108 protein-coding genes and 4 pseudogenes (1 of these 112 cut by a window edge) are annotated in these 110,042 nt (G+C 62.1%); 64 read left to right on the top strand and 48 right to left on the bottom strand.

Annotation, left to right across the window (positions count from 1 at the left end):
* Window positions 1-48 precede the first annotated feature (48 nt).
* From LQ249_RS29900 to LQ249_RS29885, 4 genes are all read right to left on the bottom strand, one after another.
* Window positions 49-495 carry an NfeD family protein gene (locus tag LQ249_RS29900; protein WP_017845100.1) on the bottom strand — a complete coding sequence of 149 codons (447 nt, stop codon included), beginning with the start codon at window positions 493-495 and terminating at the stop codon, window positions 49-51.
* Between the two features lie 10 nt (window positions 496-505).
* The gene (locus LQ249_RS29895) at window positions 506-1,426 is read right to left on the bottom strand and encodes an SPFH domain-containing protein (protein WP_046381704.1); all 921 of its coding nucleotides are present in this window, start codon (window positions 1,424-1,426) and stop codon (window positions 506-508) included.
* Between the two features lie 77 nt (window positions 1,427-1,503).
* A complete protein-coding gene (locus tag LQ249_RS29890) occupies window positions 1,504-3,186 on the bottom strand; it encodes a GspE/PulE family protein (protein WP_232566084.1) in 1,683 nt (560 codons plus the stop codon).
* Between the two features lie 80 nt (window positions 3,187-3,266).
* Window positions 3,267-3,605 carry a hypothetical protein gene (locus tag LQ249_RS29885; RefSeq protein ID WP_017845097.1) on the bottom strand — a complete coding sequence of 113 codons (339 nt, stop codon included), beginning with the start codon at window positions 3,603-3,605 and terminating at the stop codon, window positions 3,267-3,269.
* Between the two features lie 127 nt (window positions 3,606-3,732).
* On the opposite strand from LQ249_RS29885, the gene LQ249_RS29880 reads away from it, so the two are divergent.
* Window positions 3,733-4,203: an Lrp/AsnC family transcriptional regulator gene (locus LQ249_RS29880; protein WP_046381706.1), complete on the top strand. Its 471-nt coding sequence runs from the start codon at window positions 3,733-3,735 to the stop codon at window positions 4,201-4,203.
* Window positions 4,204-4,275: 72 nt separating this feature from the next.
* On the opposite strand, the gene LQ249_RS29875 is transcribed toward LQ249_RS29880, so the two are convergent.
* Window positions 4,276-5,643: a CYTH domain-containing protein gene (locus LQ249_RS29875; RefSeq protein ID WP_017845095.1), complete on the bottom strand. Its 1,368-nt coding sequence runs from the start codon at window positions 5,641-5,643 to the stop codon at window positions 4,276-4,278.
* Window positions 5,644-5,801: 158 nt separating this feature from the next.
* Between LQ249_RS29875 and argE the strand changes: the two genes are divergently transcribed.
* From argE to LQ249_RS29825, 10 genes are all read left to right on the top strand, one after another.
* Window positions 5,802-6,950: an acetylornithine deacetylase gene (argE, locus tag LQ249_RS29870; RefSeq protein WP_046488840.1), complete on the top strand. Its 1,149-nt coding sequence runs from the start codon at window positions 5,802-5,804 to the stop codon at window positions 6,948-6,950.
* 133 nt (window positions 6,951-7,083) lie between these two features.
* Window positions 7,084-8,382, top strand: coding sequence for an amino-acid N-acetyltransferase (gene argA / locus LQ249_RS29865; RefSeq protein ID WP_017845093.1), 1,299 nt, complete (start codon window positions 7,084-7,086; stop codon window positions 8,380-8,382).
* 734 nt (window positions 8,383-9,116) lie between these two features.
* Window positions 9,117-10,466: an OprD family porin gene (locus tag LQ249_RS29860; protein WP_057003984.1), complete on the top strand. Its 1,350-nt coding sequence runs from the start codon at window positions 9,117-9,119 to the stop codon at window positions 10,464-10,466.
* A 273-nt stretch (window positions 10,467-10,739) separates the two neighbouring features.
* Window positions 10,740-11,378 (top strand): peroxiredoxin, encoded by a 639-nt coding sequence (locus tag LQ249_RS29855; protein WP_046381710.1) that lies wholly within the window; start codon window positions 10,740-10,742, stop codon window positions 11,376-11,378.
* Window positions 11,379-11,697: 319 nt separating this feature from the next.
* A complete protein-coding gene (gene ssuE, locus LQ249_RS29850) occupies window positions 11,698-12,291 on the top strand; it encodes an NADPH-dependent FMN reductase (RefSeq protein ID WP_017845090.1) in 594 nt (197 codons plus the stop codon).
* Between the two features lie 93 nt (window positions 12,292-12,384).
* Window positions 12,385-13,353 carry a sulfonate ABC transporter substrate-binding protein gene (locus LQ249_RS29845; protein WP_046381711.1) on the top strand — a complete coding sequence of 323 codons (969 nt, stop codon included), beginning with the start codon at window positions 12,385-12,387 and terminating at the stop codon, window positions 13,351-13,353.
* Between the two features lie 25 nt (window positions 13,354-13,378).
* Window positions 13,379-14,527, top strand: a complete 1,149-nt coding sequence (gene ssuD / locus LQ249_RS29840) for an FMNH2-dependent alkanesulfonate monooxygenase (protein ID WP_057003983.1) — start codon at window positions 13,379-13,381, stop codon at window positions 14,525-14,527.
* 9 nt (window positions 14,528-14,536) lie between these two features.
* On the top strand, window positions 14,537-15,325 hold the full coding sequence (ssuC, locus tag LQ249_RS29835) for an aliphatic sulfonate ABC transporter permease SsuC (protein ID WP_046381713.1): 789 nt from the start codon (window positions 14,537-14,539) through the stop codon (window positions 15,323-15,325).
* Window positions 15,322-16,128, top strand: coding sequence for an aliphatic sulfonates ABC transporter ATP-binding protein (gene ssuB, locus LQ249_RS29830; protein ID WP_046381714.1), 807 nt, complete (start codon window positions 15,322-15,324; stop codon window positions 16,126-16,128). The genes ssuC and ssuB overlap by 4 nt, the downstream gene beginning before the upstream one ends.
* A 28-nt stretch (window positions 16,129-16,156) precedes the next feature.
* Entirely contained in the window at window positions 16,157-16,372 is a 216-nt protein-coding gene (locus LQ249_RS29825; protein ID WP_017845085.1) for a TOBE domain-containing protein, read from the top strand.
* A 238-nt stretch (window positions 16,373-16,610) separates the two neighbouring features.
* On the opposite strand, the gene LQ249_RS29820 is transcribed toward LQ249_RS29825, so the two are convergent.
* Together LQ249_RS29820 and LQ249_RS29815 are read right to left on the bottom strand one after the other, a co-directional pair.
* On the bottom strand, window positions 16,611-17,252 hold the full coding sequence (locus LQ249_RS29820; protein ID WP_079444895.1) for a TetR/AcrR family transcriptional regulator: 642 nt from the start codon (window positions 17,250-17,252) through the stop codon (window positions 16,611-16,613).
* A 232-nt stretch (window positions 17,253-17,484) separates the two neighbouring features.
* On the bottom strand, window positions 17,485-18,861 hold the full coding sequence (locus tag LQ249_RS29815) for a glutamine synthetase family protein (protein WP_026139798.1): 1,377 nt from the start codon (window positions 18,859-18,861) through the stop codon (window positions 17,485-17,487).
* Between the two features lie 278 nt (window positions 18,862-19,139).
* Between LQ249_RS29815 and LQ249_RS29810 the strand changes: the two genes are divergently transcribed.
* The 11 genes and pseudogenes from LQ249_RS29810 to LQ249_RS29760 form a co-directional block, all read left to right on the top strand.
* Window positions 19,140-19,412, top strand: coding sequence for a glutamine amidotransferase (locus LQ249_RS29810; protein WP_128192375.1), 273 nt, complete (start codon window positions 19,140-19,142; stop codon window positions 19,410-19,412).
* A gap of 118 nt (window positions 19,413-19,530) precedes the next feature.
* Window positions 19,531-20,889, top strand: a complete 1,359-nt coding sequence (locus tag LQ249_RS29805) for a glutamine synthetase family protein (protein ID WP_017845082.1) — start codon at window positions 19,531-19,533, stop codon at window positions 20,887-20,889.
* Window positions 20,890-20,947: 58 nt separating this feature from the next.
* Window positions 20,948-22,312 (top strand): aspartate aminotransferase family protein, encoded by a 1,365-nt coding sequence (locus tag LQ249_RS29800; RefSeq protein WP_017845081.1) that lies wholly within the window; start codon window positions 20,948-20,950, stop codon window positions 22,310-22,312.
* Window positions 22,313-22,519: 207 nt separating this feature from the next.
* Window positions 22,520-23,614, top strand: a complete 1,095-nt coding sequence (locus LQ249_RS29795; RefSeq protein WP_046385153.1) for a polyamine ABC transporter substrate-binding protein — start codon at window positions 22,520-22,522, stop codon at window positions 23,612-23,614.
* Between the two features lie 239 nt (window positions 23,615-23,853).
* Window positions 23,854-24,948, top strand: coding sequence for a polyamine ABC transporter substrate-binding protein (locus LQ249_RS29790; protein WP_017845079.1), 1,095 nt, complete (start codon window positions 23,854-23,856; stop codon window positions 24,946-24,948).
* Between the two features lie 66 nt (window positions 24,949-25,014).
* A complete protein-coding gene (locus LQ249_RS29785; protein WP_017845078.1) occupies window positions 25,015-26,157 on the top strand; it encodes an ABC transporter ATP-binding protein in 1,143 nt (380 codons plus the stop codon).
* The gene (locus tag LQ249_RS29780; RefSeq protein ID WP_046381716.1) at window positions 26,154-27,074 is read left to right on the top strand and encodes an ABC transporter permease subunit; all 921 of its coding nucleotides are present in this window, start codon (window positions 26,154-26,156) and stop codon (window positions 27,072-27,074) included. Before LQ249_RS29785 ends, LQ249_RS29780 begins: the two co-directional genes overlap by 4 nt.
* Entirely contained in the window at window positions 27,071-27,955 is an 885-nt protein-coding gene (locus LQ249_RS29775; RefSeq protein WP_015886412.1) for an ABC transporter permease subunit, read from the top strand. The genes LQ249_RS29780 and LQ249_RS29775 overlap by 4 nt, the downstream gene beginning before the upstream one ends.
* Window positions 27,956-28,091: 136 nt before the next feature.
* Window positions 28,092-28,220, top strand: a pseudogene (locus tag LQ249_RS29770) (putrescine ABC transporter permease PotI); the annotation flags it as partial.
* Between the two features lie 160 nt (window positions 28,221-28,380).
* Window positions 28,381-28,482: pseudogene (locus LQ249_RS29765) on the top strand (putrescine ABC transporter permease PotI); the annotation flags it as partial.
* Between the two features lie 188 nt (window positions 28,483-28,670).
* Window positions 28,671-28,799: pseudogene (locus tag LQ249_RS29760) on the top strand (putrescine ABC transporter permease PotI); the annotation flags it as partial.
* A gap of 154 nt (window positions 28,800-28,953) precedes the next feature.
* On the opposite strand, the gene LQ249_RS29755 reads toward LQ249_RS29760, so the two are convergent.
* On the bottom strand, window positions 28,954-29,595 hold the full coding sequence (locus LQ249_RS29755; RefSeq protein WP_169881785.1) for an HD domain-containing protein: 642 nt from the start codon (window positions 29,593-29,595) through the stop codon (window positions 28,954-28,956).
* A gap of 250 nt (window positions 29,596-29,845) precedes the next feature.
* Between LQ249_RS29755 and LQ249_RS29750 the strand changes: the two genes are divergently transcribed.
* On the top strand, window positions 29,846-30,811 hold the full coding sequence (locus tag LQ249_RS29750) for a GlxA family transcriptional regulator (protein WP_057003979.1): 966 nt from the start codon (window positions 29,846-29,848) through the stop codon (window positions 30,809-30,811).
* A 54-nt stretch (window positions 30,812-30,865) separates the two neighbouring features.
* Here the strand turns inward: LQ249_RS29750 and LQ249_RS29745 are convergent, their stop codons facing one another.
* The gene (locus tag LQ249_RS29745) at window positions 30,866-33,220 is read right to left on the bottom strand and encodes a penicillin acylase family protein (protein WP_232566083.1); all 2,355 of its coding nucleotides are present in this window, start codon (window positions 33,218-33,220) and stop codon (window positions 30,866-30,868) included.
* Window positions 33,221-33,251: 31 nt separating this feature from the next.
* Window positions 33,252-33,827, bottom strand: a complete 576-nt coding sequence (locus LQ249_RS29740; protein WP_046381720.1) for a DUF6436 domain-containing protein — start codon at window positions 33,825-33,827, stop codon at window positions 33,252-33,254.
* A gap of 111 nt (window positions 33,828-33,938) precedes the next feature.
* Here LQ249_RS29740 and LQ249_RS29735 point away from each other — a divergent pair, with 111 nt between their 5' ends.
* On the top strand, window positions 33,939-34,880 hold the full coding sequence (locus LQ249_RS29735; RefSeq protein WP_046381721.1) for an alpha/beta hydrolase: 942 nt from the start codon (window positions 33,939-33,941) through the stop codon (window positions 34,878-34,880).
* A 104-nt stretch (window positions 34,881-34,984) separates the two neighbouring features.
* Here the strand turns inward: LQ249_RS29735 and LQ249_RS29730 are convergent, their stop codons facing one another.
* Window positions 34,985-35,737 (bottom strand): DUF2059 domain-containing protein, encoded by a 753-nt coding sequence (locus LQ249_RS29730; RefSeq protein WP_017845071.1) that lies wholly within the window; start codon window positions 35,735-35,737, stop codon window positions 34,985-34,987.
* A gap of 131 nt (window positions 35,738-35,868) precedes the next feature.
* Here LQ249_RS29730 and LQ249_RS29725 point away from each other — a divergent pair, with 131 nt between their 5' ends.
* Together LQ249_RS29725 and LQ249_RS29720 are read left to right on the top strand one after the other, a co-directional pair.
* Window positions 35,869-36,501, top strand: a complete 633-nt coding sequence (locus LQ249_RS29725) for a 2OG-Fe(II) oxygenase (protein ID WP_057003976.1) — start codon at window positions 35,869-35,871, stop codon at window positions 36,499-36,501.
* Between the two features lie 2 nt (window positions 36,502-36,503).
* Complete coding sequence (locus tag LQ249_RS29720) at window positions 36,504-37,004, top strand: DUF523 domain-containing protein (RefSeq protein ID WP_079444887.1); 501 nt, start codon at window positions 36,504-36,506, stop codon at window positions 37,002-37,004.
* Between the two features lies 1 nt (window position 37,005).
* Here the strand turns inward: LQ249_RS29720 and LQ249_RS29715 are convergent, their stop codons facing one another.
* A complete protein-coding gene (locus LQ249_RS29715; RefSeq protein ID WP_046381723.1) occupies window positions 37,006-37,500 on the bottom strand; it encodes a transporter substrate-binding domain-containing protein in 495 nt (164 codons plus the stop codon).
* A gap of 133 nt (window positions 37,501-37,633) precedes the next feature.
* Between LQ249_RS29715 and LQ249_RS29710 the strand changes: the two genes are divergently transcribed.
* Window positions 37,634-38,074, top strand: a complete 441-nt coding sequence (locus LQ249_RS29710) for a DUF4399 domain-containing protein (RefSeq protein ID WP_046381724.1) — start codon at window positions 37,634-37,636, stop codon at window positions 38,072-38,074.
* 67 nt (window positions 38,075-38,141) lie between these two features.
* Here the strand turns inward: LQ249_RS29710 and serA are convergent, their stop codons facing one another.
* On the bottom strand, window positions 38,142-39,371 hold the full coding sequence (gene serA, locus LQ249_RS29705; protein ID WP_017845066.1) for a phosphoglycerate dehydrogenase: 1,230 nt from the start codon (window positions 39,369-39,371) through the stop codon (window positions 38,142-38,144).
* Window positions 39,372-39,738: 367 nt separating this feature from the next.
* Here serA and LQ249_RS29700 point away from each other — a divergent pair, with 367 nt between their 5' ends.
* The 4 genes from LQ249_RS29700 (at window position 39,739) to LQ249_RS29685 (ending at window position 43,952) form a co-directional block, all read left to right on the top strand.
* Window positions 39,739-41,133 (top strand): FAD-binding oxidoreductase, encoded by a 1,395-nt coding sequence (locus LQ249_RS29700; protein ID WP_046381725.1) that lies wholly within the window; start codon window positions 39,739-39,741, stop codon window positions 41,131-41,133.
* 22 nt (window positions 41,134-41,155) lie between these two features.
* On the top strand, window positions 41,156-41,821 hold the full coding sequence (locus tag LQ249_RS29695) for a fumarylacetoacetate hydrolase family protein (protein WP_128192468.1): 666 nt from the start codon (window positions 41,156-41,158) through the stop codon (window positions 41,819-41,821).
* Between the two features lie 171 nt (window positions 41,822-41,992).
* Complete coding sequence (locus tag LQ249_RS29690) at window positions 41,993-42,919, top strand: SdiA-regulated domain-containing protein (protein WP_169881783.1); 927 nt, start codon at window positions 41,993-41,995, stop codon at window positions 42,917-42,919.
* Window positions 42,920-43,037: 118 nt separating this feature from the next.
* Window positions 43,038-43,952 carry an SdiA-regulated domain-containing protein gene (locus LQ249_RS29685; RefSeq protein WP_108524858.1) on the top strand — a complete coding sequence of 305 codons (915 nt, stop codon included), beginning with the start codon at window positions 43,038-43,040 and terminating at the stop codon, window positions 43,950-43,952.
* Window positions 43,953-43,983: 31 nt separating this feature from the next.
* On the opposite strand, the gene rpiA is transcribed toward LQ249_RS29685, so the two are convergent.
* On the bottom strand, window positions 43,984-44,655 hold the full coding sequence (gene rpiA, locus LQ249_RS29680; protein WP_079444884.1) for a ribose-5-phosphate isomerase RpiA: 672 nt from the start codon (window positions 44,653-44,655) through the stop codon (window positions 43,984-43,986).
* Between the two features lie 135 nt (window positions 44,656-44,790).
* Here rpiA and ilvA point away from each other — a divergent pair, with 135 nt between their 5' ends.
* Window positions 44,791-46,305: a threonine ammonia-lyase, biosynthetic gene (gene ilvA / locus LQ249_RS29675; protein WP_017845060.1), complete on the top strand. Its 1,515-nt coding sequence runs from the start codon at window positions 44,791-44,793 to the stop codon at window positions 46,303-46,305.
* A gap of 41 nt (window positions 46,306-46,346) precedes the next feature.
* Window positions 46,347-46,760, top strand: coding sequence for a DUF2269 family protein (locus LQ249_RS29670; RefSeq protein WP_017845059.1), 414 nt, complete (start codon window positions 46,347-46,349; stop codon window positions 46,758-46,760).
* Window positions 46,761-46,871: 111 nt separating this feature from the next.
* Here the strand turns inward: LQ249_RS29670 and LQ249_RS29665 are convergent, their stop codons facing one another.
* Entirely contained in the window at window positions 46,872-47,528 is a 657-nt protein-coding gene (locus tag LQ249_RS29665) for an HAD family hydrolase (RefSeq protein ID WP_046381729.1), read from the bottom strand.
* Between the two features lie 143 nt (window positions 47,529-47,671).
* On the opposite strand from LQ249_RS29665, the gene LQ249_RS29660 reads away from it, so the two are divergent.
* Both LQ249_RS29660 and ptsP read left to right on the top strand, forming a co-directional pair.
* Window positions 47,672-48,151 carry an RNA pyrophosphohydrolase gene (locus LQ249_RS29660; RefSeq protein WP_026139795.1) on the top strand — a complete coding sequence of 160 codons (480 nt, stop codon included), beginning with the start codon at window positions 47,672-47,674 and terminating at the stop codon, window positions 48,149-48,151.
* 22 nt (window positions 48,152-48,173) lie between these two features.
* Window positions 48,174-50,453, top strand: a complete 2,280-nt coding sequence (ptsP, locus tag LQ249_RS29655) for a phosphoenolpyruvate--protein phosphotransferase (protein WP_017845056.1) — start codon at window positions 48,174-48,176, stop codon at window positions 50,451-50,453.
* Between the two features lie 167 nt (window positions 50,454-50,620).
* On the opposite strand, the gene LQ249_RS29650 is transcribed toward ptsP, so the two are convergent.
* The gene (locus tag LQ249_RS29650; protein ID WP_169881781.1) at window positions 50,621-51,367 is read right to left on the bottom strand and encodes an NRDE family protein; all 747 of its coding nucleotides are present in this window, start codon (window positions 51,365-51,367) and stop codon (window positions 50,621-50,623) included.
* A gap of 121 nt (window positions 51,368-51,488) precedes the next feature.
* Here LQ249_RS29650 and LQ249_RS29645 point away from each other — a divergent pair, with 121 nt between their 5' ends.
* The 3 genes from LQ249_RS29645 to LQ249_RS29635 all read left to right on the top strand — a co-directional run bounded on the left by LQ249_RS29645 (window position 51,489) and on the right by LQ249_RS29635 (window position 54,036).
* Complete coding sequence (locus LQ249_RS29645; RefSeq protein ID WP_017845054.1) at window positions 51,489-52,271, top strand: sulfite exporter TauE/SafE family protein; 783 nt, start codon at window positions 51,489-51,491, stop codon at window positions 52,269-52,271.
* Between the two features lie 66 nt (window positions 52,272-52,337).
* Window positions 52,338-53,150, top strand: coding sequence for a prolipoprotein diacylglyceryl transferase (gene lgt, locus LQ249_RS29640; protein ID WP_057003970.1), 813 nt, complete (start codon window positions 52,338-52,340; stop codon window positions 53,148-53,150).
* A gap of 52 nt (window positions 53,151-53,202) precedes the next feature.
* A complete protein-coding gene (locus LQ249_RS29635) occupies window positions 53,203-54,036 on the top strand; it encodes a thymidylate synthase (protein ID WP_057003969.1) in 834 nt (277 codons plus the stop codon).
* An 82-nt stretch (window positions 54,037-54,118) separates the two neighbouring features.
* Here LQ249_RS29635 and cadR read toward each other — a convergent pair whose 3' ends face one another.
* Entirely contained in the window at window positions 54,119-54,568 is a 450-nt protein-coding gene (gene cadR / locus LQ249_RS29630) for a Cd(II)/Pb(II)-responsive transcriptional regulator (RefSeq protein WP_017845051.1), read from the bottom strand.
* 84 nt (window positions 54,569-54,652) lie between these two features.
* Between cadR and LQ249_RS29625 the strand changes: the two genes are divergently transcribed.
* The 8 genes and pseudogenes from LQ249_RS29625 to LQ249_RS29590 all read left to right on the top strand — a co-directional run bounded on the left by LQ249_RS29625 (window position 54,653) and on the right by LQ249_RS29590 (window position 64,281).
* A complete protein-coding gene (locus LQ249_RS29625) occupies window positions 54,653-56,911 on the top strand; it encodes a heavy metal translocating P-type ATPase (protein WP_198864257.1) in 2,259 nt (752 codons plus the stop codon).
* A gap of 16 nt (window positions 56,912-56,927) precedes the next feature.
* On the top strand, window positions 56,928-57,791 hold the full coding sequence (locus tag LQ249_RS29620) for a LysR family transcriptional regulator (RefSeq protein ID WP_057003967.1): 864 nt from the start codon (window positions 56,928-56,930) through the stop codon (window positions 57,789-57,791).
* A gap of 236 nt (window positions 57,792-58,027) precedes the next feature.
* Complete coding sequence (locus LQ249_RS29615) at window positions 58,028-59,092, top strand: putative 2-aminoethylphosphonate ABC transporter ATP-binding protein (RefSeq protein ID WP_193039773.1); 1,065 nt, start codon at window positions 58,028-58,030, stop codon at window positions 59,090-59,092.
* A gap of 1 nt (window position 59,093) precedes the next feature.
* Window positions 59,094-60,806 carry a putative 2-aminoethylphosphonate ABC transporter permease subunit gene (locus LQ249_RS29610; protein ID WP_046381734.1) on the top strand — a complete coding sequence of 571 codons (1,713 nt, stop codon included), beginning with the start codon at window positions 59,094-59,096 and terminating at the stop codon, window positions 60,804-60,806.
* An 18-nt stretch (window positions 60,807-60,824) separates the two neighbouring features.
* Window positions 60,825-61,838 (top strand): putative 2-aminoethylphosphonate ABC transporter substrate-binding protein, encoded by a 1,014-nt coding sequence (locus LQ249_RS29605; protein WP_046381735.1) that lies wholly within the window; start codon window positions 60,825-60,827, stop codon window positions 61,836-61,838.
* Between the two features lie 125 nt (window positions 61,839-61,963).
* Window positions 61,964-63,094, top strand: a pseudogene (locus LQ249_RS29600) (TIGR03364 family FAD-dependent oxidoreductase); the annotation flags it as partial.
* A complete protein-coding gene (locus LQ249_RS29595) occupies window positions 63,094-63,648 on the top strand; it encodes a phosphonate degradation HD-domain oxygenase (protein ID WP_026139794.1) in 555 nt (184 codons plus the stop codon). The pseudogene LQ249_RS29600 and the gene LQ249_RS29595, both read left to right, overlap by 1 nt.
* 93 nt (window positions 63,649-63,741) lie before the next feature.
* A complete protein-coding gene (locus LQ249_RS29590) occupies window positions 63,742-64,281 on the top strand; it encodes a hypothetical protein (RefSeq protein ID WP_057003965.1) in 540 nt (179 codons plus the stop codon).
* A gap of 9 nt (window positions 64,282-64,290) precedes the next feature.
* Here the strand turns inward: LQ249_RS29590 and LQ249_RS29585 are convergent, their stop codons facing one another.
* Both LQ249_RS29585 and LQ249_RS29580 read right to left on the bottom strand, forming a co-directional pair.
* Window positions 64,291-65,658, bottom strand: coding sequence for a DUF3482 domain-containing protein (locus LQ249_RS29585; RefSeq protein WP_017845042.1), 1,368 nt, complete (start codon window positions 65,656-65,658; stop codon window positions 64,291-64,293).
* Window positions 65,651-67,030 (bottom strand): DUF2868 domain-containing protein, encoded by a 1,380-nt coding sequence (locus tag LQ249_RS29580; protein ID WP_057003964.1) that lies wholly within the window; start codon window positions 67,028-67,030, stop codon window positions 65,651-65,653. Before LQ249_RS29580 ends, LQ249_RS29585 begins: the two co-directional genes overlap by 8 nt.
* A gap of 90 nt (window positions 67,031-67,120) precedes the next feature.
* Here LQ249_RS29580 and LQ249_RS29575 point away from each other — a divergent pair, with 90 nt between their 5' ends.
* On the top strand, window positions 67,121-67,633 hold the full coding sequence (locus LQ249_RS29575; RefSeq protein ID WP_046381740.1) for a dihydrofolate reductase: 513 nt from the start codon (window positions 67,121-67,123) through the stop codon (window positions 67,631-67,633).
* 85 nt (window positions 67,634-67,718) lie between these two features.
* Here the strand turns inward: LQ249_RS29575 and LQ249_RS29570 are convergent, their stop codons facing one another.
* Window positions 67,719-69,110 carry an L-cystine transporter gene (locus tag LQ249_RS29570; protein ID WP_169881778.1) on the bottom strand — a complete coding sequence of 464 codons (1,392 nt, stop codon included), beginning with the start codon at window positions 69,108-69,110 and terminating at the stop codon, window positions 67,719-67,721.
* A gap of 241 nt (window positions 69,111-69,351) precedes the next feature.
* Here LQ249_RS29570 and LQ249_RS29565 point away from each other — a divergent pair, with 241 nt between their 5' ends.
* Both LQ249_RS29565 and LQ249_RS29560 read left to right on the top strand, forming a co-directional pair.
* On the top strand, window positions 69,352-70,413 hold the full coding sequence (locus tag LQ249_RS29565) for a haloacid dehalogenase-like hydrolase (RefSeq protein WP_232566082.1): 1,062 nt from the start codon (window positions 69,352-69,354) through the stop codon (window positions 70,411-70,413).
* 222 nt (window positions 70,414-70,635) lie between these two features.
* On the top strand, window positions 70,636-71,814 hold the full coding sequence (locus LQ249_RS29560) for a GDSL-type esterase/lipase family protein (RefSeq protein WP_232566081.1): 1,179 nt from the start codon (window positions 70,636-70,638) through the stop codon (window positions 71,812-71,814).
* 56 nt (window positions 71,815-71,870) lie between these two features.
* Here LQ249_RS29560 and ilvD read toward each other — a convergent pair whose 3' ends face one another.
* The gene (ilvD, locus tag LQ249_RS29555; protein WP_057003962.1) at window positions 71,871-73,712 is read right to left on the bottom strand and encodes a dihydroxy-acid dehydratase; all 1,842 of its coding nucleotides are present in this window, start codon (window positions 73,710-73,712) and stop codon (window positions 71,871-71,873) included.
* 450 nt (window positions 73,713-74,162) lie between these two features.
* Between ilvD and LQ249_RS29550 the strand changes: the two genes are divergently transcribed.
* Window positions 74,163-74,621, top strand: a complete 459-nt coding sequence (locus LQ249_RS29550; RefSeq protein WP_046381744.1) for an REP-associated tyrosine transposase — start codon at window positions 74,163-74,165, stop codon at window positions 74,619-74,621.
* Between the two features lie 131 nt (window positions 74,622-74,752).
* On the opposite strand, the gene LQ249_RS29545 is transcribed toward LQ249_RS29550, so the two are convergent.
* Complete coding sequence (locus tag LQ249_RS29545) at window positions 74,753-75,949, bottom strand: class I SAM-dependent rRNA methyltransferase (protein ID WP_046381745.1); 1,197 nt, start codon at window positions 75,947-75,949, stop codon at window positions 74,753-74,755.
* A gap of 240 nt (window positions 75,950-76,189) precedes the next feature.
* Here LQ249_RS29545 and LQ249_RS29540 point away from each other — a divergent pair, with 240 nt between their 5' ends.
* Together LQ249_RS29540 and mutM are read left to right on the top strand one after the other, a co-directional pair.
* Entirely contained in the window at window positions 76,190-77,002 is an 813-nt protein-coding gene (locus tag LQ249_RS29540; RefSeq protein WP_169850532.1) for an HDOD domain-containing protein, read from the top strand.
* A gap of 21 nt (window positions 77,003-77,023) precedes the next feature.
* Window positions 77,024-77,836, top strand: a complete 813-nt coding sequence (gene mutM / locus LQ249_RS29535) for a bifunctional DNA-formamidopyrimidine glycosylase/DNA-(apurinic or apyrimidinic site) lyase (protein ID WP_017845033.1) — start codon at window positions 77,024-77,026, stop codon at window positions 77,834-77,836.
* Window positions 77,837-77,940: 104 nt separating this feature from the next.
* Here mutM and LQ249_RS29530 read toward each other — a convergent pair whose 3' ends face one another.
* From LQ249_RS29530 to LQ249_RS29510, 5 genes are all read right to left on the bottom strand, one after another.
* Entirely contained in the window at window positions 77,941-78,192 is a 252-nt protein-coding gene (locus LQ249_RS29530) for a YfhL family 4Fe-4S dicluster ferredoxin (protein ID WP_010564414.1), read from the bottom strand.
* 103 nt (window positions 78,193-78,295) lie between these two features.
* A complete protein-coding gene (gene coaD, locus LQ249_RS29525; RefSeq protein WP_003176711.1) occupies window positions 78,296-78,775 on the bottom strand; it encodes a pantetheine-phosphate adenylyltransferase in 480 nt (159 codons plus the stop codon).
* Window positions 78,776-78,878: 103 nt separating this feature from the next.
* Window positions 78,879-80,474, bottom strand: a complete 1,596-nt coding sequence (locus LQ249_RS29520; RefSeq protein ID WP_046381747.1) for a GMC family oxidoreductase — start codon at window positions 80,472-80,474, stop codon at window positions 78,879-78,881.
* A 36-nt stretch (window positions 80,475-80,510) separates the two neighbouring features.
* On the bottom strand, window positions 80,511-81,056 hold the full coding sequence (locus LQ249_RS29515; protein WP_017845031.1) for a hypothetical protein: 546 nt from the start codon (window positions 81,054-81,056) through the stop codon (window positions 80,511-80,513).
* A gap of 28 nt (window positions 81,057-81,084) precedes the next feature.
* Window positions 81,085-82,512: a coniferyl aldehyde dehydrogenase gene (locus tag LQ249_RS29510; protein WP_232566080.1), complete on the bottom strand. Its 1,428-nt coding sequence runs from the start codon at window positions 82,510-82,512 to the stop codon at window positions 81,085-81,087.
* Between the two features lie 146 nt (window positions 82,513-82,658).
* Here LQ249_RS29510 and LQ249_RS29505 point away from each other — a divergent pair, with 146 nt between their 5' ends.
* Both LQ249_RS29505 and LQ249_RS29500 read left to right on the top strand, forming a co-directional pair.
* On the top strand, window positions 82,659-83,330 hold the full coding sequence (locus LQ249_RS29505) for a TetR/AcrR family transcriptional regulator (protein ID WP_017845029.1): 672 nt from the start codon (window positions 82,659-82,661) through the stop codon (window positions 83,328-83,330).
* A gap of 33 nt (window positions 83,331-83,363) precedes the next feature.
* Entirely contained in the window at window positions 83,364-84,218 is an 855-nt protein-coding gene (locus LQ249_RS29500; RefSeq protein WP_017845028.1) for a sulfurtransferase, read from the top strand.
* 27 nt (window positions 84,219-84,245) lie between these two features.
* Here the strand turns inward: LQ249_RS29500 and LQ249_RS29495 are convergent, their stop codons facing one another.
* The 4 genes from LQ249_RS29495 to LQ249_RS29480 all read right to left on the bottom strand — a co-directional run bounded on the left by LQ249_RS29495 (window position 84,246) and on the right by LQ249_RS29480 (window position 88,759).
* A complete protein-coding gene (locus LQ249_RS29495; protein ID WP_046381750.1) occupies window positions 84,246-85,241 on the bottom strand; it encodes a hydrolase in 996 nt (331 codons plus the stop codon).
* Between the two features lie 62 nt (window positions 85,242-85,303).
* The gene (gene rsmD / locus LQ249_RS29490) at window positions 85,304-85,921 is read right to left on the bottom strand and encodes a 16S rRNA (guanine(966)-N(2))-methyltransferase RsmD (RefSeq protein ID WP_017845026.1); all 618 of its coding nucleotides are present in this window, start codon (window positions 85,919-85,921) and stop codon (window positions 85,304-85,306) included.
* Window positions 85,921-87,411 carry a M16 family metallopeptidase gene (locus tag LQ249_RS29485; RefSeq protein ID WP_046381751.1) on the bottom strand — a complete coding sequence of 497 codons (1,491 nt, stop codon included), beginning with the start codon at window positions 87,409-87,411 and terminating at the stop codon, window positions 85,921-85,923. Before LQ249_RS29485 ends, rsmD begins: the two co-directional genes overlap by 1 nt.
* The gene (locus LQ249_RS29480) at window positions 87,404-88,759 is read right to left on the bottom strand and encodes a M16 family metallopeptidase (RefSeq protein ID WP_169863664.1); all 1,356 of its coding nucleotides are present in this window, start codon (window positions 88,757-88,759) and stop codon (window positions 87,404-87,406) included. The genes LQ249_RS29485 and LQ249_RS29480 overlap by 8 nt, the downstream gene beginning before the upstream one ends.
* A 341-nt stretch (window positions 88,760-89,100) precedes the next feature.
* Between LQ249_RS29480 and ftsY the strand changes: the two genes are divergently transcribed.
* From ftsY to rpoH, 4 genes are all read left to right on the top strand, one after another.
* Window positions 89,101-90,405, top strand: coding sequence for a signal recognition particle-docking protein FtsY (gene ftsY, locus LQ249_RS29475; RefSeq protein ID WP_017845022.1), 1,305 nt, complete (start codon window positions 89,101-89,103; stop codon window positions 90,403-90,405).
* A complete protein-coding gene (gene ftsE / locus LQ249_RS29470) occupies window positions 90,402-91,073 on the top strand; it encodes a cell division ATP-binding protein FtsE (protein WP_017476533.1) in 672 nt (223 codons plus the stop codon). Before ftsY ends, ftsE begins: the two co-directional genes overlap by 4 nt.
* A complete protein-coding gene (ftsX, locus tag LQ249_RS29465; RefSeq protein ID WP_017845021.1) occupies window positions 91,070-92,092 on the top strand; it encodes a permease-like cell division protein FtsX in 1,023 nt (340 codons plus the stop codon). The genes ftsE and ftsX overlap by 4 nt, the downstream gene beginning before the upstream one ends.
* 129 nt (window positions 92,093-92,221) lie before the next feature.
* Complete coding sequence (gene rpoH, locus LQ249_RS29460) at window positions 92,222-93,076, top strand: RNA polymerase sigma factor RpoH (RefSeq protein WP_017845020.1); 855 nt, start codon at window positions 92,222-92,224, stop codon at window positions 93,074-93,076.
* Between the two features lie 124 nt (window positions 93,077-93,200).
* On the opposite strand, the gene mtgA is transcribed toward rpoH, so the two are convergent.
* The gene (mtgA, locus tag LQ249_RS29455; RefSeq protein ID WP_232566079.1) at window positions 93,201-93,923 is read right to left on the bottom strand and encodes a monofunctional biosynthetic peptidoglycan transglycosylase; all 723 of its coding nucleotides are present in this window, start codon (window positions 93,921-93,923) and stop codon (window positions 93,201-93,203) included.
* 74 nt (window positions 93,924-93,997) lie between these two features.
* Here mtgA and LQ249_RS29450 point away from each other — a divergent pair, with 74 nt between their 5' ends.
* From LQ249_RS29450 to trmB, 4 genes are all read left to right on the top strand, one after another.
* The gene (locus LQ249_RS29450; protein WP_017845018.1) at window positions 93,998-94,378 is read left to right on the top strand and encodes a DUF423 domain-containing protein; all 381 of its coding nucleotides are present in this window, start codon (window positions 93,998-94,000) and stop codon (window positions 94,376-94,378) included.
* An 85-nt stretch (window positions 94,379-94,463) separates the two neighbouring features.
* The gene (gene thiS / locus LQ249_RS29445; protein ID WP_046381754.1) at window positions 94,464-94,664 is read left to right on the top strand and encodes a sulfur carrier protein ThiS; all 201 of its coding nucleotides are present in this window, start codon (window positions 94,464-94,466) and stop codon (window positions 94,662-94,664) included.
* A 65-nt stretch (window positions 94,665-94,729) separates the two neighbouring features.
* Window positions 94,730-95,524 carry a thiazole synthase gene (locus LQ249_RS29440; RefSeq protein ID WP_017845016.1) on the top strand — a complete coding sequence of 265 codons (795 nt, stop codon included), beginning with the start codon at window positions 94,730-94,732 and terminating at the stop codon, window positions 95,522-95,524.
* Between the two features lie 9 nt (window positions 95,525-95,533).
* Complete coding sequence (trmB, locus tag LQ249_RS29435) at window positions 95,534-96,259, top strand: tRNA (guanosine(46)-N7)-methyltransferase TrmB (protein ID WP_017845015.1); 726 nt, start codon at window positions 95,534-95,536, stop codon at window positions 96,257-96,259.
* A 143-nt stretch (window positions 96,260-96,402) separates the two neighbouring features.
* On the opposite strand, the gene LQ249_RS29430 is transcribed toward trmB, so the two are convergent.
* From LQ249_RS29430 to LQ249_RS29390, 9 genes are all read right to left on the bottom strand, one after another.
* Window positions 96,403-96,726 (bottom strand): DUF3392 domain-containing protein, encoded by a 324-nt coding sequence (locus LQ249_RS29430; RefSeq protein ID WP_003176691.1) that lies wholly within the window; start codon window positions 96,724-96,726, stop codon window positions 96,403-96,405.
* A gap of 19 nt (window positions 96,727-96,745) precedes the next feature.
* The gene (gene hemW / locus LQ249_RS29425; RefSeq protein ID WP_046381755.1) at window positions 96,746-97,948 is read right to left on the bottom strand and encodes a radical SAM family heme chaperone HemW; all 1,203 of its coding nucleotides are present in this window, start codon (window positions 97,946-97,948) and stop codon (window positions 96,746-96,748) included.
* On the bottom strand, window positions 97,945-98,541 hold the full coding sequence (gene rdgB / locus LQ249_RS29420) for an RdgB/HAM1 family non-canonical purine NTP pyrophosphatase (protein ID WP_026139793.1): 597 nt from the start codon (window positions 98,539-98,541) through the stop codon (window positions 97,945-97,947). Before rdgB ends, hemW begins: the two co-directional genes overlap by 4 nt.
* Window positions 98,538-98,972, bottom strand: a complete 435-nt coding sequence (locus LQ249_RS29415; protein WP_046381756.1) for a DUF4426 domain-containing protein — start codon at window positions 98,970-98,972, stop codon at window positions 98,538-98,540. The genes rdgB and LQ249_RS29415 overlap by 4 nt, the downstream gene beginning before the upstream one ends.
* Window positions 98,973-98,993: 21 nt before the next feature.
* Window positions 98,994-99,614, bottom strand: a complete 621-nt coding sequence (gene metW / locus LQ249_RS29410; RefSeq protein WP_017845011.1) for a methionine biosynthesis protein MetW — start codon at window positions 99,612-99,614, stop codon at window positions 98,994-98,996.
* Window positions 99,615-99,621: 7 nt separating this feature from the next.
* Window positions 99,622-100,761 (bottom strand): homoserine O-succinyltransferase MetX, encoded by a 1,140-nt coding sequence (gene metX / locus LQ249_RS29405; RefSeq protein ID WP_057003956.1) that lies wholly within the window; start codon window positions 100,759-100,761, stop codon window positions 99,622-99,624.
* A gap of 104 nt (window positions 100,762-100,865) precedes the next feature.
* Window positions 100,866-101,453 carry a YggT family protein gene (locus tag LQ249_RS29400; RefSeq protein WP_017845009.1) on the bottom strand — a complete coding sequence of 196 codons (588 nt, stop codon included), beginning with the start codon at window positions 101,451-101,453 and terminating at the stop codon, window positions 100,866-100,868.
* Between the two features lie 39 nt (window positions 101,454-101,492).
* Window positions 101,493-102,311, bottom strand: coding sequence for a pyrroline-5-carboxylate reductase (proC, locus tag LQ249_RS29395; RefSeq protein WP_017845008.1), 819 nt, complete (start codon window positions 102,309-102,311; stop codon window positions 101,493-101,495).
* Between the two features lie 33 nt (window positions 102,312-102,344).
* Entirely contained in the window at window positions 102,345-103,031 is a 687-nt protein-coding gene (locus LQ249_RS29390) for a YggS family pyridoxal phosphate-dependent enzyme (RefSeq protein WP_017845007.1), read from the bottom strand.
* A 57-nt stretch (window positions 103,032-103,088) separates the two neighbouring features.
* Between LQ249_RS29390 and LQ249_RS29385 the strand changes: the two genes are divergently transcribed.
* Window positions 103,089-104,123, top strand: coding sequence for a type IV pilus twitching motility protein PilT (locus LQ249_RS29385; protein WP_046381759.1), 1,035 nt, complete (start codon window positions 103,089-103,091; stop codon window positions 104,121-104,123).
* A 74-nt stretch (window positions 104,124-104,197) separates the two neighbouring features.
* On the opposite strand, the gene LQ249_RS29380 is transcribed toward LQ249_RS29385, so the two are convergent.
* A complete protein-coding gene (locus tag LQ249_RS29380) occupies window positions 104,198-104,833 on the bottom strand; it encodes a C40 family peptidase (protein WP_046381760.1) in 636 nt (211 codons plus the stop codon).
* Window positions 104,834-105,083: 250 nt separating this feature from the next.
* Here LQ249_RS29380 and LQ249_RS29375 point away from each other — a divergent pair, with 250 nt between their 5' ends.
* Window positions 105,084-105,512, top strand: coding sequence for a TM2 domain-containing protein (locus tag LQ249_RS29375; protein WP_017845004.1), 429 nt, complete (start codon window positions 105,084-105,086; stop codon window positions 105,510-105,512).
* A 133-nt stretch (window positions 105,513-105,645) separates the two neighbouring features.
* Here LQ249_RS29375 and LQ249_RS29370 read toward each other — a convergent pair whose 3' ends face one another.
* The 6 genes from LQ249_RS29370 to LQ249_RS29345 all read right to left on the bottom strand — a co-directional run.
* Window positions 105,646-106,917 carry a dihydroorotase gene (locus LQ249_RS29370; RefSeq protein WP_232566078.1) on the bottom strand — a complete coding sequence of 424 codons (1,272 nt, stop codon included), beginning with the start codon at window positions 106,915-106,917 and terminating at the stop codon, window positions 105,646-105,648.
* Window positions 106,914-107,918 (bottom strand): aspartate carbamoyltransferase catalytic subunit, encoded by a 1,005-nt coding sequence (locus LQ249_RS29365; protein ID WP_017845002.1) that lies wholly within the window; start codon window positions 107,916-107,918, stop codon window positions 106,914-106,916. Before LQ249_RS29365 ends, LQ249_RS29370 begins: the two co-directional genes overlap by 4 nt.
* A 24-nt stretch (window positions 107,919-107,942) precedes the next feature.
* Entirely contained in the window at window positions 107,943-108,449 is a 507-nt protein-coding gene (gene pyrR, locus LQ249_RS29360) for a bifunctional pyr operon transcriptional regulator/uracil phosphoribosyltransferase PyrR (protein WP_017845001.1), read from the bottom strand.
* A gap of 84 nt (window positions 108,450-108,533) precedes the next feature.
* Window positions 108,534-108,971: a Holliday junction resolvase RuvX gene (gene ruvX / locus LQ249_RS29355; protein WP_005792259.1), complete on the bottom strand. Its 438-nt coding sequence runs from the start codon at window positions 108,969-108,971 to the stop codon at window positions 108,534-108,536.
* On the bottom strand, window positions 108,971-109,540 hold the full coding sequence (locus tag LQ249_RS29350) for a YqgE/AlgH family protein (RefSeq protein ID WP_017845000.1): 570 nt from the start codon (window positions 109,538-109,540) through the stop codon (window positions 108,971-108,973). Before LQ249_RS29350 ends, ruvX begins: the two co-directional genes overlap by 1 nt.
* Before the next feature lie 197 nt (window positions 109,541-109,737).
* Window positions 109,738-110,042: the 3' end of an energy transducer TonB gene (locus LQ249_RS29345; protein ID WP_017844999.1), read on the bottom strand. The gene runs 601 nt beyond the window's last position; only the last 305 of its 906 coding nucleotides appear in the window; its start codon lies off the right edge, out of view; the stop codon is at window positions 109,738-109,740.

Here is a 110,042-nt window from a genome sequence, read left to right as displayed (position 1 = left end):
TATCTGTACTCTATGATTGTAGTTAGCCCAATCGAGTTCCATCACTGACTAAACAGTTTCAACCTGCAAAACCGTCCCCTCCTGTGCAACCACGCATACATGAGCGCCTACTGGGGTGTCCGGGCCGGTCACGATCCACACGCCATCACCGACTTTTATCTTGCCGCGACCATCCACAATTGCCTGATGCACGACAAACGTATGGCCGATCAATTCTGAACCGCGCTCGTTGAGCCCCGGTTGGTCGCTGGCCTTGGCGCTGCTGCGCTGGCGTTTCCACCAGTACACCGCCGTCAATATCGACAACACGGCGAACAGCAGCAGTTGCCATTCCAGCCCGAGCGGCGGTACCAGGAACTTGATCACGCCCACGGCGGCCGCGGCGATCCCCATCCACAACAGGTAGCCGCCGGCGCCGAACACTTCAAGAATCAGCAGCACTGTGCCCAGTGCCAGCCAATCCCAAAACGAAAGATGCTGCAGGAAATCCCACATGGCGATGGCCTCAGCCTTTCTTGTTGTCGAAAGTCGCTTTGACGATTTCGCCGATACCACCGACAGCGCCGATCACCTGGCTGGCTTCCAGCGGCATGAGGATCACCTTGCTGTTGTTGGCCGAAGCCAGTTTGCCCAGCGCGTCGATGTATTTCTGGGCGACGAAGTAGTTGATGGCCTGCACGTTACCGGTGGCGATCGCTTCGGACACTACCTGGGTGGCGCGGGCCTCTGCCTCGGCTTGACGTTCGCGGGCTTCGGACTCCAGGAACGCGGCTTGGCGTCCGCCTTCGGCTTCGAGGATCTGCGCCTGCTTCTTGCCTTCGGCGGTCAGGATCGCCGATGCCCGCAGGCCCTCGGCTTCGAGGATCTGTGCGCGCTTGATCCGCTCGGCTTTCATCTGGCCCGACATGGCGGCCATCAGGTCGGCGGGTGGGCTGATGTCCTTGATCTCGATCCGGGTGATCTTGATGCCCCACGGCGCCGTGGCCTCGTCGACGGTGCGCAGCAGTTTTTCGTTGATGCCGTCACGTTGGCTGAGCATCGCATCCAGTTCCATGGAACCGAGTACGGTACGGATATTGGTCTGCAACAGGTTGCGGATGGCGTGTTCGAGGTTGTTCACCTCATAGGCGGCCTGGGCGGTGTTGACCACCTGGAAGAAGCACACGGCGTCGATCTGCACGGTGGCGTTGTCGGCGGTGATCACTTCCTGGGGCGGGATATCCAGCACGCTTTCCATCACGTTGATCTTGCGACCGATGCGGTCCATGACTGGGATGATGATGTTGAGGCCGGGCTTGAGCGTATTGGTGTAGCGGCCGAAGCGCTCGACCGTCCACTGATAGCCCTGGGGCACCACTTTGAAGCCCATGAACAGGATGGCGATGGCCAATCCCACGAAAAGAAGCAGTACGGTTCCGATCTGCATAGCGATTCCCTATCTGAAGATGTCAGTGAAACGACGTTCGGCCGATTGTAACGGGGTTGTCTGCGATAAGAAGGGTTTCACCGCCCGACAGCCAACGGATTTGTTTCTGAATCCCCAGGCGTGGTGCGCAGGATTTCCGCCAGGCTGGTCAACCCGGCTTCGACCTTGTGCATGCCGGCCATTCGCAGGCTGCACATCCCTTGCTGGAGCGCCGCCCGGCGCAAGGCCTGCACGTCGGTGCCGGGGGTGATCAGCGACTTGAGCGCGTCGTCCAGCACCATGATTTCGTAGACCCCGGCGCGCCCGCGATAACCGCTGTCACGGCACTCCGCGCACCCGATGGCTTCAGTGTTGTTGCTGCTGGTTGTGCGTTTGCAGCGTGGGCACAAGAGCCGCACCAAGCGTTGCGCCATCACTCCCAGTAGTGTGGCCTTGATCAAATAATAAGCAATGCCCAGTTCCTGCAATCGGCTGATCGCACTCGGCGCATCGTTGGTGTGCAGGGTCGACAGCACCAGATGCCCGGTCAGCGCGGCCTGGATCGCCATTTCGGCGGTTTCCTGGTCGCGGATCTCGCCGATCATGATGATGTCCGGGTCCTGGCGCAGCAGTGCGCGGATGCCGCTGGCGAAGCTCAGGTCGATATTGTGCTGCACCTGCATCTGGTTGAATGCCGGCTCGACCATCTCGATCGGGTCTTCCACCGTACACAGGTTGACCTCGCGGCTCGCCAGGCGCTTGAGGGTGGTGTAGAGGGTGCTGGTCTTGCCGGAGCCGGTAGGGCCGGTGACCAGGATGATGCCGTGGCTCTGGCGGGTCAGGCTGTGCCAGCGTTGCTGGTCCTGGGCCGACAGGCCAAGCTGGTCGAAGTCCTTGAGCAGGACCTGGGGGTCGAAAATCCGCATCACCAGTTTCTCGCCGAACGCCGTGGGCAAGGTTGAAAGGCGCAATTCCACTTCCGCGCCCGCCGGGCTTTTAGTCTTGACCCGCCCGTCCTGCGGTTTGCGTTTTTCTGCCACGTTCATCCGGCCCAGGCTTTTCAGGCGACTGACCACCGCCATCGTGACCTGGGGCGGAAACTGGTAGACGTCATGCAGCAGCCCGTCGATGCGAAAACGCACGCGGCCCTGCTCGCGACACGGCTCGATATGGATATCGCTGGCCCGCTGGCCGAACGCGTACTGCAACAGCCAGTCGACGATATTGACGATATGCGCGTCGTTGGCGTCCGGCGCCTGGTCGCCGGCGCCGAGGTTGAGCAACTCGAAATGTGCCGGCGCGGGCGTTGTTTGATCGGCGCCGCTGACGGACTTCGCCAGGCGATAAAACTCGCCGATGCAGCGCTGGATGGCCTGTGGGTTGGCGACCACGCGTTTGATCGAACGCTTGAGCACCTGCGCCAGCCCGGCTTCCCAGGCAGTGACGTAAGGCTCGGCACTGGCGACCGTGACGCTCTGCGCATCCACGGCCACCGCAAGAATGCCGTGGCGCTGGGCGAAGGCGTGGGACATCAGCGGCACCACCGTCGCCACATCGATCTTCAGCGGGTCGATACGCAGGTAAGGCTGCCCGCTGTGCCGCGCCAGCCATTGCGTCAGGGTTTCCAGGCAAGGCCCCTGGGCCGCGATGCATTCCAGGGGATGCTGAGTGTGGCTGGCCGGCAGCGTCGACAAGCGCCGGGCCACATCGAGGGTGATCACGCCCTGCTCGACCAGGGCCGGTAACAACGGGGGCAATTCCAATCGCTGATCAACAGGCATTGAGGTTTTCCTGGGGCGCCGGGTGTATTCCCAGGCTAGTCAGCCCCTGACCCGCTGCCTTGCGCGTGTATTGCAGGCTTTTACTGGGCGCCGGCCGCCAGCGCCTGAGGCCGCACAGAATCAGCCGACCACATCTCCAGCGAGCACACGCTGATCAGGTTTCGAATCTTTTCACCGATCACCTGGGCTCGGTGCCAGCTCACGCCATCCATCACAATATCCACGGTCAGCACATCGTCCTGGCGATTCACACTGACCTGGCGCGGCGTCAGGAACTGCAGCGCGAAATAGTTGAGCACCCGGCACAGCACATCGGGTTCGGCCTCGGCGACGATCTGGTAATGGGCCTGGCAATGGGCACTGTCGACGGCCCACGCATCGACGCGGGTGACAGGGCAGGTGGTTTCGACGGCGTGCATGCGGACTCTCCAGATTCGATTGGAGAAATTCTTACATTCGCGAAAGGAGATTTCTTATCTAAGATGAGCCTGATTCGTCGATAAATGCACAAATCAATTCAAAATAACCCGTATTAAAGGTATTTCTATGCGCAGCGAGCTGGACGTCTACGACCGCCGTATCCTGGCCCTGCTGCAGGAGGACGCCTCGCTCTCCAGCGCGCAGATTGCCGAGCAGGTCGGCCTGTCTCAATCGCCATGCTGGCGGCGTATCCAACGGCTGAAGGACGAGGGCGTGATCCGCAGCCAGGTCACGCTGCTGGACCGCAAGAAGATCGGCCTCAATACGCAGATTTTTGCCGAGGTCAAACTCAATGCCCACGGGCGTTCCAACTTCACCGAGTTCACCGAGGCGATCCGCGGTTTTCCGGAAGTGTTGGAGTGTTATGTGTTGATGGGGGCGGTGGATTTTCTGCTGCGCATTGTCACGTCGGACATCGAGGCTTACGAGCGGTTTTTCTTCGAGAAGTTGTCGATGGTGCCGGGGATTCAGGAGGTCAATTCGATCGTGGCGTTGTCGGAGATCAAGTCCACCACTAGCCTGCCAGTATTGGGCTGACAGGGCTGGCCTCATCGGGGGCAAGCCCCCTCCCACATTGGAGTGGGAAGTGGCTTACTCCCGATGGCGATATTACAGACGCAGCAGGGTCTTCCAGGCACGGTTCTGATACACCGCGATCGCCTGATGCATGCGCGCATCCAGCGATTCATCGGTGATCGGCTGGTTGGCCAGTTGCGCCAGCTTGTTCAGCTCACCGTACAGGCGGTCGAGTTCCGCAATGTCCACCACCTGGCGTGCGTGGTGCAGCCAGGCCTGGATGCGCTCGATGCGCGGCAGTTGCTCGGCGAGGTCTTCCGGTTGCTGCTGATAGCGCGGCAGTTGCAGGGCGACGGCGTCTTCGGCCAGCAGGCGTGGCAACCAGTTGGTGATTTGCGCAGCGCCCTGACGGTTACCGCGCACGTTGCGGTCGGCGGTCCAGGTGCGGTTCAGCAGCCAGCGGGAGGTGTTCAGCGAGAACAGGCCCCAGCGCACGTCGGTCAATTCTTCGGCGAATTGCTCCGGCGCGGCTTTGCGAATGTCTTCATCGTCGTCACCGGCCTGGACCAGCGGGCGCCAGTCTTCCAGCAGGGCATCGAGTGCGCTGCGCAGTTCGCTGGTGGATTGACGCGGCGCGGCCTGGCCGAGGCTGCCGAGCAGGGCGCGCAGTTCGCCGAGGTTGTCGACCCAGTCCTGCAACAGGCGCCAGTGGCCATTGAAACGGTATTGCTCGGCCAGGCGCTGGCTGCTGCCCAGCAGGTGCCACATGATCGCGGCGAAGGCGTCGTCCAGTGGCATTTCGGCGTGCAGTTGCGGCGCCGGCAGGCTCAGGGAGTAGCTGCTGGCGTCATACAGGCGATAGCCGCGTTCGGCCTTGCTGATGTCGCATGGCATCAGTGCCAGGGTGGCGGCCAGTTCGGCGGCCAGTTCCAGCAGGGCGGCCGGTTCGCCTTCGCGCAGTTCCAGTTCCAGCTCGCAGATTTCTTCTTTCTGCTTGCCGGCCACTACATGGCCCAGGTCCAGTGCGGCTTCGATCACCACTTTGGCTTTGCCCCGGCCCCAGGCGATTTCGGCGCGTTCGCGCACGAAGTCGGTGGTGAAGATCGGCTTGAGGGTCTTTTTGTCCAGCTCGGCGAGTTCCTCGGGCCAGCATTCGCCGTCGAGTTTCTTCACGTCGAGCTTGGCTTTGGGCAATTCCCAGTTGTATTCGTTACGTTCCGACAAGCCGGCGACGCTTTGGCCGCGGGTCTTGAGGGTCTGGATAATGTCGTCACCGTCCTTGCGCAAACGCAGGGCGACTTTGGCCTTGGCCAGGTCGCGCTCGGGGGTGTCGAAGTACTGGTTCATCAACTCACGGCGTTCCCAGCCACTTTTGTTGCGTTTTTTCAGTAGCGGGTGCTCACGCAGCGCGGCGAGTGTTTCGCGGCTGACGCGGAGCTTGATTTCGGTTTCTTTCTGCATGGCCGGAAAATCCAGGATCGGGAGCGCAGCCGGGAAAAAGAGTGGCTGCCAAGGTCGTGCAGTGTACAGGACTGAGCCCGGCAACGCGCCGCAACGGTTTATTGTGTCGTGCAGATGCCTCTATAGTGAGGTTCATCCGGGAAGTAGGGAGACCGCGCATGCCGTTACCGTCCATGAAAGAGCAATTCGCCGCCTTGATTGCCACACCGTCGGTCAGTTGCACCCAAGCGTCTCTCGACCAGAGCAACCGCCCGGTGATCGACCTGCTCGCCGGCTGGCTGGGCGATCTGGGCTTCGCCATCGACATCCAGCCCGTCAGCCCCGGCAAGTTCAACCTGCTCGCCAGTTTCGGCACGGGCCCCGGCGGCCTGGTGTTGGCCGGCCATAGCGATACCGTGCCGTATGACGCCGCGCTGTGGAAGACCGACCCTCTCAAGTTGACGGAAGTCGACGGTCGCTGGGTAGGATTGGGCAGCTGCGACATGAAGGGTTTTTTCGCGCTGGCCATCGAAGCGGTGTTGCCGCTGCTCGACCAACCGTTCAAGCAGCCGTTGCTGATCCTTGCCACCTGCGATGAAGAAAGCTCGATGTCCGGCGCCCGTGCATTGGCGGCGGCCGGGCGTCCGCTGGGGCGTGCGGCGGTGATCGGCGAGCCGACCGGCCTCAAGCCGATCCGCCTGCACAAAGGTGTGATGATGGAGCGCATCGACATCCTCGGCCGCAGCGGTCATTCGTCGGACCCGCGCCTGGGCCACAGCGCGCTGGAAGCCATGCACGATGCCATCGGCGAACTGCGCGGCCTGCGCCTGGCCTGGCAGCGCGAGTACCGCAACCCGCAGTTCAGCGTGCCGCAACCGACCCTGAATTTCGGTTGCATCCACGGCGGCGATAACCCCAACCGCATCTGCGGCCAGTGTTCCCTGGAGTTCGACCTGCGGCCCTTGCCCGGCATGGACCCGCAGGTGCTGCGCGCGGCGATCCGGCAGAAACTCGAACCAGTGGCCGAGCGCCATAAGGTGAAGATCGACTATGCGCCGCTGTTCGCCGAAGTGCCGCCGTTCGAGCAGGCCGAAGACGCAGAGCTGGTGCGGGTCGCCGAACGATTGACCGGTCATCGCGCCGAAGCAGTAGCGTTCGGCACCGAAGCGCCTTATCTTCAGCGCCTTGGTTGTGAAACCCTGGTGCTTGGCCCTGGCGATATTGCCTGCGCCCACCAGCCGGGCGAGTACCTCGAAATGTCACGCTTGACGCCTACAGTGCGTCTATTGCGGGAACTGATCGAACATTACTGCCTGACACCTGCATAAATTAATCCCTGCCCATGCGTACATAAGGAGAGCGAGCGTGTTGCCAAGCCTGTTCCGACGATAACCATCAGCCTGCTGTGCGTTTTCACGACTCATCCTTTTTCGGCTGCTTTTTATTACAGGCCCAGGTTCCATGCCCGACTACGTCAATTGGCTTCGTCACGCTTCGCCCTACATCAACGCCCACCGCGACTGCACCTTTGTGGTCATGCTGCCCGGCGACGGTGTGGATCATCCGAACTTCGGCAATATCGTCCACGACCTGGTGCTGCTCCACAGCCTGGGAGTGCGACTGGTGCTGGTCCACGGTTCGCGCCCACAGATTGAAGCGCGCCTTGAAGCGCGCGGGCTCAACCCGGTTTACCACAACGGCCTGCGCATCACCGATGCCGCCACGCTGGAGTGTGTGATCGATGCGGTCGGCCATCTGCGCATCGCCATTGAAGCGCGCCTGTCGATGGACATGGCCTCGTCGCCGATGCAGGGCTCGCGCTTGCGCGTGGCCAGCGGCAACCTGGTGACGGCGCGCCCGATCGGCGTGCTCGAAGGCGTGGACTTCCACCACACCGGCGAAGTGCGTCGGGTCGACCGCAAAGGCATCAATCGCCTGCTGGACGAGCGCTCCATCGTGCTGCTGTCGCCCCTGGGGTATTCGCCCACCGGCGAGATCTTCAACCTGGCCTGCGAAGACGTCGCCACCCGCGCCGCCATCGACCTGGCCGCCGATAAGTTGCTGCTGTTCGGTGCCGATCCTGGCCTGATCGATGAAAATGGCCGCCTGGTGCGTGAACTGCGCCCGCAACAAGTGCCGGCGCATCTGCAACGCCTGGGCAGCAACTACCAGGCTGAATTGCTCGATGCGGCTGCCGAAGCTTGCCGGGGCGGGGTAGGCCGCAGCCATATCGTCAGCTATGTCGAAGACGGTGCGCTGCTCACCGAACTGTTCACCCGTGATGGCGGCGGTACGCTGGTGGCCCAGGAACAATTCGAGCTGGTGCGCGAGGCGGCGATCGAAGACGTCGGCGGCTTGCTCGACCTGATCAGCCCGCTGGAAGAGCAGGGCATCCTGGTACGCCGTTCGCGGGAAGTGCTGGAGCGCGAGATCGAGCAGTTCAGCGTGGTCGAACGCGAAGGCATGATCATCGCCTGCGCGGCGCTGTATCAGATCGCCGATTCGGACGCGGGGGAGCTTGCGTGCCTGGCAGTCAACCCGGAGTACCGCCACGGCAGGCGCGGCGATGAACTGCTCGAGCGCATCGAGGCTCGCGCCCGGGCGCAGGGGTTGAAGACCCTGTTCGTGCTCACCACGCGCACGGCGCACTGGTTCCGCGAGCGCGGCTTTGTGCCCAGCAGCGTGGATCGCCTGCCTTCGGCGCGGGCATCGCTGTACAACTATCAGCGTAACTCGAAGATTTTCGAGAAGGCCCTGTAATACCCCGCCCTCCCAGCCTCTGAGCTGGTTTGCCTGCGATGCAGGCCTCGGTCGTTGCGTTAACCCGAGGTGATGCGTTCGCCGCCAAACCAGCTCGTCACTTCGAAGATCGGTACGTCCCACGGGCGAAGGGCGTAGCGATGACGTGGTCGATCAAACCCCGGGGTGCGTCATCGTGCCACCCGTGCCCCCTACTAAAGTTTAAGGATTCTTGATTTTGAGCCGATACGATCAAGGCGCAGAGGGATAAATTGCGCGAAGCTTTCGCTGCCAGACGGCTCGATCAGCGGCTCTCAGGCCGGCATGAAATATTAGCGATACAAAAACTGTAACAAATTGACGGGAAGATGGGCGTTTGGCCATGATGGCGTCGCCTTTTTGATCCTGGGTGACGTATGTGACGGTGCGTTCAGCTAAAAAGATCTAAAAAGCGATCAAGAAATGCCTTTTAGGAATTAGCTTGTGCAAAGGTTCGTCTATGCTGACGCGTCTTGCTTTATGCAGAGACTTATTCCAAAAGCATATGAAAAAGAATGAAATAATTCTTTTTGGGTGTATGAAAAATTCATTACCCTGCAAGGACCAAACAAACTGCGATTAGACGAAGGTAGTAGACACACAAGGTTACGATTGACTTGGCGGTCACTATCTGGCGCTAATCGCGCATCTGTGGATCTCCGGCGTTAGACCTGAGACCAAAGAAATACAAAAATTAGAAATGAGAGGAGCGGTACATGAAGAAGTCCACCTTGGCATTGGCTGTAGCACTCGGGGCAATCGCCCAGCATGCAGGCGCCGCCGGTTTTATCGAAGACAGTAAGGCCACACTGGGCCTGCGTAACTTCTACATCAACACTGACAACCGTGATGGCCAGCCATCGTCTACCTCGAACACCCGTAGCAAGAACGCCGAATGGGGCCAAGGCTTCGATCTGCGTTTCATCTCGGGTTTCACCCAAGGTACCGTTCAGTTCGGCGTTGACGCCATTGGCCTGTACGGCCTGCGTCTGGACTCCAGCCGCGCAGACCACGGCAACTACACCGGCACTGCGTCCGGCGGCACCGTCTTCCCAAGCGACGGCAACAAGGCTGTCGACGACTACGCTAGCCTGGGTCTGACCGGTAAGATCAAGATTTCCCAGACCGTGGCAAAATTGGGCACCCTGCAGCCAAACAACCCGGTGATCAAGACCAACGACGGTCGCCTGTTGCCTCAGACCTTCCAGGGCGGCGAGATCGTTTCTAACGAAATCAAAGACTTGACTCTGACCGCTGGTCAAATCGAGTCGGCCAAGGGCCGTAACTCCAGCAACAACGAAAACCTGTCGATTGCTGGCGCGAACAAAAGCTCCAACTATGACACCGGCAAATTCAGCAACAAGTTCTACTACGCCGGTGCCGACTACAAGATCACCAAGGATCTGACCGCTTCGTACTACTTCGGCGAGCTGAAAGATTTCTACTCCCAGAACTTCCTGGGCCTGGTACACAACTGGGCAATCGGCCCGGGCGTGCTGAAAAGTGACCTGCGCTACTACCGCAGCCGCGACAACGGTGAGAACGCTAACAACTCTGCGTACTACACCAGCGGTTACTACAACGATGGCGCCAAGCCGGTTACCAGCGGTAAGGTCGACAACGACCTGTACAGCTACCTGGCACTGTACTCGGTCAGCGGCCACACCTTCGGTGGCGGTTATCAGTACACCAAGGGTGACAGTGACTTCCCTTGGCTGAACCAAGGTGACGGTTCGTCGGCCAGCATCACTACCGACATGCAAATCCAGAAGTTCGCCCGTGCCGGCGAGCGTACCTGGCAAGCGCGTTACGCTTATGACTTCGCCCAAGTGGGTGTGCCTGGCCTGACCGCGGGTGTGGTTTACCTGAAAGGCACCAACATTCAGACCACCACTGGTGACAAGTCTGAATGGGAACGTGACATCAGCCTGGCTTACGTTATTCCACAAGGCCCACTGAAAAACCTCGGTGTTGCCTGGAAAAACGCTATGTGGCGCACCGACGTTGCGACTCGCGACCAGGACGAAAACCGCCTGATCGTCAGCTACTCGATCCCACTGTTGTAAGCCTGTAAAACCTTGCCCGGCGCAATGCCGGGCAAGGTGTCTTGTTTTTCAAGTCGGGCTCAACCCCCGCAAGCCCTTCCTGAACCCCTCTTTTTACAGCGTCTCAAGGCCTTCTCGAACCTTGGACGGAATGTTGACTCTCGCCTGTTTCAAGGTCCAGTGAACACATTTTTAATATTCCTATATCGTCTAAATAAATCGATATTTATTCTTTTTAAATAATCCGTAATCCATGCACAGTGGGCTCCATAAGCACTCATCAGGAGCCACACCATGAGCCTAAGACTGGGCGACATCGCCCCCGACTTCGAACAGGATTCCAGCGCCGGCAAGATTCGTTTCCACGAGTGGCTGGGCGACAGCTGGGGTGTGCTGTTTTCCCACCCGGCGGACTTCACGCCGGTATGCACCACCGAGCTGGGCTTCACCGCCAAGCTCAAGGACGAATTCGCCAAGCGTGGCGTCAAGGCCATCGCCCTGTCGGTAGACCCGGTGGACTCGCACCTCAAGTGGATCGAAGACATCAACGAAACCCAGAACACGGTCGTCAACTTCCCGATCCTGGCCGACGCCGACCGCAAGGTCTCGGACCTCTACGACCTGATCCACCCGAACGCCAGTGACACCCTCACCGTGCGTTCCTTGTTCGTGATCGACCCGCACAAGAAGATCCGCCTGACGATCACCTACCCAGCCAGCACCGGGCGCAACTTCCACGAAATCCTGCGGGTCATCGACTCGTTGCAACTGACCGACAACTACAAAGTCGCCACGCCCGCCAACTGGCAGGACGGCGATGAAGTGGTGATCGTGCCGTCGCTCAAGGACGAGGAAGAAATCAAGAAACGCTTTCCCAAAGGGTATCGGGCGGTGAAGCCGTATCTGCGGCTGACACCGCAACCCAATCGCTGAATTACCTGTAGGAGCGAGCTTGCTCGCGAAGCATGCGCGGTTACTGCGGACATCCAGAAAGCCTGCGTCATCGTTGACGGTTTTCGCGAGCAGGCTCGCTCCTACAGATAGACGCTGTGTACTCACATGGCAGGGGTTTTGAGGCCGTTTCGACGGCCTTTTTTTTCGCCTGGCGATTGATGGATGGTTTATTCTTTTAAGGAATAAACAAATGAAAAAATAAGATTTATGGATATATAAATCTGCTGATATGGTCTGTTCCATCTTGGCGCCATCGCCACACAGCGAACCGCCGACACTTGCTAAAGGAATTTCCTACATGCTGGTCGTAACACTTGGAGGCAGTCCCAGTCAGCGTTCCCGCTCCGGGGTCTTGCTGGATAAAACCCGTCAGTGGCTGCAACAGCAGGGCGTGGAAGTGGTGAGTTATCAGATACGGGACTTCCCGGCCGAAGACTTGCTGCATGCGCGCTTCGACAGCCCCAAAGTCATCGACTTGTTGCAACAAGTGGCCAATGCCGACGGCCTGGTGATCGCCACGCCGGTGTACAAGGCCTCGTTCTCGGGCGCGCTGAAAACCGTGCTCGACCTGCTGCCCGAACGCGCCCTGGCCCACAAGGTGGTATTGCCCATCGCCACCGGCGGCAGCATCGCCCACATGCTGGCGGTGGACTACGCATTGAAGCCGGTGCTGTCGGCGCTCAAAGCCCAGGAATTGCTCCACGGGATCTTTGCCGAAGACAGCCAGATCGCTTACGGCGAAGGCAGTGCCCAGGCGCAACTGGTGCCGGTCCTCGAACAACGCTTGAGCGAGGCTCTGGAAACTTTCTACGCCGCCATGGCCCGTCGCCCGAAACCGCTGGACCCGCATGTGTTGAATGAACGTTTGTTGAGTGCTCGCTGGAGCATTTAAGCCTTACCGATTCACGAAGTACTCACCTTACTCAGCCGCCAACGGCCAAGCAGGTGCAGCCAACCCCCCAATCGCATTTTTGGAGAGAGCGCCATGCTCACTGTCATCTTGCGTCGTGGTCTGGTCGCACTGTTTGCTGCGGCTGTGTCCTTCGGCGCCATTGTTCAAGCCCACGCTGCCGAAACCCTGCGGATCGGCTATCAGAAATACGGCACCCTGGTGCTGCTCAAGGCCAAGGGCACCCTGGAAAAGCGCCTGGCCGCCGACGGTGTGCAGGTGCAGTGGACCGAGTTCCCGGGCGGCCCGCAATTGCTCGAAGGCCTGAATGTCGGCTCGATCGACTTCGGTGTCACTGGCGAAACCCCGCCGGTATTCGCCCAGGCCGCCGGTGCCGATCTGCTCTACGTGGCCTACGAACCGCCGGCGCCGACCAGTGAAGCGATCCTGGTGCCGAAAGACTCGCCGATCAAATCGGTGGCCGAGCTCAAGGGCAAGAAAGTCGTGCTCAACAAGGGCTCCAACGTTCACTACCTGCTGGTGCGGGCCCTGGAAGATGCCGGCCTGAAATACACCGATGTGCAGACCGTGTTCCTGCCGCCCGCCGATGCGCGTGCCGCGTTCGAGCGTGGCAGCGTAGACGCCTGGGTCATCTGGGACCCGTACCAGGCCGCCGCCGAGAAACAACTGCAAGCCCGCACCTTGCGTGACGGCAGCGGGATTGCCGACAACCACCAGTTCTACCTGGCCACCAGGCCCTACGCCGAAAAACACCCCGAAGTGATCAAGGCGCTGGTGGAAGAAGTGCGCGCGGTGGGCGAGTGGTCCAAGGCCAACCCGCAGCAAGTCACCGAACAGGTCGCGCCGCTGCTCGGCCTGCCGGCTGACATCACCCTGACCTCGGTGAAACGCCAGGGCTATGGCGCGCTGTTCCTGACCCCGGCGGTGGTCGCCGCGCAGCAGAAGATTGCCGACAGCTTCTACCAACTCAAATTGATCCCCAAACCCTTGAGCATCAAGGACGTGATCTGGACGCCACCTGCCGCCGTGGCCAACGCGCCGTAATCCGACTTCTTCAGGAGACAACTCCATGAGCCTCACTATTTTCTGGTTCCTGCCTACCCACGGCGACGGTCATTACCTTGGCACCGCCGAAGGCGCTCGCGCCGTCGACCACGGTTATCTGCAGCAAGTGGCCCAGGCGGCCGACCGCCTTGGCTTCGGCGGGGTGCTGATCCCCACCGGGCGTTCCTGCGAAGACTCGTGGCTGGTGGCCGCTTCGCTGATCCCGGTGACCCAGCGTCTGAAGTTCCTGGTCGCGCTGCGCCCCGGGATCATTTCGCCGACGGTGGCCGCACGTCAGGCCGCGACCCTCGATCGCCTGTCCGGCGGCCGTGCGCTGTTCAACCTGGTGACCGGCGGTGACCCGGAAGAATTGGCCGGCGACGGTCTGTTCCTCAGTCACGAAGAACGCTACCAGGCCTCGGTGGAGTTCACCCGCATCTGGCGTCGCGTGCTGGAAGGCGAAACCGTGGATTACGACGGCGAACACATCAGCGTCAAAGGCGCCAAACTGCTTTACCCGCCGATCCAGCAACCGCGTCCGCCGCTGTACTTCGGCGGCTCTTCCGAAGCCGCGCAGGACCTGGCGGCCGAACAGGTGGACATGGTGCTGACCTGGGGCGAGCCACCGGCCGCGGTTGCGGAAAAAATCGAACAGGTGCGGGCCAAGGCCGCGAAACTCGGGCGCACGGTGCGCTTCGGTATTCGTCTGCATGTGATCGTGCGCGAAACCAACGATGAAGCCTGGAAAGCCGCCGACAAACTGATCTCGCACCTGGACGACGACACCATCGCCCGCGCCCAGGCCTCGCTGGCGCGCTTTGATTCGGTCGGCCAGCAGCGCATGGCGGCCTTGCATGGCGGCAGCCGCGACAACCTCGAAGTCAGCCCCAACCTGTGGGCCGGCGTCGGCCTGGTGCGCGGCGGGGCCGGCACCGCGCTGGTGGGCGATGGCCCGACGGTTGCGGCGCGGGTCAAGGAATACGCGGCGCTGGGCATCGACACCTTTATCTTCTCCGGTTATCCACACCTGGAAGAATCGTATCGCGTCGCCGAGTTGCTGTTCCCGCACCTGGATATCGAACGCCCCGAGTTGCCGAAAAGTGCCGGCTACGTGAGCCCGTTCGGCGAGATGGTCGCCAACGACATCCTTCCCAAAGCGGCGTCGCAGAGCTGAGGTGGCGCCATGAATGTGGAAAAACTGAGCCATCGCGTGGCGCCTTGGGTGCTGCCGGTGTTGCTGTTGGCGGTGTGGCAGTTGTCGGTGTCGGCGGGTTGGTTGTCGACGCGGATTCTGCCGGCGCCGAGCGCGGTGATCGAGGCCGGGGTCAACCTGGTACGCAGCGGTGAAATCTGGACGCACCTGGCCATCAGCGGCTGGCGCGCGGGCCTGGGTTTTGTGATCGGTGGCAGCATCGGTCTGGCCCTGGGCTTTATCACCGGCCTGTCGACGTGGGGCGAGCGCCTGCTGGACAGCTCGGTGCAGATGATCCGCAACGTGCCGCACCTGGCGTTGATCCCGCTGGTGATCCTGTGGTTCGGCATTGACGAGACTGCGAAGATTTTCCTGGTCGCCCTCGGCACGCTGTTCCCGATCTACCTCAACACCTACCACGGCATCCGCAACGTCGACCCGGCACTGGTGGAAATGGCCCGCAGCTACGGCTTGTCTGGCTTCAGCCTGTTCCGCCAGGTGATCCTGCCGGGCGCGCTGCCGTCGATCCTGGTGGGCGTGCGTTTTGCCCTGGGCTTCATGTGGCTGACGCTGATCGTGGCGGAAACCATTTCGGCCAGTTCCGGTATCGGTTACCTGGCGATGAACGCCCGTGAATTCCTGCAAACCGACGTGGTGGTGCTGGCCATCGTCATGTACGCGATTCTCGGCAAGCTGGCCGACCTCGCAGCGCGCGGCCTGGAGCGTGTGTGGCTGCGCTGGCATCCGGCTTATCAAGTGAATAAAGGAGGTGCGGCATGACCGCTCAACAACCTCCGCGCCTGCTGAAGGGGATTCCCCTGGCGGTGCGCAAATTGCGCAAGGCCTTTGGCGCGCGGGAAGTGCTCAAGGGCATCGACCTGCATATTCCGGCGGGCCAGTTCGTTGCCGTGGTCGGCCGCAGTGGCTGCGGTAAAAGTACCTTGCTGCGCCTGCTCGCCGGCCTCGACAAGGCCAGCAGCGGTGAGCTGCTGGCCGGCTCCGCGCCGCTTGGCGCGGCGATCGAAGACACGCGGTTGATGTTCCAGGAAGCGCGTCTGCTGCCGTGGAAAAAGATCATCGACAACGTCGGCCTCGGCCTCAAGGGCAACTGGCGTCCCAAGGCGCTGGAAGCGCTCGAAGCGGTCGGCCTGGCCGAGCGTGCGAATGAGTGGCCGGCGGCCTTGTCCGGTGGCCAGAAGCAGCGTGTGGCCCTGGCGCGTGCGTTGATTCATCAGCCGCGTCTGTTGTTGCTCGATGAGCCGTTGGGCGCGCTGGATGCGTTGACCCGCATCGAGATGCAGCAACTGATCGAAAGCCTCTGGCAGAAGCATGGTTTCACCGTGTTGCTGGTAACCCACGACGTCAGCGAAGCCGTGGCCATTGCCGACCGGGTGATCCTGATCGAAGACGGCGAAATCGGCCTCGACCTGATTGTCGACCTGCCGCGTCCACGCGCCCGAGGCTCGCATCGCCTGGCTGCGCTCGAAGCGCAGGTGCTCAACCGTGTGCTGTCGCTGCCCGGCACCCCGCCGGAACCCGAACCCGTTTCACCGTTGCCCACGCAATTGCGGTGGGCGCAATAACTCACTTGTCCCATGAAGGAAAAACGACATGACTATCAAAGCCATCAACGTGCGTAACCAGTTCAAAGGCACCGTCAAGGAAATCGTCGAAGGCGACGTGCTCTCGGAAATCGACGTGCAGACCGCGTCCGGGATCGTGACGTCGGTGATCACCACCCGTTCGGTCAAGGAGTTGGAGCTGGTGATCGGCAGCGAGGTGATTGCCTTCGTCAAATCCACCGAGGTGTCGATCGCCAAGTTGTGATCACTTGAGGGCGCTATCGGGAGCAAGCTCCCTCCCACATTCGAACCGGTTTCTTCAGGAAAACTCGGTCACATGTGGAAGCAAGCTCCCTCCCACATTCGAACCGGTTTCTTCAGGAAAACTCGATCACATGTGGGAGCAAGCTCCCTCCCACATTCGAACCGGTTTCTTCAGGAAAACTCGGTCACATGTGGGAGGGAGCTTGCTCCCGATGAGGCCCTGCCAGACAACACATCCATCAGACAGTGACGCCCCGCTTGGGCAAATACGCCGGCAGATAAAGCCCCACATATGCATCGAACACGCGCATGCCTTCCTCAGCCATGCGCGGCGTGATCAGCCCATGCTGATGCACCGAACGCGCATACACGCGATCACTCAATTCCAGCGCCAGCGCGAACACGTCCACATCGGTGGGCAGGGTCGGCACTTCGAAATGCCGGTTGAACACGGCCAGCATCAAGTCACCCAACTCCAGATCGTGCTGGCGGTCGGCCTGATTCACTTCGGTCAGCCCGTGCTGGGTCAGGATCAGCTGGCGGGCGGCGGCGTCGTTGCTGTAGATGGTGAGCATGCGCTGTTCGACGATGTAAGACAGGTCGCGCCAATACTTGAGTGAATCATGCGCGATGGGCGCCTGGATTGCGGCGCGGAATGCCGCATGGACGTCAGCGGTCAACGCTTCCAGCAGCGCCGGCACGCTGGCGAAAAAGTGGTACACCGACGACGGCGGAATCTGTGCGCGCTCGGCCACGCTGTAGATCGACAAACCGGCCACGCCTTCGGACGCCAGCAACGTGCGGGCGGCGTCGAGGATCGCGTCGATCCGGGCCTGGCTGCGGGCGCGGGGTTTGCGAGGGGCGGCGGGGCGGGTGGTCATGGAAGTCTCCTACAAGGCAGCGGGCATTGTATGAGCAGGAGCCGGTGTTGTCTGCCAGGCCGCCATCGGGAGCAAGCTCCCTCTCACACTCGAACCGGTTTCTTCAGGAAAACTCGTTCAAATGTGGGAGGGAGCTTGCTCCCGATGGCGGCCAACTCGGTCTACCAAAAGCAACCCATAAAAAAACGCCACAGACCAAAGGCCTGCGACGTTTTTTCAGTGCAACCAGCGCTTACACGGTATGCAGGTACCAGTTGTACTCAAGGTCGGAGATGGAGTGTTCGAACTCTTCCAGCTCACTTTCCTTACAGGCGACGAAGATATCGATGTATTTAGGATCGATGTACTTGGCCATCACCTCGCTGTCGTCCAACTCGCGCAGGGCATCGCGCAGGTTGTTCGGCAGGCTTTGTTCGTTCTGCTCGTAGCTGTTGCCTTCCACTGGCGCGCCCGGTTCGATCTTGTTGGTCAGGCCGTGGTGTACGCCCGCCAGGACCGAAGCCATCAGCAGGTAGGGGTTGGCATCGGCACCGGCCACGCGGTGTTCGATACGCACGGAGTCGGCCGCGCCGGTCGGCACGCGGATCGCCACGGTGCGGTTGTCCAGGCCCCAGCACGGCGAGTTCGGCACGTAGAACTGTGCGCCGAAACGACGGTAGGAGTTGACGTTGGGGCACAGGAACGCCATTTGGGCGGGTAGGGTCTCCAGCACACCGCCGATCGCGTGACGCAATGCGGCGTTCTGCTCGGGATCCTCGCTGGCAAAGATGTTCTTGCCGTCCTTGTCCAGGATCGAAATGTGTACGTGCAAACCGTTGCCTGCCTGGCCTGGGTAAGGCTTGGCCATGAAGGTGGTGTCCATCTCATGGTCGTAGGCGATGTTCTTGATCAGGCGCTTGAGCAGTACCGCGTAGTCGCAGGCCTTGATCGGGTCGGCCACGTGGTGCAGGTTCACTTCGAACTGCGCCGGGGCACTTTCCTTGACGATGGCATCAGCCGGGATGCCTTGCTCTTTGGCACCTTCCAGGATGTCCTGGAGGCAGTCGACATATTCGTCGAGGTCGTCGATCAGGTAGACCTGTGTCGAGTGCGGGCGTTTGCCGGAGATCGGCGAGCGGGGCGGTTGTGGGCGGCCGTTCACGTTCTCCTGGTCGATCAGGTAGAACTCAAGCTCGAAGGCAGCGCAGATAGTCAGACCGAGGTCGTCGAATTTGCTTACAACCTGACGCAGTACTTCGCGCGGATCGGCGAAGAAAGGTTCACCTTCAATTTCGTGCATGGTCATCAGCAGTTGCGCGGTCGGGCGCTTTTGCCAAGGTTCATTGCACAGGGTGTCGGGGATTGGATAACAGATTCGGTCAGCATCACCGATGTCCAGGCCCAGGCCGGTGCTTTCCACCGTTGAGCCGTTGATATCCAGGGCAAATAAAGAGGCAGGCAAGTTAATGCCTTTCTCGTAAACCTTGTGGAGGCTGGTGCGTTCGATGCGCTTACCGCGCACCACACCATTCATATCCGCAATTAGAAGGTCTACGTACAGAACCTCAGGATGATCCTTAAGGAACGCGTTCGCTTCGTTAAGCTGAACGGCACGCGGGGGTACCGACATGATGCAACACCTTTGTTGTTAAAAATATCAATCATTGATCTTTTCAGGTTTCAGTCAACCCGAACGGCATGCCGAAGTCAAGCGAGGCCTTTTTTGCCCCAAAAAAGCGCCATGAGGGCTTTTTTGGGGCTTTTTGGGGCGGTTTTGCTCGGTTGCCCGGCTTGGGACTAGCAGGCTTGAGCGGGCCGTGTTGTATTTTTTACGGGGGTGTTGTGTAAAAAAATGAACAAGGCTAAGCTCGATTCAAACCCATAACAGCAATAATACCGGGGTGCTTCATGTCTGGCCTGCCGTTAATCGGCATCACCACCTGCGCGAAACAGGTCGGTCTGCATGCTTTTCAGATCCGTGTCGAATGTTGCGAACGCGCATTCCCATTGATGATTCCATCCCCGATAAGCCCCTTCGATCCGGCCATTATTCTTGACGGCCAGGACGCTGTTCGCGTGCCCCGTTCATTTTCTTGTACTCGCCCTTTTCATGACGCCGGTCCTGCCTTTTTTGCGGTTGCCGCTCATTATCCTGCACGGGAGGCAAGCCTTTTGCTTTAGGAGTGCAACGGCACCCCAAATGGCGGTTAAGCTCCCACTCTGATGAACCAGCGACGCCGATGCGTCAACCGACGCCTGACCTTTAATGAACGTCAGGAAACCCAGCCCAGAGGCATTTATGAGTAACAACCTCGACCAGCTCACCGATTGGTTGAAAGACCACAAGATCACAGAAGTCGAATGCATGATTGGCGACCTCACCGGTATCACCCGGGGCAAGATCTCGCCGACCAACAAGTTCATCGCCGAGAAAGGCATGCGCCTGCCCGAGAGCGTTCTGTTGCAGACCGTGACCGGCGACTATGTCGAAGACGACATCTATTACGAATTGCTCGACCCGGCCGACATCGACATGATCTGCCGCCCCGACCAGAACGCGGTGTTCCTGGTGCCGTGGGCCATCGAGCCTACCGCCCAGGTGATCCACGACACCTACGACAAGCAAGGCAACCCGATCGAGCTGTCGCCGCGCAACGTGCTCAAGAAAGTCCTCAAGCTCTACGCCGACAAAGGCTGGCAGCCGATCGTGGCGCCGGAGATGGAGTTCTACCTGACCAAGCGCTGCGAAGACCCGGACTTCCCGCTGCAACCGCCGATCGGCCGTTCCGGGCGCCCGGAAACCGGTCGGCAGTCGTTCTCTATAGAAGCGGCCAACGAATTCGACCCGCTGTTCGAGGACGTCTACGACTGGTGCGAACTGCAGGAGCTGGACCTCGACACCCTGATCCACGAGGACGGCACGGCGCAGATGGAAATCAACTTCCGTCACGGCGACGCGCTGTCCCTGGCCGACCAGATCCTGGTGTTCAAGCGCACCATGCGTGAAGCCGCGCTCAAGCACGACGTGGCCGCCACCTTCATGGCCAAGCCGATGACCGGCGAGCCCGGCAGCGCGATGCACCTGCACCAGAGCATCATCGACATCGCCACCGGCAAGAACGTCTTCTCCAATGAAGACGGGACCATGAGCCAACTGTTCCTCAACCACATTGGCGGCCTGCAGAAATTCATCCCCGAATTGCTGCCGCTGTTTGCCCCCAACGTGAACTCGTTCCGCCGCTTCCTGCCGGACACTTCGGCGCCGGTGAACGTGGAGTGGGGCGAAGAGAACCGCACCGTCGGCCTGCGCGTACCGGATGCCGGCCCGCAGAACCGTCGCGTGGAAAACCGCCTGCCGGGCGCAGACGCCAACCCGTACCTGGCGATCGCCGCCAGCCTGTTGTGCGGCTACATCGGCATGGTCGAAGGGCACAACCCAAGCGCGCCGGTCGTCGGCCGTGGTTACGAGCGGCGCAACCTGCGCCTGCCGTTGACCATCGAAGACGCCCTGGAACGTATGGAAAACAGCAAGACCATCGAGAAATACCTGGGTCACAAATTCATCACTGGCTACGTCGCGGTCAAGCGGGCCGAGCATGAAAACTTCAAGCGCGTGATCAGTTCGTGGGAGCGGGAGTTCCTGCTCTTCGCCGTCTGATGCGCCGGGCGCGCCCGTTGAACGGCGCGCCCTCCACTGAAAAGTCTAGGAGATTGGTATGTCCAGCAACAACCCGCAAACCCGTGAATGGCAAGCCTTGAGCAGTGATCACCACCTGGCGCCGTTCAGCGACTTCAAGCAGTTGAAAGAGAAAGGCCCACGGATCATTACTAAAGCCCACGGCGTTTACTTGTGGGACAGCGAAGGCAACAAGATCCTCGACGGCATGGCCGGCCTGTGGTGCGTGGCGATCGGTTACGGTCGCGATGAACTGGCTGACGCCGCCGCCAAGCAGATGAAAGAACTGCCGTACTACAACCTGTTCTTCCAGACCGCCCACCCGCCGGTACTGGAACTGGCCAAGGCGATCTCCGACGTTGCACCGGCCGGCATGAACCACGTGTTCTTCACCGGTTCCGGCTCCGAAGGCAACGACACCATGTTGCGCATGGTCCGCCACTATTGGGCGATCAAGGGCCAGCCGAACAAGAAAATCATCATCAGCCGCAAGAATGGCTACCACGGCTCCACCGTGGCCGGCGCCAGCCTCGGCGGCATGACTTATATGCATGAGCAGGGCGATCTGCCGATCCCGGGCATCGTCCACATCGCCCAGCCGTACTGGTTTGGCGAAGGCGGCGACATGAGCCCCGAAGAGTTCGGTGTGTGGGCCGCCAACCAGCTGGAGGCGAAGATTCTGGAACTGGGCGTGGACAACGTCGGCGCCTTCATTGCCGAGCCGATCCAGGGCGCCGGTGGCGTGATCGTGCCGCCGGACAGCTACTGGCCGCGCATCAAGGAAATCCTCGCCAAGTACGACATCCTGTTCGTCGCCGACGAGGTGATCTGCGGTTTCGGCCGTACCGGCGAGTGGTTCGGCAGCGATTTCTACGACCTCAAGCCGGACATGATGACCATCGCCAAGGGCCTGACCTCGGGCTACATCCCGATGGGTGGCCTGATCGTGCGCGACGAGGTGGTGGCGGTGCTGAATGAAGGCGGCGATTTCAACCACGGCTTCACCTACTCCGGTCACCCGGTGGCCGCGGCGGTCGCTCTGGAAAACATCCGCATCATGCGCGATGAACAAATTATTAAGCGTGTGCATGATGAAACGGCACCGTATTTGCAGAAACGTCTGAGGGAGCTGGCTGATCATCCGTTGGTGGGTGAAGTGCGTGGTGTCGGCATGCTCGGTGCGATTGAACTGGTTCAGGACAAAGCGACGCGCAAGCGTTACGAAGGCCGCGGTGTTGGCATGATCTGCCGAACCTTCTGCTTCGAGAATGGCCTGATCATGCGCGCCGTGGGTGACACCATGATCATTTCGCCGCCGCTGGTGATCAGCAAGACCGAAATCGACGAGCTGGTGACCAAGGCTCGTCATTGCCTGGACCTGACTTTGGCGGCATTGCAGGGCTAAGTGCTAGGCTCAGAACGCAGTGACTCTCGGGTGCTGCGTTCGGGCAGTTATAAAAGTGGGGGGTTAGTTGAAAGCCGGCCCCCTAAGTTGCCAGACTGTTGTCCTGTTTTGCTGCCCTTCGACGGGCTGCCGAACAGCTGTGTATCGATGAAGCATGCTGCGGCCCAAAAAAGAAAATTGGAGCATCACCAAATGAAGGCATTAGGTTTGAAGAACGCTGGCAAGACCCTCCTCGCGTTGTCCCTGATGGGCGCAATGGCGGGCGCGGCCCAGGCAGACGATAAAGTGCTGCACGTCTATAACTGGTCCGACTACATTGCTCCGGACACCATCGCCAACTTTGAAAAAGAGTCGGGCATCAAAGTGGTGTACGACGTATTCGACAGCAACGAGACCCTTGAAGCCAAGTTGCTGGCAGGCAAGTCCGGTTACGACATCGTCGTACCGTCGAACAACTTCCTCGCCAAGCAGATCAAGGCCGGCGTCTACCAGGAGCTGGACAAGTCCAAGCTGTCCAACTACGAAAACCTGAACACGTCGCTGCTCAAGGCCGTGTCGGTCAGCGACCCGGACAACAAGCACGCTTTCCCGTACATGTGGGGTTCGATCGGCATCGGTTACAACCCGGAGAAGGTCAAGGCCGCGCTGGGCGTCGACAAGATCGATTCGTGGGACATCCTGCTCAAGCCGGAAAACATCGCCAAGCTCAAGAGCTGCGGTGTGAGCTTCCTCGATTCGCCAACCGAAATGCTGCCGATCGCGCTGCATTACCTGGGCCTGCCGACCGACAGCCAGAAGAAAGCCGACCTCAAGCAAGCTGAAGACCTGTTCCTGAAGATCCGTCCTTCGATCGGCTACTTCCACTCGTCCAAGTACATCTCCGACCTGGCCAACGGCAACATCTGCGTAGCCGTGGGTTACTCGGGTGACATCCAGCAGGCCAAATCCCGCGCGGCTGAAGCCGGTGGCAAGGTCAAAGTGGCGTATGACATTCCGAAGGAAGGCGCCGGCAGTTTCTATGACATGGTCGCCATCCCTAAAGATGCCGAAAACGTCGAAGCGGCCTACAAGTTCATGAACTACCTGCTCGAGCCGAAAGTCATGGCTGCGATCACCAACAGCGTGCGTTTCCCGAACGGTAACGAGAAAGCCACCGCATTGGTCGACAAAGACATCACCAGCGACCCAGGCATCTACCCGCCAGCGGACGTGCAAGCCAAGCTGTATGCCATTGCCGACTTGCCGGCGGCGACTCAGCGTGAAATGACCCGTAGCTGGACCAAAATCAAATCGGGCAAATAAGCGAGGAAACCTGTAGGAGCGAGCTTGCTCGCGAAAATCCTCAACGATAACGCAGCGCCTCTGGTCGCCCGCGTTGCCTGTGAGTTCTTCGCGAGCAAGCTCGCTCCTACAAAGAGCGGCAGCCGTACAGTAATTAAATGACAGAAAGTTTTGCCGGATCGGTTTATCGAGGGTAAGTTGCGCGCCGGTTTTGTTGCCGGGCAACAACTTTGGGCCCAACTATTTAAGAGGACCTCCACTTGCCATTTTCTTTATTTCGCCAAGCCTTGCTGGTAGGTGCAGGTATCACGCTGGCTGTCAGCGTGCAGGCCGCATCGACTGTGCATGTTTATAACTGGTCGGACTACATCGGCCCCGACACCCTGGCCAACTTTGAAAAGGCCTCCGGTATCAAGCCTGTGTATGACGTGTTTGATTCCAACGAAACCCTGGAAGGCAAGTTGCTGGCCGGACGTACCGGTTACGACGTGGTGGTGCCGTCCAATCACTTCCTCGGCAAACAGATCAAGGCCGGGGCGTTCCAGAAGCTCGACAAGTCGTTGCTGACTCACTACGCCAACCTCGACCCGGCGCTGCTCAAGCGCCTGGAAAAGAACGACCCGGGCAACCAATACGCCGTGCCGTACCTGTGGGGCACCAACGGCATCGGTTACAACGTCGATAAAGTCAAAGAAGTGCTGGGCGTCGACAAGATCGACTCCTGGGCCGTGCTGTTCGAGCCGGAAAACATGAAAAAGCTCGCGACGTGCGGCGTGTCCTTCATGGACTCGGCAGATGAAATGCTGCCGGCGGTGCTCAACTACATGGGCCTGAACCCCAACAGCGAGAACCCCGAAGACTACAAGAAGGCCGAAGCGAAACTGCTGAAAGTGCGGCCTTATGTGACCTACTTCCATTCTTCCAAATACATCTCCGACCTGGCCAACGGCAACATCTGCGTGGCGGCCGGGTTCTCCGGCGATGTGTTCCAGGCCAAGGCCCGCGCAGCCGAGGCGGGCAAGGGCGTGAACATCGCCTACGCGATTCCGAAAGAAGGCGGCAACCTGTGGTTTGACGTGCTGGCGATCCCCAAGGACGCGACCAACGTTAAAGAAGCCCACGCCTTCATCAACTATTTACTGCAACCTGAGGTTATCGCTCAGGTCAGTGATTACGTCGGTTATGCCAACCCTAACCCAGGGGCGGACGCACTGATGGAGCAATCGATACGCACCGACGAAGCGGTTTACCCACCGCAGGCGGTTCTCGACCGGACATTTGTCAACTTCGAGCTACCCCCGAAAGTGCAGCGTTTAATGACCCGTAGCTGGACCAAGGTCAAGACGGGCAAGTAAGGCTCAAACTATCCTGGGTTCGCCCGCGTCGGGCGAACTGCACTCTTTTTTTTGGGAGTTTCGTAAATGGCAGTTGCCTCCGGCGCCTATAAGAAAGCCCTCGAGGGCGACCAGACACCGAAAAAGGTGCTGGTCAAAATCGACCGGGTCACGAAGAAGTTCGACGAGACGATTGCCGTGGACGATGTGTCCCTGGAAATCAAGAAAGGCGAGATCTTCGCCTTGCTCGGCGGTTCGGGTTCGGGCAAATCCACCTTGTTGCGCATGCTCGCAGGTTTCGAGCGCCCAACCGAGGGTCGCATCTACCTCGACGGTGTGGACATCACCGACATGCCGCCCTACGAGCGGCCGATCAACATGATGTTCCAGTCCTACGCGCTGTTCCCGCACATGACCGTGGCGCAGAACATCGCGTTTGGCCTGCAACAGGACAAGATCCCCAAGGCCGAAGTCGACGCCCGCGTGGCCGAGATGCTCAAGCTGGTGCAGATGAGCCAGTACGCCAAGCGCAAGCCGCACCAGTTGTCCGGTGGCCAGCGCCAGCGTGTGGCCCTGGCCCGTTCCCTGGCCAAGCGCCCGAAACTGCTGCTGCTCGATGAGCCGATGGGGGCGCTGGACAAGAAACTGCGTTCGCAGATGCAGCTGGAACTGGTGGAAATCATCGAGCGCGTCGGCGTGACCTGCGTGATGGTGACCCACGACCAGGAAGAGGCCATGACCATGGCCGAGCGCATCGCGATCATGCACCTGGGCTGGATCGCGCAGATCGGCAGCCCGGTCGACATCTACGAGACGCCGACCAGCCGCCTAGTGTGCGAGTTCATCGGCAACGTCAACATCTTCGACACCCAGGTGGTCGACGACGCTGAAGGCCACGCAGTGCTCAAGTGCCCGGACCTGGACCGCGACATCTACGTTGGCTACGGCATCGCCACTTCGGTGGAAGACAAGTCGGTGACCTACGCCATCCGCCCGGAAAAACTGCTGGTCACCACTCAAATGCCGACCTGCGAGCACAACTGGTCCAGCGGCAAGGTCCACGACATCGCCTACCTCGGCGGCCACTCGGTGTTCTACGTCGAGTTGCCGAGCGGCAAGCTCGTGCAATCCTTCGTCGCCAACGCCGAACGCCGTGGCCAGCGCCCAACCTGGGGTGATCAGGTGTACGTGTGGTGGGAAGACGACAGCGGCGTGGTACTTCGCTCATGAACATGAAAAAATTCAAGCGCCAGCTGCAACGAATAACCCCCGGTGGCCGGCATGTGGTCATCGGGATCCCTTTCCTCTGGCTGTTCCTGTTCTTCATGCTGCCGTTCTTCATCGTCCTGAAGATCAGCTTTGCCGAAGCCGACGTGGCGATCCCGCCTTACACCGAGATCTACACCTTCGTTGAGCAGAAGCTGCAACTGGTGCTGAACCTGGCCAACTACGCGATGCTCGGCGACGATGAGTTGTACATCGCCGCGTACCTGGGCTCGCTGAAGATGGCGTTCTTCAGCACCCTGCTGTGCCTGGTGATCGGCTACCCGATGGCCTATGCGATTGCCAGTGCGCGCAAAGAGATGCAGACCGTCCTCGTGCTGCTGATCATGATGCCGACCTGGACCGCGATCCTGATCCGCGTGTACGCGTGGATGGGCATCCTCAGCAACAACGGCTTGCTCAACAGCTTCCTGATGTCCATCGGGCTGATCAACGAGCCGCTGCAGATCCTCAACACCAACATCGCGGTGTATATCGGCGTGGTCTATTCGTACCTGCCGTTCATGATCCTGCCGCTGTACGCCAACCTGGTGAAACATGACCAGAGCCTGCTGGAAGCTGCCTCGGACCTGGGTTCGAGCACCTTCAACAGCTTCTGGAAGATCACCGTGCCGCTGTCCAAGAACGGCATCATCGCCGGTTGCATGCTGGTCTTCATCCCGGTGGTGGGCGAGTTCGTGATCCCGGAACTGCTCGGCGGCCCGGAAACCCTGATGATCGGTAAAGTGTTGTGGCAAGAATTCTTCAACAACCGTGACTGGCCGGTGGCTTCTGCCCTGGCGGTGGTGATGCTGGCGATCCTGATCGTGCCGATCATCCTGTTCAACCGCAGCCAAGCCAAAGAGATGGAGGGCAAGATATGAAGCGCGTCAGTTTCTCAAGCTTCATGCTGGTGGCGGGGTTGTTGTTCATCTACCTGCCGATGCTGATCCTGGTGATCTACTCGTTCAACGAATCCAAGCTGGTGACGGTGTGGGGCGGTTGGTCGATCAAGTGGTACGTGGGCCTGCTGGACAACACCCAGTTGATGGGCTCGGTGGCGCGTTCCCTGGAAATCGCCTGCTACACGGCCGTCGCGGCCGTGGCGCTGGGTACATTGGCGGCGTTCGTGCTGACGCGCATCAGCCAGTTCAAGGGCCGCACGCTGTTCGGCGGCCTGGTGACCGCGCCGTTGGTCATGCCCGAGGTGATCACCGGTCTGTCGCTGTTGCTGCTGTTCGTGGCGATGGCGCAGATGATCGGCTGGCCCCAGGAACGTGGCATCGTCACCATCTGGATCGCCCACACCACGTTCTGCGCGGCGTATGTGGCGGTGGTGGTGTCGGCGCGCTTGCGTGAGCTGGACCTGTCGATCGAAGAAGCGGCGATGGACCTGGGCGCGCGGCCGTGGAAGGTGTTCTTCCTGATCACCATCCCGATGATCGCGCCGTCGTTGGCGGCGGGTGGGATGATGTCCTTCGCGCTGTCCCTCGATGACCTGGTACTCGCCAGCTTCGTGTCGGGCCCGGGTTCGACCACCTTGCCGATGGAAGTCTTCTCGGCGGTGCGCCTGGGGGTCAAACCGGAGATCAACGCGGTGGCCAGCCTGATTCTGCTGGCGGTGTCGTTGGTGACTTTCCTGGTGTGGTTCTTCAGCCGACGTGCCGAAGAGATGCGCAAGAAGGCGATCCAACAAGCGATCGAAGAAGCGGCCGCCGATGGCTGGCAGCAGCCGGACAAGCGTCGGGCGCCTGCGCCGGTCTAACGGCCGACACGGTGCAAATGTGGGAGGGGGCTTGCCCCCGATAGCAGAGTGTCAGTCACTGAAGCTGTGACTGATCCACCGCCATCGGGGGCAAGCCCCCTCCCACATTTTGACCGCGTTCCAGGTTGATCAGGCCGTCCACATTTGGATCACCCACACCACGTTCTGCGCGGCGTATGTGGCGGTGGTGGTGTCGGCGCGCTTGCGCGAGCTGGACCTGTCGATCGAAGAAGCGGCCGCCGATGGCTGGCAGCAGCCGGACAAGCGTCGGGCGCCTGCGCCGGTCTAATGGCCGACACGGTGCAAATGTGGGAGGGGGCTTGCCCCCGATAGCAGAGTGTCAGTCACTGAAGCTGTGACTGATCCACCGCCATCGGGGGCAAGCCCCCTCCTACATTTTGACCGCGTTCCAGGTTGATCAGGCCGTCCACATCTGGATCACCCACACCACGTTCTGCGCGGCGTATGTGGCGGTGGTGGTGTCGGCGCGCTTGCGCGAGCTGGACCTGTCGATCGAAGAAGCGGCCAGCCGATGGCTGGCAGCAGCCGGACAAGCGTCGGGCGCCTGCGCCGGTCTAACGGCCGACACGGTGCAAATGTGGGAGGGGGCTTGCCCCCGATAGCAGAGTGTCAGTCACTGAAGCTGTGACTGATCCACCGCCATCGGGGGCAAGCCCCCTCCCACATTTTGACCGCATTCCAGGTTGATCAGGCCGTCCACATCTGGATCACCCACACCACGTTCTGCGCGGCGTATGTGGCGGTGGTGGTGTCGGCGCGCTTGCGCGAGCTGGACCTGTCGATCGAAGAAGCGGCCGCCGATGGCTGGCAGCAGCCGGACAAGCGTCGGGCGCCTGCGCCGGTCTAATGGCCGACACGGTGCAAATGTGGGAAGGGGGCTTGCCCCCGATAGCAGAGTGTCAGTCACTGAAGCTGTGACTGATCCACCGCCATCGGGGGCAAGCCCCCTCCCACATTTTGACCGCGTTCCAGGTTGATCAGGCCGTCCACGGCGACTGGCGAATCACCTCGACAAAGTTCATCGGCTTGAACCCCGGCTCCTGATCCACCAGCACATCGGTCTTCACGTTGCCGAACGTGGTCTGCGGGCGATGGCGCAAGCCGTCGGCGAACGCGCAGATGATGCATTCCTTGAACCCTTCACCGCGTGGATGTGCATGCACCACGGCTTCGCGCTGCACGGGGGTAAATGCGGCGTAGTCCATGCCCAGCACGTCCATCTCGACGCCGGCGGTGACCAGCGCCACGGTCGGCCGCAGATGCTGTGGCACGCCCGGCGTGGTGTGCAGTGCGATGGACAGCCACACCTGTTCGATGTCGTCATCGCTCAGCCCATGCGGCTTGAGGAAGTCCGCCGCCGCGTTGGCACCGTCGACTTCGAAACGCTGGTCGTCGCTGCGATGGCCTTCGACCAGGCCGAGGTCATGGAACATCGCGCCGACGTAGAGCAGCTCCGGGTTATAGGTCAGTTGCTTGCGCTCACCGCTCAACGCACCGAACAGAAACACCCGGCGCGAGTGGTGGTAGAGCAGGTCGGATTCGATATCGCGGATGTAGTCGGTGGTGGCCCTGGCCAGGGCGCTGTCCGGGATCTTGATGCCGGCGATGCTGGTGCTCATGGTCGTTCTCCGCAAGAAAGCGCCGGGGTGGCGCCGAGGCAGCCAGTCTGGTCGCGCGCCGGGGAAGGGGCTATCGCAGCGAGGGTGCGATGTCGGCCAATGTGCTGCTACATCGTGCCAAGTGAAAGTCGGCTAGGGTGTAGCTGGCGATATCGCCCTTGAAGCCTGCGAAAATCCAAAGGTGGAAGGGCGTTTGCCCCCTCCCACAAGGGTTCTGTGTTTATCCGGTTAGGTAAAGGTGTGCCTGTTCATGAGCAAGACCGTCGGCATTCTGATTTTCCCCGGCGTCCAGTCACTGGACGTGACCGGCCCGCTGGATGTGTTCTGCGAAGCGAACCGTTTCCTGTCGCCCGACGATCAGTACCAGTTGGACGTGATCGGCCTGGACCACGGCAATATGGCCTGTTCCAACGGCCTGTCGTTGCAGGCCCATCGGCATTACCGCGAAGCGTTGCAAGCCTATGACCTGCTTCTGGTCGCCGGCGGGCCGCAGTTGCCTTTCGAGGATTTCGGCGCGCACTTCGATGATTGGCTGCGCGGGGCCGCGGCGCGGGCGCAGCGCTTCGGTTCGATTTGCAACGGCGCTTTCATACTGGCCCGCGCCGGCCTGCTCGACGGGAAAACCGTCACCACCCATTGGGGCGATGCCGCCGACCTGGCGCGGTTGTGCCCCAGCGCCCGGGTCGAGGCCGACCGTCTCTATATGCAGGACGGCAACCTCTACACCTCGGCCGGGGTCACGGCGGGGATCGACCTGTCGCTGTACCTGCTGGCCCAGGACCACGGGCCGGAAGTGGCGTTGAGCGTGGCCAAGCGCTTGGTGGTGTTCACCCAGCGTGCGGGCGGGCAGTCGCAGTTCAGCCCGTTCCTCACGCCCCACGCCGAAACCACCTCGGCGGTGGCGCTGGTGCAGGTGTATGTGCTGGCGAACCTGACCGGCGACCTGACCATCGCGGACCTGGCCAACGCGGCCAATATGAGTGCGCGCAACTTCTCCCGGGTGTTCGCCCGTGAAGCGCGGATCACCCCGGCGGAGTTCGTCGAGCGGGCGCGGGTGGATGCGGCGCGGGTGATGCTCGAAAGCAGCCGCGCACCGCTCAAGACCGTGGCCTATCAATGCGGGTTTCGCGATGCCCAGCACATGCGCAGCGTGTTCAACCGCCGACTGGGGGTGACGCCGCAACAGTTCCGGCTCAACTTCGCCGCGCCGGTGTAGGGGCAACACCGCAGATACAAGCCCCCTCCCACATTTTGACCGCGTTCCAGGCGGTCAGCGGGCTGGCAGCAGCTTCAGCGTACCGCGCGTATTGGCCGTGATTTCCTCGTCGCTGAAATGCGCCTGCTCATAGCCGCCCTCGATATACGTTTCCGCCTGGTCCCCATAGTGCTTGTCGAACGGCACACCGCTTTGCCCCACCGGGTTGATGGTCAGCGCGTGGGGCACGTCGGCGAAGTCGATCAGGCGCCGGGTCGACGGGCCGTAGGTCACCGGCCATGGTGCCGGGCCGATATTGGCTGACTGGTTGTTCGGCACTTCGTGGCTGCCCGGGGCGGGGAAGGGGCCGACGTTGACGAGCCGGTCCAGCGGTTTCTGCGAGCCCAGCGGGTGGCCGTGGGTCAGCGTATGGGCCTTGCCCCACTGCCATTGGCCCGGGTCATCGCCGAAGGTCGCCTTGAGGTGCGCGAGGCTGTTGTCCCAGGCGAGCTTGACGGTGTCGGCACGCTTGCCGTTCCACCAGGGCGAATCCGGGCTCGCGGCCAGGCGGGGCAACGCCGCATCGATCACCCGCGTGCTGAGCAGGGTCTTGAACATGGCGTCGCCGAGTTTCGGGTGGAAGGCCGCGTCAGCCAGGTTGAACAGGAACTGGTTGAACAGCGTGGCGCTGGTGGAGTCCAGCGGATAATCGCCTTTCCAGGCCGCCAGTTGCTCCACCAGTTGCAACTGCGCCGGGTCCTTGATCACCTCGCGCAGCACCGGCAACAGCGGTGCCAGCAAGCGCGGGCCGAAGGCGGTGGTGGTGCCCAGTTGCAGGGCCTGGCTGTTGTTCACGTCCCACTTCACGCGCTTGTCGCTCAACTGCGCGTTCAACTGCTGGCCACGGTCGGCCAGGTTGTAATAGCCGGGGATCTCCATGCCGCTGGGCGACACCGGCTGCGCATTGGCCGACACCACATAGCCACGCGCCGGGTTTTCTTCCTGGGGGTTGGCGCTGAACGGGTAGAAGCCCAGCTTGTCGGCCTGGGCCGTGCTGCCGTCGAGGATAAACCCGGGGTTGACGCCGGCCGGGCGGATCGGCAACTGCGCCGCCGCCCACCAGCCGATATCGCCCTGGGCATTCGCCCACACAATGTTCAGCCCCGGCGCCGACACCTTGGCCGCCGCGGCACGGGCCTTGGCCAGGGTGTCGGCGCGGTTGAGCTGGTAGAACCCTTCGAGGATCGGGTTCTGGGTGTCGAGGAACGCCCACCACATCGCGATCGGCGTCTTGCCGGCGTTCTCGCCGAGCACGTCATTGATGATCGGGCCGTGGGGCGATTGGCGCAGGGTCAAGGTGACCGGTGCCTGGCCCTTGACCGCGATCTGTTGCTCGCTGCGGGTCATGTCGACCCATTGGCCGTGGTACCAGACCTGGTTGGCGTTGTCCGGATTGACCTGCTCGGCGATCAGGTCGAGGTCGTCGTTCTGGAACATGGTCAGGCTCCAGCCGAAATCCAGGTTGTGCCCCAGGAACGCCACCGGCACCAGCGCGTTGTGATAGCCGTACAACTCAAAGCCCGGCGCCGACAGCTGCGCCTCGTACCACACCGACGGCACCGAGAAGCGGATATGCGGGTCACCCGCCAGCAACGGCTTGCCGCTCTGGGTGCGGCTGCCGCTGATCGCCCAGGCGTTGCTGCCTTCGAACTGCGGCAAGCCGTTGTCGGCCAGGGCCTGTTCACTCAGGGCCGCGATGGCGCCGAGGTTTTGCCAGTCGCTGGCGGCCAGGTTGAGCGCGCCCTTGGGTTGCCAGGCGAGGTCGAACACGTTCAGGTAATCGCTGCCCAACTGGTCGCGTACATAGGTCAGCAATGGTTCGGTACGAAACGCCGCAGCAAAGCTGTAGGCCATATACCCGGCGACGCTGATGGTGTCCTCGGCGGTAAACGGCCGCTTGGGGATGCCCAGCACATCGAACTCCATCGGGCTGGCGTGGTTGTCCTGATACTGGTTGATCCCGTCCAGATAGGCTTGCAGGGCCTTCCAGTGCGCCGACTCGTGGTCCAACTGCGCCACATAAGTGGCGGAGCGCTCGCGAATGCGCAGGCTGCGGAACAGTTTGTCGGTGTCCAGCAGCTTGGAGCCGAGCACTTCGGCCAATTCGCCGCGCGCCAGGCGTCGCATGATTTCCATCTGGAACAGCCGGTCCTGGGCATGCACGTAGCCCAGGGCGCGGTACAGGTCGGTCTCGTTCTCGGCGCGGATATGCGGCACGCCACGCTCGTCGTAGCGCACCGTGACCGAGCCTTGCAGGTTCGCCAGCGTCACGGCGCCCTGGCGGGTGGGTTGCTTGCTGTAGACGTACCAGCCGGCACCGACGGCGATCAGCGCCAGCAGCACCGCGAGAACCTGCAAGAGGCGCTTCATGAACATTCCTTACCAAGAGTGGGGCGACGGGCTACGAACCGGTTGGCCACGAACAATAGCAGCCCACCGCCAGGGTGTGAGTGGCATTCACTGCGCGGCCTGCTGCAAGGGCCTTGAGGATCGGCTCGATGAAACTGTTGCTGGCGTTGCACGTCAGCCCTTCGCTGTAGGGCCCGAAATACGCGAGCTTGCCGCTGCGGTCCCAGATCGCCACGGCCGGGGTCGCGGGTATCTGATCGGCGCCGGGCAGGCTGCTGAGGATTTTCATCTGGCGCAGGTTGTCGGGCAACTGGCCGTGGCTGCCGGGTTTCTGCAGGGCGTAGAACTCGACGCCCTGGGGCGCGTAGTGCTCGATCAATTCGCCGAGGTGCTGCTGGTTGCCGACGTTGCACGGGCAGGCCGGGTCCCAGAAATGCACAAGGCGGATCGGGCCGGGGCCGGCGAGGTCGTCGGGCAGGCGCAGCGCGTCGCCGGAAAACACCGCCGTGTGTTCGCTGAAGGCACGCAGGTAGCGGCCTTGGAACCAGTCATACGCCGCCCATAACACGCCGGCGCAGAGGATCAGCAGCAGGCTGGCGAACAGGGTGGTGCGGTAGGGCTGTCGCATTCAGATCAATCCTCGAAGGACGCGTAGCTTGCCATGCTTGCCCCGACAGATGAATATCGCAGCTCGATATTCCTCTGCGCAGCGCGTGAAGCCCCAAGTCTGGAACCTCTTATGCCCGTCACCTTTGACCCCGATCACCTGCGCGACAGCTTGCGGCCCCTGGTGGATGCGCAGCCGCTCAGCGCCGAGGCGCGGGTCTATCAGCGCTTCTATGGGCTGGACCTGCGCGCGCGCCAGGTGCCGGCGGTGAGCCGCCTTGGCCGGTTCGAGGTCGATGGGTTCGCGGTGGTCGCCCAGGTGTGGTGGCCGCCGGTGCCGGTGGCGACGATGTTCATGTTCCACGGGTTCTACGACCATATGGGGCTGTACCGCCACGTCGTCGACTGGGCGCTGGACCAGGGTTTCGTGGTGATCGCCTGCGACCTGCCGGGCCATGGCTTGTCCAGCGGCGCGCGGGCCAGTATCGATGATTTTGCGGTGTACCAGGACGTGGTGCAGGCGCTGTTCGCCCAGGCCGAAGCGCTGCACCTGCCACGGCCCTGGCATCTGTTCGGGCAAAGCACCGGCGGCGCGGTGGTGGTGGATCACTTGCTCAACCATGGCGCCGACAGCCCGGCCCAGGGTAAGACTTTTCTGCTTTCACCCTTGGTGCGTCCGCGTGGGTGGGGCTGGTCGCAGGTCAGCTATTACCTGCTGCGGCCGTTCGTCAAAGGCATCGCCCGACGGTTCAGCGAAAACACCAATGACCCGGCCTTCAAGCCGTTCCTCGAAGCCGACCCCTTGCAGCCGCGCCAATTGCCGACCGCCTGGGTCGGGGCACTGGCGCGCTGGATCAGGCAAATCGAAGCCGCACCGCGCAGCCCGCGGCGGCCGCTGATTGTGCAGGGCGAAGAGGATATGACGGTGGATTGGCAGCACAACCTGCAGGTGCTGCGGGGCAAGTTCGATCAGCCGGAGGTGTTGATGCTCAAGCGTGGCCGGCATCATCTGGCCAATGAGATCCCGGAGATTCGCCAGGAATACTTCAAGTACCTCACCGACCACCTGAAATAACACGGACCAAATGTGGGAGGGGGCTTGCCCCCGATAGCAGGGTGTCAGTCAGCACATCTGATACTGACCCACCGCTATCGGGGGCAAGCCCCCTCCCACATTTCCTACTGCGCCAGGCTTGAGGTGCTTTGACCGACCGCCAAGCCTGCGCGGACCGCTGCCAACGCCGCCTGGTAATACGCCTTCCCCTGCGGCGACTCGGCAAACGTAGCGAATTCTTCCAGTTCCGGGTCGGACAAATCCCGATAGACGTACAGCAACGTGTTGTTCAGGTCATTGCCGATCTGTTGCATCAGCCGTTCGCGTTGTCCATCCAGCATGCCCTGGGCCTGGCCGCCGCCCAACAGGCCGGGGATCATCTGGCTCAAGCTGTCGGCCGCCACGCCGGCGATCGCCAGGCTGACTTCGGCGCCGGCTTCGCGGGCGGGCAGGGCCTGGGCCAGGTGGCCGATGATCAGGCTGCGGGTGGCGTCGGCTTCGATGTGCGGCAGGCCTTGGGCATTTTTTGCCAGCTGGTCGCGGCGGGTGGCCAGCAGTTCGGCAGCGACAATCTTGCGCCCCAGCGGCGACTGGAAAAACGCCAGGGCCGGTGCCGGGTCCGCCAGGTGCTTGCGCAGTTGGGCTTCGGCGCGCCGGTCCACGGCCTGGGCGGCGAAGCGCTTGTTGCTGTTGTCGACCAGCGCCTGGTACACCGCTGGCGGCAGGCTGTTGCGGTAGCGTTGCTGGGCGGCACTGAGGGCGTCATTGAAATGCGCGCGTTGTTCGGCCCAGCCGGCGACCTTGTACAACTGGTCATGGCCGTCTGCCCAAGCGGGCAAAACGCAGAACATCAGCAAGGAAAAAAACAAACGACGCATATGGACTCCTGTCAGTCGGCCACTATTGTCCGTGTCGGGCGTAGGATTTGTCGAGAAGTCCTATCAGTCACCTGACTAAAGTGCGTTCAGACGCTCAGCGGCTCTGTCGGATTCACAGGCGTATGGATACTATGCGCGCCATGCAAATATCCCACGATCACCCATTGCTGCAACGCATTGTCGACGACCTGGCCGAAAAGGGCTGGTCGCAGCAAAACGGCTTCCTGCCCCAGGCTCTGACCCTGGAACTGGCGGCTGAGTGCCGTAAACGTGCGGCTGAAGGTGAGCTGGCCCCGGCGGCGGTCGGGCGCGGGCCGGCCCAGGAGATTCGCGAGGGTATTCGTGGCGACCATATCCAGTGGCTGGAGGAGGGCGACGCCGTCGTCTGCGACCGCTATATGACGGTGATGGACAGCCTGCGCCTGGCGATAAACCGCAGCTTGTTCCTCGGCCTGGAAGATTTCGAAAGCCATTTCGCGATGTACCCGCCGGGGGCGTTTTACCTCAGGCACCTGGACCGGTTTCGCGACGACGACCGGCGCACGGTCTCGGCGGTGATCTACTTGAACGACGAGTGGCTGCCGGAACACGGCGGCCAGTTGCGCATGTACCTCAAGGACGGCGTCGAACTCGACGTGGTGCCCAGCGGAGGTTGCCTGGTGGTGTTCCTGTCCGGCGAAGTGCCCCACGAAGTGCTGCCTGCTACCCGCGAGCGCCTGTCGCTGACCGGCTGGTTTCGTCGGCGCGGTAACGAGCCGTTTTAAGCATGGAAAAAATTCTCGTCAGCCGCTGCCTGCTCGGGCACAAAGTGCGCTATGACGGCGGCGCCAGCGGGCCGTTCGATCAACTGGCGGCATGGCAGGCCGAAGGCCGCGTGGTTGCGATCTGCCCGGAAGTGGCGGGCGGTTTGCCCACGCCCAGGCCTTCCGCTGAGATTCCGGGCGGGCAGGGTATCGACGTGTGGGAGGGCCGCGCCCAGGTGCTGACCGCCGCGGGCGAGGACTTCAGCGCCGCCTTCCTCGACGGCGCCCGCCAGGCGTTGGCGCTGGTGCAGCGCCACAATATCCGTATCGCCGTGCTCAAGGCCAATAGCCCGTCCTGTGGCAATGTGCTGACCTATGACGGCACTTTCAGCGGTGTGAAGGTGAGCGGCGAGGGTGTCACGGCGGCGCTGCTCAAGCGCCATGGGGTGCTGGTGTTCAGTGAGTTGGAGTTGCTTGAGGCGGCGCAAGCCCTGGCCCGTCTCCCAAGCCCTCCCACATTTTGATTTACTGTGCTTTGACTTCCGCCGTGTCGCTTTCGAGCCACTTCTGCCCCAGCGCCTTCAACCGGCCATCGGCTTTCACCCGTTGCAGCGCATTGTCCAGGCTCGCCTTGAACGCCGGGTTGCCCTTCTGGAACGGAATGGCCAGCGCCGGCTTGTCGCGATAAGGCTCACTGAAATCGAACTGATCCTGCAACTCGGCAGTCATAGCGATATGGTTGATGGCCACGTCGTACTTGCCGCTTGCCACGCCGGGCAGCATGTCACTGTCGTCGGTGGTGATGAACGAGGGGCGCACATCCATCTCTTTGGCCAGTTGTTCACCGAGTTCCACTTCAAAACCGGTGAGTTTCTCGCCGTCCTTGAAGTTGAAGGGCGGGGTATTGGCCTCGAGGGCGATGCGCAGTTCACCGCGGTCAAACACATCATCGATCAATTCGGCGTGAGCCAAGGGGCTCATCAGAGGAAGCAGCAGTAACAGGCCAGGCGAAAAGCGCATGGTCACTCCTAAATAATTCGAATGTGCGAGGCGCGGTTCAGCATCGCTTTGTTATGGTGTTGAGTGCCTTGGACAGCAATTAGTCGCTAAGTTGTCATAACCCTACAAATTTCATAGAAAAGTGGAGAAGCGAATGAAAGCCCTTTTGTCTCGTGTAACGATTGCCGGCGTACTATTGGGTGCTTCGATGTTGGTGACCGCCGCAGACGGCATCCCTCGCAGCGCGCCACCTGAAAATGCCAAAGTGTTTATCGTTTCGCCGAAAGACGGCGCCACCGTCGATAAAACCTTCACCGTCAAGTTCGGCATGGAAGGTCTGAAACTGGCCCCGGCCACCGACCAGACCCCAGGCACCGGCCACCATCACCTGCTGGTCGACCAGAAGGCGCTGCCCGACGCCAGCGTGCCGATCCCGGCCACCGACAGCGTAATCCACTTCGGCAAGGCCCAGACCGAAACCGAGCTGACCCTGACCCCTGGCAAGCACACCTTGCAACTGGTCGCCGGCGATAAACTGCACATGCAGTTCAACCCGACTGTAGCGTCGAAAGTGATCACGGTTAACGTCAAGTAAGATTTGTTCAGACAAAAAAATGGGAGACCCCTGCGGGCCTCCCATTTTTCGTAGGGCGTTTGAAGCGTTAGAACAACACGCGGCAACGAATCGTGCCGTTGATGTGTTGCAGCTTCTGTTGCGCCAGGTCCGAGTACTCGGCGTCGACGTCGATCACCACGTAGCCGACCTTCTCGTTGGTCTGCAGGAACTGACCGGAAATGTTGATGCCGTTTTCCGCGAAGACCTTGTTGATCTCCATCATCACACCCGGGATGTTCTGGTGGATGTGCAGCAGACGGTGCTTGCCAGGGTGAGCCGGCAGGGCCACTTCCGGGAAGTTGACCGAGGACACCGACGTACCGTTGTCGCTGTACTTGACCAGCTTTTCCGAGACTTCCAGGCCAATGTTGGCCTGGGCTTCAGCGGTGGAGCCGCCGATGTGCGGGGTCAGGATCACGTTGTCCAGGCCACGCAGCGGGCTTTCGAAGATGTCGTCGTTGGAGCGTGGCTCCACCGGGAACACGTCGATGGCGGCGCCGATCAGGTGCTTGTCCTTGATCGCGTCGGCCAGGGCGTCCAACTCGACCACGGTGCCGCGGGCGGCGTTGATCAGGATGCCGCCTTTCTTGATCGCGCGGATTTCCTTCTCGCCGATCATCCACTGGGTCTCAGCGGTTTCCGGCACGTGCAGGGTGACGATGTCGGACATGCCCAGCAGCTCGGTCAGGCTCGACACTTGCGTGGCGTTACCCAGTGGCAGCTTGGTCAGGGTGTCGTAGAAGAACACCTGCATGCCCAGGCTTTCGGCCAGGACCGACAGTTGAGTGCCGATCGAACCGTAACCGATGATCCCCAGCTTCTTGCCGCGGATTTCGAAGGAGTTGGCTGCGCTCTTGATCCAGCCGCCACGGTGGCAGGAGGCATTCTTCTCCGGAATGCCGCGCAGCAGCAGGATGGCCTCGGCCAGCACCAGCTCCGCGACGGAACGGGTGTTGGAGTACGGTGCGTTGAACACCGCGATGCCGCGCTCGCGCGCTGCGTTAAGGTCGACCTGGTTGGTGCCGATGCAGAAGCAGCCGACCGCCACGAGTTTCTTGGCGTGATCGAAGACCTCTTCGGTCAGCTGAGTGCGGGAGCGAATGCCGATGAAGTGCGCGTCGGCGATCTTTTCCTTGAGCTGGGCTTCCGGCAGAGAACTGGTGATGTACTCAATGCTGGTATACCCGGCGGCTTTCAGAACTTCGACAGCCGATGGGTGGACGCCTTCCAGAAGAAGGAACTTGATCTTGCTCTTATCGAGAGAAGTCTTGCTCATCTGCGTAAACCTGTATCCCGGAGAAAAATGGCAGGGAATCGGATCGCCGGATGTGTCCTGATTCACCAATACTGTTCCCGTTTGACGGCGTCTGTTGCCGTCATGCTGCGTTGCCGCTCCTCCCCATAGCCAGAGCTATGAGTCGTCGCGGCGCCTTGCCTGACGACAACAGCCACTCGTCAAACAGAAACGTATTGGTAAATCAGGGCACAGAGCTGACCCGGACGGCAGGAAAGCCGTCACCGCAGAACGCCCTTGGGCTCTGTCCTACGGGGGCGGTATGCTAGCATACGCGCCCCGCTAAACACCTATTCCTGCGACGTGAAGCGTTCTCAGGATGACCATGAATTGTTCGAGAGTTCTGTCGATGACCCATCCTGCCCTGATTGATGAGCTAAAGACCCTGGTTGAGCCCGGCAAAGTGCTGACCGACGCCGACTCCCTGGAGGCTTACGGCAAGGATTGGACCAAGCACTTCGCCCCGGCCCCGACTGCCATCGTATTCCCCAAGACGGTTGAACAGGTGCAGGCCATCGTGCGCTGGGCCAATGAGCACAAGGTCGCGCTGGTGCCGTCCGGTGGGCGTACCGGCCTGTCGGCTGCCGCCGTTGCGGCCAATGGTGAAGTGGTCGTCTCGTTCGACTATATGAACCAGATCCTCGAGGTGAACCTCACCGACCGCACCGCCAAGTGCCAGCCGGGCGTGGTCACCAAGCAATTGCAGAACGTCGCCGAAGAGCACGGCCTGTACTACCCGGTGGACTTCGCTTCGTCCGGTTCGAGCCAGATTGGCGGCAATATCGGCACCAATGCCGGCGGAATCAAGGTCATTCGCTACGGCATGACCCGCAACTGGGTCGCCGGCATGAAGGTCGTCACCGGCAAAGGCGACGTGCTGGAACTGAACCGCGACCTGATCAAGAACGCCACCGGCTACGACATGCGCCAGCTGTTCATCGGCGCCGAAGGCACCCTGGGTTTTGTGGTGGAAGCCACCATGCGCCTGGATCGTGCGCCGAAAAACCTCACCGCGATGGTGCTCGGCACCACCGACTTCGACGCGATCATGCCGGTGTTGCACGCATTCCAAAGCAAGCTGGACCTGACCGCTTTCGAGTTTTTCTCTGACAAGGCCCTGGCCAAAGTCCTCGGCCGTGGTGACGTGCCGGCGCCGTTCGAGACCGAGTGCCCGTTCTACGCACTGCTGGAATTCGAAGCCACCACCGAAGAAGTCGCCAACCACGCCCTGGAAACCTTCGAGCACTGCGTCGAGCAGGGCTGGGTGCTGGACGGCGTGATGAGCCAGAGCGAAACCCAGCTGCACAACCTGTGGAAACTGCGCGAGTACATCTCCGAGACCATTTCCCACTGGACGCCGTACAAGAACGACATTTCGGTGACGGTATCGAAAGTGCCGGCATTCTTGAAGGAAATTGACGCGATCGTCGGCGAACACTACCCCGACTTCGAGATTGTCTGGTTCGGCCATATCGGCGACGGCAACCTGCACCTGAACATCCTCAAGCCGGAAAACCTGAGCAAGGACGAGTTCTTTGCCAAGTGCGCCACCGTGAACAAGTGGGTGTTCGAAACCGTGGCGAAGTACAACGGCTCGATCTCCGCCGAACACGGCGTGGGCATGACCAAGCGCGACTACCTGACCTACAGCCGCTCGCCGGTTGAAATCGAATACATGAAGGCCGTGAAAGCGGTGTTTGACCCGAACGGGATCATGAACCCCGGCAAGATCTTCGCTGTTTAACCGCCCCTGAAGGAGTCGATCCATGAGCTACCAGCACAAGTATGTCGACGGCACCAACATCCACTTCCCGGTGGGTAAAGTGGTGTGTATTGGGCGTAACTACGCCGAACATGCCAAGGAACTGGATAACCCGGTACCGACCGAACCGTTGCTGTTCATCAAGCCGGGCAGCTGCGTTGTGGCACTGGAAGGCGGTTTCAGCATTCCCACCGAACGTGGTTCGGTGCATTACGAAGCGGAAATTGCGGTGCTGATCGGCAAACCCCTGTCGACCAAGCCCAGCCGCGAAGAAGTGCTCGATGCCATCTCCGGTTTCGCCCCGGCCCTGGACCTGACCCTGCGCGACAAGCAGGCCGAATTGAAAGCCAAGGGCTTGCCGTGGGAAATCGCCAAGTCCTTCGACGGCGCGGCGGTGATCGCGCCGTTCGTGGTCGGCAGCACCTTCCCGGACCTGACCGATATCGGCATTCGCCTGAGCATCAACGGCGAAGTGCGCCAGAATGGCAACAGCGCGGCCATGCTCAACCCGATCATCCCGATGATCCAGTACATGGCCGGCTGCTTCTCGCTGCAGGCCGGCGACGTGATCCTCACCGGCACCCCCGCTGGCGTTGGGCCGTTGAATGTCGATGACAAGCTGGTGCTGGAACTGTCCGGTGTGACCCGCTTCGAAAGCAGCGTTCGCTAACTTCGGCACAACCCTGTGGCGAGCGAACAAGCTCGCTCGCCACAGCTCCCGCACCCGTTTCGGTTGTTTGCATATTTTTCACACCCCATCCGGATAATCTTCAGCCTCTAGCGCGCGGGCCGGTTATTCCTGTGCTATCACCTAACGCTGACTTTCCGGAAAAAGCGCCCAATGGCCGTGTCCCTGCCTACCTTCACCCCCAAGCCACGCTCTCGTTTTGCTCTGCGCTGGTATTCCTGGCTGCTTCTGGTCGGGGCGATCGTGTATGGCGTTGCCTGGGCCATGCATTGGGACGATCGCGGTGTGTTGTGGGTCGTGGAGCGTTTTGAAAGCCCGGCCAAACGCCAAGCGAGCGTGTGGCTCCCGGATTACCGCGCCGTCATCGACGCCAAGCTGCTGCCCGGTATGGAGAAGGACGAGGCCTCGGACCTGTCCTACAACCCGCAGACGAAAACCCTGTTTTCCGTCATGGGCAAAAATCCATTCCTCGTCGAGTTGACCCTGCAAGGCGATGTGCTGCGCAAGATGCCCCTTAACGGTTGGAACAACCCGGAAGGTGTGACGGTGATGGAAAACGGCCTGATTGCCGTGGTCGATGAACGCCAGCACAGCCTGACCATCGTCAAGGTCGACGCCAGCACCACGGCGTTGAACAAGGCCGACTTCCCGAGTTACGACCTGGGCCCGTCCAAAGACCAGAACAAAGCCTTTGAAGGCGTCACCTGGGACAAGCGCAACCAGCAGTTCGTGCTCGGCGAAGAACGCCCGCCGGCGCTGTTCACCTGGAAAAGCGACGGCAGCCAGACCCTGGTCGGTGACAAGCAAAAGCTCGCCAATACAAAGCTCGACATGCGCAACCTCTCGGCGCTGGCCATCGATCCGCGCACCGGGCACCTGCTGGCGCTGTCGGCCGAGTCCCACCTGCTGCTGGAACTGGATGAAAAGGGCGAGCCAGTCAGCTTCATGACCTTGCTCGGCGGCTTCAACGGCCTCAAGAACACGATCCCGCGTGCCGAAGGCGTGACCCTGGACGAGAACGGCAACCTCTACATGGTCAGTGAGCCGAACCTGTTCTATCGTTTCGAAAAGCAGAAATAACAACCGATTACGTCGGATATTTCTCTATCCGCGGCATACGCCACACACCGGGCGCGTTTAAGTTTAAATTCAGGCGGGCGTGATATTCATTCGCCATTTTTGACTTTGAGCCCGCCCGATGCGTCGACTTGCCCGCCCCAAACCGGCTTTTTTCATACTGGTGCTGATCGCCTTGATGGGCGCGGGCGTTGTCGCACAACAGTTTCGTCTGTTCGAACGGGCCTGGTTCAATTGGCAGGTGTGGGGCCAGCCTGTTGGCGACCGCGCCATTGGCCTGGCGGATTACCGGGTCAGCGTCGAGGGCCAGGTGATCGAAGGCCTGGATGACGACGTCTCCGCGCTGACCTACGACCCGGTGCGTAAAAGCCTGTTTACCGTCACCAACAAAAACGCCGAGCTGGTCGAACTGTCCCTCGCTGGCAAGATCCTGCGAAGGATTCCCCTGGTTGGCTTCGGAGATGCCGAGGCCGTGGAATTTATCAGCGACAACATCTATGTCATCAGCGATGAGCGCCAACAGCGCCTGATCAAGGTGCATGTGGATGACGATACGCAGTTCCTCGACGCCGCCGACGCGGAGCAGATGACCCTGGGTGTGCATGTGGGGGGCAACAAGGGGTTTGAAGGGCTTGCCTACGACTCGGTGGGCAAGCGCCTGTTCGTGGCGAAGGAACGCGACCCGATGGTGATCTATGAGGTTCATGGGTTTCCCCATTTCAAACCGGAAAAAACCTACTCGGTCCACGTCATCAACAACCCCAAGCGCGATGCCGGGCTGTTCGTGCGCGACCTGTCGAGCCTGCAATACGACGAACGCAGCGGCCATTTACTGGCGCTGTCGGATGAATCGTTCCTGGTGTTGGAGCTGGATATCGACGGTCGCCCGTTAAGCAGTTTGTCGCTGCTTAACGGGCGCCATGGCCTGAATACGCGGGTGCCGCAGGCCGAAGGGATCGCCATGGATGACGCGGGTACGTTGTACCTGGTCAGCGAGCCGAACCTGTTCTACGTGTTCAAGAAACCAGAAGCCTGAACACACCGCCGACCCCACATTCGGTTGTGCATCAGGCCTTGAGGGTTTTCACGCCTTCCGGGGTGCCCAGCAGCAGCACGTCAGCCGGGCGTGCGGCGAACAGGCCGTTGGTGACCACGCCGACGATGGCGTTGATCTGCGTCTCAAGCTCCACCGGGTTGGTGATCTGCATGTTGTACACGTCGAGGATGATGTTGCCGTTGTCGGTCAACACGCCTTCGCGGTACACCGGGTCGCCGCCCAGCTTCACCAGCTCGCGGGCCACGTGGCTGCGGGCCATCGGGATCACTTCCACCGGCAGCGGGAAGGCGCCGAGTACCGGCACCAGTTTGCTGGCGTCGGCGATGCAGATAAAGGTCTTGGCCACGGCCGCGACGATCTTCTCGCGGGTCAGGGCCGCGCCACCGCCCTTGATCAGGTTCAGGTGCGCGTCGCTTTCATCGGCGCCGTCGACGTAGAACTCCAGGTCGCTGACGGTATTGAGCTCGTACACCGGAATGCCATGGCCCTTGAGGCGCGCGGCGGTGGCTTCGGAGCTGGCCACGGCGCCATCGAACGCGCCCTTGTGCTTGGCCAGCGCATCGATGAAGCAGTTGGCAGTGGAGCCGGTGCCGACGCCGACGATGCTCTTGTCATCGAGTTTAGGAAGGATTAAATCGACGGCGGCCTGGGCCACTGCCTGTTTGAGTTGATCCTGGGTCATGCGGGCTCCGGAACGGGCGGGGAGTAGAGAGGGCGCGAGTATAACCCATCAAAACCTTTGGATTCGTGTGGTCGCCCGGCCAAACGCTGAGTTAGACTCGTCGACCCTGCCCACTCCGCCCAGTGATGCCTGCCGATGCTTGAACAGTACGTCAAAAAGATCCTCACCTCGCGCGTTTACGACGTTGCCATAGAAACCCCGTTGCAGGCCGCCCGCCAGCTCTCCGAGCGGCTGGGCAACAAGGTCTTGCTCAAGCGGGAAGACTTGCAGCCGGTGTTCTCGTTCAAGATTCGCGGCGCGTACAACAAGCTGACCCAGTTGACGGCCGATGAGCGCGCGCGCGGCGTGGTCACCGCTTCGGCGGGCAACCATGCCCAGGGCCTGGCCCTGGCGGCCAAGGTGCTGGGGGTCAAGGCCACTATCGTGATGCCCAAGACCACCCCGGAAATCAAGGTCGAAGGCGTGCGTTCCCGTGGCGGCAAAGTGGTGCTGCACGGTGATTCGTTCCCGGAAGCCCTGGCCTACTCGCTGAAACTGGTCGACGAAAAAGGCTACGTCTACATTCACCCCTACGACGACCCGCACACCATTGCCGGGCAGGGGACCGTGGCGATGGAGATCCTGCGCCAGCACCCTGGGCCGCTGGACGCGATCTTCGTGCCGGTCGGCGGCGGCGGGTTGATCGCCGGTATCGCAGCGTATGTGAAATACCTGCGTCCGGAGATCAAGATCATCGGCGTCGAGCCGGACGACTCCAACTGCCTGCAGGCCGCCATGGCCGCCGGCGAGCGCGTGGTGCTGCCGACCGTGGGGATTTTTGCCGATGGCGTGGCGGTGGCGCAGATCGGCCAGTACACCTTCGACATTTGCAAAGACTATGTGGACGAAGTGATCACCGTCAGCACCGATGAAATCTGTGCGGCGATCAAGGACATCTATGACGACACCCGCTCTATCACCGAGCCAGCGGGCGCCTTGGGTGTGGCGGGCATCAAGAAATACGTCGAGAGCCGTGGCGTCACCGGGCAAACCCTGGTGGCCATCGACTCCGGCGCCAACGTCAACTTCGACCGCCTGCGCCATGTGGCCGAGCGCGCCGAGCTGGGTGAAGGCCGCGAAGCCATCATCGCCGTGACCATCCCCGAGAAGCCGGGCAGCTTCAAGGCGTTCTGCGAGGCCGTGGGCAAGCGCCAGATCACCGAATTCAACTATCGCTACCACTCCGGCCGCGAGGCGCACATTTTCGTCGGCGTGCAGACCCATCCGGAAAACGATCCGCGCAGCGCATTGATCGCCAGCCTGACCAGCCAGGGTTTCCCGGTGCTCGACCTGACCGAGAACGAACTGGCCAAGTTGCACATCCGCCATATGGTCGGCGGGCACGCGGCGAAGGTCAGCGATGAAGTGGTGTTTCGCTTCGAATTCCCGGAGCGGCCGGGCGCCTTGTTCAACTTTCTTAACAAATTAGGCGGGCGCTGGAACATCTCGATGTTCCACTATCGCAACCACGGCGCAGCCGACGGCCGCGTGGTCGCCGGCCTGCAAGTCCCGGCGGACGAGCGCCATCTGGTATCGGCAGCCCTTGAAGCCATCGGCTACCCATACTGGGATGAAAGCGATAACCCGGCTTACAAACTGTTCCTCGGTTGAGCGACTACGCTGATTGGGGCGGCCTTTAAGGAAGACGACACATGGAAACCCTGACCACCCTCAAAGTTATCCACATGGCGGCGACTGTGTTGCTGCTGCTCAGCGGCCTCGGCCTGGCGCTGCTGGCCTGGCGCAAACGCAGTGCCGGCCCGGCGATCACCGTGCAGCGCCCGTGGGCGTTCGTATGGTTGTTGATGGGGATCTGCCTGATCAGCATGCCGTTTACCGGCTGGTGGCTGGTGCATCTGGTCGGCTGGCCGCTGGGGCAGACCTGGATCCTGGGTTCCAGCCTGCTCTACACCGTCGCGGCGCTGTGCTGGTTCTGGCTGGTGGCGCGGCTCAATCGCTTGCGCAAGGGCGAGGGCGGTAGCCTGAATTTCACCTTGGCATTGGCGGTGGTCAGCCTGGTGGGGTTTGTGGCGATTGCGGGGTTGATGGGGGCCAAGCCGGTTTAAGGCTTTACACCGAGTTGTCTGCATCGGGAGCAAGCTCCCTCCCACATTTAACCGCGTACATCCGTTGAAATGCAGTTAAATGTGGGAGGGGGCTTGCCCCCGATAGGGCCATCAGCTCCGCAGCGTAATCACCGGCCAGCCCCGCTTCTCGGCCTCAGCCCGCAGATTCGGGTCCGGGTCTACCGCGATCGGATACGTCACCTGCTCCAGCAGCGGCAAGTCATTCATCGAATCGCTGTAGAAGTAGCTGTCTTCCAGGCTGTGCCCGGTTTCTTCCAGCCAACGGTTCAGGCGCGTCACCTTGCCTTCGCGAAAGCACGGCACATCGGTGCTGCGCCCGGTGTAGCGGCCGTCTTCCATCTCGCATTCGGTGGCGATCAGGGCGTCTACGCCCAGGCGTGCGGCAATTGGCGCGGTGACGAAGCGGTTGGTCGCGGTGATGATCACCAGCTTGTCGCCAGCGGCGCGGTGCTTGGCCAGCAGTTCAAATGCCTGCGGCAGCATGATCGGCTCGATGCAGTCGCGCATGTAGTCGTTGTGCCATGCCTCCAATTGGGCCATTTCGGTGCGGCCGAGGATTTCCAGGCAAAAATTCAGGTAGGCCGCGTTATCCAGCTGGCCGGCCAGGTAGTCCTGATAGAATTCGTCGTTGCGTGCCTTGTAGGTCACCGGGTCGAGAAATCCGCGTTCACAGAGGTAATCGCCCCAGGCGTGATCGCTGTCACCCCCCAGAAGCGTGTTGTCCAAGTCGAATAAAGCCAGGCGCATTACAGTTACCCGCTGAAAAGTCTGTAAAAAGGCGTCCAGAATACGGTCTTTTCACAAGACTGCACATAAGCTAAGAAGCCTCGTTGCCGCTGGAACAACCTTTGTGGAACAATGCGACGACATGCGTTTGCGAGGTTGTTGCCGTGATCGACCCCGATGGTTTCCGTCCTAATGTCGGGATTATTCTTACGAATGATTCCGGACAGGTCCTATGGGCTCGCCGAATCAACCAAGATGCCTGGCAGTTTCCTCAAGGTGGGATCAACCCTGACGAAACCCCTGAAGACGCCTTGTACCGCGAGTTGAACGAAGAAGTCGGCCTTGAGCGCGAAGATGTGCAAATTTTGGCCTGTACCCGTGGCTGGTTGCGTTATCGTTTGCCGCAACGCCTGGTGCGTACCCACAGCCAACCGCTGTGTATCGGCCAGAAGCAGAAATGGTTTCTCCTGCGCCTGATCTCCAACGAGCAGCGGGTGCGGATGGATTTGACCGGTAAACCGGAGTTCGATGGCTGGCGTTGGGTCAGTTATTGGTATCCGTTGGGCCAGGTGGTGACATTCAAGCGCGAGGTTTATCGTCGCGCTCTCAAAGAGCTTGCCCCGCGCCTTTTAACGCGCGACTGACGACGGAGTTCGACCCCGAGCCATGCTCAATACGCTGCGCAAGATCGTCCAGGAAGTTAACTCCGCCAAGGATCTCAAGGCGGCGTTGGGGATTATTGTGTTGCGCGTCAAGGAAGCCATGGGCAGCCAGGTCTGCTCGGTTTACCTGCTGGACCCCGAGACCAACCGTTTTGTGCTGATGGCGACCGAGGGCTTGAACAAGCGCTCCATCGGCAAGGTCAGCATGGCGCCCAATGAAGGTCTGGTGGGCTTGGTAGGGACGCGTGAAGAACCCCTGAACCTTGAAAACGCGGCTGATCACCCGCGTTATCGCTACTTTGCCGAAACCGGCGAAGAGCGCTACGCCTCGTTCCTCGGCGCGCCGATCATTCACCACCGCCGCGTTGTCGGCGTGTTGGTCATCCAGCAGAAAGAACGCCGCCAGTTCGACGAAGGCGAAGAAGCCTTCCTCGTGACCATGAGCGCGCAATTGGCCGGGGTGATCGCCCATGCCGAAGCCACCGGCTCGATTCGCGGCCTGGGGCGCCAGGGCAAGGGCATCCAGGAAGCCAAGTTCGTCGGCGTACCGGGCTCGCCAGGTGCGGCCGTCGGTACGGCCGTGGTCATGTTGCCGCCGGCCGACCTCGATGTGGTGCCGGACAAGACCGTCAGCGACATCGACGCCGAAATCAAACTGTTCAAGACCGCCCTGGAAGGCGTGCGCGCCGACATGCGCAACCTGTCGAACAAGCTCGCCACCCAACTGCGCCCCGAAGAGCGAGCGCTGTTCGAGGTGTACCAGATGATGCTGGATGACGCGTCGCTGGGCAGCGAAGTCAAAAACGTGATCAAGACCGGCCAGTGGGCCCAGGGCGCGCTGCGCCAGGTGGTCTCCGATCACGTCAACCGTTTCGAATTGATGGACGACGCCTACCTGCGCGAGCGCGCCTCGGATGTGCGCGACCTCGGTCGCCGTCTGCTCGCTTACTTGCAGGAAGACCGTTCCACCAACCTGGTCTACCCCGACAACACCATCCTGATCAGTGAAGAACTGACCGCCACCATGCTCGGCGAAGTGCCGGAAGGCAAACTGGTGGGCCTGATCTCGGTGCTCGGTTCGGGCAACTCCCACGTCGCGATCCTGGCCCGGGCCATGGGCATTCCGACGGTGATGGGCCTGGTGGACCTGCCGTATTCCAAGGTCGACGGCATCGAAATGATCGTCGACGGCAACCGTGGCGAGGTGTTCACCAACCCCAGCGAAGTGATGCGCAAGCAGTACGCCGAGGTGGTGGAAGAGGAACGCCAGCTGTCCCAGGGCCTCGACGCCTTGCGCGAACTGCCCTGCGTGACCCTCGACGGGCATCGCGTGCCGCTGCTGGTCAACACCGGCCTGCTCGCCGATGTGGCCCGCGCGCAACAACGCGGCGCCGAAGGGGTGGGGCTGTACCGCACCGAAGTGCCGTTCATGATCAACCAGCGCTTTCCGAGCGAGAAGGAGCAGCTGGCGATTTATCGCGAGCAACTGTCCGCCTTCCATCCGTTGCCGGTGACGATGCGCAGCCTGGACATTGGCGGCGATAAGTCACTGTCGTATTTCCCGATCAAGGAAGACAACCCCTTCCTCGGCTGGCGCGGGATTCGCGTCACCCTCGACCACCCGGAAATTTTCCTCGTACAAACCCGCGCCATGCTCAAGGCCAGCGAAGGCCTGAACAACCTGCGCATCCTGCTGCCGATGATCTCCGGCACCCATGAGCTGGAAGAAGCCCTGCACCTGATCCACCGCGCCTGGGGCGAGGTGCGCGACGAAGGCGCCGACGTACCGATGCCGCCGATCGGCGTGATGATCGAAATTCCGGCGGCGGTGTACCAGGCCAAGGAACTGGCGCGGCAGGTCGACTTCCTGTCGGTGGGCTCCAACGACCTGACCCAATACCTGCTGGCCGTGGACCGCAACAACCCACGGGTGGCCGACCTCTACGACTACCTGCACCCGGCGGTGCTGCAAGCGCTGCAACATGTGGTGCGCGACGCCCATGCCGAAGGCAAGCCGGTGAGCATCTGCGGGGAAATGGCCGGCGATCCGGCGGCAGCGGTGCTGTTGATGGCGATGGGCTTTGACAGCCTGTCGATGAACGCCACCAACTTGCCGAAGGTGAAGTGGCTGCTGCGCCAGGTCAACCTGAGCATGGCCAAGGAACTGCTGGCCGAGCTGATGACCATCGACAACCCGCAAGTTATCCACAGCTCGCTGCAACTGGCGCTGAAGAACCTGGGGTTGACGCGGATGATCAACCCGGCCTCTGCCAAGACCCTCTAAAACCTGGCGCCGATCAAAAATGTGGGAGGGGCGGTGCGACGATTCGACTTGCCCCCGATTACGGAGTGTCAGTCAGCACACGAGCTTGCTCGCGAAAAACCTGAGGGTACTGCGTGCATTCAGGGGGGGCGCGTCATTGTTGACGTTTTTCGCGAGCAAGCTCGCTCCTACAGGTTGAGTTCGACTTCGCCGAGCCGCCCACCGTGCGGCCCAAAACTGCGCTCCACCATCTGCCGCGTGCCGTCCGCATTCACAATCAGCGCTGTACTCGCCCGTGTCCCATAACTGGGGCTGGCGATAAATACGCTTGATAGCAAACTCTCGGTCGCCAAGCCCACGCCGGTGTCCGGCAAGTCGGCAAACGGCGCGGTCTGCGGGTCGCTCAAGATATCCAGCAAGGTTTCCGGCTGCGGGTTCTCCAGTACCTCGCCCAGCGCTGCCTTGGCCTTGAGCAATTTCGGCCATGGCGTGTCGAGCCCTGCATTGGAAAGGCCGTACACCCCGGCGGGCAGCTGCGTAGGCACGCTGTCGCGGGCGTTGTAATGCCACAGTTCATCCCGCGTGCCCACCAACAGGTTGAACCCGGCATATTCAATCGCGCGGCCGTTGATCTCCGCCAAATACTGCTCAAGCGGCAGCGAACCGCTGAGAAACCGCGCCACCAGTTCCCCACGCGACTTGCGGGCCGGCGGTTGATGCGGGTCGCGGATATTGGTCAGGGCGGCAAACCGTCCGTCGGCGTTCACCCCCAGCCAGGTGCCGCCCGCTTCCTGGTCGCGGCCGGCATAGACCGCAGGCGCATCCGGCCATTGGGCCAGCGGCAGGCTGGGGCGGGCGTAGAACTCGTCACGGTTGGCCGCGACGATCAGCGGTTGGGCATGGCCCGGCCGCCAGGCGAAAACAATCAGGCACATCAGGCGATCTCCCTTTGTGTGTTTGGCCACTCTACCTACACTGGCGCGGGCGTTCCATCGTATCCAGTTGGGTCGCATGCCTTCCATCCGTTAACATGCCGGACTTGGTTTGGGGGCTCCCATGGAATTTCTGCTGTATTTACTGCTGGGCGCCTGTGCCGGGGTGCTCGCCGGGCTGTTTGGCGTGGGCGGCGGGATCATTATCGTGCCGGTGCTGGTGTTCAGCTTCACCTTGCAGGGCTTCGACCCGCAGGTGCTGACCCACCTGGCCGTGGGCACGTCCCTGGCGACGATCATCTTCACCTCGATCAACGCCGTGCGTGAGCACCATCGACGGGGCGCGGTACGCTGGCCGATCTTTGTGTGGATGACCGTGGGCATCCTGATCGGCGCCGGTTTTGGCGCGCTGACCGCCGAGGCGATTTCCGGCCCCCACTTGCAGAAGATCATCGGCGTGTTCGCGCTGATCATCGCCGTGCAGTTGGCCCTGGAGGTCAAGCCCAAGGCCAGTCGAACGGTGCCGGGCAAGCTCGGTCTGACCCTGGCGGGCACGGTGATCGGCTGGGCCTCGGCGATTTTCGGGATTGGCGGCGGTTCGCTGACCGTGCCGTTTTTGACCTGGCGCAGCGTGCCGATGCAGCAAGCGGTGGCCACTTCGTCGGCCTGCGGGCTGCCGATTGCGCTGGCCAGTGCATTAAGTTTCATGATTCTGGGCTGGCATGACCCGCTGCTGCCCGCTCATAGTCTAGGGTTCGTGTATTTGCCGGCGCTGCTGGGCATTGCCCTGACCAGCATGGTGTTTGCCCGCTTCGGCGCGCGCCTGGCGCACCGTTTGTCGCCGCGCTTGCTCAAACGCCTGTTTGCCGGGCTGCTGTTTTGCGTGGGTTTGAATTTCTTGCTGTAACGCAGCCTTAATCGCGCCCGGGCATGGTCCCGGTCGCCATAACGAATGATTTAACGAGGAGTCGCAATGCTGCCTTACCCGCAGATCGACCCGGTGGCCCTGGCCATCGGTCCGCTGAAAATCCACTGGTACGGGTTGATGTACCTGATCGGCATCGGCGGCGCCTGGCTGCTGGCTTCCCGGCGCCTGAACCGTTTCGACCCGACCTGGACCAAGGAGAAACTCTCCGACATGGTGTTCTGGTTGTCGATGGGGGTCATCGTCGGCGGACGCCTGGGGTATGTGCTGTTTTACGACTTGCCCGCTTACATCGCCAACCCGACGCTGATCTTCGAGGTATGGAAGGGCGGCATGGCCTTCCACGGTGGGTTTATCGGCGTGATGCTCGCCGCCTGGTGGTTTGGCCGTCGCAACGGCAAGTCGTTCTTCGAGCTGATGGACTTCGTTGCGCCGCTGGTGCCGATCGGCCTGGGCGCCGGGCGTATCGGTAACTTCATCAATGCCGAACTGTGGGGCAAGCCGACCGACGTGCCGTGGGCCATGGTGTTCCCGCCGTTCAGCGACCCGGCGCAATTGCCGCGCCATCCGTCGCAGCTGTACCAGTTCGCCCTGGAAGGTGTGGCACTGTTCCTCATTCTGTACATTTTCTCGCGCAAGCCACGGCCGACCATGGCTGTGTCGGGTATGTTCGCGTTGTTCTACGGCATCTTCCGTTTTGTCGTCGAGTTCGTGCGCGTCCCGGATGCGCAACTGGGCTACCTGGCGTTCGGTTGGGTGACCATGGGCCAGATCCTCAGTCTGCCGATGATCATTGTCGGCCTGGGCCTGCTGTGGTGGGCGTACAACCGTCCGCAACCGTTGAAGAACACCGCGCTTTGAATTCGAATGCCGAGGCCTGCGAGGTCTCGGCTGCACCGATACGGGTAATGACATGAAGCAATATCTCGAACTACTGAACGACGTCGTGACCAATGGCCTGACCAAGGGCGACCGCACCGGCACCGGCACCAAGGCTGTGTTTGCCCGTCAGTATCGGCATAACTTGGCCGACGGCTTCCCGCTGCTGACCACCAAGAAGCTTCACTTCAAAAGCATCGCCAACGAATTGATCTGGATGTTGAGCGGCAACACCAACATCAAGTGGTTGAACGAGAACGGCGTGCGTATCTGGGACGAGTGGGCCACCGAAGACGGTGATCTGGGCCCGGTATACGGCGAGCAGTGGACCGCCTGGCCGACCAAGGACGGCGGCACGATCAATCAGATCGACTACATGGTCGAGACGCTGAAGACCAACCCCAACAGCCGCCGCATTCTGTTCCACGGCTGGAACGTCGAGTACCTGCCGGACGAGACCAAGAGCCCCCAGGAAAATGCGCGCAACGGCAAGCAGGCCCTGCCGCCGTGCCACCTGCTGTACCAGGCGTTCGTGCATGACGGCCATCTGTCGATGCAGTTGTATATCCGCAGCTCCGACGTATTCCTCGGCCTGCCGTACAACACCGCCGCGCTGGCGCTGCTGACCCACATGCTGGCCCAGCAGTGCGACCTGATCCCCCACGAGATCATCGTCACCACCGGCGACACCCACGCCTACAGCAACCACATGGAACAGATCCAGACCCAACTGGCGCGCACGCCGAAGAAGCTGCCGGAATTGGTGATCAAGCGTAAGCCTGCGTCGATCTATGACTACAAGTTCGAAGACTTCGAAATCGTCGGTTACAACGCTGACCCAAGCATTAAAGCCGACGTCGCCATCTAAAGCCTGCCTCAGTCTAAAGGTGTGGGCTTGTGTGGGAGGGAGCAAGTCCCCTCCCACACTTTGATTCGGTTACCAGGCTGAATTAATGCCCATGGCTTCTGCCCACATGCGAAGGCTCAGCCTCGCTGGCGGCGACACTGCCGCTGACCTCCAGCCGCTGCAATATCCCGCACTGATCCAGCTCCGGCCCGCTGCCACAGCGCTGGCGCAGGTCGATCAGCTGTTCCTGTAATGCCAACAGGCCGTCGATCCGCGCTTTGACATGGTGGATATGCTCGTCGATCAGCGCGTTGACGTTTTCGCATTGGTCCTGCGGGCTGTCTCGTAAGCCCAGCAGGCTGCGGATTTCTTCCAGGGTCATGTCCAGGCTGCGGCAGTTGCGGATAAACACCAACCGCTCGGTGTGCGCCTGGGTGTACACGCGGTAGTTGGCCTCGGTGCGTGCCGGTGGTGGCAGCAAGCCTTCCTTCTCGTAATAACGGATGGTTTCCACCGGGCAGTCGGTCAGCTTGGCCAATTCGCCGATCTTCATCGCAACAATCTCCAAATGGGTGCTTGACCCTATAGTGGCTACAGGGTCTTTACTTGGCAACAGGCACCTTACGGACGCGACCAGATGAGCGACTCCCATCACACCCCGCACACGCACGATCACGCGCATGACCACGCTCATGCGCCGAAAAAACTGACACCGGTGCATGACCACGGCCACGCCGGTGCCTGCTGCTCCGGCACGCCAGCCCCGGCGTTGGTGCAACTGAGCGCCGCGCCCAGCGCCGATTCGCGCCTGAGCACCTTCCGCATCGAAGCCATGGACTGCCCCACCGAGCAGACCCTGATCCAGAACAAACTGGGCAAGCTTGCCGGTGTGCAGCAGCTGGAATTCAACCTGATCAACCGCATCCTCGGTGTCACCCATGACCTGCCGAGCACCGCGCCGATCATCGACGCCATCAAGTCCCTGGGCATGCAGGCCGATCCGATCGAAGAGGGCACCCCGGCTGCCGCACCGCCGGCGAAGAAACACTGGTGGCCGTTGGCGTTGTCCGGCGTCGGCGCCCTGGCGGCCGAAGTGATCCACTTCACCAACGCGGCCCCGACCTGGGTGATCGCCCTGGTGGCGCTGGTCTCGATCCTCAGCGGCGGCCTGACCACCTATAAAAAGGGCTGGATTGCCCTGAAAAACCTCAACCTGAACATCAACGCGCTGATGAGCATCGCCGTGACCGGCGCGATCCTGATCGGCCAATGGCCGGAAGCGGCGATGGTGATGTTCCTGTTCACCGTGGCCGAATTGATCGAAGCCAAGTCCCTCGACCGCGCGCGCAATGCCATCAGCGGCTTGATGCAGATGACCCCGGAACGGGCCACGGTGCGCCAGGCCGACGGCAGTTGGGCCGAACGGGAAGTGAACAGTGTGGAATTGGGCGCCATCGTGCGGGTTCGCCCCGGCGAGCGCATCGGCCTGGACGGCGAAGTCACCGCCGGCCAGTCGACCATCGACCAGGCGCCGATCACCGGCGAAAGCCTGCCGATTGAAAAAACCGTGGGCGATAAAGTCTTCGCCGGCACCATCAACCAGGCCGGTTCCCTGGAATACGCAGTCACGGCGGCCGCCAGCAACTCGACCCTGGCGCGGATCATCCACGCCGTGGAACAGGCTCAGGGCGCCCGCGCGCCGACCCAGCGTTTTGTCGACCGTTTTGCGAAGATCTACACCCCGGCGGTGTTCCTGTTTGCCCTGGGCGTGGCGCTGATCCCGCCGCTGTTCATGGCTGGCGTCTGGTTCGACTGGATCTACCGCGCCCTGGTGCTGCTGGTGGTCGCATGCCCGTGCGCCTTGGTGATCTCCACCCCGGTGACCATCGTCAGCGGCCTGGCCGCAGCGGCGCGCAAAGGCATCCTGATCAAGGGCGGCGTGTACCTGGAGGGCGGTTACAAGCTCGACTACCTGGCCCTCGACAAGACCGGCACTATCACCCACGGCAAACCGGTGCAAACCGACTACCTGGCACTGTTCCCGAATGTCGAAGACAGTGCGCCGGCGTTGGCCGCCGCCCTCGCCGGGCGTTCCGACCACCCGGTATCGCTGGCCATCGCCAACGCGGCTGTGGATAAAAACCTGCCGCGCCATGCTGTGGATAACTTCACTGCCCTGACCGGTCGCGGTGTGCGCGGTGATATCAACGGCGCAACCTACCACCTGGGCAACCACCGCCTGGTGGAAGAACTCGGCCTGTGCTCGCCCGCGCTGGAAGACAAACTCTTCGCCCTGGAGAAACAAGGCAAATCCGTGGTGCTGCTGCTCGACAAATCCGGCCCGCTGGCGCTGTTCGCCGTGGCCGACACGGTCAAGGACAGCAGCCGCGAAGCGATCCAGCAGTTGCACGAGCTGGGCATCAAAACCCTGATGCTCACCGGCGATAACACCCACACTGCCCAGGCGATTGCGGCCCAGGTTGGCATCGACCAGGCCCAGGGCGACCTGTTGCCCACCGACAAACTGCTAGCCATCGAAGCCCTTTACGGCCAAGGCCGGCGCGTGGGCATGGTCGGCGACGGCATCAACGACGCCCCGGCGTTGGCCCGCGCCGAGATCGGTTTTGCCATGGCCGCGGCAGGCACCGACACTGCCATCGAAACTGCCGACGTGGCCTTGATGGACGATGATTTGCGCAAGATTCCGGCTTTCATTCGGTTGTCGCGGCAAACCTCGAGTATCCTCAAGCAGAACATCGCCCTGGCGCTGGTGATCAAGGCAGTCTTCCTCGCGGTCACCTTCCTGGGCATGGCCACCATGTGGATGGCGGTGTTCGCCGACATGGGCGTAAGCCTGCTGGTGGTGTTCAATGGCCTGCGCCTGCTGCGCAAATAAATGATGTGAGGGTGGTGTGCTGAGTGCCGAGTTGAAGGCGTTTTTTATGGTCGCCCGCCTGGGCAGCATCACCCAGGCGGCGAAAAAACTCGGCCTGAGCCAGCCCACCGTCACCACGCAGATCCGCAACCTGGAAAGTCAGTACGGCGTCGAGCTGTTCTATCGCGGGGGCCGCCGCCTGACGGTCAGCGACGAAGGCGCGCGCCTGCTGCCGATGGTCAAGACGCTGTTGCAGCAGGAAGCGGATATCGAGTTTTTCCTGCGTAACAGTGGCCAGGTCCAGGGCGCATTGCGGATTGCCGCGACGGCGCCGTATTACATCCTCGACCTGGTCAAAGCCTTCCGCGAGCGTTTGCCCCAGGTGGACGTGTCGGTGGAAATCGGCAACTCCCAACAGGTGCTCGAAGCCCTGGATGATTACCGCGTCGACGTCGCCGCGTCCTCGCAACTGCTGGAAGACCCGCGCCTGATTCGCCGCGTGCTGGGCACCGATCCGCTGGTGCTGGCGGTGCATCGCAACCACCCGTTGGCGACGCTCGATCATGTGCCGTTGACCGCGCTGGCCGGGCATACGCTGTTGATGCGTGAAGCCGGCTCCACCACGCGACGCCTGACGGAACAGCTGCTGCAGGGCGCCGGCGTGAGTTACGGGCCGCTGCTGGAAATCGGCAGCCGCGAGTCGATTCGTGAAGCGGTGCTGCGCAATATCGGCATCAGCATCATCGCCCGCCAGGAAGTGCCCCATGACCCGCAACTGCGGGTGCTGACCATCGAGAACGCGCCGCAGATCGCTGAGTACCTCTACTGCCTCAAGGAAAGAAAAGGCGCTCGCCTGCCAGCTGCTTTTCTCGGGTTGGCGCAGGAAATGTCGCCGATCTGAAATCCGGTGGTGACCTTGAGGGCGCTATCGGGGCAAGCCCCCTCCCACACTTGACCGAGTTCCAACATGAGAATGCGGTCAAAATGTGGGAGGGGGCTTGCCCCCGATAGCGCCAGACCTGGCACCCCCCCTACCCAAATCCACCAATACCACTATCGCCACGTTTTGCCTTTCTGCCACATCAGGGACGCATTGCCTGCCTAGCATGGCCCTCATCTGTTTGATGAGGTGCCTCCATGAACACAGCCCTGACCCAACCCGGCGCGCCAATGAAGGTGCGCGGTATCCAGAAACGCTTCGGCGCCTTTACCGCGCTGGACAACGTGTCCCTGGACGTCGCCGCCGGCGAGCTGGTGTGCCTGCTGGGCCCGTCCGGTTGTGGCAAGACCACGCTGCTGCGCTGCATCGCCGGCCTCGAGCGCCAGGACAGTGGGGAGCTTTATCTGGGTGAGCGGGATGTTTCCCTGCTGCCGCCGCAGGCGCGGGACTACGGCATTTTGTTCCAGTCCTACGCGCTGTTCCCCAACCTCAGCGTTGAAGCGAATATCGGCTACGGCCTCACCGGCAGCGGTCGCGATGAAGTGCGCAAGCGTGTCGGTCAGATGCTCGAACTGGTCGGCCTGCTCGGCAGCGAAAAGAAATACCCCGGCCAACTCTCCGGCGGCCAGCAACAACGGGTCGCCCTGGCCCGCGCCTTGGCACCGGCACCCTCGCTGTTGCTGCTTGATGAGCCGATGTCGGCCCTCGACGCCCGCGTCCGTGAGCACCTGTGTACCGAACTGCGCCTACTGCAACGGCGCCTGGGCGTCACCACGCTGATGGTCACCCACAATCAGGACGAAGCCATGTTGATGGCCGACCGCATTGCCGTGATGAACAACGGTAAGGTCGAGCAATACGCCACGCCCCAAGAGATCTACGACCGCCCGGCCACACCGTTCGTGGCGGAGTTCGTCGGCCAGGGCAATTGGCTGCCGTTCAGCCGCAGCAGCGCGAGCCACGCCCAGGTCGGCGGGATGCACATGCGCCTGGCCGATGATGCTGGCGCGGCCACCTCCGGGCGCCTGTTCTGCCGCCCGGAGGCGATCAGCGTCAACCCGCTGGTGCATGAAGAGAACCTGTTTGCGGCCAAGGTCCGCGAGATCACCTTCCTCGGCAACCGTTGCCGCATGAGCTTTGAACTGGCGCAACTGCCCGGTCATCCGCTGCTGGCCGAACTGGCTCCGGAAGCCATGCCGCGCCTGGGGGCCCAGGACATCTGGGTCGCGTTGCCGCCGCGCAGCCTGCAGGTGTTTGCCTGACATGGGTGCGCTGATGACGCTGCCCATTGCACGCCGGGTGTCCCGCGCCGAGTTGGGCGACCGCCTTTTCGTGCTGGGCGGCAAATGGCTATGGCTGTGCCTGCTGGGTATCGCGGTGTTGTTGCCGCTGCTGGCGATCTTCTGGCGCGGCTTCAGCAGCGAAGCCGGGCAGGGCGGCGGGCTGGTGGCGGCACGGGAACTGGTCAGCAGCGCCAACTTCCACTGGCTGCTTGGGAATAGCCTGAAAGTCTCCCTCAGCGTGGCGGTCATTGTCGTACCGCTGGCGTATCTGTTTGCCTACGCGCTGCAACGCACACTGATCCCGGCCAAGGCGCTCTGGCGCGGGTTGTCGCTGCTGCCGTTGATGGCGCCGTCAATGCTGCCGGGGATCGCGTTGGTCTATCTGTTCGGCAACCAGGGCCTGCTGCGCGGTTTGTTGTCGGAGAATATCTACGGCTTCTGGGGCATTGTCCTCGGTGAGGTGATCTACACCTTCCCACACGCCTTGATGATCCTGTTGTCGGCGCTTTCCCTGGCGGATGCGCGCTTGTTCGATGCCGCCTCGAGCATGGGTGCCAGCCCGGCCCGGGCATTTCGCAGCATCACTTGGCCTGCCACGCGCCAGGCGGTGTTCGCCGCGTTTTGCCTGGTGTTCACCCTGACCATCACCGACTTCGGCGTACCGGTGGTGGTCGGCGGCGATTATCAGGTGCTGGCGCTGGAAGCCTACAAGGCCGTGGTCGGCCAGCAACAGTTCGGGCGCGGGGCGTTGATCGGCATGGTGTTGCTGCTGCCGGCGCTGTTCAGCTTTGGCGTCGATACCTGGCTGCGTCGGCGCCAGGGTGATGCCATGGGCGGCCGTGCCCAAGTGTTCCAGCCGGCCCCGTCGCGGCGGCGCGATGCCTGTTACCTGGCCATCGTGCTGCTGATCTGCGCGGTGTTGCTGCTGGTGTTCGGCATGGCGGTGTACTCGTCGCTGGTGAAGTTCTGGCCCTACAACCTGTCGCTGTCGCTCAACCACTACCAGTTCGAAGACACAGCCGGCGGCGGCTGGCTGGCGTACCGCAACAGCCTGACCCTGGCGCTGTGTACGGCGTTGATCGGCAGCGTGCTGATCTTCACCGGCGCCTACCTGATGGAAAAAACCCAGGGCCAGAAGGGCCTCAACCTGGCGCTGCGCATGCTCAGCTTCGTGCCGATGGCCGTGCCGGGCCTGGTGCTGGGCCTGGGCTACGTCTTCTTCTTCAACCTCAGCGGCAACCCGCTGCATGTGTTCTACGGCACCATGACGCTGCTGGTGGTGTGTACCATCGCTCATTATTTGACCACCGCGCAGATGACCGCCACCACCGCGCTGCGCCAGCTCGATGCCGAGTTCGAAGCCGCCGCGCTGTCGCTCAAGGCGCCGCTGTACCGCCACTACCTGCGCGTCACCGTGCCGATCTGCCTGCCGGCGCTGCTGGACATCGTGCGCTACCTGTTTGTGTCGGCGATGACCACTGTCTCGGCGGCGATCTTCCTCTACAGCCCCGACACCATCCTCGCCGCCGTCGCCGTGTTGAACATGGACGACGCCGGCAATGTAGGCGGCGCGGCGGCCATGTCCACTTTGATTCTGTTCACTTCGGCCGGCGTCTCGCTGCTGCTGGCGTGGGCCTCACGTGGCGCGTTGCGCCGCTCCCAAGCCTGGCGCCAGACCGCGCCGGGCCAATAACCCTGAAGGAGGTATGCCATGTTCAAGCCCCTCGCGTTGGTCGCTGCCGTACTCACTGCATTCAGCCTGAATGCCTTCGCCAAGACTGAATTGACCGTGTACACGGCCCTCGAAGCCGAGCAATTGAAGACCTATAAACAGGCCTTCGAGCAGGCCAACCCCGACATCGAAATCAAATGGGTGCGTGACTCCACCGGCATCATCACCGCCAAGCTGCTCGCGGAAAAAGACCGCCCGCAAGCCGATGTGGTCTGGGGCCTGGCCGCGTCGAGCCTGGCGATCCTCGACCAGCAAGGCATGCTCGAAAGTTACGCGCCCAAGGGCCTGGACAAGATCGGCAAACACTACCGTGACGCCGCCAACCCGCCTGCGTGGGTCGGCATGGACGTCTGGGCCGCGACGATCTGCTTCAACACCGTCGAAGCCGAGAAGCAGGGCCTGAGCAAACCGGTGAGCTGGCAAGACCTGACCAAGCCTGAGTACAAGGGCAAGATCGTGATGCCCAACCCGGCGTCCTCGGGCACCGGTTTCCTGGATGTGAGCGCCTGGCTGCAGACCTTCGGCGAGAAGCAGGGCTGGCAGTACATGGACGACCTGCACCAGAACATCGGCCAGTACGTCCACTCCGGTTCCAAGCCGTGCAAGCTGGCGGCTTCGGGTGAATTCCCGATCGGTATTTCCTTCGAATACCCGGCCGTGCAGTTGAAGCGCCAGGGCGCGCCGCTGGACATCATCCTGCCAAAAGAAGGCCTGGGCTGGGACATCGAAGCGACGGCGGTGATCAAAGGCAGCGCCCACGCCGACGCGGCGAAGAAACTCGCCGACTTCTCCGCCAGCACCGCGGCGATGGACCTGTACAAGGACAACTTCGCCGTGCTCGCCCAGCCGGGCATCGCCAAGCCGCAGACCGAATTGCCGGCGGACTACGAGCAGCGGCTGATCAAGAACGACTTCACCTGGGCCTCGAAAAACCGCGACAGCATTCTGACTGAATGGCGTAAGCGCTATGACGGCAAGTCGGAAAAACAATAAATTTCACCTCTACCTGTAGGAGCGAGCTTGCTCGCGAAGAACCCATAGACGACGCGGGCTACCTGATAGCGCTGCGTTATCGTTGACGTGCTTCGCGAGCAAGCTCGCTCCTACAGAGGGTTACGTATGTCATGACAGATTTATTGATCATCGGCGCCGGCATCCTCGGCCTGTCCCACGCCTACGCAGCAGCCAAGCGCGGGCTCAAGGTCAAGGTGTTCGAGCGCAGCGCCACGCCGTTGGGCGCCTCGGTGCGCAACTTCGGCCAGGCCCTGGTCACCGGCCAACCGCCAGGCCCGATGCTCGACCTGGCGCGGCAAAGCCGCGATATCTGGGGCGAATGGGCGCGGCTGGCCGGCTTGCAGCTCAAGCGCAACGGCTCGTATCTGTTCGCCCGCAGCGAAGCCGAAGAACACCTGCTGGAAGCCTTCTGCGCCGGCCGCGCCCAGGCGTATGGCTATAACGTCGAACTGCTGCAGGGCGCGGCGTTGCGGGATCTGTACGGCGGCCAATTCCGTCATCACCGCGCAGCGTTGCACGGCAAGGACGATCAGCAGCTGTATTCGCGCGAGGCGATCCCGGCGCTGATCGATTACCTGCGCGAGGAACTGCAGGTGGAGTTTCACTTTTCGACCCTGGTGCGCGACGTCGAGCCGGGTCAGTTGCACAGCACGGCGGGCAGTTTTCGTGGCGCGCAGATCGTGGTCTGCTCGGGCCACGACTACCAAACCCTGCTGGCCGAAGCGATTGCCGAACTCGACCCGCATATCTGCCGCCTGCAAATGCTGCGCGCGCGGCCGGCGGTCAACCTGAACCTGCAACACGCCTTGCTCACCGGCCTCAGTTGCGTGCATTACGGCGCGTTTGCCGACCTGCCGGAAGCGGCGGCGGTGCAGGCGCAGATCCTGCGCGAGGCGCCGTACCTGCATGAGCACGGGATTCACTTGCTGATCAGCCCGACGCCCCATGGCGAACTGATCATCGGCGACTCCCACGACTACGGCCGCGATGCATCGCCGTTCAATGCCGAGCAGGTCGATGACTGGATGCTCGAACTGGCCGAGCAGACCCTGGGTTGCAAGGTCCAGGTGGTCGAGCGTTGGCAGGGCGTCTACGGCGCACGCGGGCGGGTGCCGTTCTCGTTCCTGCGCGTGGCGCCCGGCGTCAGCGCCGCGTTGATGCATACCGGCGTGGGCATGAGCGTGGGGCCGGCGCTGGGCGAACGCAATATCAGCGCACTGTGGGGGGCGGCATGATGAATCCGCAGCAGGTGATTGCCGAGGTTTTCGGCCTGTACGAGCAACACGGCACGGCGGATTACATCGGCGAGGCGGTGTCGCAGCTCGAACACATGTCCCAGGCCGCGCAGTGGGCCATGGCCGAAGGCTTCGACGATGAAGTGGTGCTGGCCGCGTTTTTCCACGATATCGGCCATCTTTGCGGCCAGGGCGGTGCGAACATGGGCGGCTATGGCGTGGTCAGCCATGAGCGGCTGGGCGCCGATTACCTGCGCCGCGTCGGTTTCAGCGAGCGCCTGGCGCGGCTGGTGGAATATCACGTCGAAGCCAAGCGCTACCTGACCTTCAGCCAGCCGGACTACTACGCCCGGTTGAGCGAAGCCAGCCGCCGCACGCTGGCGTATCAAGGCGGGGCAATGACGCCTGACGAAGCGCGGGCGTTCGAGCAAGACCCGCTCTACGCCATCAGCCTGCGTCTGCGCCACTGGGACGAACAGGCCAAGCAAGCGCAGGTGCCGGTGCTCGATCTGCAGGTACTCAAGGCCAAGGCCGCGCGGCTACTGGTTGCGTAGATTGGCCTTACGCCAAACGCAGATGCGCCGCCTAGAGCCCCTGAGGTCGGATCACTAAGGTGGCTTGCTTCTTCAATCCAAGGAGCAACGCTGATGCGCTACTTAAAAGTGACGGCCCAGGACATGAGCGGCAACGGTCGGGCGGACACAGTCATCCTGCACTTCTATGAGCAGCAGGCTGGCTGTCCCGATGAACTGATCCACGAGATCTTCGCCGTGGACATGAGCGCGGACGGCCGGGTCGACCTGCAATGGGCGGACGATCTGAACCCGGTCACCCGCCCTTGTCGGCTGGAAAAACAGCGGGTGGACACTTTCGCCGACTGCTTTTTGAAATTGAACTGGTTCAATCGGCGCAGCCACTGGCAGCGCACGTTGACGCTGTACGTCGATCATTACGCCAAGGCCGGCACGCCCAACGCGGTCAAGCTGGAATTCCAAGAACGCACGGCGCCGCAGTGCAAGGGCTCGCTGATCTACAAGGCCGCCGCCTATGACGGCGATGGCGACGGGGTGCTGGAATCGTTTACCAACAGTGACATCGACCGCGACGGTATTGCGGACAAGGCCGATAAAGAGCTGATCCGCACGTTGTGTACGACCTTTCTGGGCTTTGAGTGGTACGCACACTAATAAGCGCGGTCACGCTTCATCGAGCCGGGCGGCCAGGGCTTCGACCTGCTCCTGGCGCTCGGCCTGGCTCAATTTGGCGTGGGGGTTGAGGGACGACCACTGCGGGTGGGCGCGGGCCTTGTGCAGGGCATCGGGCAGTTTGCCTTCGCGCCAGGTCTTGTCCTGCGGCGTGTCGACCTTGATGCTGTGCATCGCCGCATGACCGCGCAGGTTCAGGGCCTTGAGCAATTGGCGTTGGCGCAGGGCCAGCAGGCGCAGCACGCTGTCGTCGACGGTCAGCTCGCGCTGGCCCTTGATTTTGCCCAGCAGGCGCCCGCCATAGCTGCGCGCGGTTTGCAGCGCGCCACCGGCAATGGCGCCCGCCAGCGCGGCGGCGCCAAGGGTCAACCCACCCACCAGCAGGTCGACCCCGGCACCGGCGGCCGCGCCGGCGGCAATCCCGCCGCCGACGCGCACGCCGAGTTGCTTGAGGGTTTCCGGGTTGAACAGGTCATCGCCCCAGCGCCCGTCGAGCAGCGGCAAGTCGCTGGCGGCGGCGTCCTGCGGGCGGAAGCCGAACAGCTTGAGCAAGGCTTCCACGCAACGCTGCTCGCGCTGGCGCACAGCCTTGCGCAAATCGCCGATGGCTTGCGGTTCCTCTTCAGTGACCACGCTGCGCCGGCACGCGGCGCAGTCGATCAGCAGTTCGGCGATCAGCCGCGCGGCACTTTGCTGGCGGGCCTGGCGTTGGGCGTGCTGGTCGAGGATCAGCCGTTCCAGTTGGGGCCGGGCGTTTTCCAGTAGCAGGGCGAGGCTTTCATACAGGCGGCGTTCGCCGTCTTCCGGCGGCGCGACGCTGTCGAACCGCACCAGTGCGTGCAGGCCGAGGCGGGCCAGGGCTTCGCGCCAGTCCGGTTCGCGATGATCGTTGCTGCTGACGAAGTTGAGCACGGGCAATAACGGTTTGCCGCAACTGGCCAGCACTTGCAGTTCGTCGCGGTACTTGGCCAGCACCGGCTCGCGGGCGTCGATCACATACAGGCCGGCGTCGGAGGCCAGCAGTTGGCGCAGCACCTTGGCTTCCTGTTCGAAACGCTGACGGGCTTCGCTGCCTTCCAGGAAACGCGCCAGGCGTGCCGGGCCGTCGAGGCGTTCGCCGGGGCGATCGAGGCGTTCCAGATAGTCGAGCAGGGCGATGGCGTCTTCCAGGCCGGGGGTGTCGTAGAGTTCCAGCAGGGCTTCGCCCTCGACCGACAAGCGCGCGCCTTCGACATGCCGCGTGGTGCTGGGGCGATGGGAGACTTCGCCGAAACCGACATCGCGGGTCAGGGTGCGCAGCAGCGAGGTCTTGCCGACATTGGTGTGGCCGACCACGGCGAGTTTCAGGGGTTTAGTCATGGCCGCTCTCCAGCCAGTTCAACGGCGCGCAATCGGCGAAGGGCAGTTCCAGTTGTTGCAGCGCCGCGTGCCAATCGCCCAGGCGCTCGGCGTCCAGCGCCTGGCCGGGTGGCGCTTGCAGCAGCCACACGCGGGTGGCGCTGGCGCTGCGCGCCAGTTCGGCGATCAGCGCCAGGCTGCCCCGGTCGGGCGAGCGGCGCGGGTCGCAGGCGATGGCCAGGCGCGCGGGCGGGAAGCGGGTCAGTTGTTCCAGCAGTTTGTGGCGTGATTCGCGGCTGTCGAGGATGCCGGCGTTCTGCACGTTGCCCGGCAGCTTCGGCGGCCACGGGTGCTGGTCGTCGAGTTCGATGGCGACCACCAGAGCGCCGTCGCTGTGCAGTTCGCTGACGCCGCCGCTGACGGCGTGCAACTGCTCCGGTGCCGCATCGTTGACCCCAAGCCGTTCGCTGCTCGGCATCAGGCGTTCGCGCAGTTGGCTGTAGCCGGGCAGGTTGAGGTCCAGGCGCAGGGCGGCGCGTCCGCGTTTCCAGCGCCACAGGCACAGCAGGGCGAGAATCAACCGCGGCAACAGGCCGTAGACCAGCAACACGCCCACCAGCCAGGCGGCCCAGGCCTGGCGGGCGCTGTCGATGTTCAGGGCGGAATCGCCGCTGGCGCGGATCATCTCCACCGTGGGGACGTTGAAACCAAGCAGGGCGGGCAGGGCGCCGAGGGCTTGGGTCACGGCGACGAAGGTGTCGGCGCCGAGGATGGTGGTTTCCCACACAAAACCGTAGCGCCGGGTGGCGAGCAGCGTCAGCAGGATCGCCAGCGCGCTGAGCAACGCGAGTAACCACAGGCTGTTGACCAGCACCCCGACGGCCCAGCGATTGAGCTTCTGGCGCTGCAATAGCAGCAGCAACGCCGGCGCCAGTTGCGCGGCTTTGGCGTCACGCGCGAATTTTTCGCTGAGCCACAACCACAGCCGGCCAAGGCTGGCGCTGTGTTCTCCGGCAAACAGCAGGCCCAATGCCCAACTGATCAGCAGGATCAGGTTCAAGCCGAGCAGGCTGCCCAGCGCCCAGAACACATTCACCGGGGTCAAGCCGTTACCCAGCGCAGCAAAGGCCAGGCCCGCACCACTGATCACCGCGACTATCGCCAGCAGTATCAGGGCCAAACGCGCACCTTGCAGCCAGCGGATGAGGGCGGTTGTCAGCCCATCGCGCTCGGCCAGGTGCAGGGCGCGCTGTTGAATGCGCGTCGGCAGGTCGCCACCGGCCGTGCGGGCCAGGCGATTGGCTTGCTGATCTTCCAGCGGGCCGGCGTGTTCTTCGCGCAGGCGCACGGTTTCCGTCAGCCAGAGTGTTTGCAGGGGAGTCAGTGCAGTCACGCGCCGTCCTGTTGTGTCAGTGAGCCTGGAGCATAACCGCTGTGCAGCCGGTTGGGGTACGCTTCGCGTGGCTCTGGTATTCTCGTCGCCATGAAAAAAACTCTCCCTCTAAGCCTGATCGCAGCCCTCGGTGAAAACCGTGTGATCGGCGTCGACAACAGCATGCCCTGGCATTTGCCGGGGGATTTCAAATATTTCAAGGCCACCACCCTGGGCAAGCCGATCATCATGGGGCGCAAGACCTGGGATTCCCTGGGTCGACCGCTGCCGGGGCGCTTGAACATTGTGGTCAGTCGTCAGACCGACCTGGCGCTGGAAGGTGCGGAAGTTTTTCCGTCGCTTGAAGCGGCGGTGGCGCGTGCGCAAGCGTGGGCCCTGGAGCAGGGCGTGGATGAGCTGATGTTGATCGGCGGCGCGCAGCTTTATGCGCAGGGGCTGGAACAGGCGGATCGCCTGTACCTGACGCGGGTGGCGCTGAGCCCGGAAGGGGATGCGTGGTTTCCGGCGTTTGATGAGAACCAGTGGAAGTTGGTTTCCAATCTGCAGAACCCAGCCGAAGGTGACAAGCCGGCTTACAACTTCGAAGTCTGGGAAAAAGCCTAAAAGCATCGGGGGCAAGCCCCCTCCCACATTTGACCGAGTGAATGCGATCAAGTGTGGGAGGGGGCTTGCCCCCGATAGCGGTCTATCAGGCCTGCGCCAACTCCGCATGCTCATCCGCATTCAGCCGTTCTTTATCCGTCTGCTGCATGATCTGGCTGGTAATCGCCCCGGCTGTCATCGAACCGTTCACGTTCAACGCGGTACGGCCCATGTCGATCAGCGGCTCCACGGAAATCAGCAGCGCCACCAGTGACACCGGCAAGCCCATCGCCGGCAGTACGATCAGCGCGGCAAACGTCGCCCCACCGCCCACGCCGGCAACGCCCGCCGAACTCAAGGTCACAATCGCCACCAGGGTCGCGATCCACAGCGGGTCCAACGGGTTGATGCCGACCGTCGGCGCGACCATCACCGCCAGCATTGCCGGGTAGAGACCGGCGCAACCGTTCTGGCCGATGGTCGCGCCGAACGAGGCGGCGAAACCGGCGATGGCGTGCGGGATGCCCAGGCGGCGGGTCTGCGCTTCGATACTCAGCGGGATCGCCGCCGCGCTGGAGCGGCTGGTGAAGGCGAACGTCAGCACCGGCCAGACCTTGCGCAAGAAGCGCAGCGGGTTGATCCCGGCCAGCGACAGCAGCAGGCCATGCACCAGGAACATCAGCCCCAGCGCCAGGTACGAGACCACGACAAAACTGCCGAGCTTGATGATGTCTTGCAGGTTGGAGCCGGCGACCACCTTGGTCATCAGCGCCAATACGCCGTAGGGCGTGAGCTTCATCACCAGGCGCACCAGGCGCATCACCCAGGCTTGCAGGGTGTCGATGGCGTTGAGCACTTTCTGGCCCTTTTCCACATCATCCTTGAGCAGTTGCAGCGCGGCCACGCCGAGGAAGGCGGCGAAGATCACCACGCTGATGATCGAGGTCGGCTTGGCGCGGGCCAGGTCGGCGAACGGGTTTTGCGGCACGAACGACAACAGCAACTGCGGGATATTCAGGTCGGCGACCTTGCCCGCGTAGTCGTTCTGGATCACTTGCAGGCGCGCCATTTCCTGGGTGCCGGCCACCAGGCCTTCGGCGGTGAGGCCGAACAGGTTGGTCAGGCCGATGCCGATCAGCGCCGCAATCGCGGTGGTGAACAGTAGGGTGCCGATGGTCAGGAAGCTGATCTTGCCCAGGGACGCGGCGTTGTGCAGACGTGCCACGGCGCTGAGGATCGAAGCGAACACCAGCGGGATCACGATCATTTGGAGCAACTGCACATAACCGTTGCCGACCAGATCGAACCAGCCGATAGAGGCTTTGAGGACCGGGTTGCCATCGCCGTAAATGGTGTGCAAGGCCGTACCGAACGCCACGCCGAGTATCAGGGCGAACAGGACCTTCTTGGCGAGGCTCCAGTTCGTTCGACGGGTTTGTGCCAGGCCCAGCAACAGGGCCACGAACACCAGTAAGTTGAGAATCAGGGGCAGATTCATTGAAGCTCCGTTGAGAGTGTTGCCAATCGCGTGAGCCTGCGATTGCGAACCGGGAAGCCTAACAGCTTGATATATATTGATTTAATACCAATATGGAATGGTGTCTGTCGTTTTTGGAATAAGTAGTTGGCGCTCAGGCACATGGCAATGGCGGAATCAGAACGCAAGCGGTCGCGACCGGGCGAAAACTGTCACAGGGATTTGTTAGCGTCGATGTCTTTCACTCAGGGAGACAACGCCTATGAAGCTCGCGCCGAAACTACTGGTATCCGCCGCATTCTGCCTCGCACTCGCCGGCCAGGCGTTCGCCGCCACCGAGTTGAAACACTGGCCGGCCCCGGCCGCCAAGCAACTGAACGAAATGATCGCCGCCAACGCCAACAAGGGTAACTTCGCGGTGTTCGACATGGACAACACCAGCTACCGCTACGACCTCGAAGAGTCCCTGCTGCCCTACATGGAAAACAAGGGCCTGATCACCCGCGACAGCCTCGACCCGTCGCTCAAGCTTATGCCCTTCAAAGACACCGCCGAGCATAAGGAAAGCCTGTTCAGTTACTACTATCGCCTCTGCGAAGTGGACGACATGGTCTGCTACCCGTGGGTGGCCCAGGTGTTTGCAGGTTTTACCCTCAAGGAACTCAAGGTCCAGGTCGATGAGTTGATGGCCTCCGGCAAGCCAGTGCCGGTCAGCTATTTCGAAGGCGACGCGGTGAAGAACTCCGAAGTCCAGCCGCCGAAAGTCTTCACCGGTCAGGCTGAGCTGTACAACAAGCTCATGGAAAACGGCATCGAGGTGTATGTGATGACCGCCGCGTCGGAAGAGCTGGTACGCATGGTCGCTGCCGATCCGAAGTACGGCTACAACGTCAAACCGCAGAACGTCATCGGCGTGAGCACCCTGCTCAAGGACCGCAAGACCGGCGAACTGACCACCGCACGCAAGCAGATCACTGCCGGCAAATACGACGAAAAAGCCAACCTCGGTCTGGAATTGACCCCCTACCTGTGGACCCCGGCGACCTGGATGGCCGGTAAGCACGCCGCGATCCTGACCTACATCGACGAATGGAAAAAGCCGGTAATCGTCGGCGGCGATACCCCGACCAGCGACGGCTACATGCTGTTCCACGATGCGGACGTGGCCAAGGGCGGCATTCACCTGTGGGTCAACCGCAAAGACAAGTACATGACCCAGCTCAACGGCATGATGGCCAAACACGCGGCCGCCCAGGCCAAGGAAGGCTTGCCGGTGACGGCGGACAAGAACTGGGTGATCGTCAAGCCTGACGAGATCCAGTAACCACGGGTGTACGCCGGTAATTGTGGGAGGGGGCTTGCTCCCGATAGCAGTGTTGACTGACCCACCGCTATCGGGAGCAAGCCCCCTCCCACCTGTTGATCCCCCGTGTGTTGGAGGTTTTCTCCAGGCAAAAAAATGCCCCGCACGGCGCGGATTTTTATCGGGCCTGTGCCGCTGAGCGACGGCTATAGTCAACTATCGGGATGGTCAGGGGACTGCAACATGTGGCTATGGCTATGTCGCTCGATGGTGTTGCTGGCGGTGTCAGGCGGATGCAGTGCGCTGTTCTCGATTCGGGCCTTGGCGGCAGAACCGCAAGCAGTGCCTGTTTCTGGTTTAGTGACGTTGGCCGACAAGCTCAAGGTTTCGCACGGTAGTTCCGTCAATATCGTGCAGTTGGGCGACTCCCATACGGCGGCTGATTGGTTTTCCGGTGAAATGCGCCGTTTGTTCCAACTGCAATATGGTGAGGGCGGAATAGGTTTCGTCGCGGCTACACCGGTCTCAGGCACCCGTTACGATCAAGTGGTACTGGCGGCTGATAGTGACCAATGGCGCCTGATTTCAAGCCGTTATCAGCACAGCGATGAATTCCCGCTCGGTGGTTATCTGGCGTTGCCCGTGGCGCCCAACGCCCACGTCAGGATTGGTGTGCGAGAACCCCATGAAATGCGCTACCGGGTTTCTGCGCTGTACCGAGCTGATGTTGACAGCGGTTTGGTGGCGGATGACGGCATTCGTCACATGGCGGTGCCATTGTTGTCGACTTCCGGGCAATGGCGGTTCAGTCGGGCGCTCGAAAATCTGGCCCTGCCATTGGACCTGGCGATCATCAGTGAACGGGGGGTTGCGCTCGGCGGCTGGAATATCGAGTCACAGCAACAGACTGGAGTGACTTACTCGGCACTGGGTATCAACGGTGCAACCCTGAATTCGGTCGATTCGTGGCAGGCCGGATGGGAGCATACGTTGAACGCGCTGCATCCCGACCTGCTGGTGCTGGCGTATGGCGGTAACGAAGCGTTCGATGACGATCTGGATCCGAGGCGTTATCACGATGAGTTGCTTGAAAAGCTCGCGTTCTTGCGCCGCACATTACCCGCCACCGTGCTTTTGTTGGTCGGGCCGGCAGACTCGATAAAGCAGCGGTCCGGCATGGCGTGCGAAGAGCGTCAGCCGAAAAATCTGTCTCGGGTCATCCAGATCCAACGGCAGGCCGCCTTACGCGCGGGGGCTCTGTTCTGGGACTGGCAAGCGTATATGGGAGGCCCCTGTTCGATTGAGGCTTGGCAGGCCGACCACCTTGCTCAGAACGATCTGGTTCACCTGAACGAGCAAGGCTATCGAAAGAGTGCGGCCGGGCTTTATCGTTATTTGCAAACCCGCTTGGCTGGGCAGTAAACCTTTAACAAAAAGCCCCGCACTGGGCGGGGCTTTTTTATGCGCAGGATTAGGCCTTACAGCCCGTCCAGCATTGCCTTGTTACGCACGGCACCCTTGTCGGCACTGGTCGCCAGCAACGCATAAGCCTTCAACGCGGTAGTGACTTTACGCGGACGCTTCTCCACCGGCTTCCAGCCCTTCTTGTCCTGCTCGACCCGGCGCGCGGCCAGTTCTTCGTCGCTGATCAACAGGTTGATCGAGCGGTTCGGAATGTCGATCAGTACCTTGTCGCCGTCCTGTACCAGGCCAATCGCGCCGCCGGCAGCGGCTTCAGGCGAAGCATGGCCGATGGACAGGCCCGAGGTGCCGCCGGAGAAACGGCCGTCGGTCAACAGCGCGCAGGCTTTGCCCAGGCCTTTGGATTTCAGGTACGACGTTGGGTAGAGCATCTCCTGCATACCCGGGCCGCCTTTCGGGCCTTCGTAGCGGATGATCACGATGTCGCCTTCTTTGACTTCGTCGGCGAGGATGCCGCGTACCGAGCTGTCCTGGCTTTCGTAGATCTTGGCGCGACCTTCGAACACGTGGATCGACTCATCCACACCGGCGGTTTTCACCACGCAGCCGTCGAGGGCGATGTTGCCGTACAGCACGGCCAGGCCGCCTTCTTTCGAATAGGCGTGCTCGACACTGCGGATGCAGCCGTTTTCACGGTCGGCGTCGAGGGTGTCCCAACGGGTCGACTGGCTGAACGCGGTCTGGGTCGGGATGCCCGCCGGGCCGGCCTTGAAGAAGGTGTGTACGGCTTCGTCGTCAGTCTGGGTGATGTCCCACTTGGCGATGCCTTCGGCGAGGGACTTGCTGTGTACGGTCGGCAGGTCGGTGTGCAGCAGGCCGCCGCGCGCCAGGGAACCTAAGATCGAGAAGATCCCGCCGGCGCGGTGCACGTCTTCCATGTGGTACTTCTGGATGTTCGGCGCGACTTTGCACAGTTGCGGCACATGACGGGACAGGCGGTCGATGTCGCGCAGGTCGAAATCGATCTCGGCTTCCTGGGCCGCGGCCAGCAAGTGCAGGATGGTGTTGGTGGAACCGCCCATGGCGATGTCCAGGGTCATGGCGTTTTCGAACGCCTTGAAGTTGGCGATGTTGCGCGGCAACACCGACTCATCGTTCTCGCCGTAGTAGCGCTTGCACAGCTCGACGATGGTGCGGCCGGCCTGCAGGAACAGTTGCTCGCGGTCGCTGTGGGTGGCCAGCGTGGAACCGTTGCCCGGCAAGGCCAGGCCCAGGGCTTCCACCAGGCAGTTCATCGAGTTGGCGGTGAACATGCCGGAGCACGAACCGCAGGTCGGGCAGGCGCTGCGCTCGTATTCCGCGACCTTCTCGTCAGAAGCGCTGGAATCGGCGGCGATGACCATGGCATCGACCAGGTCGAGGCCGTGGGAGGCGAGTTTGGTCTTGCCGGCTTCCATCGGGCCGCCGGAGACGAAGATCACCGGGACGTTCAGGCGCAGGGCGGCCATCAGCATGCCGGGGGTGATCTTGTCGCAGTTCGAGATGCACACGATGGCGTCGGCGCAGTGGGCGTTGACCATGTACTCCACGGAGTCGGCGATGATCTCGCGGCTCGGCAGGGAATACAGCATGCCGTCATGGCCCATGGCGATGCCGTCGTCCACGGCGATGGTGTTGAATTCTTTGGCGACACCGCCGGCGCGTTCGATCTCGCGGGCGACCAGTTGGCCCAGGTCCTTGAGGTGGACGTGGCCGGGGACGAACTGGGTGAACGAGTTGGCAATCGCGATGATCGGCTTCTTGAAGTCGTCATCTTTCATCCCCGTGGCGCGCCACAGTGCGCGGGCGCCGGCCATGTTGCGGCCGTGGGTGGATGTTTTCGAGCGGTAATCTGGCATTTGAGCCCTCCGGGCGGCTAATCAAAACTAATCAGGTGCTAAGGGGAGTGAGCTTCTATGGACGTCTGGAACACCCGAAAAATGGCCGTGGTGTCCGGACGTTGCCGCAAACGTTACGGGATCGCCGTGCGTTTTGGCCTCGAGCTCATAAACCCGCCGGGGGATGACTGGCGATGAATAGGCCGATTCTACACCGCTGGCGGCTGGAGGGAATGGCGAAAAGCGCCGTGGCGACGCACGCCCGGATCAACCAATCTGATGTAGGAGCGAGCTTGCTCGCGAAAAACGAACAGGCGACACGGGCCTCCTGATAGTACGGCGTTATTGTTGACGTTCTTCGCGAGCAAGCTCGCTCCTACAGGGGGGGACATATTCAGAACCACTGTTTAGAGGCCGGTTGACGTCGCTGCGCCTACCGTTTCTCTTTCACTCACAGAAGAGGACGAAGGAATGTCCACCCAGCAACGTGCACATCGGCTGCGCATCGGGCGCTGTTCGGAGTCGGGCCGTATTTACCTGATCACTGCGGTTACCCATCAACGACAATCGGTCTTTCAGGACTGGCGCATCGGCCGCCTGCTTGTCAGTGAGTTCAGGCAGGCTCAGGACGAGGGTGAGGCGACTTCGCTGGCCTGGGTGGTCATGCCTGACCATTTCCATTGGCTGGTCGAGTTGCATAACGGCGACTTGCCAAGGCTGATGCGAATCACCAAGTCGCGAAGTGCCCGTGCCATCAACCAGGCCAGGTGTTCGTTCGGGACCCTATGGCAAAAAGGTTACTTCGACCGCGCACTGCGTCGGGAGGAAGATTTGAAAGCAATGGCCCGCTATATCGTGGCCAATCCCTTGCGTGCAGGGCTGGTCAAGCATATCGGCCAGTACCCGCTATGGGACGCCATCTGGTTGTGACCTCTTCCCCCTTGTAGGAGCGAGCTTGCTCGCGAAGAACGTCAACGATGACGCAGCGCTATCAGGTAGCCCGCGTCGTCTATGCGTTTTTCGCGAGCGAGCTCGCTCCTACAGGGGGACGGTTTTGGTCTTTAGCTATTTGGCAGCAACCGGCAGGTGATGCTCTTGATGTAGCGCGTCTCAACAATCGCCGGGTGCACCGGGTGATCCGGGCCCTGGCCGCCGCGTTCGAGCATCTGGATGTTACGGTCCAGGTGGCGGGCGCTGGTCAGCAGGATGTTCTGCAGGTCGTCTTCCGGCAGGTGCATCGAGCACGAGGCGCTGACCAGGATGCCGTCCTTGCTGAGCAGGCGCATGGCTTGCTCGTTGAGGCGGCGGTAGGCGCCTTCGCCGTTCTTCATGTCTTTTTTGCGTTTGATGAAGGCCGGTGGGTCGGCGACGATCACGTCGAAGCGTTCTTCGCTGGCTTTCAGCTCTTTGAGGGCTTCGAAGACGTCGCCTTCAATGCAGGTCATTTTCTCGGCGACGCCGTTCAGCGCGGCGTTGCGCTCGACGCCGTCGAGGGCGAAGGCCGAGGCGTCGACGCAGAACACTTCAGTGGCGCCGAAGGCCGCGGCTTGCACGCCCCAGCCGCCGATGTAGCTGTACAGATCGAGGACGCGCTTGCCTTTGGCATACGGGGCCAGGCGTGCGCGGTTCATGCGGTGGTCATAGAACCAGCCGGTTTTCTGGCCCTGGATCACCGGGGCTTCGAATTTCACGCCGTTTTCTTCCAGCGCGACCCACTCCGGCACCAGGCCGAACACGGTTTCGACGTAACGGTTGAGGCCTTCGGCGTCGCGCGCGGCGGAGTCGTTCTTGAACAGGATGCCGCTCGGCTTGAGCACTTGGGTCAGGGCGGCGATCACGTCTTCTTTATGCGCTTCCATGGTCGCCGAGGCGATCTGTACCACCAGGATGTCGCCGAAACGGTCGACCACCAGGCCCGGCAGCAGGTCGGAATCGCCGTAGACCAGGCGGTAGAACGGCTTGTCGAACAGGCGGTCGCGCAGGGACAGGGCGACGTTCAGGCGGTGTACCAGCAGCGACTTGTCCAAAGGCAACTTGATGTCACGCGACAGCAGGCGCGCGCAGATCAGGTTGTTCGGGCTCATGGCCACGATGCCCAGGGTCTTGCCGCCGGCCGCTTCGAGGATGGCCTGGTCGCCCGCCTGGAAGCCGTGAAGTGGGGTGGCGGCCACGTCGATTTCGTTGCTGTAGACCCACAGGTGGCCGTTGCGCAAACGACGATCGGCGTTGGCTTTGAGACGCAGGCTTGGCAGGGACATGACGTCGCTCCGGAAAAAAGAGCGGGAGTATACCGTGTTGCATTACATTTCGTGGCTTGGCCTGATGGGTTGCAGGGGGGGCGCGTGCTGTGGCGTCCATTTGATAGGAGTGCCATTTGGTTTTTTGAGGTGTCGGTCAGCTTCCCATCGGGGTTAGAATCCCCCTCTCGCCCAGAGTGTGTACTTATGTCCCAAGAGCTTTCCGCCGAACAGATCCAGCAGGCCCTGCAAGGCATCAGTGTGCCGCCTCAGCCGCAAATCATGGTGGATTTGCAGATGGAACAGTACATGCCCGACCCGGACCTGGAAGTGATCGCGCGGTTGATTTCCCAGGACCCGGGCCTGTCCGGCGCGCTGCTGAAGATCGTCAACTCGTCGTATTACGGCCTGAGCAACAAGATCGCCTCGATCCAGCGCGCCGTTAACCTGCTGGGTAGCCGTTCGATCATCAACCTGATCAACGCCCTGTCGATCAAGGGCGAGATGAGCGACGACACCATCGTCACCCTCAACCGTTTCTGGGACACCGCCCAGGACGTGGCCATGACCTGCCTCACCCTGGCCAAGCGCACCGGCGCCCAGGCGGTGGACGAAGCCTATGCCCTGGGGCTGTTCCACGATTGCGGCGTGCCGCTGATGCTCAAGCGCTTCCCCAATTACATGGTGGTGCTCGAAGAGTCCTACGCCAATGCCGGTGCCGACTGCCGAGTGGTCGACACCGAAAACAATGCGTTCAACACCAACCATGCGGTGGTCGGCTATTACACCGCCAAGTCCTGGCGCCTGCCGGAGCATGTGACCGACGCCATTGCCAACCATCACAACGCCCTGGCGATCTTCAGCGATGAGTCGCCGCGCAATCCGCAGCTCAAGAACCTGCTGGCGATCCTGAAAATGGCCGAGCACATCTGCGCGTCGTACCGGGTGTTGGGCAACCAGCCGGTCGACTATGAGTGGGACGCGATTGGCCATCTGGTGCTGGACTACGTGGGCCTGTCGGACTACGACTTCGAAAGCATGAAGTTGTCGATCCGCGAACTGGGCGCGCACTGACCCTTACCTCACGAGGCACACATGCCCGAGTTACCAGAAGTCGAAACCACTCGGCGCGGGATTGCGCCGCACCTGGAAGGCCAGCGGGTCAGCCGCGTCGTGGTGCGCGAGCGACGCCTGCGCTGGCCGATCCCGGAAGACCTCGATGTACGCCTGTCCGGGCAGCGCATCGTACTGGTGGAACGGCGGGCCAAGTACCTGTTGATCAACGCCGAAGTGGGCACCCTGATCAGCCACCTGGGCATGTCGGGCAACCTGCGCCTGGTGGAAGTCGGCCTGCCGGCGGCCAAGCATGAGCATGTGGACATAGAGCTGGAGTCGGGCCTGGCCCTGCGCTACACCGACCCTCGGCGTTTTGGTGCGATGCTCTGGAGCCAGGACCCGCATAACCACGAACTGCTGATCCGCCTGGGGCCGGAGCCGTTGACCGACCTGTTCGATGGCGAGCGCCTGTTCAAACTGTCGCGTGGGCGTTCGATGGCGGTCAAACCGTTCATCATGGACAACGCGGTGGTGGTGGGCGTGGGCAATATCTACGCGACCGAAGCGCTGTTCGCGGCGGGGATCGATCCGCGCCGCGAGGCCGGTGGCATTTCACGCGGGCGCTATCTGAAGCTGGCGATCGAGATCAAGCGCATTCTGGCGGCCGCCATCGAGCGCGGCGGCACCACCTTGCGCGACTTTATCGGTGGCGACGGGCAGCCGGGGTATTTCCAGCAGGAACTGTTCGTCTACGGCCGGGGCGGCGAGGCGTGCAAGGTCTGCGGGAGCGAGTTGCGCAATGTGGTGCTGGGGCAGCGGGCGAGTGTGTTTTGCCCTAAGTGCCAGAGCTGATTGCTGTGTGATGGCGGATATCGCCATCGGGGGCAAGCCCCCTCCCACATTTTGATGTGTGAGGGGGCTTGCCCCCGATGAGGCCTTCACAGACGCCACCAGGCTCAAGCCTTACCGGTAATCTTCCGGTACTTCTCCATCAACTGCGCTTCAGTCTCCGGGTGGGCTTCATCCAGTGGAATGCAATCCACCGGGCACACCTGCTGGCACTGCGGTTCGTCGTAGTGGCCGACGCACTGGGTGCAGAGGTTGGGGTCGATCACGTAGATCTCTTCGCCTTGGGAAATCGCGGCGTTCGGGCACTCGGGTTCGCAGACGTCGCAGTTGATGCAATCGTCGGTGATGATCAAGGACATGGAAACTCCTGCCAGGGCAGTCAGCCAAGGCATCTGGAAAACTAATGCGCGCAATTGTGCCGCATTGGCGCCCGCAGTGCGAGCGGGCGCCGAGTGAGCGGTCTTACTTCTTGAAGCGCAGGGTCAGCGCATCAGCCACGGCCGGATGCACGAACTTGGTGATATCCCCGCCCAGGGCCGCGATTTCACGGACCAACGTCGAGGAAATGAACGAATAACGTTCCGACGGCGTGAGGAACAGGCTTTCCACGTCCGGCGCCAGTTGGCGGTTCATGTTGGCCAACTGGAATTCGTATTCGAAGTCCGATACCGCGCGCAGGCCGCGCAGGAACACATTGGCGTTCTGCTCTTTGGCGAAATGTGCCAGCAGCGTCGAGAAACCCACCACTTCGACGTTGGGCAGGTGCTTGGTGACCTCGCGCGCCAGCTCCACGCGCTGTTCCAGGGGAAACAGCGGGTTTTTCTTGGGGCTGGCAGCGACCGCGATGATCACATGGTCGAACAAGCGCGAGGCGCGTTCGACCAGATCGCCATGGCCTTTGGTAATCGGGTCGAAGGTACCTGGGTACAACACTCGGTTCATCGCGTCGTCCTGGCGGAGTCCGTTGGGGAACCGGATGGTATCGCAGCCGTCCCGGTCGGCCAAGTCGACTTATGCAGATAGACCCGCGAAATACCCTGTTTTTTCATGCCGTTTTCAGACGTTCGGCCAATGCGCTCGCCAGTTGCGCGGTCAATCCGTACACCGACAACTGCGGGTTGGCGCCAATGCTGGTGGGGAACAGCGAACCATCGTGGATCGACAGGTTGCGCAACTGGTGATGGCGACCGAGGCTGTCGGCCACCGCATTTTTCGGCTCTTCGCCCATGGCGCAGCCGCCCATCACGTGGGCGCTGCCCAGGCAGGTGCGGTGCAATTCCAGGTTGAGGCCGTCGATCAGGCTGCGTGCTTCGGCCAGGGTCTTCACGTAGCGCGCATCGTGATGCAGCGGCTTGACCGACTTGGCGCCCGCCGCGAACTGGATCTCGGCCATGCTGTGGAACGCGCGGCGCAGGCCGTCCCAGGCGTAAGGCGAAACCTGGTAATCGAGCACCGGTGTGCCGTCGCCGCGCAGTTCAACGCTGCCGCCGGGGCTGTCGGGGTGGAAGCCGTCGCGCAGCAGGGCAAGCATTGCGTGGGTATGTGGCAATTGGCTCATGTCCAGGGCGTTCTGGGTGCCGTAGCCGCCGAGCAGCGTACTGGCCAGCGCCGGGTGCAGCGGCGGCGCTTCGAGCTTGTACGACATTCTGCCGGTGGTGCCGTCCAGCCATTGGAAGTGATCGGAATAGATCGACTGCGGCGCGCCATAGAACGGGTTGATCACCTCGTCGAACAGCGCCGCGGAGAAGTTCACCAAATGCAAAAAGGTGCGCTTGCCCAGCCGCGAATGCGGGTCGGGGGCGGCCGAGCGCATCAGCAGCGCCGGGCTGTTGATGCCGCCGCCGGCCAGCACGTAATGCCTGGCCTTGACCGTGATCTTGCGTCCAGTCGGCGCCACGCAGCGTTCGTCCATGGCCACGCATTCCAGGCTATTGATGCGGTCGCCGCTGTAGACCAGGCGTTCGGCGCGAGCCAGGTACAGCAGCTCGCCGCCTTTCTCCAGGGTGGAGGGGATGGTGGTCACCAGCATCGACTGCTTGGCGTTGACCGGGCAACCCATGCCGCAATAACCCAGGTTGAAGCAGCCGCGCACGTTGCGCGGGATCACATGCCAGCTGTAGCCCAACTGTTCGCAGCCTTTGCGGATCACGTCGTTGTTGGCGTTGGGCGGCATGGCCCAGGGAGCGATGCCCAGGCGCTGTTCCATTTTTTCGAACCATGGCGCCATGTCCGCGCTGCTGTGGCCCTTGACCGCATATTCGCTGGCCCAGTGGCTGAGGGTGGCGTCCGGGGTGCGGAAGCTGGAGGTCCAGTTGATCAGCGTGGTGCCGCCCACGGCCCGGCCTTGCAGGATGGTGATGGCGCCGTCCTTGCTCATGCGGCCGATGCCTTCTTGATACAGGCTGGCGTAGGCCTCGTCTTCGAGCAGCTTGAAATCGCTGCTGGTCTTGAGCGGGCCTTCTTCGATCAGCAGCACTTTGTAGCCGGCGGCGCTGAGGATTTCGGCAGTGGTGCCGCCGCCGGCACCGCTGCCGATGATCGCTACGTCGGCTTCCAGCGTCAGGTCGCGGTCGAGGGCGGCGCCATTGTGGGTTTTCCAGCCGCGGGCCAGGCCGTCGCGGAACAGATCGGGTACAGGCATCGGGGTCGTCTCTTGTTTTTATTGGGGGGATGCGAATCAGATCTTCGGCGGCCCGGGGTAGCCGCAATGGGCCCACGACGCCGGCCGGAAGTACCAGGCCATGATCACCAGCTTGAGCAACGAACCCTGGCCCATGCGCAGCAGGTTCAGGTAGCTGTTTTCCCAGCGGTGCAGGAAGTTGCGGATCTGTTCGCCACTGGCGTTTTCCCAACTGCCCCAGATCCCGGTCAGTGGGCCGCGGGTGATGCCCATGCCCAGCACGTCGAACAGTTGCTGGGTCAGCTTGAACATCTCCGGCGACAGGTGCTGCAGGCTGTAGTCGAGTTTTTTCAGGGTGTCTTCAATCCCGCTGGCGACTTCCTGGGCGCTGGCCACGCCTTCCAGCAGCACCGGGATCACCGCGCGCAGAAACGGCAGGTCGCTGCTGCGCAACAGGGCAAAGCCGCTGGCCGGAGTGCTGCTGGAGCAACCGCTGAGGCTCGCGCCCAGCCCGGCGGTAGCCAGGAAGGCGCTGGCGCACAGGCCGATTTTCAGGACGCCGCGCCGCGACAGCGCGGGTGAATCAGTCAGGCTTGGGTTCATTGTTATGGTTATCCCGAGGGTGGCGGTATCAGCGGATAAACAGCTTCTGGATCAGCTTCTGGATCGATTTGCCGTAGGGCGGGTAGATCAACTTCGCGGCGTTCAGGCGCTGCTTGACCAGCACGCCCTTGGCCTTGCTGAACGTGAGGAACCCTTCATGACCGTGGTAGTGGCCCATGCCTGATGGTCCGATGCCGCCGAAAGGCATGTCGTCCTGAGCCACATGCAGCAGCGTGTCGTTAAGGCATACGCCGCCGGAGTGGGTTTCGTGGAGTGCGCGGTTCTGTTCGCGCTTGTTGTAGCCGAAGTAGTACAGGGCCAGTGGGCGAGGCCGCTGATTGATGTAGGCAAAGGCTTGGTCGATGCCGCGATAAGGCACGATCGGCAGCACCGGGCCGAAGATTTCGTCCTGCATCACTGTCATTTCATCGCTGACATTCAACAGCAGGCTGTGGGCCATGCGGCGTGCCTGGCCCTGGTCGTACAGAGGGATCAGGGTGGCGCCCTTGTCGGTGGCGTCCTTCACGTAGGCGTTGAGCCGGGCCAGTTGCCGTTCGTTGATGATGGCGGTGTAGTCCGGGTTGTTGGCCAGTGTCGGGTAAAAACCGCGAAGCGCCTTGCTGTAGGCCTCGACGAAACCCTCGACGCGATCTTCCGGCACCAGCACGTAGTCCGGCGCCACGCAGGTTTGCCCGGCGTTCAGGGCCTTGCCGAAGGCGATGCGTTCGGCGGCGTCCTTGAGGGGCACATCGGCGGAAACGATCGCCGGCGATTTGCCGCCCAGTTCCAGCGTGACCGGGGTCAGATGCTCGGCCGCCGCGCGCATCACATGTTTACCGATGCTGGTGGCGCCGGTGAACAGCAGATGATCGAAGCGCAGCCTGGAAAATGCCATGCCGACGTCGGCCTCGCCCAGCACCACGCACACCAGGTCTTCGGGGAAGACCTTCGCCAGCAGGGTCTTGAGCAGTTCGCCGGTGGCCGGGGTCGATTCGCTGAGTTTGAGCATCACCCGGTTGCCCGCGGCCAACGCACCCACCAATGGCCCGATGGCCAGGTACAGCGGGTAGTTCCAGGGCACGATCACCCCGACCACGCCCAGCGGTTGGTAGATGACTTTGGCCGAGGCGGGCTGGAAGGCAATGCCTACAGCGCGGCGGGAAGGTTTCATCCAGCCACTGAGGTGTTTGCTCGCATAGTGAATGCCATGCAGGCTGGGCATCAGTTCGGCGAACAGGGTTTCGTCGGCGCTGCGATGGCTGAAGTCCTGGCTGATCGCATCGATCAGCGCCTGGCGTTCGTCGCTGAGCACTTCGCGCAAGGCCTTGAGCCATTGCTGGCGTTGCGCGGCCGGCGGCATCGGGTTGGCGGCATAGGCGCGGCGTTGGGCGTCGAACAGGCCCTGGAGTTGATCCAGTGTCTGGGAATCTTGCGGGTAGGCAACGTTGGCAGACATGGTGCAGTTCCGGATTGTTATTGGTCTGCCTGGATTTTTAGAGTTATTGCTCTAAATTGTCAAATGGCATTGCAGCCACAACTGGATTTATCCCGGCAAGGTTAGGCCGTAAGATGGTCGATCACGTGTACAGAAGCTGATCCCCTATGGCACCACGAGTAAAGACCAGCGAGCGCATTGTGCAAACCAGCCTGGAGCTTTTTAACCAGCAGGGCGAGCGCAGTGTCAGCACCAACCATATCGCCGCCCATATGGAAATTTCGCCGGGCAACCTCTACTACCACTTCCCCAACAAGCAGGCGATCATCGCCGTGCTGTTTCGCGAATACGAAGCCTTGGTCGACAGTTTCCTGCGCCCGCCCCAGGGTCGCACCATGGTGGTGGAGGACAAGCGCTTCTACCTGCAGGCGGTCCTGGCCGGCATGTGGCGCTACCGTTTCCTGCACCGTGACCTCGAACACCTGCTGGAGAGCGACCCGGAACTGGCCACCGGCTACCGGCGCTTTTCCCAGCGTTGCCTGATTCAGGGTGGCGCCATTTACCGAGGGTTTGTCGATGCCGGCATTCTCAATATGGATCCGGTGCAAACCGAGGCGCTGACCCTCAACGCCTGGATCATCCTTACCTCCTGGGTGCGGTTTTTGTGTACCACCAATGAAAAATCCACACATCTGAGCGCCGAAGCGATCAAGCGCGGGGTGTATCAGGTGCTGGTGCTGGAAGCGGGGTTTGTCACGCCGCAGGCCAAAGCGGCGGTGGATGCACTGTTCAAAGAGTTTTACGTGCCGTTGAACCAGGCACTGGAAGAAGTGAAGTAGGATCTTTCCCGAATTTGTTCACAGGAGTCTGTCATGCCACTTGCCCAACTGATCAGCCCCCAGCAACTGGCCGAGCGCCAACAGCGCGGCGCTCTGGTGATACTTGACTGCCGCTTTGCCCTGGAAGACCCGGACTACGGAATGTGCAGCTACGCCGAAGGGCATATCGAAGGCGCGCAATATGCCGACCTGGAGCGCCATCTCAGTGGGCCGGTGACCAAGGGCGTGACCGGGCGTCACCCGTTGCCGCAGGCGCAGACGCTCGCCGAGCAACTGCGTGCCTGGGGCATCAATGCCGATACCGATGTGGTGCTCTACGACGACGGCCCGGGTGTTTATGCCGCCCGCACCTGGTGGTCGCTGGCGTGGCTGGGCAAGCGTGATGGCGTGTTTATCCTGGACGGTGGCTTGAAGGCCTGGCACGCGGCCGGCTTCCCGTTAAGCCTGGATGCGCCGGTGATCGAGCGCGGCACCTTTGTCGGCACGCCGGACAATCGCCTGCTGCTGGATGCCAAGCAGCTGCAAAAACGCCTGGGCCAACCGGGCCTGACCCTGATCGACGCCCGCGCCCAGCCGCGCTTTCGCGGCGATGTCGAGCCTATCGACCCGATTGCCGGGCACATTCCCGGCGCGCAATGTGCGGCGTTCACCGAAAACCTGGGCAGCGATGGGCGTTTCCTGCCGGCCGAGCAGCTCAAGCAGCGCTTCGCCGCCCAGTTGCAAGGCCGTTCGCCGGATGAGTTGGTGGCGTATTGCGGTTCGGGCGTGACGGCGTGCCACAACCTGTTCGCCCTGAGCCTGGCGGGTTACCCGTTGGGTAAGTTGTATGCGGGATCGTGGAGCGAGTGGATTACCGATCCAACGCGGGAAATCGCGACGGGCGACTGAGTTGTCCTGCGTGTAAACCCACCTTGTTTAACGGGGTTGTGTCAGCAGCCATTGCGGAATCCGCCGCTCCAGGTAGTAACCGGGGCGCTTCAGCGAACCGTCGACAAACCCGACATGCCCACCCTTGGCCAGCAATTCGAACTCGGTGCAATCCGACAACTCGCTGGCTTCGGGCAGGCTATGGGCGAAGACAAACGGGTCATCGGCCGCCTGGATGATCAGGGTCGGCGTGCGGATATCGCCCAGGTAGTAACGGCTCGACGCGCGGCGGTAATAGTCTTCGGCACTGAGGAAACCATGCAGCGGCGCGGTGACCCGGCCGTCGAAGTCCCAGAACGTGTGCATCTTCTCCAGAGACCCGAGTGCCTCCAGGGCCTTAAGCCCTTCAGCGCGACCATCCTGTAAGAAGCGGCTTTGTTTGACACGGATATACGCCACCATCTCGCGCATGAAGTGCTTCTGGTACACCCGCGAAAAGCCCAGGCCGATGCGATCGGCGCACTGATCCAGACGAAACGGCACCGACACCGCCGCCGCGCCTTGCAGCCCCGAATTCGCGCCGGTTTCGCCCAAATGCTTGAGCAGCACGTTGCCCCCCAGGGAATAACCCACCGCATACAACGGCGCCAACGGCCGCTTGGCGCGCAGATGGGCAATCGCTGCCGCCAGGTCTTCGCTGGCGCCCGAGTGGTAGCTGCGCGCCAACAGGTTCGGCTCGCCCGAGCATCCGCGCCAGTTCAAGGCCGCACTGGCCCAGCCCTGGGCAGCGAGGGCTTTTTGCAGGCCGGCCACGTAAGGCGAGTTGGACGAGCCGGTCAGCCCATGCAGTACCAGCACCAACGGCGCTTGCGCGTCATGGGGGCCATGCCAGTCGAGGTCAAGAAAGTCGCCGTCGTCCAGCCACAGGCGTTCGCGTGGGCGTTCGAGGTGCGTGGTCGGGCGCCACAGCGGCCCCCACAACGTTTGCAGATGAGGGTTGCCGAGGCCGAAGGCGGGTTTGAACAGGTCTGAAGAGGGGGTCATGACACTCTCTGTGGCACGCGGACTCACTGTGGCGAGCGAGCTTGCTCGCCACAAAAGCCCGTTCAGGCCGAGGGCTGTACCGAACGTTGCCACAATGCGTAATACACCCGCCCGGATTTCTGTTCCCGGTGCAGGCGCCAACTGCCGGGCAGGCCCAGGCTGGATGGCGCGCTTTCGCTTTCAGTGTAGATCCACGAGTCCGGCGCCAGCCATTGGCGCTCTTCCAGCAACGCGCACACGGTCGGCAGCAGGTTCTGGTTGAACGGCGGGTCGAGGAACACCACGTCGTATTCGCTGGCGGCCTGGGTTTCCAGGTAGCGCAGCGCGTCGGCGGTCTGCACCTGGCCGTTGGTGCAACGCAGGGTGCCCAGGTGTTCCTTGAGGCTGGACACCGCCACATTGCTGGCATCCAGCGCCTGTGCCTGGGCCGCGCCACGGGACAGCGCCTCGAGGAACAGCGCGCCGCTGCCGGCAAACGGGTCGAGTACCTTGGCCCCGGCGATGTAGGGTGCCAGCCAGTTGAACAGGGTTTCACGCACGCGATCCGGCGTTGGGCGCAGGCCCACGACGTCGGGGAAGCTGAGCTTGCGGCTGCCCCATTCACCGCCAATGATGCGCAGTTGGCCCACACCGTTATGCACGTTGTGGACAGGTTTTTTCGGGCGAGATGAACTGGCCATTAATGCTCCGGAACCCCGAGCGGCTGCTCGGCAGGTTTATCAGTGGGGGGCGGTAGTGGCTTTTGCGCAGTCGTCGGGCCGGCGGTCACGATGACCATCTTGTCGGCGCTCAGGTGTTTGTTCAAAGCCGCTTTGACCTGTTCTACGGTCAGGGCCTGGGATTGTTTCATGAAATCTTCCAGATAGCTCAGCGGCAGGTTGTAGAAACCCATGGCGCCCAGCTGCCCGACGATATCGGCGTTGCTCGCGGTGGACAGCGGGAAGCTGCCGCTCAGCTCGCGCTTGGCGTCATCCAGCTCCTTTTGCGTCGGGCCGGTCTTGAGGTAGTCGGCCAGCACGTCTTCCACCAGGCGCAGGGTGCCGCCGCTCATTTCCGCGCGGGTCTGCAGGTTGATCATGAACGGGCCGCGCACTTGCATCGGCGAGAAACCGGAGTAGACGCCGTAGGTCAGGCCGCGCTTCTCGCGCACTTCACTCATCAAGCGGGTGCCGAAGCCCCCGCCGCCGAGGATCTGGTTGCCCAGGGACAGGGCGGCGTAGTCCGGGTCGGCGCGATCGATGCCCAGTTGCGCGAACAACAGGTGCGTCTGTTTGGACGGGAACTCGATATGGCTCAAGCCGGCCTTGGGCTCGGTCGGCTGGGCGATCTTCGCAAGGGCCGGGCCTTTGGGCAGCGAGGCCGAGACCTTGGCAGTCATGGCTTCGGCCTCGGCGCGGGTCAGGTCGCCCACTACGGCAATCACAGCGTTACCCGCGGCATACGCCTTGGCGTGGAATGCCTGCAACTGTGCCTGGGTGATTGTCGGAACGCTCTCGGCCGTGCCTTCGCTCGGGTGAGCATACGGGTGGTCGCCGTACAGGCGCTTGAACAGCTCCAGGCTCGCCAGTTTGCCGGGGTTCTGCTTCTGATACTCAAAGCCGGCGAGGATCTGGTTCTTGATGCGCGCCAGGGAGTCGGCGGGGAAGGTCGGTTTGCCGATCACCTGGTCAAACAGCGCCAGGGCGGCGTCGCGCTTGTCGCTGTCGCTCAGGCCGCGCAGGGACACCAGCGCCATGTCGCGGTAAGCGCCATTGCCGAAGTCCGCGCCGAGGCCTTCAAAGCCGCTGGCGATCTGGCTCACATTCTTGCCCGGCACGCCTTCGTTGAGCATGGCGTTGGTCATCAGCGCCACGCCGGGGACGTTGCCGTCCTGGCTGCTGCCGGCGGCGAACAGGATACGCATGTCGAACATCGGCAGTTCGTGGGCTTCGACGAACAGCACCTTGGCGCCTTCGGCGGTGTTCCAGGTCTGCACGTCGAGCTTGCGGTTGGTCGGCGCCTTGCCGTCCAGTTCCGCCAGGGATTGCAGTGTGTGGGTCGACTGGGCTTTTTCCAGCGCCGGGCTGGCGACGGATTCGCTTGGGCGCAGGAAATACACCGCGCTCGCCGCGATCAGGGTGACGGCGATCAGGCCGGGCAGGATCAGGCGGCTGCTTTTGCGATCACTCATGAGCGGTCTCCTCAGGCAGGACATGGGCGACGCTGAGACGTTCGCGGGTGAAATAGGTACGTGCGGCCTTCTGGATATCGTCCGGGGTCACGCTTTGCAGGTCGGCCAGTTCGGTGTCCATCAGTTTCCAGGACAGGCCGACGGTTTCCAGGGAACCGATGGCGGTCGCCTGGCTGGTGATCGAGTCGCGCTGGTAGACCAGGCCGGCAATGACCTGGGCGCGGATGCGCTCCAGTTCCTCGGCGGTCGGCGGCTTGGCTTTGAGTTCTTCCAGCAGGCGCCACAGGCCGGCTTCGGCTTGTGCGATGGTCTTTTTCTTCTGCTGGTTCGGTGTGGCGCTCAGGGTGAACAGGCTGTCACCGCGGGTGTAGGCGTCGTAGTTGGTGGAGGCGGAGGAGACCAGCTCTTCACCGCGTTCGAGCCGTTCCGAAATGCGCGCGCTGTAGCCGCCGTCGAGCAGGGCCGAGATCAGGCGCAGGGCTTGTACCGAACGTTTGTCTGGCGCGGTGGCCAGGCCGGGCACGTTGAAGCCCAGGATCACGCTCGGCAGTTGGGTCTGCACATGCATCGTCAGCAGGCGCTCACCGGGCTCGGCCAGTTCCAGCGGGATCTTCGCCGGTGGCACGTCACGTTTGGGGATCGGGCCGAAGTAGCGCTGGGCCAGGTTCTTCACCTCGTCCGGGGTCACGTCGCCGACCACCACCAGGGTGGCGTTGTTCGGCACGTACCAGGACTGGTACCAGTGGCGCAGTTCTTCGACCTTCATGCGGTCGAGGTCGGCCATCCAGCCGATGGTCGGCGTGTGGTAGCCGCTGGCCGGGAAGGCCATGGCCTTGAAGCGCTCGAAGGCCTTGGACATCGGGTTGTCGTCGGTGCGCAGGCGGCGTTCTTCCTTGATGACCTCGATTTCGCGGCTGAACTCGTCGGCCGGCAGGCGCAGGCTGGCCATGCGGTCGGCTTCCAGCTCAAAGGCGACGCCCAGGCGGTCACGCGCCAGCACTTGGTAGTAGGCGGTGTAGTCGTCGCTGGTGAAGGCGTTCTCTTCGGCGCCCAGGTCGCGCAGGATCAGCGAGGCTTCGCCGGGGCCGACCTTGGCGCTGCCCTTGAACATCATGTGTTCCAGGGCGTGGGACAAACCGGTCTGGCCCGGGGTTTCGTAGCTCGAACCGACTTTGTACCAGACCTGGGAAACCACCACCGGCGCGCGATGGTCTTCGCGCACGACCACTTTGAGGCCGTTATCCAGGGTGAATTCATGGGTGGGTTGTGGGTCGGCAGCCAAGGCTGAGAGGGGCAGACAAACTGTGCTGAGCAGCAGGCCTGCGGCGCGGCGGGCTAGAGCATTCATTCGTTTTTAAACCTGTTGGGCTGCCCGCTTGGTCTTAGCGTCGGCGGGCGAGGAGGTGCTAGGATACTGATCCGATTTGGGGACGGCCACTGCGGTCGTCATACGGTTCTGGATTCAGTTGTAGGAATTTTGAAGTTTGCTACGGTTTTCCCCGACAATCTTCAGCTTTTCGCCGATGTTGTCGCTTCAATTCCATATTGAATCGATTTGTTGAGGCCTTTATTTACGCCTTACAAAATGTTGCGCATGAACGAGCGAGCGTTAAAGCAGTCTGTTCTGCATCGAATTTTTATTTACCGAGGCGCCCTTGGCGCGTCGCTACCTTGAGATAGCCGTCCTCCATGTTTGGTTCCAACGACGACAAGAAGAGTCCAGCTGCGGCTGGCGAGAAAAAAGGCCTGTTCGGATGGCTGCGCAAAAAGCCGCAGGAAACCGTCGTCGAACAGCCGCAGGTTCAATCTGAGCCGATCCCTGAGCCCTTGGTAGGCGCCGAACCGACCGCGCCGGTGGCGCAAGCCGAGCCTGAGCACAAACCGTGGCTGGCACTGCCAGTGGCCGAAGAGCCCGTGGCACTGGTCGAAGATGTGCAGGCCGAGCATGTGACGCCGCCGATTCCGCAGGTTGAGCCGGTGGCGGTCGAGCCGACTCCCGCGCCTGTTGTGGCCGCGGCGCCCGCCGTGATCGCGCCGTCGCCCGTGGTTGCCGCCGAACCGAGCAAAACCGGGTTCTTCGCCCGGCTCAAGCAAGGCCTGAGCAAAACCAGCGCGACCATCGGCGAAGGCATGGCCAGCCTGTTCCTGGGTCGGAAGACCATCGATGACGAACTGCTGGAAGACATCGAAACCCGTCTGCTGACCGCCGACGTGGGTGTCGAAGCCACCGCCGTGATCATCCAGAGCCTGACCCAGAAGGTCGCGCGCAAGCAGTTGACCGACGCCGATGCGCTGTACAAATCCCTGCAGGCCGAGCTGGCCGCGATGCTCAAGCCGGTCGAAGCGCCGTTGGTGATTACTCCGAAGAAGCCGTTCGTGATCCTGGTAGTCGGCGTCAACGGCGCCGGCAAGACCACCACCATCGGCAAACTGGCCAAGAAGCTGCAGTTGGAAGGCAAGAAAGTCATGCTCGCCGCCGGCGACACCTTCCGCGCCGCGGCCGTCGAGCAACTGCAGGTCTGGGGCGAGCGCAACAAGATCCCGGTCATCGCCCAGCACACCGGCGCCGATTCCGCTTCGGTGATCTTCGATGCCGTGCAAGCCGCCAAGGCCCGCAACATTGATGTGCTGATCGCCGATACCGCCGGTCGCCTGCACACCAAAGACAACCTGATGGAAGAGCTGAAGAAAGTGCGCCGCGTGATCGGCAAGCTCGACGGCGAGGCTCCGCACGAGGTGCTGCTGGTGCTTGACGCCGGTACTGGCCAGAACGCCATCAGCCAGGCCAAACAATTCCACCAGACGGTGCAACTGACCGGCCTGGCATTGACTAAGCTCGACGGCACGGCCAAGGGCGGCGTGATCTTCGCCCTGGCCAAGCAGTTCGGGTTGCCGATTCGGTATATCGGCGTCGGTGAAGGTATCGACGACCTGCGCACCTTTGAAGCCGAACCCTTTGTCCAGGCACTGTTTGCCGAGCGGGAGCGTTCATGATTCGATTCGAACAGGTCGGTAAACGCTATGCCAATGGGCATGTCGGCTTGCATGAGCTGAGTTTTCGAGTGCGTCGCGGCGAATTCTTGTTTGTCACCGGCCATTCGGGTGCCGGCAAAAGTACCCTGTTGCGCCTGCTGCTGGCCATGGAACGCCCGACCACCGGCAAGCTGCTGCTGGCCGGCCAGGATCTGGCCACCATCAGCAATGCGCAGATCCCGTTCCTGCGCCGCCAGATCGGCGTGGTGTTCCAGAACCACCAGTTGCTGTTCGATCGCACGGTGTTCAATAACATTGCGTTGCCGTTGCAGATACTTGGGCTGTCCAAGGCCGAAATCATCAAGCGCGTGGACTCGGCGCTGGAGCGCGTGGCGTTGTCGGACAAGACCGACCTCTACCCCGGCGACCTGTCCACCGGCCAGCAACAGCGCGTCGGCATCGCCCGCGCCATCGTCCACCGCCCGGCCTTGCTGCTGGCGGACGAACCCACCGGTAACCTCGACCCGCGCCTGGCGGCCGAGATCATGGGCGTGTTCGAAGACATCAACCGCCTGGGCACCAGCGTGCTGATCGCCAGTCACGACCTGGCACTGATCGCGCGCATGCGCCATCGCATGCTGACCCTGCAACGCGGTCGCCTGATCGGCGACGGGGAGGCTGGCGTATGAGTGCGACACGCAGCCCCAAGGTTTCCGAGCGCGTGGCGCCGAAACCGGCCGACCCACAACCGAAAAAGAAAAAACACGACGAAGACGACGGCCCGGATTTCGCCACGCTGCTGCGTGCCTGGATCGAAAGCCATCGTGCCAGCCTGCTCGACAGCCTGCGTCGCCTGGGCAAGCAGCCGATCGGCAGCTTTTTCACCTGCCTGGTGATGGCCGTGGCCTTGAGCCTGCCCATGGGCTTGTCGCTGCTGCTTAATAATGTGGAGCGCCTGGGCGGTTCCTGGCAGCGCGCCGCGCAGATTTCGCTGTACCTGAACCTGGATGCCAGCGCCAAAGACGGCGAAGCCCTGCGCGAAGAGATCAAGAACCTGCCGGGCGTGGCGGATGCCGAGTACATCAGCCGCGATCAGGCCCTCGAGGAGTTCCAGCAACAGTCCGGCCTGGGCGAGGCGCTCAAGGAGCTGCCGCAGAACCCGCTGCCGGGCGTGGTGCTGGTGACGCCGAATGAAGTCGACAAACCGGCCCTGGAAGCCCTGCGACAAAAACTCGCAGAGATGCCCAAGGTGCAACAGGCGCAACTTGATCTAGTCTGGGTAGAGCGCCTGGCGGCGATCCTCAAGCTGGGCGACCGCTTTGTGTTCGGCCTGACGGTGTTGTTGGTGTCTGCATTACTTTTGGTGATAGGTAATACCATTCGTCTTCATATTGAAAACCGTCGCACCGAGATAGAAGTGATTAAACTGGTCGGCGGCACGGACAGCTATGTGCGTCGTCCTTTTCTGTACATGGGCGCGCTTTATGGCTTCGGTGCGGGGATTTTGTCCTGGGGCTTATTGGCGTTCGGCCTGGACTGGCTGAACGACGCGGTCATCGGGCTGGCCGGCTTGTACGGCAGTGATTTCGCCCTGGCCGGGGTGCCGGTCGCCGATGGTCTGTCGCTCTTGCTTGGCGCGGTCTTGTTGGGGTATATCGGTGCGTGGATTGCGGTCGCACGGCATTTACGTGAGCTGGCACCGAAGTAGTTAATGTCAGATTAATGTGGTTTCGTTTGTATTGACCGTATCAGTGGTTTAGGGAACTTGTCCTACGGTTCCCGGTCAATTTTCGCAGTGCTGAACTGCACGAGTTATGTGAGTCGGAGGTTTTTTCGTATGACCACTTCTTTGCAACCTGTTTATGCCTTGGTCCCGGGTGCGAACCTGGAGGCCTATGTGCACACGGTCAACAGCATTCCATTGCTGACGCCGGAGCAGGAGCGTGAACTGGCCGAGAGTCTCTACTATGAGCAGGATTTGGGGGCGGCTCGGCAGATGGTGCTCGCCCACCTGCGTTTTGTCGTACATATCGCCCGTAGCTATAGCGGCTACGGTCTGGCCCAGGCTGACCTGATCCAGGAAGGCAACGTCGGCCTGATGAAGGCAGTGAAGCGCTTCAACCCGGAAATGGGTGTGCGCCTGGTGTCGTTCGCCGTTCACTGGATCAAGGCGGAAATCCACGAGTTCATCCTGCGCAACTGGCGCATCGTGAAAGTCGCGACCACCAAGGCCCAGCGCAAGCTGTTCTTCAACCTGCGCAGCCAGAAAAAACGCCTGGCGTGGCTGAACAACGAAGAAGTCCACCGCGTGGCCGAAAGCCTCGGTGTGGAGCCGCGTGAAGTGCGCGAGATGGAAAGCCGCCTGACCGGCCATGACATGGCCTTCGACCCGGCCGCCGAGGCGGACGACGACAGCGCCTTCCAATCGCCGGCCAACTACCTGGAAGACCACCGGTACGACCCGGCGCGTCAACTGGAAGACGCCGACTGGAGCGACAACTCCAACCACAACCTGCACGAAGCGCTGGAAGTGCTGGACGATCGCAGCCGTGACATCCTCTACCAGCGCTGGCTGGCCGAAGAAAAAGCCACGCTGCACGACCTGGCGCAGAAGTACAACGTGTCGGCCGAGCGGATTCGTCAGCTTGAGAAAAGCGCGATGAACAAGCTGAAGCTGTCGATCGCCGCTTAAAACTGTGGGAGGGGCGGTGCGACGATTCGACTTGCCCCCGATAGCTGAGTGTCAGTCGACATCAAGGTGACTGATCCATTGCTATCGGGGGCAAGCCCCCTCCCACATTTATTTCTGTGTTGTGTCAGTCGGACCAAGGCGTCTTGCGCGAATTGTTCAACTCAACCAGATAGCCATCCCCACCCAGCTGGCTCATCTGCTGGCGAATCCATGCCGCCCGCCGTGCCACATAGGCCGTTGGATGGCTGGCGCTCCATACCCGTGGATTGGGTAGCACCGCCGCCAGGTAGCTGGCCTGCTGCCGAGAAAGCGCCTTGGCACTCACCCCGAAGTGATGCTGCGCCGCCGCTTGCGCACCGAACACCCCTTCATCCCATTCCACGCTGTTGAGGTACACCTCAAGGATCCGCTGCTTGGGCCACAGCACCTCGATCAGCCCGGTAAACCAGGCCTCCAGGCCCTTGCGCAGATAACTGCGGCCGGACCACAGGAACAGGTTCTTCGATACCTGCTGGCTCAGCGTACTGGCGCCGCGGATCGAGCCGCCGCGCTCGTTGTGCAGGAGCGCCGCCTGGATCGCGCCGAAATCGAAGCCCCAATGTTGTGGGAAACGCTGGTCTTCACCCGCCATCACCGCCACTTTGAGGTCGTTGGAGATCTCATCCCACGGCACCCAGGTGCGCTGCAGGTCAATCGGTTCGCCGTCAAACCAGGATTCGATCTTGCGCTCCACCATCAGCGCCGTGAACGGCGGCGGTACGACACGAAACAGCAGCACCAGCAACACGCTGCCGATGGCAAACCATTTCACGGCTTTGAGAAAACGACTGAAGAGGACACGCAGCATAGAGATGGCTTGGCCGAACCCGTTGAGCGGGCCATTATACAGACCCTGCCCAATGAGTCTGACTGGAGTTCCTCATGCTGCGTGGCTTTCTGATGCTGGCTGCTTTTTTCGGCTTCACTGGTGTCGCCCTCGGTGCGTTCGCCGCCCACGGCTTGAAAAACCGCCTGAGCGCCGAGTACCTGGCGATTTTCCATACCGGCGTGACTTACCAATTGGTCCACACCCTGGCGCTGTTCGGCGTGGCGTTGCTCGCGGCGCACCTGCCTGGCCGCCTGGTCACGTGGGCGGGCGTGTCGTTCGTCGTCGGCATTCTGCTGTTCTCCGGCAGCCTGTACGTGCTGACGATGACTGGCATCAGCAAGCTCGGCATCATCACGCCGTTCGGTGGTCTGGCGTTTCTGCTCGGTTGGTTCCTCCTGGGGCTGGCGGCGTGGCGCTTGCAGCAGGCGGCCTGAAGCGCGCTACTGATCAAAGGGCCTTGGGCCAGCTACGCCAATCGGGCTAGAATGCTTGCCCCTAAAAACGATGGCGGCCCATGGCATGCACATTCAGTTGAACGGCGAACCCTTTGAACTGCCCGACGGTGAAACCGTTGCGGCCCTGCTGACCCGTCTGGACCTGACCGGGCGTCGCGTCGCAGTGGAGCTCAACCAGGATATCGTCCCGCGTAGCCAACACGTCGAGACTGCGCTCACCGAAGGTGACCAGGTCGAAGTGGTCCACGCCATCGGCGGCGGCTAGTCGTCCGGCGCCCAGGCGCGCCACCCCGGATTCTGCAGAACCTCACCCCACCTCGAGGATTTCCCATGAGCATCGTTCGTAGCGACAAGCCCTTCGTCCTGGCCGGTCGTACCTACCAGTCCCGTCTGCTGGTAGGCACCGGCAAGTATCGCGATATGGAAGAAACCCGCCTGGCCATCGAAGCCTCGGGCGCCGAGATCGTGACCGTGGCCGTGCGCCGCACCAACATCGGCCAGAACCCGGGCGAACCGAACCTGCTGGATATCCTGCCGCCGGACCGCTACACCATCCTGCCGAACACCGCCGGCTGCTACGACGCCATCGAAGCCGTGCGTACCTGCCGCCTGGCCCGTGAGCTGCTCGACGGCCACAACCTGGTGAAGCTGGAAGTGCTGGCCGACCAGAAAACCCTGTTCCCCAACGTGATTGAAACCCTCAAGGCCGCCGAAACCCTGGTCAAGGAAGGCTTCGACGTGATGGTCTACACCAGCGATGACCCGATCATCGCCCGCCAACTGGCCGAAATCGGCTGCATCGCCGTGATGCCGCTGGCCGGCCTGATCGGCACTGGCCTTGGGATCTGCAACCCGTACAACCTGCAGATCATCCTCGAAGAAGCCAAGATCCCGGTGCTGGTGGATGCGGGCGTGGGCACTGCCTCCGACGCGACCATCGCCATGGAGCTGGGCTGCGAAGCGGTGCTGATGAATTCGGCCATCGCCAATGCCCAACAGCCGATCATGATGGCCGAAGCCATGAAACACGCCATCGTCGCGGGCCGCCTGGCCTACCTCGCCGGGCGCATGCCGAAAAAACTCTACGCCAGCGCCTCCTCGCCGCTGGATGGTCTGATCAAGTAAGAGCCATTGATGACTGAATCAAACGAAACGCCGAACACCGTGGAACAGGGCGACGAGTCCAAGCACCGCCGCATCAAGAGCTTTGTGATGCGCGCCGGTCGCATGACCGAAGGCCAGCAAAAGGGCCTGGAGCAAGGCACGCCGCTGTTCGTCCTGCCCCTGGCCGACGCGCCGGTGGACTATGACCAAGTGTTCGGCCGTTCGGCCCCGCGCTCCCTGGAAATCGGCTTCGGCATGGGCCATTCCCTGCTGGAAATGGCCGCAGCCGCGCCGGAACAGGATTTCATCGGTGTGGAAGTCCATCGCCCGGGTGTCGGCGCGCTGCTCAATGGCGTGCTGACCCAGGGTTTGACCAACCTGCGGGTCTACGACTGCGACGCGATTGAAGTGCTCAACCGCTGCATCGCCGACAACAGCCTCGATCGCCTGATGCTGTTTTTCCCCGATCCATGGCACAAAAGCCGTCACCACAAGCGCCGCATCGTCCAGGCGTCCTTCGCGGAGCTGGTGCGCAGCAAGCTGAAAGTCGGTGGTATCCTGCACATGGCCACCGACTGGGAACCCTATGCGGAATACATGCTGGAAGTGATGAACGTCGCCCCTGGCTACCGCAACCTGGCCGAAGACGGCAAATGCGTGCCACGCCCGGCCGAGCGCCCGATCACCAAGTTCGAACGCCGCGGCGAGCGGTTGGGGCATGGGGTGTGGGATTTGAAGTTCGAGAAAGTCGACTGATCAGCCAGTAACTTGGAATGCGGTCAAAAAATGTGGGAGGGGGCTTGCCCCCGATAGCGGTGGGTCAGTCATAGAGTGGTTGACTGACACTCTGCTATCGGGGGCAAGCCCCCTCCCACATTGGTTTTGTGTTGGGTTTGTGATCAGCGGCGGTCGGCGACGACGCCGATCAACACCAGCACCACCACCAATACCGGCGCCAGGCTGTAGTTATTGAACTGGCTCAGCCCCCGCACAATCCACGGCGTGGCGTAGATCAGCGCCGCGCCGCTGCCGATCATGCACAGCAGGGCCATCAACGGTACGCGCAAGGCTCCGGCGATGCTGCCCAGGCGGGCCTCGACCCAGCCTTTGATGTCGGCGCCGAACAGCACCAACAGGCAGCCGACGAGGGCCAGGGAGATTTCCGACAGGTTGCTGCGGCTCCAGCGGGATACGGTGGCGAGCAGGTCGAGTACCAAATCCATTCGATTTCCTTAAGAGCGATCAGCTCAAAAACTTCTGCAACAGGTCATTGAGAAAGAGTTGCCCGCGGTCAGTCGCCGCCAGGCGTGACGGTTCGACCTGCATTAAGCCACTTTGTTCTGCCTCGGTGCGGCCTTGCGCGAGGCTCGCCAGCGCCAGCCCGGTGCGTTCGGCGTAGAGCTTGGCGTCGACGCCTTCGGTGAGGCGCAGGGCGTTCATCAGGAACTCGAACGGCAGCTCTTCGTTGGTCAGCGCGTTCGTGCCGGCCAGGAAGCTTTTGGCCGGGTTGAGGTAGTCCTTCGGTGCGCGGGTCTTCCAGGTGCGGACGATGCGCCCGTCCGGGTGGCTGAGCTTGCCATGGGCGCCGGCACCGATGCCGATGAAGTCGCCGAAGCTCCAGTAGTTGAGGTTATGTCGCGCCGCTCGCCCCGGTTGCGCATAGGCCGAGACTTCATATTGCGCGTAACCGTGTTCGGCCAGCAGCGCCTGGCCGGCTTCCTGGATATCCCACAGGGTGTCGTCCTCCGGTAGCGTCGGCGGCTGGTTCCAGAATACGGTATTGGGCTCCAGGGTCAGTTGGTACCACGACAAATGGGTCGGTTTGAGCGCGATGGCCTGGCGCAGGTCGCTCAGGGCGTCGTCCAGGGACTGATCGGGCAAGCCATGCATCAGGTCCAGGTTGAAGTTGTCGAACCCGGCCTGGCGCGCCATGCCGGCGGCGCGCACGGCTTCATCGCCGTTGTGGATACGGCCCAGGGCCGCGAGTTTTTCCTGCTGGAAGCTCTGGATGCCGATGGACAGGCGGTTGATCCCCAGCTTGCGGTACGCCACGAACTTCTCTTGCTCGAACGTTCCCGGGTTGGCTTCCAGGGTGATCTCGATGTCGTCGGCAAACGGGATGCGTGCTTCCACGCCCTTGAGCAGACGGCCCAGCGCGGCGGCACTGAACAGGCTCGGCGTGCCGCCACCGAAGAAGATCGAACTCAGTTCCCTGCCATAAACCGCGTGCAGGTCCTGATCGAGGTCGGCCAGCAGCGCATCGACGTACTCTTCTTCCGGCAACACAGGGCTGGCGGTGTGGGAGTTGAAGTCGCAATAAGGGCATTTGCGCACGCACCACGGGATGTGGATGTACAGCGCCAGGGGCGGCAGATGGGGCAGGGCCGCCCGTGGAGTTTGCGCGCCGCCGTGGATCAGCGGCTGCGCGGAGGTGTTCTGGGTCATTTCAAGCCCAGGCGCTGGCGCAGCAAAGCCATGGCGCGGGCGCGGTGGCTGATCTGGTTTTTGTCGGCCGGGCTCAGTTCGGCGCTGGAGACATCGCGCTCCGGCACCCAGAACAGCGGGTCGTAGCCAAACCCATGCGCGCCGCTGGCTGCATGCAGGATGCGCCCGTGCCACAGGCCTTCGCAGAGGATCGGCAACGGATCGTCGGCATGTCGCACCAGGGCCAGCACGCAGACGAACTGCGCGCCACGCTCGGCATCCGGCACGTCCTTGAGCACGTCGAGCAGCTTGGCGTTGTTCGCCGCGTCGCCTTTGCCGTCGGCATAGCGCGCCGAATAGATACCGGGGGCGCCGCCGAGGAAGTCCACCGCCAGGCCCGAGTCGTCCGCCAGCGCCGGCAGGCCGGACAGGCGCGCGGCATTGCGCGCCTTGAGGATGGCGTTCTCGACGAACGACAGGCCCGTTTCTTCGGGCTCGACCTGGCTGAACTCGCCGATCGAGCGCAGTTGCACGGACTCGCCGAGCATGGCCTGGAGTTCTTTGAGTTTGCCGGCGTTATGGCTGGCCAGCACGAGTTGAGTCAGGTTCATCAGTCCGCCGGAAACAGTTCCTGGTTGAATTGGAAACCATGGGCCTTGCCGCCGGTTTCAACGTTGATGGTGAAAACCCGCACTTCCTGTTGCGGTACGTTGTAGGGCGCGAGGTAATAGATCGCACCTTTTTCGGTAATCTGCTTGAACGTCAGGATTTCGCTCCTGCCGCTCAGGTCTTTGATCGTGCCGGTCACTTGCGCGGCCACGGGCGTCACGCCCTTGATCACGGTCACGTTGATCAAGCCCTTGTTCTTGCTGCGTACCACGCCGACAGCCTGGGCCGTATCGGGTTGCAGGAAGCTGGAGGTGAAGGTGTTGTAGTGTACGGTGATATCGCCAAATTCCTTCTGGCGCTTACTGTCGATGGCATCGGCGGCCATGGCGCTGACGCCCAGGCACGCGGTGAGTAGAAATACAGCCAGGCGTCTCATATTCGTCTTCCTCGAAAATAGTTAGACGGCGATCTTGTGGTCTGTCAGGCCCGGGCTGCTGACCCGGTAAATCCCGATTTCACCCAACAGGTTGGGCCATAGTTTACTCGCCCAGCCGTGGCGGTGCTGTTGATCGACGGCAAGGCGGTTGATCACCTTGGCTTCCCGCTCGCCACACAGGGCTTCGAAGTCTTCGAAGGTGCAAAAGTGGATGTTCGGCGTGTTGTACCACGTGTACGGCAGGAAATCCGACACCGGCATGCGGCCCTTGGTGGCCAGGTACCAGCGGCAGCGCCAGTGACCGAAGTTGGGGAAGGTGATGATGCACTGGCGGCCGACGCGCAGCATTTCGTCGAGGATGCGGTCCGGGTAATGCACCGCCTGCAGGGCCTGGGTCATCACCACGACGTCGAAGCTGTTGCTGGCAAAGTTGCCCAGGCCCTTGTCCAGGTCCTGCTCGATCACGTTGATGCCCTTGGCCACGCACTCGGCGATGTTGTCCGGGTCGTTTTCCAGGCCATAGCCGGTGACTTGCTTGTTGTCGCGCAGCCAGCTCAGCAGTTCGCCATTGCCGCAGCCAAGGTCGAGCACGCGGCTGCCGGCGGGTATCCAGTCTTGGATGATTTCCAGGTCGGCTCTCATGGCGTTCTCACAGAGTTATGCGGTTCATGTAGTTACTGAACGCCTGCAGATAACGAGGAATCGGGATCAGGAAGGCGTCGTGGCCTTGCGGAGCATCGATTTCCAGGTAGCAGACGTCTTTCTTCGCCGCCATCAAGGCATCCACCAGTTCCCGCGAGCGGGCCGGCGAGAAGCGCCAGTCGGTGGTGAACGACATCACGCAGAACTTGGCCGACGCGCCCTCGAAGGTTTTCGCCAGGTCGTCGTCGAAGTTGGCGGCCGGGTCGAAGTAGTCCAGGGCCTTGGTCATCAGCAGGTAGGTGTTGGCGTCAAACCGCCCGGAGAACTCTTCGCCCTGATAGCGCAGGTAGCTTTCCACCTGGAACTCGACGCTGTGGAAATCGTAGTTGAGTTTCTCGCTCTTGAGGCCGCGGCCGAATTTCTCGCCCATGGAATCGTCGGACAGGTAGGTGATATGCCCAACCATCCGCGCCAGCATCAAGCCGCGCTTGGGGATCACGCCGGCTTCCTGGAACGAGCCGCCGTGGAAGTCCGGGTCGGTCAGGATCGCCTGGCGCGCCACTTCGTTGAAGGCGATGTTCTGCGCCGACAACTTGGGGGCCGAGGCGATGGCCAGGCAATGGCGCACGCGATCGGGGTAAGTGATGGTCCACTGCAGGGCCTGCATGCCGCCGAGGCTGCCGCCGATCACGGCGGCCCATTGCTGGATGCCCAGCCGGTCGGCCAGGCGCGCCTGGCTGTGGACCCAGTCTTCCACGGTCAGTACCGGGAAGTCGGCGCCGAAGGGCTTGCCGGTGTCCGGGTTGAGGCTGCTGGGGCCGGTCGAGCCGTTGCAGCCGCCGAGATTGTTCAGGCTGACCACAAAGAACTTGTTGGTATCGATGGGCTTGCCGGGGCCGATGCAGCTGTCCCACCAGCCGGGCTTGCGCTCGTCGACGCTGTGGAAGCCCGCGGCGTGATGATGGCCGGACAAGGCGTGGCAGATCAGCACGGCGTTGCTCGCCGTGGCGTTCAACTGGCCGTAGGTTTCATAGATCAGGTCGTAGGCTGGCAGCGAACGTCCGCAGGCCAGGGCCAGCGGTTCGCTGAAGTGCGCCATTTGGGGCACGACCAGTCCAACAGAATCGGGGGGAAAGGCAGCTGGCATCGACCCTGCTCTCGTTTAAATGAGGCGTAAGTCTAAAGACCGCTGCCCCTAGCGGCAAGCAAAGGCCGGAGGTTATCCGGCCCTGACACGCAAGCGGGGCTGAATCAGATCAGCCCGAACAGCTCTTTGGGCATGAATGCATAGAACGCCAGGCGCGGGATCACCCAGCTTTGCAGGAGCTGGATCGCGATAAACGCGAAGATCGGCGAGATGTCCAGACCGCCCAGGTTGGGGATCAACCGGCGGAACGGCGCCAGCACCGGTTCGGTGATCTGCGCGACCAGCTCGGCCCCAGGGCTGCGGCTGCCGGGTGCGACCCACGAGAGGATCACGCTGATGATCATCGACCAGAAGAGGATCTTCAAAAACAGCGAGAAAACCCCGATCAGCGCCCATGGCAGCAGCAGCAGGGTCAAGGCCTGGTAGCCGTTGAGCATCAGGATCACCGCGAACAGCAGGATCTGCAGCAGCAGCGCCAGCACCAGCGAGGACATGTCCAGCCCGAACAGGCTCGGGATCACCCGGCGCAGGGGCTTGAGCAGCGGCTGGGTGGCCTTCACCACGAACTGGCACAGCGGGTTGTAGAAGTTCGCCCGCACCAGTTGCAGGATAAAGCGCATCAGCACGATCAGCAGGTACAGGCTGCCCAGGGTCTGGATGATGAAAATGGCAGCGTCATTGATTCCGAGCATGTTCGATTCCTATCTAGTCCAGTTGCAGGTTGGGGACGACTATTTGCCCAGTTGCTCGGCCATCTCGGCCGAACGATGTGCCGCGGCACCCAGTGCTTTTTCCACCAGGGCTTCGAAGCCCCCGGCCTGGAACGATTCAATGGCGGCTTGCGTGGTGCCGCCGGGGGAGGTCACGCGGCGGCGCAGTTCGGCGGCATCCACGTCGCTGGTCACGGCCATCTGCGCGGCTCCCAGGGCGGTTTGCGCGGCCAGTTGCTCGGCGATGTCCCGGCTCAGGCCCAGTTTCACGCCGGCGGCGGTCATGGCTTCGATCAGCAGGAAGAAGTAGGCCGGGCCGCTGCCGGAGACGGCGGTCACCGCGTCCAGTTGCTCTTCCTGTTCCAGCCACAGGGCGATGCCCACGGCGGACAGCAGTTCCTGGGCCTGGTCGCGCTGTTCGGCGCTCACCTGGGCGGTGGCATACAAACCGCTCACGCCTTTGCGCAGCAGCGCCGGGGTGTTGGGCATGCAGCGCACGATGGGCTGGGCGCCGAGCCAGCGGTTCATGCTGGCGCAGGTGATGCCGGCGGCGATGGACACCACCAACTGGTGCGGCTGCAGGCTCGGGCGCAGGCTTTCGCACACGGCTTTCATGGCTTGCGGCTTGACCGCCAGCACGATCACGTCGACGCCCTGGATGGCCTCGGCGTTGTCGGCGAAGGTGTCGATACCGTGTTCGGCGCTGACGCGGGCGCGGGTTTCGGCGCCCGGATCGCTGGCGCGGATCTGTTGGGCTTGCAGGCCCTTGGCCCGCAGGCCGCCGATCAGGCTGGCCGCCATGTTGCCGGCGCCGATAAAGGCAATACGCGTGTTGCTCATGACAGGTCCTTATTCAGTGGGAAGTCGGCCATTTCACGGCTGACCGTAGTCGCGGGCGCCAAACAGGGCGGTACCGATCCGCACCCAGGTGGCGCCTTGGGCGATGGCCGACTCGAGGTCGTGGCTCATGCCCATGGAAAGTGTGTCGAGCGGCAGGTTCAAACTGGCCTGCAGGTCGCGGACGGCGGCGAACGCTGCATCCTGTGCGGCGCGGTCTTCGGTCGGTTCAGGGATCGCCATCAAACCGCGCAACTTCAAGCGCGGCAGGGCGCTGATCGCGTTGGCCAGCGCCGGCAGGTCGGCGGGCGTGCAGCCGGACTTGCTGGCTTCGCCACTGACGTTGACCTGGATGCAGATGTTCAGCGGTGCCAGGTCGGCCGGGCGTTGTTCGGACAGGCGTTGTGCGATTTTCAGGCGGTCCACGGAATGCACCCAAGCGAAGTTCTCGGCGATCGCGCGAGTCTTGTTCGATTGAATGGGGCCGATGAAGTGCCAACTCAAGGGCAGGTCGGTTAATTCGGCCTGTTTGCCCAAGGCTTCCTGCAGGTAGTTTTCGCCGAAATCGCACATCCCGGCGGCATAGGCTTCGCGCACGGCTTGCGCGGGCTTGGTCTTGCTCACGGCCAGCAGGTGGATGCTGTTTGCGTCACGTTGCACGGCGTCGGCTGCGGCGCGGATGCGCTGGCGAACCTGGCCAATGTTGTCTGCTATCGTCGACATTCAAGATGCGCCCGTGGATATGGAGTCCGCGGCATTCTACTGGAAATGGAAAGCCCTATGGATATCACTGAATTACTCACGCACAGCGTGCGCCGGGGCGCCTCCGACCTGCACCTGTCGGCCGGCCTCGCACCGATGCTGCGGATGGATGGTGAGGTCTGGTCCCTGGATGGGCCAGTGCTGTCACCCACGCATGTGGCGGATTTGCTCAGCCCTTTGCTCAACCAGTACCAACAAAAGGATTTCGAAACATCTCTTGAAACGGATTTCGCCTTCGAACTGCCCGGTGTCGGGCGATTTCGGGTGAATGTGTTCCAGCAGGCGCGTGGCATGGGCGCGGTGTTTCGCAACATCCCCGCCCAGGTCCAGAGCCTGGAAAACCTCGGGTTGGGCGCGGTGTTCCAACGTATCGCCCAACTGCCGCGCGGCCTGGTGCTGGTGACCGGGCCCACCGGCTCGGGCAAGTCGACCACCCTGGCGGCGCTGATCGATCACCTCAACCAGCACCGGCGCCAGCACATCCTCACCTTGGAAGACCCCATCGAGTTCATCCACCAGCCCTGCCGGGCCCTGATCAACCAGCGCCAGGTGCACCGCGACACCCACAGTTTTTCGGCGGCCTTGCGTTCGGCACTGCGGCAAGACCCGGATGTGATCCTGGTGGGTGAACTGCGTGACCTGGAAACCATCCGCCTGGCGCTGACGGCGGCTGAGACCGGGCATCTGGTCTTCGGCACCCTGCACACCGCGTCGGCGGCCAAGACCGTGGATCGCCTGGTGGACGTGTTTCCGGCGGGAGAAAAGCCCATGGTCCGCTCGATGCTCTCGGAGTCGCTGCAGGCGGTGGTGTCCCAGGTGTTGGTCAAGAAGATCGGCGGCGGGCGCGTGGCGGCCCATGAAATCATGCTGTGTACGCCTGCCATTCGCAATTTGATCCGCGAAGACAAGGTGGCGCAGATCGTCTCGGCGATTCAGACCGGTGGCGCATCGGGGATGCAGACGTTGGATATGCGCTTGAAGGCCTTGGTCACGCAGGGCGTGATCAGCCGGGAGGCGGCGCGGGAGAAGGCGAGGGTGCCGACAGACATATGAGACTTGTGGGCAATGAAATCAAATGAGGGAGGGGGCAAGCCCCTCCCACATGGGTACTGTATTCCAGCGTCAGATCAGCGTTGGACGATCCGCAGGTTGTTCTGTTCTTTCGGCAGAACCCGCTTGGCGATCACGTAGTTCTTGTCCCAGAACGGCTTCTTCAGGGTATCGATGCTGACCGACTTGCCACGGCGCGGTGCGTGGATAAAGCGGTCGTTGCCCAGGTAGATGGCAACGTGGTTAACCCGGCGGCTCTTCAGTTTGAAGAACAGCAGGTCGCCCGGCTTCAAGTCCTTGCGGTCAACCTTCTGCCCGTGGCCGGCGGCCATGGCGTTGGAGGTGCGTGGCAAATCCACCGCGGCAACGTCGTTGAATGCATATTTTACCAGGCCGCTGCAGTCGAACCCTTTACTTGGGCTGCTGCCGCCCCAACGATAAGGTGTACCGAGCACATTCACGGCGCGGCTGAGGACGGTGCTGCTTTGCTTGGTGTTACCCGCCATCAGGCCGGGTGTTGCCTTACCGTGGGCCTTGCTCAGTTGAGTCGGGCGGCTGACGGTAGGCTTTACGGATTTGGCCGTGCTGGGTGTGCTGTGGACTTTCGGGGTGAAGCCGTTGACGTTAGGAAGTCGTTGCTCACGATTGGTGGCGTGGGCGGCCAGTGGCATTAATAGGCAAATGGTTAGCCATGTCTTGAAAAATGGTCGCATTAGGCGTGGCTCTTATGGGTTTGCGCGCAACTTTATAACAGCTTTTTGTGTCGTTCTCAGGCCGTTTGTCGACTGAACCTTGGGGTCAAACTCAGGAAATACGCGACGAATCGCCGCAATTGTCCTACACAAGTCAGGTGGCATCAGGCTTTCAGGGGAGCGAAGATACCATCGGCCATACGTCGGGCGCATGTAAAAAAGTCACAAAGAAAGTGAAAAAATTTATCTATCGCAGCAAAAGAGGTACGCCATGAACACCTATCGACAGGATGTTTCGCAGCAAGACACCCACAGCAAGGTGATCGGTTACCTGCTCTGGATTTTTGGTTTTACAGGGGCGCATCGCTTCTATTACGGCAAACCCGTCACCGGGACGATCTGGTTTTTCACGTTGGGCTTGCTGGGTATTGGCTGGCTGATCGACTTGTTCCTGATTCCGGCGATGGACCGTGAAGCCGACCTGCGTTTTACCGCCGGCCCGATCGAATACAACGTGGCCTGGATTCTGTTGGCGTTTCTCGGGGTGTTCGGCGTACACCGGATGTACCAGGGCAAATGGATCACCGGCCTGCTGTACCTGCTGACCGGCGGCCTGTTCCTGGTGGGGGTGCTGTATGACTTCTGGACGTTGAATACGCAGATATCGATCCGTAACGCCGAGCTAAGAGGCGGGCGCTGATCTCTCAAGCTCTATAGAGAACCCAATGTGGGAGGGGGCTTGCCCCCGATGGCGGTGGACCAGTCAGCTTATCTGTAGCTGACCCACTGCTATCGGGGGCAAGCCCCCTCCCACATTTTTTACCGAGCCCGCTTTAGGCCTGGTAGCTGATGCGTCCGTCCACCAGGGTGTAGCGCACGCTCGCCGGCAGGCTATGGCCGATGAACGGGCAGTTTTCGCCCTTGGACAGCCAGTGCTCGCCGGCAATCGTCGAGCTGGCCGGATCGAACAGCACCAGGTCCGCCGCCGCCCCCACCGCCAACTTGCCCGCTGGCAGGCGCAAGGCGTCGGCAGGGCCTGCACTCAGGCGCGCCAGCAGCGTTGGCAGGTCGAGCAAGCCATCCTCCACCAGCGTCATCGCCAACGGCAGCAACAGCTCGACGCTGCTGATACCCGGCTCGGTCGCGCCGAACGGTGCCAGCTTGGCATCGCGCTCGTGGGGCTGGTGATGGCTGGAAATCGCCGACACCACACCGGACTTCACCGCCGCACGCAAACCCTCGCGGTCGGCACGAGTGCGCAGCGGCGGTTGTACGTGATACAGGCTGGAGAAGTCGGTCAGCGCCTCGTCCGTCAGGATCAACTGATACAGCGCCACGTCCGCCGTCACCGGCAACCCACGGGCCTGGGCCTGGGCGATCAGGGCGACGCCGCGGGCGCTGGTCAGTTGGCTGAAGTGCGCGCGCACGCCGCTTTGTTCCACCAGCAGCAGATCGCGGGCCAGGGCCACGGTTTCCGCGGTCTCCGGGATGCCCGGCAGGCCGAGGAAGCTGGCCACGGCGCCTTCATGGGCCAGGCCGCCTTCGGCCAGGTCGCGGTCCTGGGAGTGGAAGATCACCGTCAGGTCGAAGGTGGCCGCGTATTCCAGGGCACGGCACAGCGTGCGGGTGCTGCGGAAACTCTCCAGGCCGTTGCCGAAGGCCACGCAACCGGCATCGCGCAGCGCGATCAGTTCGGCCAGTTGCTCGCCTTCCAGGCCTTTGCTCAGGGCGCCGATGGGGAACACTTTGCAATTGCCGGCTTCGCGGGCGCGGTCGAGGATCAGCTCGGCCACGGCCGAGGTGTCCAGCACCGGCTTGGTGTGCGGCGGGCAGCACAGGCTGGTGACGCCACCGGCGGCGGCGGCGCGGGTTTCGCTGGTGATGTTGCCTTTGCGGCTGTAACCCGGCTCGCGCAGGGCGACGTTCAGGTCGACCAGGCCAGGCGCGGCCACCAGGCCCTTGGCGTCGAGGGTCTCACTGGCGCTGAAGCCAGCGGGCGCAGCGCCGATGGCGATGATCTTGCCGGCTTCCAGATGAAGATCGGTGACTTGATCCAGGCCACTGGCCGGATCAATGACGCGGGCGCCGAGAATGCTGAGCTTCACTGGGCCTTCTCCTGCTCGAATTGACGTTGCGCGGTTTGCCCGCTCATGGCCATGGACAGCACCGCCATGCGTATGGCGATGCCGTAGGTCACCTGGTTGAGAATCACCGACTGGTTGCCGTCGGCCACCGCCGATTCGATCTCCACCCCTCGGTTGATCGGCCCCGGGTGCATCACGATGGCATCCGGCTTGGCTCCGGCCAGACGCGTGGTGGTCAGGCCGAACAGGCGGTAGAACTCGCCTTCGCTCGGCAACAGGCCACCGGACATGCGTTCGCGTTGCAGGCGCAGCATGATCACCACGTCCACATCCTTGAGGCCTTCGGTCATGTCGGTGTAGACCTTCACGCCGTATTGCTCGATGCCGATCGGCAGCAGGGTTTTCGGCGCGATCACGCGGATATCCGGGCAGCCCAGGGTTTTCAGGGCCAGCATGTTCGAGCGCGCTACCCGCGAGTGCAGGATGTCGCCGACGATGGCCACCGAAAGGTTTTCAAAGCTGCCTTTGTGCCGACGGATGGTGAGCATGTCGAGCATGCCCTGGGTCGGGTGGGCGTGACGGCCGTCGCCGCCGTTGATGATCGCCACCTGCGGGCAGACGTGCTCGGCGATGAAGTGCGCGGCGCCGGAGTCGCCGTGGCGCACCACGAACATGTCGGCGGCCATCGCTTCAAGGTTGCGCAGGGTGTCGAGCAGGGTCTCGCCCTTGCTCGCCGACGAGGTCGACACGTTCAGTGTGATCACGTCGGCCGACAGGCGCTGGGCCGCCAGTTCGAAGGTGGTGCGGGTGCGCGTGGAGTTCTCGAAGAACACATTGCAGATGGTCTTGCCGCGCAGCAGCGGGACCTTCTTCACCGCGCGGCCACCGACTTCGAGGAACGAGTCGGCGGTGTCGAGGATTTCGGTGAGCAGTTCGCGGGGCAAACCGTCGAGGGACAAGAAGTGTTGCAGCTGGCCCTGAGCATTGAGCTGCAGCGGGCGCTTGGCATCTAGAGGCGTCATCGCGGGGACTCTTTACAAGGCGGGTTAAAGGGCAAGGTCTTGCAGTTCGAGTACGAGCGGCGTGGGACCGGACAATTTTACCCGCTGCTGGGCTGAAAGCGACAGGGTCGCGCCGACCACATCCGGGCTGATCGGCAGCTCGCCGGCGTCCAGGTCCAGCAGGCAGACCAGGGTCACGCTGGCGGGGCGGCCGTAGTCGAACAGCTCGTTCAGCGCGGCACGGACGGTGCGGCCGCTCATCAGCACGTCGTCGATCAGCACCAGGTGCTGGCCTTCGATCTCGAACGGCAGGGCCGACGGGCGCACTTGCGGGTGCAGGCCGTTCTGGCTGAAGTCGTCGCGGTAGAAGGACACATCCAGCGTACCCAGCGGCGAATCGTTGCCCAGCTCTTGCAGCAGCGCCTGGGCCACCCACACGCCGCCGGTGCGAATGCCGATGAAGCGCGGCTCGCTGATGCCACGGTGTTTCAGGTGGGCCTTGAGGCGAATCGCCATCTGGCTGATCAGTTCGGCGGGGTTTGGCAGGCTCATGGTCGCTCCTTCAAGGCCTTGCACGGCAGGGGTTGCCAGCAAGGACCGGGCTCAAACGTAAAAAGACGCGGCAAGCCGCGTCAGTCAGGATTCAAATAACGCGGTGTTTTCATCCAGCCAACCCTGCAACAGCAAGGCCGCGGCGATGGCGTCCACCGGGTTGTCGCGGTAGCTGCCTTTCTGCCCGCCACGGTCGCGGCGCTCACCCTTGGCTTCGAAGGTCGTCAGGCGCTCATCGTGGGTATAAAAAGGCAGGTTGTAGCGGCCGTTGAGGCGGCGCGCGAACTTTTCGGCGCGCAGGCACATGTCGCTGGGGGTGCCGTCCATGTTCAAGGGCAGGCCGACCACCACCGCGTCGGGCTTCCACTCCTTGATCAGGGCTTCGACCTGGTTCCAGTCCGGTATGCCGTTCTGGGCTTTCAAGGTACACAGCTCGCGGGCCTGGCCAGTGATGACCTGGCCGACAGCGACGCCGATCTGTTTGGTGCCGTAGTCAAAACCGAGGATCAGACGCAAGGCCATCAGGCGTGCCCCGCCTGGCTGGTCAGCAGGCTGAGGTTGACCCGCAGCTTGGCCGCGGCCGCGTCCAGGCGCAGCTCGGCGGCAGTGTTGAACAGAATGTCGGCATCGTAGGGGCAGGTCAGCCAGGCGTTACTGGCCAGCTCGGCCTCCAGTTGCCCGGCTTCCCAGCCAGCGTAGCCGAGGGTGATCACGCTCTGTTCGGGGCCGACGCCGTCGGCGATGGCGAACAACACGTCCTGGGATGTGGACAGCGACACGCCGTCGAGGTCCACCGTGGCCTGGAATTTCGGCCCGGTCGGGTGCAGCACGAAGCCGCGATCGGTCTGCACCGGCCCGCCGATATAGATCGGCACGCCCTGGCAGCGGGCTGGCGGGTCGATCTCCGGGCGCAGTTGCTCGAGGATATCGGCCAGGTTCAGCTCTTGCGGGCGGTTCACCACCAACCCCATGGCACCATTGGCCGTGTGCTCGACAATGTAGGTCAAGGTCTGCGCAAAGTTCGGGTCGGCCATATGGGGCATGGCGATCAGGAATTGGTGCTTGAGGTAGGTCGGGCTGACATTTTTCATGTCCGCTAGTGTGGCGTTGGAGGGGCGAACTGACAAGCTGGGAGTGATCCGAATACAGCGCCGTCGCCTTTTCTGTAGGAGCGAGCTTGCTCGCGAAAAACGCCAACGATAACGAAGTGCTCCAGGTAGAACCGCGTCGCTCTCAAGTTTTTCGCGAGCAAGCTCGCTCCTACAGTGATTGGTGTTGATTGGGGTTATCAGTTGCTGGACAGGCGATCGCCCTTGGCAAACCGCCAGGTGCGGATGATTTCCAGGCGGTCCACGTCGTTCAGGTCGCCGCTGAACGGCGCAAAGGGCGCGGCCAGGCGCACGATGCGCTGGGCGGCCTGGTCCAGCAGCGGCTGGCCGGACGATTCGAGTACCTGCACTTCATATAACGTGCCGTCGCGGTTGATCGACACCAGCAAGCGCAAATTGCCGTAGATCTGCTGGCGGCGGGCCTCGTCCGGGTAGTTGAGGTTGCCGATGCGCTCGACCTTCTTGCGCCACTCGTCCTTATACC

The organism is Pseudomonas sp. 7-41 (assembly GCF_021233075.1).
Classification (GTDB): Bacteria; Pseudomonadota; Gammaproteobacteria; order Pseudomonadales; family Pseudomonadaceae; genus Aquipseudomonas; species Aquipseudomonas veronii.
Note: the sequence above shows the minus strand (reverse complement) of the source record. Positions and strands in the feature narration are given on the sequence as shown.

Excerpts from the sequence above, each read along its gene's own strand:
- LQ249_RS29900 (WP_017845100.1), bottom strand. The coding sequence starts at position 495 with ATGTGGGATTTCCTGCAGCATCTTTCGTTTTGGGATTGGCTGGCACTG.
- LQ249_RS29895 (WP_046381704.1), bottom strand. The coding sequence starts at position 1,426 with ATGCAGATCGGAACCGTACTGCTTCTTTTCGTGGGATTGGCCATCGCC.
- LQ249_RS29890 (WP_232566084.1), bottom strand. The coding sequence starts at position 3,186 with ATGCCTGTTGATCAGCGATTGGAATTGCCCCCGTTGTTACCGGCCCTG.
- LQ249_RS29885 (WP_017845097.1), bottom strand. The coding sequence starts at position 3,605 with ATGCACGCCGTCGAAACCACCTGCCCTGTCACCCGCGTCGATGCGTGG.
- LQ249_RS29880 (WP_046381706.1), top strand. The coding sequence starts at position 3,733 with ATGCGCAGCGAGCTGGACGTCTACGACCGCCGTATCCTGGCCCTGCTG.
- LQ249_RS29875 (WP_017845095.1), bottom strand. The coding sequence starts at position 5,643 with ATGCAGAAAGAAACCGAAATCAAGCTCCGCGTCAGCCGCGAAACACTC.
- argE (WP_046488840.1), top strand. The coding sequence starts at position 5,802 with ATGCCGTTACCGTCCATGAAAGAGCAATTCGCCGCCTTGATTGCCACA.
- argA (WP_017845093.1), top strand. The coding sequence starts at position 7,084 with ATGCCCGACTACGTCAATTGGCTTCGTCACGCTTCGCCCTACATCAAC.
- LQ249_RS29860 (WP_057003984.1), top strand. The coding sequence starts at position 9,117 with ATGAAGAAGTCCACCTTGGCATTGGCTGTAGCACTCGGGGCAATCGCC.
- LQ249_RS29855 (WP_046381710.1), top strand. The coding sequence starts at position 10,740 with ATGAGCCTAAGACTGGGCGACATCGCCCCCGACTTCGAACAGGATTCC.
- ssuE (WP_017845090.1), top strand. The coding sequence starts at position 11,698 with ATGCTGGTCGTAACACTTGGAGGCAGTCCCAGTCAGCGTTCCCGCTCC.
- LQ249_RS29845 (WP_046381711.1), top strand. The coding sequence starts at position 12,385 with ATGCTCACTGTCATCTTGCGTCGTGGTCTGGTCGCACTGTTTGCTGCG.
- ssuD (WP_057003983.1), top strand. The coding sequence starts at position 13,379 with ATGAGCCTCACTATTTTCTGGTTCCTGCCTACCCACGGCGACGGTCAT.
- ssuC (WP_046381713.1), top strand. The coding sequence starts at position 14,537 with ATGAATGTGGAAAAACTGAGCCATCGCGTGGCGCCTTGGGTGCTGCCG.
- ssuB (WP_046381714.1), top strand. The coding sequence starts at position 15,322 with ATGACCGCTCAACAACCTCCGCGCCTGCTGAAGGGGATTCCCCTGGCG.
- LQ249_RS29825 (WP_017845085.1), top strand. The coding sequence starts at position 16,157 with ATGACTATCAAAGCCATCAACGTGCGTAACCAGTTCAAAGGCACCGTC.
- LQ249_RS29820 (WP_079444895.1), bottom strand. The coding sequence starts at position 17,252 with ATGACCACCCGCCCCGCCGCCCCTCGCAAACCCCGCGCCCGCAGCCAG.
- LQ249_RS29815 (WP_026139798.1), bottom strand. The coding sequence starts at position 18,861 with ATGTCGGTACCCCCGCGTGCCGTTCAGCTTAACGAAGCGAACGCGTTC.
- LQ249_RS29810 (WP_128192375.1), top strand. The coding sequence starts at position 19,140 with ATGTCTGGCCTGCCGTTAATCGGCATCACCACCTGCGCGAAACAGGTC.
- LQ249_RS29805 (WP_017845082.1), top strand. The coding sequence starts at position 19,531 with ATGAGTAACAACCTCGACCAGCTCACCGATTGGTTGAAAGACCACAAG.
- LQ249_RS29800 (WP_017845081.1), top strand. The coding sequence starts at position 20,948 with ATGTCCAGCAACAACCCGCAAACCCGTGAATGGCAAGCCTTGAGCAGT.
- LQ249_RS29785 (WP_017845078.1), top strand. The coding sequence starts at position 25,015 with ATGGCAGTTGCCTCCGGCGCCTATAAGAAAGCCCTCGAGGGCGACCAG.
- LQ249_RS29780 (WP_046381716.1), top strand. The coding sequence starts at position 26,154 with ATGAACATGAAAAAATTCAAGCGCCAGCTGCAACGAATAACCCCCGGT.
- LQ249_RS29775 (WP_015886412.1), top strand. The coding sequence starts at position 27,071 with ATGAAGCGCGTCAGTTTCTCAAGCTTCATGCTGGTGGCGGGGTTGTTG.
- LQ249_RS29755 (WP_169881785.1), bottom strand. The coding sequence starts at position 29,595 with ATGAGCACCAGCATCGCCGGCATCAAGATCCCGGACAGCGCCCTGGCC.
- LQ249_RS29750 (WP_057003979.1), top strand. The coding sequence starts at position 29,846 with ATGAGCAAGACCGTCGGCATTCTGATTTTCCCCGGCGTCCAGTCACTG.
- LQ249_RS29745 (WP_232566083.1), bottom strand. The coding sequence starts at position 33,220 with ATGAAGCGCCTCTTGCAGGTTCTCGCGGTGCTGCTGGCGCTGATCGCC.
- LQ249_RS29740 (WP_046381720.1), bottom strand. The coding sequence starts at position 33,827 with ATGCGACAGCCCTACCGCACCACCCTGTTCGCCAGCCTGCTGCTGATC.
- LQ249_RS29735 (WP_046381721.1), top strand. The coding sequence starts at position 33,939 with ATGCCCGTCACCTTTGACCCCGATCACCTGCGCGACAGCTTGCGGCCC.
- LQ249_RS29730 (WP_017845071.1), bottom strand. The coding sequence starts at position 35,737 with ATGCGTCGTTTGTTTTTTTCCTTGCTGATGTTCTGCGTTTTGCCCGCT.
- LQ249_RS29725 (WP_057003976.1), top strand. The coding sequence starts at position 35,869 with ATGCGCGCCATGCAAATATCCCACGATCACCCATTGCTGCAACGCATT.
- LQ249_RS29720 (WP_079444887.1), top strand. The coding sequence starts at position 36,504 with ATGGAAAAAATTCTCGTCAGCCGCTGCCTGCTCGGGCACAAAGTGCGC.
- LQ249_RS29715 (WP_046381723.1), bottom strand. The coding sequence starts at position 37,500 with ATGCGCTTTTCGCCTGGCCTGTTACTGCTGCTTCCTCTGATGAGCCCC.
- LQ249_RS29710 (WP_046381724.1), top strand. The coding sequence starts at position 37,634 with ATGAAAGCCCTTTTGTCTCGTGTAACGATTGCCGGCGTACTATTGGGT.
- serA (WP_017845066.1), bottom strand. The coding sequence starts at position 39,371 with ATGAGCAAGACTTCTCTCGATAAGAGCAAGATCAAGTTCCTTCTTCTG.
- LQ249_RS29700 (WP_046381725.1), top strand. The coding sequence starts at position 39,739 with ATGACCCATCCTGCCCTGATTGATGAGCTAAAGACCCTGGTTGAGCCC.
- LQ249_RS29695 (WP_128192468.1), top strand. The coding sequence starts at position 41,156 with ATGAGCTACCAGCACAAGTATGTCGACGGCACCAACATCCACTTCCCG.
- LQ249_RS29690 (WP_169881783.1), top strand. The coding sequence starts at position 41,993 with ATGGCCGTGTCCCTGCCTACCTTCACCCCCAAGCCACGCTCTCGTTTT.
- LQ249_RS29685 (WP_108524858.1), top strand. The coding sequence starts at position 43,038 with ATGCGTCGACTTGCCCGCCCCAAACCGGCTTTTTTCATACTGGTGCTG.
- rpiA (WP_079444884.1), bottom strand. The coding sequence starts at position 44,655 with ATGACCCAGGATCAACTCAAACAGGCAGTGGCCCAGGCCGCCGTCGAT.
- ilvA (WP_017845060.1), top strand. The coding sequence starts at position 44,791 with ATGCTTGAACAGTACGTCAAAAAGATCCTCACCTCGCGCGTTTACGAC.
- LQ249_RS29670 (WP_017845059.1), top strand. The coding sequence starts at position 46,347 with ATGGAAACCCTGACCACCCTCAAAGTTATCCACATGGCGGCGACTGTG.
- LQ249_RS29665 (WP_046381729.1), bottom strand. The coding sequence starts at position 47,528 with ATGCGCCTGGCTTTATTCGACTTGGACAACACGCTTCTGGGGGGTGAC.
- ptsP (WP_017845056.1), top strand. The coding sequence starts at position 48,174 with ATGCTCAATACGCTGCGCAAGATCGTCCAGGAAGTTAACTCCGCCAAG.
- LQ249_RS29650 (WP_169881781.1), bottom strand. The coding sequence starts at position 51,367 with ATGTGCCTGATTGTTTTCGCCTGGCGGCCGGGCCATGCCCAACCGCTG.
- LQ249_RS29645 (WP_017845054.1), top strand. The coding sequence starts at position 51,489 with ATGGAATTTCTGCTGTATTTACTGCTGGGCGCCTGTGCCGGGGTGCTC.
- lgt (WP_057003970.1), top strand. The coding sequence starts at position 52,338 with ATGCTGCCTTACCCGCAGATCGACCCGGTGGCCCTGGCCATCGGTCCG.
- LQ249_RS29635 (WP_057003969.1), top strand. The coding sequence starts at position 53,203 with ATGAAGCAATATCTCGAACTACTGAACGACGTCGTGACCAATGGCCTG.
- cadR (WP_017845051.1), bottom strand. The coding sequence starts at position 54,568 with ATGAAGATCGGCGAATTGGCCAAGCTGACCGACTGCCCGGTGGAAACC.
- LQ249_RS29625 (WP_198864257.1), top strand. The coding sequence starts at position 54,653 with ATGAGCGACTCCCATCACACCCCGCACACGCACGATCACGCGCATGAC.
- LQ249_RS29615 (WP_193039773.1), top strand. The coding sequence starts at position 58,028 with ATGAACACAGCCCTGACCCAACCCGGCGCGCCAATGAAGGTGCGCGGT.
- LQ249_RS29610 (WP_046381734.1), top strand. The coding sequence starts at position 59,094 with ATGGGTGCGCTGATGACGCTGCCCATTGCACGCCGGGTGTCCCGCGCC.
- LQ249_RS29605 (WP_046381735.1), top strand. The coding sequence starts at position 60,825 with ATGTTCAAGCCCCTCGCGTTGGTCGCTGCCGTACTCACTGCATTCAGC.
- LQ249_RS29595 (WP_026139794.1), top strand. The coding sequence starts at position 63,094 with ATGAATCCGCAGCAGGTGATTGCCGAGGTTTTCGGCCTGTACGAGCAA.
- LQ249_RS29590 (WP_057003965.1), top strand. The coding sequence starts at position 63,742 with ATGCGCTACTTAAAAGTGACGGCCCAGGACATGAGCGGCAACGGTCGG.
- LQ249_RS29585 (WP_017845042.1), bottom strand. The coding sequence starts at position 65,658 with ATGACTAAACCCCTGAAACTCGCCGTGGTCGGCCACACCAATGTCGGC.
- LQ249_RS29575 (WP_046381740.1), top strand. The coding sequence starts at position 67,121 with ATGAAAAAAACTCTCCCTCTAAGCCTGATCGCAGCCCTCGGTGAAAAC.
- LQ249_RS29570 (WP_169881778.1), bottom strand. The coding sequence starts at position 69,110 with ATGAATCTGCCCCTGATTCTCAACTTACTGGTGTTCGTGGCCCTGTTG.
- LQ249_RS29565 (WP_232566082.1), top strand. The coding sequence starts at position 69,352 with ATGAAGCTCGCGCCGAAACTACTGGTATCCGCCGCATTCTGCCTCGCA.
- LQ249_RS29560 (WP_232566081.1), top strand. The coding sequence starts at position 70,636 with ATGTGGCTATGGCTATGTCGCTCGATGGTGTTGCTGGCGGTGTCAGGC.
- ilvD (WP_057003962.1), bottom strand. The coding sequence starts at position 73,712 with ATGCCAGATTACCGCTCGAAAACATCCACCCACGGCCGCAACATGGCC.
- LQ249_RS29550 (WP_046381744.1), top strand. The coding sequence starts at position 74,163 with ATGTCCACCCAGCAACGTGCACATCGGCTGCGCATCGGGCGCTGTTCG.
- LQ249_RS29545 (WP_046381745.1), bottom strand. The coding sequence starts at position 75,949 with ATGTCCCTGCCAAGCCTGCGTCTCAAAGCCAACGCCGATCGTCGTTTG.
- mutM (WP_017845033.1), top strand. The coding sequence starts at position 77,024 with ATGCCCGAGTTACCAGAAGTCGAAACCACTCGGCGCGGGATTGCGCCG.
- LQ249_RS29530 (WP_010564414.1), bottom strand. The coding sequence starts at position 78,192 with ATGTCCTTGATCATCACCGACGATTGCATCAACTGCGACGTCTGCGAA.
- coaD (WP_003176711.1), bottom strand. The coding sequence starts at position 78,775 with ATGAACCGAGTGTTGTACCCAGGTACCTTCGACCCGATTACCAAAGGC.
- LQ249_RS29520 (WP_046381747.1), bottom strand. The coding sequence starts at position 80,474 with ATGCCTGTACCCGATCTGTTCCGCGACGGCCTGGCCCGCGGCTGGAAA.
- LQ249_RS29515 (WP_017845031.1), bottom strand. The coding sequence starts at position 81,056 with ATGAACCCAAGCCTGACTGATTCACCCGCGCTGTCGCGGCGCGGCGTC.
- LQ249_RS29510 (WP_232566080.1), bottom strand. The coding sequence starts at position 82,512 with ATGTCTGCCAACGTTGCCTACCCGCAAGATTCCCAGACACTGGATCAA.
- LQ249_RS29505 (WP_017845029.1), top strand. The coding sequence starts at position 82,659 with ATGGCACCACGAGTAAAGACCAGCGAGCGCATTGTGCAAACCAGCCTG.
- LQ249_RS29500 (WP_017845028.1), top strand. The coding sequence starts at position 83,364 with ATGCCACTTGCCCAACTGATCAGCCCCCAGCAACTGGCCGAGCGCCAA.
- LQ249_RS29495 (WP_046381750.1), bottom strand. The coding sequence starts at position 85,241 with ATGACCCCCTCTTCAGACCTGTTCAAACCCGCCTTCGGCCTCGGCAAC.
- rsmD (WP_017845026.1), bottom strand. The coding sequence starts at position 85,921 with ATGGCCAGTTCATCTCGCCCGAAAAAACCTGTCCACAACGTGCATAAC.
- LQ249_RS29485 (WP_046381751.1), bottom strand. The coding sequence starts at position 87,411 with ATGAGTGATCGCAAAAGCAGCCGCCTGATCCTGCCCGGCCTGATCGCC.
- LQ249_RS29480 (WP_169863664.1), bottom strand. The coding sequence starts at position 88,759 with ATGAATGCTCTAGCCCGCCGCGCCGCAGGCCTGCTGCTCAGCACAGTT.
- ftsY (WP_017845022.1), top strand. The coding sequence starts at position 89,101 with ATGTTTGGTTCCAACGACGACAAGAAGAGTCCAGCTGCGGCTGGCGAG.
- ftsE (WP_017476533.1), top strand. The coding sequence starts at position 90,402 with ATGATTCGATTCGAACAGGTCGGTAAACGCTATGCCAATGGGCATGTC.
- ftsX (WP_017845021.1), top strand. The coding sequence starts at position 91,070 with ATGAGTGCGACACGCAGCCCCAAGGTTTCCGAGCGCGTGGCGCCGAAA.
- rpoH (WP_017845020.1), top strand. The coding sequence starts at position 92,222 with ATGACCACTTCTTTGCAACCTGTTTATGCCTTGGTCCCGGGTGCGAAC.
- mtgA (WP_232566079.1), bottom strand. The coding sequence starts at position 93,923 with ATGCTGCGTGTCCTCTTCAGTCGTTTTCTCAAAGCCGTGAAATGGTTT.
- LQ249_RS29450 (WP_017845018.1), top strand. The coding sequence starts at position 93,998 with ATGCTGCGTGGCTTTCTGATGCTGGCTGCTTTTTTCGGCTTCACTGGT.
- thiS (WP_046381754.1), top strand. The coding sequence starts at position 94,464 with ATGCACATTCAGTTGAACGGCGAACCCTTTGAACTGCCCGACGGTGAA.
- LQ249_RS29440 (WP_017845016.1), top strand. The coding sequence starts at position 94,730 with ATGAGCATCGTTCGTAGCGACAAGCCCTTCGTCCTGGCCGGTCGTACC.
- trmB (WP_017845015.1), top strand. The coding sequence starts at position 95,534 with ATGACTGAATCAAACGAAACGCCGAACACCGTGGAACAGGGCGACGAG.
- LQ249_RS29430 (WP_003176691.1), bottom strand. The coding sequence starts at position 96,726 with ATGGATTTGGTACTCGACCTGCTCGCCACCGTATCCCGCTGGAGCCGC.
- hemW (WP_046381755.1), bottom strand. The coding sequence starts at position 97,948 with ATGACCCAGAACACCTCCGCGCAGCCGCTGATCCACGGCGGCGCGCAA.
- LQ249_RS29415 (WP_046381756.1), bottom strand. The coding sequence starts at position 98,972 with ATGAGACGCCTGGCTGTATTTCTACTCACCGCGTGCCTGGGCGTCAGC.
- metW (WP_017845011.1), bottom strand. The coding sequence starts at position 99,614 with ATGAGAGCCGACCTGGAAATCATCCAAGACTGGATACCCGCCGGCAGC.
- metX (WP_057003956.1), bottom strand. The coding sequence starts at position 100,761 with ATGCCAGCTGCCTTTCCCCCCGATTCTGTTGGACTGGTCGTGCCCCAA.
- LQ249_RS29400 (WP_017845009.1), bottom strand. The coding sequence starts at position 101,453 with ATGCTCGGAATCAATGACGCTGCCATTTTCATCATCCAGACCCTGGGC.
- proC (WP_017845008.1), bottom strand. The coding sequence starts at position 102,311 with ATGAGCAACACGCGTATTGCCTTTATCGGCGCCGGCAACATGGCGGCC.
- LQ249_RS29390 (WP_017845007.1), bottom strand. The coding sequence starts at position 103,031 with ATGTCGACGATAGCAGACAACATTGGCCAGGTTCGCCAGCGCATCCGC.
- LQ249_RS29385 (WP_046381759.1), top strand. The coding sequence starts at position 103,089 with ATGGATATCACTGAATTACTCACGCACAGCGTGCGCCGGGGCGCCTCC.
- LQ249_RS29380 (WP_046381760.1), bottom strand. The coding sequence starts at position 104,833 with ATGCGACCATTTTTCAAGACATGGCTAACCATTTGCCTATTAATGCCA.
- LQ249_RS29375 (WP_017845004.1), top strand. The coding sequence starts at position 105,084 with ATGAACACCTATCGACAGGATGTTTCGCAGCAAGACACCCACAGCAAG.
- LQ249_RS29365 (WP_017845002.1), bottom strand. The coding sequence starts at position 107,918 with ATGACGCCTCTAGATGCCAAGCGCCCGCTGCAGCTCAATGCTCAGGGC.
- pyrR (WP_017845001.1), bottom strand. The coding sequence starts at position 108,449 with ATGAGCCTGCCAAACCCCGCCGAACTGATCAGCCAGATGGCGATTCGC.
- ruvX (WP_005792259.1), bottom strand. The coding sequence starts at position 108,971 with ATGGCCTTGCGTCTGATCCTCGGTTTTGACTACGGCACCAAACAGATC.
- LQ249_RS29350 (WP_017845000.1), bottom strand. The coding sequence starts at position 109,540 with ATGAAAAATGTCAGCCCGACCTACCTCAAGCACCAATTCCTGATCGCC.